Genomic DNA, 112,432 nt, shown 5'->3' with positions numbered 1-112,432 from the left:
AACGAGACGTACGTGCCGCGGCCACCCTCCGTCGGCCGGCCGTAGGCCTTCGCGGCGAGTGTGCCGTCCGGGAGGAGGCGGATGTTCAGCGTGGACAGGGTGAACTCCTGGCCGCGCCGGGTGTCCGTCCAGCGCAGCTCCTCGGGGACGGTCACGTTGATCGCCAGGGCGCTGACGTCGAGGGCGTCGATGCGTGCGCGGTACCGGTCGTCGCTCATGCGGTCACCCTTCCCCGCCCGGTGAGGCCTTGGAGGACTTCCTCGAAGGCGGTGCGGGTGGCGGCGTCCCGGGTGCGGTCGAGCACTCCGAACACGACGTGGGCGAACCGCCCCTCGAACCGTGCGCCGGGTGCGAGCAGGACGCGGAAGGCGTCGGCGACCTGGGCCGGGTCGTTCATGAAGACGCCGCAGCCCCAGGCCCCGAGCACCAGCCGCCGGTAGCCGTGGGCGGCCGCCGTCTCCAGCACCCGCTCGGCCCGCGAGGCGAGCGCCCCGGGGATCTCACCGACCCGGTCGGGGGCGGTGCGGGCGATCACTCCGGCATTGGGCGCGGCGGCCGTGAGGAACCCGGCCCGGTACGGCTCGTCGAGCAGCCGGCCGCGGTCGTCGCGGAAGACGGGGACGGCCGGGGAGTGGATCACCCGGTCCGAGTAGAACGGACTGCGGTCGGCACGGTGGTGCCGGTAGTACTCGGGAGCCCGCAGCAGGCACGTGTAGAGGGCCGAGCCGCGGCACAGCGCCTCCTCCTGGGCCTGCGCCCCGTTGAGGTAACCGCCCCCGGGGTTGCGGGCCGAGGCGAAGTTCAGCACGGCGACCGGGTCGTCCCCGCTCCGGGCGAGGCGGTGCGCGGCCTCCAGACTGCTCTCGGCGGTGACCTCGACCTGGGTCCTGACCGCCGCCGCGGCCGGTACGGGCACCGGCCCGGGACCGGCGGTCCGGGTCCCCTCACGGGCGGCACGCACGGCTTCCGCGATGTCGACCGTGCGGCCGTCTCCGGCACGGTACGACCCCGCCGCCACGATCTCCTCGTTCGCGCGGGCGATCCCCCGCAACCGGGCACTCATCGGATGTGCCGTCCCTCCTTCCGGGCGGAACGGTTTCCGCCCCCGAGAACCGCACAGTAGCCGCGGCCGGCCCCGGCCTCCCACCGCTTTTCCCGGTGGTCCGCCGGTCACGGGCCGCCGTCCGCCGCAGCGGGCCGGGGCGGACGTCCAGCCGGAACGCGGTCACCGGCCCGCACGCCGGAAGGCCCGGCGTCCGCGCTCCCCGTGCGGGGATGCGGGCGCCGGGCCTTCCGGCGGTCCCGGCCGGGCGGCCGGTGGGTCAGATGAGACCCTGCGCGAGCATCGCGTCGGCGACCAGCTCGAAGCCGGCGATGTTGGCGCCGACCACGTAGTTGCCGGGGCTGCCGTAGCGCTCGGCGGTGGTGTAGCAGGAGTCGTGGATGTGGCGCATGATCTCCGCCAGCCGCTCCTCGGTGTGGGCGAAGGTCCAGGAGTCGCGCGAGGCGTTCTGCTGCATCTCCAGCGCGCTGGTGGCCACGCCGCCGGCGTTGGCCGCCTTGCCGGGGCCGAAGGCGACGCCGGCCTCCTGGAAGACGCGGACCGCCTCGGGCGTGGTGGGCATGTTGGCGCCCTCGGCGACCGCCTTCACACCGTTGCGGACCAGGGCGACGGCGTCGGCCTCGTGCAGCTCGTTCTGGGTGGCGCAGGGCAGGGCGACGTCCACCGGGACGCTCCACAGGCCGGCGCCCGGGACGTAGGTGGCGCTGTCGCCACGGGCCTCGGCGTACTCGGAGACGCGGCCGCGGCGGACCTCCTTGATCTCCTTGAGGAGGTCGAGGTCGATGCCCTTCTCGTCGACGACGTAGCCGCCGGAGTCGGAACAGGTGACCACGGTCGCGCCGAGCTGGTGCGCCTTCTCGATCGCGTAGATCGCGACGTTGCCGGAACCGGAGACGGCGACGCGCTGCCCGGCGAGGGAACCACCTCGGCTGCGGAGCATCTCCTGGGTGAACAGCACGCAGCCGTAGCCGGTCGCCTCGGTCCGCGCCTGGGCGCCGCCCCAGCCCAGGCCCTTGCCGGTGAGGACACCGGACTCGTAGCGGTTGGTGATGCGCTTGTACTGGCCGAACAGGTAGCCGATCTCGCGGCCGCCGACACCGATGTCACCGGCGGGTACGTCGGTGTACTCACCGAGGTGGCGGTGGAGCTCGGTCATGAAGGACTGGCAGAACCGCATGATCTCGGCGTCGGAGCGGCCCTTCGGGTCGAAGTCCGAGCCGCCCTTGCCGCCGCCGATGGGCATGCCGGTGAGGGCGTTCTTGAAGATCTGCTCGAAGCCGAGGAACTTCACGATGCCGAGGTTCACCGACGGGTGGAAGCGCAGGCCGCCCTTGTACGGGCCGAGCACGCTGCTGAACTCGACGCGGAAACCGCGGTTCACATGGATGTCGCCGGCGTCGTCGGACCACGGCACGCGGAAGATGAGCTGCCGCTCGGGCTCGGCCATCCGCTCGATGATGCGGGCCTCGACCAGCTCGGGCCGCCGCTCGAGCACCGGGCCGAGAGTGTCCAGAACCTCGCGCACAGCCTGGTGGAACTCGTTCTCGCCCTGATTGCGACGGAGAATTTCCGCGTACAGCGACTCGATGACGCGCATGTGCAGCCCGTGACCTTCCGTGGTCGGAATGATGTCGTGCGCCCCGTCCCGGGGGCGCCAGAGGTTCCCCTCGCCCTTGAGGACGCCGCCGGGACACCTCCCGAGAGCCGGGGATGCCGCACTCACGCGACGCGCAGAACCGTTATTGCAACTCCATTCTCCCAGTCCTCACCCATGACCCGTTGGCCGTATCCACATGGCGGACATCACCCACCGCTCAGCGGTCACTGTGGGTGACGTGAGTCACGCTCACCGTCGTTTTCGGCTCCACTCCAGGTCACCACGGGTGGTTTCGCTCCGCCATCGGGCGCTCACCCCGCTACGCCGTGTGCCACCAGGGCGCAGCAGTGCGCGGCCAGGGCCGCCGCGCACAGGAGCGTGCGCGCGTGGTTGGCGCGTACCCAGGGGCGCTCGAACGCCTCCCGCGCGAGGGCGGGTTCGGTGGACTCCTGCGCCTGTCCCGCTGCCTCCAGGGCGTTGTTGAGCGGGATGTTGACACGGGCGGTGAGGATTACCGCGGCCAGGTAGAGCGCGGTCGACACGGCGATCGCGGCGAGGGCGGCTCGGGACGCGGGCTGCACGGCGAAGAGGACCAGCGCCAGCGCGTCGAGCACGATCGTTCCGACGTATCCGAGCAGGAACCACCCGTTGAGGATGGCGGCGTTGATCCGGCGCATCACCGTCACCAGTGTCCGGTCGTCGGCGCGCGCCAGCCCCGGCATCACGGCGATGGAGAAGCCGTAGAACAGGCCGGCGACCAGGCCGGTGGTGACGGTCGCGGCGATCAGTACGAGCGTGCTGACGGTTTCCATGCTTCGTTCCCCCTGGTCCTGCGGATCGTTTCCCCGGGATGTCTGCCCGGTGCCCACCTCGGCGGCGGGCGGCGGGCGACGGGCGACCCGGGCCTACGGCCGCAGCCGTGCCAGCGCCCCGGTCTCCAATGCCGCCCAGACCACGCCGTCCGGCCCCACGCTGATGCCGTGCGGCTCGGCGGAGGGCGTGGGCAGGTCGTACTCGCGGATCTCGCCGTCCGCGGTGACGCGGCCGATGCGGTTGCCCGCCCACTCGGTGAACCAGCACTCCCCCGCCGGGGTGGCGGCCACCGCGTGCGGGCGGCAGGCGGGGTCGGGCAGCGTGAACTCCTCGATCTCCCCGTCGGGGGTGATGCGGCCGATGCGCCCCGCCCCGATCTCGGCGAACCACAGTGCCGTCCCGTCACCCGTGATCCCCACCGGTGCCGCACCGGGCGTGGGCAGCGGGTGGAGGGCGACGGTTCCGTCGACGGTGATCCGGCCGATGGCGTCGGCCTGGTTGAGGGTGAACCACAGGGCCCCGTCGGGACCGGCCGCGATGGCGCCGGGGAATCCGCCCCGGACGGGGATCGGGAACTCGGTGATCACGCCGTCGGTGGTGATCCGGCCGATGCGGTCCGAGTTCATCAAGGTGCACCACAGCGCGCCGTCGGGACCGGCCGCGATGCCGTAGGGCGCGCCGGCCGGGGTGGGCACGGGGAAGGAACTCGTCGTGCCGTCGACCGTGACGCGCCCGATCCGGTGGTCCCGGTTGCGGGTGAACCACAGGGCGCCGTCCGGTCCCGGAGTGATGGCCATGGGCGCGCACTGGGCGTCCAGCGGGTACTCCGTGACCTCGCCGTCGGGGCCGAGGCGGCCGACGCGGCTGCTGTGCACCAATGTGAACCACAGGGCGCCGTCGGGGCCGTGGGTGACGCCGTAGGGACCCGCGTCCCGGGCCGCGACGACGAACTCCCGGACATCCGGGGCGCCCGGCCCGGCCGCGGTGGAGGGATCGGACGGATGCACGGCGGCTCCCGGCTCAGGAGGGATCGGACGGGACGGTACGGGCGCACCTTGCCTTCCGCCCCGGCCCGCCCGCAACCGTTTTCCCCTCCGGGCGGCCACCTCGAGCGTCCGGCGCCCCGGTGTCACCCCTCGGCGAGGGTGTGCGCCACCAGGGCGTTGGCGTGGCCGTGTCCGAGGCCGTGCTCGTCCTTCAGCCAGGCGACCAGCTCCATGTGCCGGGTCAGCGGCGACGCGCGGATCAGGTCCTTCCACTCCGTTATCGGGCGGCCGTACTTCTTCTCGATGGAGGGGAAGTAGCTGGCGGGGCCCTTCACGGGTGCGGTCATCGGGTGCCTCCTGTCGTCGGGTGCCTGCTTCCTCAGGCGTTCACCGGTCAAGACCGCGGGCGCCGGGAAAACTCATCGGTCGTCAGCTGACGGATGTACAGGGGGGCGAACCCGTCGCCCCGGTGCGGGGTGAGCCTGGTCACAGCCGGGCCGCCCGGCCCGGGCGGTCGCATCGGCTCGATCCCGCCCCCATAAGATCGGCTACGGCCTAGGCTGGTCCCACCCCCCAGGACGGCGCCCTGCGTGAGGTGCGCGGGACGTCAGGCCGAGCCGGTGAACCGACTCGGCCACCACCACATGCCCGGCTCCCGGCCCCAGGCCGTCCACGAAAGCAGACCCGTGTTCCAGGAAACGCCCATCTACAACCGCCTGGTCGCCGAGCGCGGCGACATCCCCGTCCAGGTACGGGGTGAGGCCGAACGCATACATCGCAGTCTGACGCCCCTGCTCGGACCGCCGCCGCCGCCGAGCGTGCCCGCCCCCGCGTGGCAGCCTCATGGCGGCATCCCGGCACAGGGCGGGATCCCCACGCAGGGCGGCATCCCCGCGCAGGGCGGCGGGCGGCCCCACGGCGCGCCGTCCTTCCCCGAGCTGCCCTGACTTCCCCGAGCTGCCCTGACCGCTCGCACCGCGCACCGGCGGCCGCCGGGGAATGAGCGGGGCGCTCCCACCGCCCCGCTCGCGGCGTCGGCCCCGCGGCGACGACGGCCCGACGCAGGAGCGGGCCGTCGCCCGGAGCATGATCGGCGAAGTGCGGGCGGCGCCGTCGGCACCGTTCTACGGTGACGGCATGGACCTCACGATCAACACCACATCCCTCCCCCACGACGACCCGGAGGCCTCCCTGGCCTTCTACCGCGACCTGCTCGGCTTCGAGGTCCGCGGGGACGTCGGGGAGGGAAGGATGCGCTGGATCACCGTCGGCCCGGCCGGCGGGCCGGGCCCGTCCATCCTGCTCGCCCCGCCCGGCGCCGACCCGGGGGTCACCGACTCCGAACGCCGCACCATCGCCGAGATGATGGCGAAAGGCACCTTCGGCTGGATCCTGCTGGCCACGCACCAGCTGGACGCGACGTTCGACAAGCTGCGCGCCGGCGGCGCCGAGGTGGTGCAGGAGCCGACGGAGCAGCCCTACGGCATCCGGGACTGCGCCTTCCGCGACCCCGCGGGCAACCTGATCCGCATTCAGCAGATCCGCTGAAACCGCGGCCTGCGGGACCGGTCAGTTTTCGAGAAGCGGCGCCCGCTCCCGCGGAACTAGCGTGTGGGGCACAGGCAGGACGCCGGCCCGGTTCGCCGGACGGCTCCGGTGAGGCAGTGCGAGAGGGGAAGTCCGCGATGGGCAGCAAGCAGACGGCAGGCACGCTCGACGAGGCGCAGGAGGGGTTCACCGCGCAGGAGCGCGCCGCGATGAAGGACCGCGCCAAGGAGGTGCGCAAGAGCTCGCGCCGCGGACCCAAGGCCGACCCGGAGGCCGAGGTCCTGGAGAAGATCGCGGAGATGGCCGAGGGCGACCGCCTCCTCGCCGCACGGGTCCACGAGATCGTCAGGACCGCGGCGCCGCAGCTCACGCCCCGCCTCTGGTACGGGATGCCGGCGTACTCCAAGGACGGCAAGGTCCTCTGTTTCTTCAAGTGCGCGGGGAAGTTCAACACGCGGTACTCCGAGTTCGGCTTCAGCGACGTGGCCTCGCTCGACGAGGGTTCCTTCTGGCCGAGCGCCTACGCCCTGACCGAGATCACCGACGACGTCGCCGAGCGGCTGGCCGAGCTGGTGCGCAAGGCCGCGGGCTGACACCGTCCGCCGCGGAGGGCCGGGCCGCACCGGGGACGCCCCGGGGCCCGGCCCTCCGGCCTTCTCCCTGCCGTCCGTCGCCCTCCTCTCGGCCCCCACTCCGCCCGCCTCTGTGTCCGCCTCCCTGCCCGCCTCCGTGAGCCTCTGTGTCCGCCTCCCTGCCCGCCTCCGTGAGCCTCCGTGTCCGCCTCCCTGCCCGCCTCCGTGAGCCTCCGTGCCGCGCTTCTTGCTGTTACGGGTGTGTGGGCCGCAAACGCCCGGTCTCGCCCCCCTGGCTCCCGAGGTGCGCCCTTGTGTCCTCCCGTGTCAGGGTCTTGGGTGGGACCCAGCGGCGTCCGCTCTCGCAGGAGGGAGAACCCCGGTTATGCCCGAGGCGACAGGCACGGCGGCGGCGCGGTCCGGAGAGGTGCTGTCGGAGGCCGGCGCGGAGACGCTGGTCCACGGCTCCTGTTTCAGGACCGGTCCGCCCCGTCTGCTCGGTGTGGAGCTGGAGTGGCTGGTCCACGACCTGGACGATCCCCGCGCCACCGTCACCCCCGACCGGCTGGAGGCGGCGCACGCCTCGCTGCCCGGGCTGCCGGTGGACGCGCTGCTCACCGCGGAACCGGGCGGCCAGATCGAGCTGAGCTCCCGGCCCGCCTCCTCGCTGACCGCGTGCGTGGAGACGATGCGCGCCGACCTGGCGGTGGTCCGCTCGGCGCTGCGCCCGCACGGCCTGACCCTGGCGGGCATCGGCCTGGACCCCTGGCAGTCGCCCCGGCGGTTCCTGCGCGAGGCCCGGTACGACGCCATGGAACGCAGCCTGGACCGGGCGGGACCGGCGGGGCGGATCATGATGTGCACCTCGTCCTCCGTCCAGGTCAACCTGGACGCCGGGTACGAGGAGCCGGGCCCCCTGGGGCATGTGCGGCGCTGGCAGCTCTCCCACCTGCTGGGCGCGGTGCTGCTGGCCGCCTTCGCCCACTCCCCCGCCGCGGAGGGGCGCCCCACCGGCTGGCGTTCCACCCGGCAGTTGCGCTGGGCGGAGATCGGCGCGGAGCGGGCGGGCGCTCCCCCGCTGGAGGCGGAGCCCCGGGCGGCCTGGACGCGGCGGGCGCTGGACGCTCCGCTGATGTGCCGTCGGCGCACCGTCGGCCCGTGGGAGGTACCCGAGGGGACGACCTTCCGGGACTGGCTGCGCCGGGGCGCGGCGGGCGGGTCGGGGCCGCGGCGGGAGGATCTGGAGTACCACCTGACCACCTTGTTCCCGCCGGTGCGCCCCCGGGGGTTCCTCGAACTGCGGATGCTCGACTCCCAGCCCGGCGAGGACGGCTGGATCGTGCCGCTGGCGGTCACGGCGGCGCTCTTCGACGACCTGGCGGCGACGGAGACCGCCTACCGTGCGGTCAAGCCGCTCGCCGAGCGGTGCCGTCCGCTGCCCGCACCCCACAATCCGCTGTGGACGGGCGCCGCCCGGCACGCTCTGGCCGACCCTGAACTGCGGGAGGCCGCCGCCGTCTGTTTCGCGGCCGCGCTGGAGGCCCTGCCCCGGCTGGGCGCCGGCACCGCGGTGGTGGACGCGGTCGGGGAGTTCACGGACCGGTACGTGTCCCGGGGCCGGTGCCCCGCCGACGACCTCCTCGACCGTCTGCGGCAGGGAGAGGAGCACGCGTCATGACGGACCGGAACGGCCGGGGGCCCGCGGACTCCCCCGAGACGCTCAGGGAGCGCGCCCTGGCCTCGCTGTCCACGGCCCGGGAGCGCACCGCGCTGCTGACCTCCTGCCTGGACGACCACGAACTCACCGCCCAGCACTCGCCGTTGATGTCGCCGCTGGTGTGGGACCTGGCGCACGTCGGCAACCAGGAGGAGCTGTGGCTGCTGCGCGAGGTGGGCGGCCACGAGGCGCTGAGACCGGAGATCGACGGCCTGTACGACGCCTTCGAGCACCCCCGCGCGGAGCGGCCCTCGCTGCCGCTGCTGCCGCCCGGCGAGGCCCGTCGCTACGCGGCCGAGGTCCGGGGCCGTGTCCTGGACCTGCTGGAAGGGGCCGCCTTCGCGGACTCCCCGTTCACCGCGGACGGTTTCGTCTTCGGCATGGTCGCGCAGCACGAGCAGCAGCACGACGAGACGATGCTGATCACCCACCAGCTCCGCCGCGGCCCGGCCGTGCTGACCGCTCCCGACCCGGAGCCCGCCCCCGCCCACGGAGGGCCGGCCGAGGTGCTGGTGCCCGGTGGGCCGTTCGTGATGGGCACCTCCGACGAGCCGTGGGCACTGGACAACGAGCGTCCGGCGCACCCGGTGGACGTGGCGCCGTTCTTCCTGGACACCGCCCCGGTCACCAATGCCGCGTTCCTGGCCTTCATGGAGGACGGCGGCTATCACGAGCCCCGCTGGTGGCGTCCGGAGGGCTTCGCCCATCTGCGGGCCCGGGGGGTGAAGGCCCCGTCGTACTGGCGGCGTGAGGGCGGGCAGTGGCTGCGGCGGCGCTTCGGGGCCGTCGAGCCCGTCCCGCCCGACGAACCGGTGCTGCACGTGAGCTGGTACGAGGCGGACGCGTACGCCCGGTGGGCGGGGCGGCGGCTGCCGACCGAGGCGGAATGGGAGAAGGCGGCCCGCCACGACCCGGCGACCGGCCGCTCCCGGCGTTACCCGTGGGGAGACGAGGAGCCCGCGCGGGAGCACGCCAACCTGGGACAGCGGCACCTGCGGCCGGCGCCGGCGGGCAGCTTCCCCGCGGGGCGTTCGCCGCTGGGCGTGGGCCAGCTGATCGGTGACGTGTGGGAGTGGACGTCGAGCGACTTCCTGCCCTACCCGGGTTTCGCCGCCTTCCCCTACCGGGAGTACTCCGAGGTGTTCTTCGGCACGGAGTACAAGGTGCTGCGCGGCGGCTCGTTCGCCGTGGACCCGGTGGCCTGCCGGGGGACCTTCCGCAACTGGGACCTTCCGGTGCGCCGGCAGATCTTCTCCGGCTTCCGCACGGCGCGGTCGGCGCTGCCGGAGCGGGTGGGGCCGGCGGACGGCGTGCCGGACGGAGGCGCGGCCTGATGTGCCGCCACCTGGCGTTCCTGGGCCCCGACTCGCCCCTGCGTGACCTGCTGGTGGCGCCCCCGCACAGCCTGTTCCGGCAGTCCTGGGCGCCCCGGCGGCAGCGGTACGGGACGGTGAACGCCGACGGTTTCGGGGTGGGCTGGTACGCGCCCGGCGACCCGGTGCCGGCCCGCTACCGCAGGGCCGGGCCGGTGTGGGCCGATCCGTCCTTCGCCGACCTGGCGCGGGTGGTGCGCTCGGACGCCGTGCTGGCGGCCGTGCGTGACGCCACCGAGGCGGGAGCCGACGGGGAGGCCGCCGCCGCGCCCTTCGCCGCCGGGCGGTGGCTGTTCAGCCACAACGGCGCGGTCACCGGATGGCCCGCCTCGATGGCCCCGTCTGCCGCCGCTCTGCCGTCCGCGCGGCTGCTGGAACTGGAGGCGCGCACCGACTCCGCGCTGCTGTGGGCGCTGGTGCTGCACCGCCTGCGGGCCGGCCAGGAGGCCGGGCAGGCGCTGGCCGGGGCGGTGCGGGAGGCGGCGGAGGCCGCGCCCGGCTCGCGGCTCAACCTGCTGCTCACCGACGGCGAGGTGGTCACCGCGACGGCGTGGGGGGACACGCTGTGGTACCTGGCCGAGCCGGGCCGGCGCACGGTGGTGGCGTCGGAGCCGTACGACGACGATCCCTTCTGGCGGGAGGTCCCGGACCGGACGCTGCTCGCGGCGACCCGCACCGATGTGCTGCTGACCCCGCTGGACGGCCCGCCGGACGGCCGGGACGACGGCCGCGGGCCGCCCGCGGCCGTGGCCCGGGGGGACGTCCGGAGCCCGCACCGCTGAAGGAGCAACGCCCGTGAGCCCGTTCCGCATCACCCGCACCCTGCCCGAGGACGCCGCCCGGGCGGCGCTGAGCGCCGACGTCCTGGCCGGACTGGGGAGCCGGCCGCGCTCGCTGCCGCCGAGGTGGTTCTACGACGCGCGGGGCAGTGAGCTGTTCGACCGGATCACCAGGCTGCCCGAGTACTACCCCACGCGCGCGGAGCGGGAGATCCTCACCGACCGCTCCGGCGAGATCGCCCGGGTGAGCGGCGCGCGGACGCTGGTCGAGCTCGGCTCGGGGTCCTCGGAGAAGACCCGGCACCTGCTGGAGGCCATGCCGGAGCTCGGTCTGTACGTGCCGGTGGACGTGAGCGAGAGCGCGCTCACCGGGGCGGGCCGGGAGCTGTCCGAGCGGCGGCCGGAGCTGGAGGTGCACGCCGTGGTGGCGGACTTCACCGGCCGGCTGGAGCTGCCCGAGGGGCCGGGGCCCCGGCTGGTGGCCTTCCTGGGCGGGACGATCGGCAACCTGGAACCCGTGGAGCGGGCGCGGTTCCTGTCGTCGGTGCGGGAGCTGATGTCGCCGGGGGACTCGCTGCTCCTGGGCACCGACCTGGTGAAGGACGAACGGGTGCTGATCCGGGCGTACGACGACGCGCAGGGTGTGACGGCGGAGTTCAACCGGAACGTGCTGCGGGTGGTGAACCGGGAACTGTCGGCCGACTTCCGGCCGGAGCTCTTCGACCATGTCGCGGTCTGGAACCCCGGGCCGGAGTGGGTGGAGATGCGGCTGCGGGCGCGCGGGGCGCAGACGGTGAAGGTTCCCGGCGTGGACCTGGTCGTCGACTTCGCCGACGGGGAGGAGCTGCGGACGGAGATCTCGGCGAAGTTCCGCCCCGAGGGCGTCCGCTCGGAGCTGGCCGCGGTGGGGATGGAGGTCGTGCACCGGTGGACGGACCGTGCCGGGCTCTTCGCCCTCTCGCTGGGCGTGGTGCGCTGACGGATCCGTGCCGGGGCCCCTTCTCCGGGGCCCGGCACGGCCCCCGGCGCACAGGTGCCGCGCGGACCTCAGCCGTAGACCGGGTCCAGCGCCTCGGTGATGGCGAGCGACGCCTTCTCCGCCTCGCGGCGCGGGTCACCGCCGTTCAGAACGGCCGTCATGTAGCGCTTGATGGGGTTGTCCGCCTCCACCTCGGCCCACTCGGGCGTGGAAGGGGTGGCACGGCCGTGCGCCGCGCCCTTGGCCATGGCGGCGACGCCCTCGTTGCCGGCGACGGCCCCGGCCAGCTTCTCCTTGTTGGGCACGTAGTTCATCGTGCGGGCCAGGTCGGTGGCCCACTTCTCGCTCACCAGGGCGCCGATCACGTCGATGGCCCCGTCCGGCTGGTCGGTGTTGCGGGGGACGATCAGGTCGGAGCCTCCGGTGAAGACCGAGCCAGGCTTCTCGGCGGTCTTGCCCGGGACGGGGAAGTAGCCGATGTCGCCCTCGAGTTCGGGGTTCTCGGCGAGGATCGACCGCACCACGCCCGGCACGGCGATGATCTGGGCGGCCTTGCCCTCGGCGAACACCCCGGCCTGCGGGGGGTGTTCCTCGTCGGCGTCCACCGGGCCGTCGCCCAGGGCCTGGAGCTGCCGGTAGAACTCCATTCCGCGCAGGGCGTCCTCCGAGTCCAGGGCGCCCTTCCATCCCTCGGAGCGCCGGACCGCCAGGTCGCCGCCCTCGTCCCAGACGAACCCGGCGAGCGTGTACCAGTCCTGGCCGGCCAGGTAGATGCCCTGGGATCCCGCGCCGTCGAGCCGCCGGGTGGCGTCCAGCCACTCCTCACGGGTCCTGGGCGGTTCGGTGATCCCGGCGCGGGCGAACAGGTCCTTGCGGTAGACCACCACCCGGTTGGCGGCGTACCAGGGGATGCCGTACTGGTGGTTGCGGTCCCGGCCGGGGTCGGTGAGGCCGGGCAGGCAGTCGTCGATGCCCCAGTCGCGCACCGCCTCCAGGGTGAGGTCGAGAAGCCGTCCCTCCACGTACTGCGGCACCTGGGTGTTGCCGACCTCGATCACGTCCGGGCCGTCCGGGGCGTCCTCGGGCTTCATGGCCTCCTGCACCTTGGGGCCGATGCCGGTCCACTCCTGGATCTGGATGTCCAGCCGGATGTCCGGGTGGCTCGCCTCGAAGTCGGTGGTGAAGCGCTTCAGGAAGTCGTCGGAGGCGGTGCCCTTCATCAGCCACACGGTGACCGTGCTCCGGTCCGATCCGCCCGGGAGCAGCCCGCAGGCAGCGGTGGTCATCAGGGCGGCCGAGGCGCCCATGAGTGCGAGAAGACGACGTCTCACGGTGGTCCTGTTCTGTGTAGTGCAGAAAGACCCGTGGGGGGACGAGCGCAGGCGGCTCGGGTGGGTGCCTGGATTTTGGTATGGACCAATAGCGCCGTCAAGGCCCGGCCACCACCCGGACGCGGCCACGGGCAGCGGCGACGCCTCGCGAACCGTCCCGGCATGGGGCACGGTGGAGGGGTGTCGGGCGTCCTCGTCCCCGCGACGCCCCGGAGAGGAGACGTCTTCATGTCGGACAACGTCTACCGGGTCACCGAGATCGTCGGCAGCTCCCACGAGGGGGTCGACCAGGCGATCCGCAACGCCGTGTCCCGCGCCTCGAAGACGGTGCGCAACCTCGACTGGTTCGAGGTCACCCAGGTGCGCGGGCACATCGAGGACGGGGAGATCGCGCACTACCAGGTGGGGCTGAAGGTGGGCTTCCGCATCGAGGAGCCGGAGTAGTCGGAGCAGCCGCAGTGGTTGATCAGCCGCAGTGGCTGGATCAGCCGGAGCGCCGGCGGCGGGCCGGGCGGGCGGCGCCGCTCACCGCGCCGCCCCGTCGCCCCTTCGGCTCAGGTCCGGCCCTCGCGCTCCTGGGCCTCGCGCAGGCCCTCGGAGGCCTCGGCGGCCCAGCGGGCCCGCACGACGGGGAAACCCGCGCGCCGCGCGTCGTCGCAGACCAGTTCGTCGTCGTCGACCAGCATGCGGATCTCCCGGGTGGCGGCGAGCCGGCGGAGGATCTCCAGCTTGGTGCGGCGGGCCGGGCGGCGGTCGTGGTTCCGCCGCATCCACACCCGGCCTTCGGGCAGGCCCTGGGCGGCGAGCCAGTCGAGGGTGTCCTGCCGGCACCGCTCGGGGCGTCCGGTCAGGTAGACGACCTCGCACTCCCGCGCGGCCTCCAGGACCAGGGCGATGCCCTTCTCCAGCGGCGGGTCCTGCGGGGCGGCGTCGAAGAAGGCGTCCCAGTCCCTGGGCCGGTTCTCCAGGAAGCGCTGGCGGTGCGCGGTGTCCGCGAGCGTGTTGTCCAGGTCGAACACGGCGAGCGGGCGTCGGGTCTCCGTCACGCCCACCAGCCTAGGGGACGCCCGGGAAGCCGGCTGGGGGTCGGGTCGTGTGCGGCGGGAGCCGTCCCGTGGCTTGGCGGGACCGGAATGAGCACCACGCCGGTCCCGCCCGTCCGCACCTCGTCGGCGAACGTCTCGGGCGGCTACCGCCGCGCCCCCTTGGCCGTGGCGCGGAGCCACTCGCGGTTCATGTCGGTGATGGAGGACAACGGGATGCCCTTCGGGCAGGCCGTGGCGCACTCCCCCGCCAGGGTGCAGCCGCCGAACCCCTCGGCGTCCATCTGCCCGACCATGTCGAGCACCCGGGTCTCCCGCTCCGGGGCCCCCTGCGGGAGGACGTTGAGGTGGTTGACCTTCGCGGAGGTGAACAGCATCGCGGCGCCGTTGGGGCAGGCAGCCACGCACGCGCCGCAGCCGATGCACTCGGCGTGCTCGAAGGCGTGGTCGGCGTCCGGCTTCGGCACGGGCGTGGCGTGCGCCTCGGGGGCGGCTCCGGTCGGCGCGGTGATGTAGCCGCCCGCCTGGATGATCCGGTCGAAGGCGGACCGGTCGACCACCAGGTCCTTGATCACCGGGAAGGCGGCGGCCCGCCACGGCTCGACGTCGATGACGTCGCCGTCGCGGAAGGACCGCATGTGGAGCTGGCAGGTGGTGGTCCGCTCCGGTCCGTGGGCGTCGCCGTCGATGACCAGGGAGCAGGCGCCGCAGATGCCCTCACGGCAGTCGTGGTCGAAGGCGACGGGTTCCTCGCCCTCCAGGATGAGCTTCTCGTTGAGGGTGTCGAGCATCTCCAGGAAGGACATGTCGGGGGAGATGCCGTCCACCTGGTACGTGGACATGGCGCCTTCGTCGGCGGCGTCGCGCTGCCGCCAGACGCGCAGGGTGAGCCTCATGCGTAGCTCCGCTGGGTGGGGTGGACGTACTCGAAGACCAGGTCTTCCTTGTGCAGAGTGGGCGCGGTGCCGGTGCCGGTGAACTCCCAGGCGGCGGCGTAGGAGAACTCGTCGTCCTTGCGCGCGGCCTCGCCCTCGGGGGTCCGGGACTCCTCGCGGAAGTGACCGCCGCAGGACTCGGTGCGGTGCAGCGCGTCCAGGCACATCAGCTCGGCGAGTTCCAGGTAGTCGACGATCCGGTTCGCCTTCTCCAGGGACTGGTTGAACTGCTCGCCGGTGCCGGGCACCTTGATCCGCCGCCAGAACTCCTCGCGGATCTGCGGGATCCGCTCGAGCGCCTTGAGCAGGCCGCCCTCGTCGCGTGCCATGCCGCAGAACTCCCACATCAGTTCACCGAGTTCGCGGTGGAAGGAGTCCGGGGTGCGGTCGCCGTCGACGGCCAGCAGCCGCTCCAGCCGTTCCCGGGTGGCGGCCACCGCCTCGCGGGCGGCGGGGTGTTCGGCGGTGACGTCGTCCTTGTGGGGGTTGCGGGCGAGGTAGTCGTTGATGGTGGCCGGCAGCACGAAGTAGCCGTCGGCCAGGCCCTGCATCAGGGCGGAGGCGCCGAGCCGGTTGGCGCCGTGGTCGGAGAAGTTGGCCTCGCCGACGGCGAACAGGCCGGGGACGGTGGTCTGCAGGTCGTAGTCGACCCACAGCCCGCCCATCGTGTAGTGCACGGCGGGGTAGATCCGCATCGGGACCTCGTACGGGTTCTCCGCGGTGATCCGCTCGTACATCTCGAAGAGGTTGCCGTACTTCTCCTCGACCTTCTCGCGTCCCATCCGCCGGATGGCGTCGGCGAAGTCGAGGTAGACGCCCTGGCCGCCGGGACCCACTCCCCTGCCCTCGTCGCACACGTTCTTGGCGGCGCGGGAGGCGATGTCGCGGGGGACCAGGTTGCCGAAGGAGGGGTAGATCCGCTCCAGGTAGTAGTCGCGCTCCTCCTCGGGGATCTCGTTCGGGGGCCGTTCGTCGCCCCGGGCCCTGGGCACCCAGATGCGGCCGTCGTTGCGCAGCGACTCGCTCATCAGGGTGAGCTTGGACTGGTGGTCGCCGGTGCGCGGGATGCAGGTGGGGTGGATCTGGGTGAAACAGGGGTTGGCGAAGTACGCGCCGCGCCGGTGCGCCCGCCAGACGGCGGTGGCGTTGGAGTTCATGGCGTTGGTCGACAGGTAGAAGACGTTGCCGTAGCCGCCGGTGGCCAGCACGACCGCGTCGGCGAAGTAGGTGTCGATCCGGCCGGTGACCAGGTCGCGGGCGACGATGCCCCGGGCGCGGCCGCCGGCCACGATCAGGTCGAGCATCTCGGTGCGCGGGTGCAGCTCGATGTTGCCGGCCGCGACCTGCCGGGAGAGCGCCTGGTAGGCGCCGAGCAGGAGCTGCTGGCCGGTCTGACCGCGGGCGTAGAAGGTGCGGGAGACCTGGACGCCGCCGAAGGAGCGGTTGTCGAGCAGGCCGCCGTACTCGCGGGCGAACGGCACGCCCTGCGCGACGCACTGGTCGATGATCTCGACGGAGATCTGGGCGAGGCGGTGGACGTTGGACTCGCGGGCGCGGAAGTCCCCGCCCTTGACCGTGTCGTAGAAGAGCCGGTGGACCGAGTCGCCGTCGTTGCGGTAGTTCTTCGCCGCGTTGATGCCGCCCTGGGCGGCCACCGAGTGGGCCCGGCGCGGGGAGTCCTGGAAGCAGAACTGGACGACCCGGTACCCCTGTTCGGCGAGGGTGGCGCCGGCCGAGCCGCCTGCCAGGCCGGTGCCGACGACGATCACGGTGTGCTTGCGCCGGTTGGCCGGGTTGACCAGCTTGGCCTCGAAGCGGCGCCGGTCCCAGCGCTCGTGGACGGGGCCGGAGGGCGCCTTGGTGTCGGCGACGGGCTCGCCCGTCGTGTAGCGGGTGTAGGACATGTCAGCTCACCACTCCGGTCATGACGCCCACGGGGACGGCGACGAAGCCGGCCGTGAGCAGCAGTGCGAGAAGGTTGGCGGCGGTCTTCAGGACCCGGTCGCGGGTGCGGCCGCCGGCGCCCAGGGTCTGGGCGGCGCTCCAGAAGCCGTGCCGGATGTGCAGGCCGAGCGCCAGCATGGCGACGATGTAGATCACGTTGCCGTACCAGGTGGAGAAGGAGTCCACCACGTTCTGGTAGGGGCGCCCCTCCTGGAAGCCGCCGGCGTGGACGTGGCCGGTGGTGAGGTCCAGGATGTGCCAGACGATGAACAGGCCGAGGATCACGCCGCCCCAGCGCATGGTCCGGGTGGCGTAGTCGCTGCCCCGCTTCTTGCGGACGTACCTGGCGGGACGCGCCCTGCCGCCGCGCCGGCTGAGCTGGTAGGCGGCCGTGGCGTGGGCGAGGACCGCGGCCACCAGCACGACCCGGATGACCCAGAGGGTCCACGAGTAGTGCATGAACGGCTCGCCGACGGTGCGGATCCAGTGGCCGTAGGCGTTGAACTCTCCCGGGCCGAAGAAGACCTTGAGGTTGCCGATCATGTGGGCGACCAGGTACAGCAGCATGATCAGACCGCTGACGGCCATCACGGCCTTCTTGCCGACGGTCGAGTCCCATACCGCGCGTGTCCTGGACGGCCGTCGGTCCGTCCCCGTTGCCAGAGCCATGCAGTGAAGGTACGACCGCCTGGGCCGATCGGTCCAAGACATGATGCGCCTCGATCCGATAGGCACCGCCTATGCATGTCTATCATCGTGGGATGCACCCGCAGCAACTGCGTTATTTCGTGGCGGTCGCCGAGACCCGCCACTTCACCCGCGCGGCGGAGCTCGTCCATGTCGCACAGCCCTCGCTCTCCCAGCAGATCAAGGCGCTGGAGCGGGAGTTGGGGGCGGACCTGTTCCTCCGGGCGCGCGGGAACATCACCCTGACGGACGCCGGCGAGACACTGCTGCCGCTGGCGCGGCGGATCCTGGCGGACACCGAGACGGCCCGCCAGGAGGTCCAGGAGGTGGCCCAGCTGCGGCGCGGGCGGGTGCGGCTGGGGGCGACGCCGAGCCTGTGCACCGGTCTGCTGCCGGACGTGCTCCGGTCCTTCCACGACCGCTATCCGGGGATCCAGCTGCTGGTGGAGGAGGGCGGCTCGCACGATCTGGTACGGGAGCTGGCGCGCGGCGCGCTGGACCTCGCGCTGGTGGTGCTGCCGCTGCGGACGCCGTCGCCCGCGCTGACCACGGTAGAGCTGCTGCGGGAGGAGCTGGTGGTGGTCTCCTCGCCGGAGTCGCCGCCGCCGGGGCACGGCCGGGGCAGGGCGCGGCGGGTGCGGATCGCCGATCTCGAGGGGGAACGGCTGGTGATGTTCCGCCACGGGTACGACCTGCGCGAGCTGACCGTGGAGGCGTGCCGGGCGGAGGGGTTCGATCCGGACTTCGCCGTCGAGGGCGGCGAGATGGACGCCGTGCTGGGGTTCGTCCGCGCGGGTCTGGGGGTGGCGGTGGTACCGCGGATGGTGGCCGGGCGTACGGGGCTGCGGGTGACGCCGCTGGCGGCGCCGGTGCTGTCGCGGACCGTCGCGCTGGCGCACCGCAGTGACGTCGCTCCGCCGCGGGCGGCGCGGGAGCTGCAGCGGCTGCTGCTGGAGGAACGCGGACGGTGACCGGCGCGGGTGCGGGGCGGCCGGGTGGCCGCCCCGCGGGGCCGGACCTCCGTGACCGCGTGGCGCGGTCAGACGGAGATCGGGTGGGACGGGCGGCCCGCCGCCGCGTCGATCTCCCCGTGGGCCTTGTCCAGCAACTGCAGGGCGATGTCGTTCAGCGCCCTCGCCCCGGCGACCTCCTCGCCGACCCTCGGCTGGTTGGCGTCGGAGTCGTGACGGCTGGCGTGCCCGTGGCCGCGGACCTCACTGCCGTCGGGTAGCCGCACCATGGCGGCGGCCCGGGTGCGGGTGTCGTCCTCCTTGAATTCCAGTTCGACGTGCCATCCCACTGCGGTGTGCAGCATGGTGTCTCACCTCCTGGATGTCCTCCTTCCAGGGTGCGCCCGATACGCGCGTCACGCAGCGGGCGCCGTCCTCACCCCGGTCAGCAGGCGTCGGCAAGGACGAGGTCGTGGAGGCTCTCGGGCGGGCCCGGACGCGCGTAGTACCAGCCCTGCGCGGTGTCGCAGCCGAGCTGGCGCAGCCGTTCGGCCTGGGCGGCCGTCTCCACGCCTTCGACGGTGACCGAGAGCCCGAGCGTCCTCGCCAGCCGCACGACCCCCTCGACGATCTTGACGTCCACCGGGTCGGCCGGCGACGTGCGGATGCCGCGGGTGAAGGAACGGTCCAGCTTGAGCACGCTCACCGGCAGTCTCCGCAGGCCGGCCAGGTTGGAGTAGCCGGTGCCGAAGTCGTCCAGGGCTATGTCCACGCCCATGTCGCACAGGGTCCGCAGCGGACGCAGGACCTCGTCCTCCGCGCCGACCAGAGCCGACTCGGTGATCTCCAGGCAGAGCGCCTCGGGCGGCAGTCCGGCGTCCTGGAGGATCCGCTCGGTGTCCCGGACCAGCCCGGGGTCGGCCAGCTGGCACGGCGAGAGGTTGACATTGACGCGCAGGGCGCCGTTCCACTCGCGGGCCTGCCGGACGGCCTGCTCCAGCACCCACCGGCCCAGCGGCACGATCAGCCCGGTCCGCTCGGCGAGCGGGATGAACCGGTCCGGGCCGACCACGCCCTGCTGCGGGTGCAGCCACCGCACCAGGGCCTCCGCGCCGCCGACGCTGCCGTCCTGGAGACGTACCAGGGGCTGGTACTCGATGAAGAACTCGCCGTTTTCCAGGGCGGCCGGCAGCGCGGTGGTGAGGCGGTGCCGGTGGATGGCGCGGGCGTCGGCCTCGGGGTCGGCGAACTCGAACCGGTTGCCGCCCGCCGACTTGGCCCGGTACATGGTGATGTCGGCGCTGCGCAGCACCTCGGCCGCGCCCCGCTCACCGGCCGGGCCCTCGACGATGCCGATGGAGCCGCGCACGGTCAGCTCCCGGCCGTCGATGCACACCGGCGTGGACAGCGCGTTCATGATCCGCTCGGCGAGGTCGTCCACGCCCCTGCGGGTGTCGGTCCCGGTGGTCAGGGCGACGAACTCGTCACCGCCGAGCCGGGCCACCATCTCGCCCGGTGCGGTGGCGCACGCCTGGAGGCGGTCGGCGACCTCGACCAGCAGCCGGTCGCCGGCCTGGTGGCCGAGGCTGTCGTTGACCGTCTTGAAGCCGTCGAGGTCGAGGTAGCACAGGCCGAAACGCTGCCCCTCCCCCGCGGCCACGGCCTTCTCCAGCCGCTCGAAGAACAGGACCCGGTTGGGCAGCCCGGTGAGGGCGTCGTGGGTGGCCTCGTAGCGCAGCCGGAGGTTGAGCAGCCGCCGCTCGGTGGTGTCCTCCATCAGCGCGAGCTGGTACTGGGGCCGGCCGTCGGCGTCGCGGAGCAGGGAGACGGTGAGGTTGGTCCACAGCACGGTGCCGTCGGGGCGGGTGAAGGCCTTCTCGACGCGGTAGTGCTCGCGGACGCCACCGACCAGTTCGTCGTGCAGCCGCCAGGTCTGGGCGCCGTCCTCCGGGTGCGTCAGTTCGGTGAAGCGGCGTCCCAGCAGGGCCTTGTCGCTGCCCCCGAACATCCGGGTCATGGCCCCGTTGACCTGGAGGATCGTCGAGTCGGGTCCGGCGATCCAGATGCCGGTGGCGGCGCCCTCGAAGACCGCGCGGAACCGGGCCTCGCTCTCGTGCAGCGCCTGGGTGGCCAGGTTCTGCGCGCCCAGCGCCGCGCGGGCCACCGCCCGCTGCTCGGTGGTGGTGCGGTCGCGCAGGGCCTCGGCGAAGCCGGTCGCCAGCGCGGCGCCCACCCGCACGGCGCGGGCCCGCAGCACGGCGGGGTCGGCGCCCTCGTGGCCCAGGCAGCACGCCGCGTGGGAGTCCAGGCACTCCAGGGTCCGGCCCACCGTCTCCGGGTCGGCGCTGTCGGCGGCGACCAGTGCCGCTCCGGCCGCCCGCCCGGCGACCGCGTCGGGGATGCGGGCGCGCAGCGCCTCCCGCAGTCCCCGGGCGGCCGGCAGAAGCCGGGGCCGCAGCTCACGCACGGCCTCGGGCGGGGCCCCCGGCAGCAGGGCCCGGCTCCAGGCGGTGGTGAACCGGTCGAGTCCGTCCTTCGGCGTGTCCGGGCTCCCCGTCATGCCGGCCGGCCTCCGCCGATGCTCCGCGACGCACGGGCGGGACAGTTCATCTGGGACTCCGGGGAGTAGACGGCCGTTGGGTCGAGGTGAGGCTACTGATCAATCGGCCAACGATGCGAGCAGAAACGGAAATTGACCATCCGTTAGCGGTCACTTACCGATGGTGGCGAGGTGAATTCGCCGGACATGTCGGCAACTTCGCGTGTGCATTTCCACCCGTTCGAAGCAATGAGTGACACATCCGGCGTAATCCCGGAGTGGCGTGACGATGATCACTCCCGTGGAGAGACCTACACGCAATCGCCTCCTCCAGGCCTCCCGGGCGCTGGCGGTGACCTCGATCGTCTGGATCACCGGCCCCGGCTGGTCCGGGACGGCCGCCGCGGACGCCTGCGCCTACGCCTCGACCGGCCCCGGCGGAAGCGCGGCGGGCATCGTCACCGACGCCGGAACGGTCGCCGTCGGTCCGGTGCCCCCGCCGGAGGCGTTCGCCGCGCCCACCGGCGGCCCGGTCGCCGTGGTCGGACCCGGGGGCGTGACGGCCGCCGCCGGGGAGGCGGTGGCCCGGATCGACGGTGCCGGTGCGTACGCGCAGGCCGGGCGGTGCCCGACGCCCACTCCCACGCCGCCCCCGCCATCTCCGGATCCGGTGCCCGAGCCACCGCCACCGCCCCCGCCGCCGTCCCCGCCGCCGTCCCCGACTCCCCCGCCGAAGGCCGCGCCGCCGGTGGCCGCCCCGCCGCCACGGGCGGCTCCCCCCCGTACGCCCGCCCCCGCGCCCCCACCGCCCCGGCCGGCGCCCCCCGCTCCCCGGGCGGAGCCGCCGCTCCCGCCCACACCCAGCACGACTCCCGCCCCGTCGGCCGAGCCCGTCTCCTACCCCGTCCGCCAGGCGGCCGCGCCCTCGCTGCCGCCCCGCCCCCGGCGTTCGCTCGTCTCGCTCGCCCTGCTGATCACGGCGCCCGCGGTGATCGCCGTGGCCGCGCTGCGCCCTCGGTGAGGCCGCCCGGACCCGCCGTCCGTCCCGTCTCGCCGATCTCTTCCACCTCCAGGAGGTTTTCTTGCCGGAATGGCTCGTACTCGCCCTCGCGATGGCCGCGGCGTGCGCCGTGGTCCTCGTCGTCGCCGTCATCCGGGAGCGCACCGCCCGGGAGGACGACGACCCGGACGACACGCCCGACGTGATCGAGTACATGACGATGATGATCGGCGTGGTCTACGCGATCGTCCTCGGCCTCGCGATCGCCGGTGTCTGGGAGGCCCGCAGCGCCGCACAGGACCACGTGCGGACGGAGGCGATGGCCCTGCACGAGATCTCCGAGCGGGTGCGGCCCTACCCCGCGGAGGTCCGGGAGCGGATCCGCGACGACGTGCACGCCTACGTCGGCCAGGTGGTGAACACGGAGTGGGAGGTGATGGCCGAACAGGGCAGGCTCACCGAGCGGGGAACCCGGCTGCTGGAGCGGCTCCGGCACGATCTGACCGACTACGAACCGGCCTCCGACTTCGAGGCGCAGGCGTACCAGCCGCTGCTGGACCAGGTGACCGTCGTGGACCAGGCCCGCGGCGCCCGGGCGGACGCCACCGAGGCGACGATGCCGGGGGTGGTGTGGTTCGGGCTGATCATCGGCGCGATGGTGACCATCGGCATGGTCTTCGCCCTGCAGATCCGGCGCACGGCGCGGGAACTGGTGCTGGCCGGGCTCTTCTCGGCGCTGATCGCGTTCCTGCTGTTCCTGGTCTGGGACTTCGACGCGCCCTTCAGCCGGGGCATGGACGTGGAGGCCACGCCGTTCACGGCGCTGTTCCCCGGTGTGACGACGTAGGGCGGTCCCGCGCCAGTCCGGTCCGGGTGCGTGAGCACCCGTCCGGCGTAGCGCCGTCACCCGTTCGCCCGAGCGGGATCGCGGCCGGGGCGCGCCGTTCCTACGGTGCCGGTCAGGCGGAGGGCCGTGGAGCGGGTCCGCGGCCCGCACGGGCGGAACCGGAGGGGAACCGCGGGCACGGGAACGGCGTCCCGCCCCGCGCCCCCGAGGGGGCGCGGGGCGGGACGCCGTTGCGTGCGACGTTCCCCGGAGCGCGGGACAGGAATCAGATACGGCTCTCCGCGCGACGGCGCATCCAGAAGAAGCCGCCGCCGAGACCCGCGGCGGCGACCAGCCCGCCGCCGATGGCGATGTCGGTGGGCGTCGCCCCGGTGAGGGAGCTGCCGCCCAGACCACCGCGGACACCGCCGAGGACGGTGAACGCGTTGGACCGGGTGAGGGTCTTGCCCTCACCGCAGTGCGCGGTGATGCTGTGCGATCCGGCGGTGGCGTTGGAGTTGACCCGCACCGTGGCCGTGGACCTGCTGCTGCTGCCGCTGGCCGGGGTGAGCGGCGTCGACGGGAAGACCGGCGACGACACGGTGGAGCCCGGCATCCGGCAGGCGCTGCCTTCCACCGTGACGGTCAGCTGCCCGCCGGGAGCGATGGTGCTCGGGCTGACCGAGATGCTGGTCGGGTCCGACCAGGCGCCGGCCGTCGGGGCGGCGAGCCCGATGGCGGCGAACGCGGCGGCCGAGACCGCCAGGGCACGTGTACGCATGTGTTCCTCCGCGGAAGGCGCCCCGGGACCCGTCCCCGGTCGATCGGCGAGAAAGCGCCTCCCACTCAGACCCTGGGACCGCCCTTGTCCGGCCGCATTTCGGCTGTCCGCCGTCCTGGTGAGCCGACACGCCGACAGGAAACCCGGAAAACACCATCACCGCAGGTCACGGAGTGTCAGGAAATTTATTTCGGCACCGACTCGGATGGCGCACCGCCGCATTTCCGGCCACCCGTTCGCCCTTGCCCCGATGCCGGTTGCGCGCACGCCGCTTAGCGTTCTGATATCGCGACAGACACGGCGACGGCCGCGTCGAGAGGGGAATGGCGAAAATGTCTGCGTCCGAACTGGCGGAAGAGGAGGAGCGGCCCAGACGGCGTGTGCCCTGGGGCGTGATGGCGCTGGTGCTCCTCACCGGGCTCGCGCTCATCAGGAACGGCTCGGGGGAGTTCGACACCGGTCCCCCGCAGCCCGCCTCGGTGGCGGCCGCGGACACCCAGGTCCGCCCCCAGGCCTTCCCCGGGGCGCCCGCGCCGCTGCCGTACTCCGAGGTGGACCGGGTGCGGATCCAGTCGATCCAGGTCGACGCCCCGATCGTCCCGGTGGGTCTGGACCCGGACGGCTGGGTGGCCGCACCGCCGCCCGAGGACCCCAACCTGGCCGGCTGGTTCACCGGCGCGGTGACCCCCGGCGAGAAGGGCACGTCCGTGCTGGTGGGTCACGTCGACAACGCGCAGGGGCCGGCGGTCTTCTACGGCCTGGGCGCCACGAAGCCGGGGAACCGCATCGAGGTGCTGCGCAAGGACGGAAAGCTCGCCGTCTTCGAGATCTACGGCATCGAGGTCTACGACAAGAACAATTTCCCCGGAGAGCGTGTCTACGGTTCCATCGGCACGCCCGAACTGCGGGTCATCACCTGTGGCGGCGGCTATTCCCCGCAGGAGGGCTACGCGGGGAACGTGGTGGTCTTCGCCCGGATGGTCGAGGTCCACTGAATTCCGGGTCACCGGGACAGCGGGACAACAGGACAGCGGGACAACGGAAAGGGCCGGAACGACGAAAGGCCGTCCGGTCCGTACGAGCCGAGGCTCGTGCGGACCGGACGGCCTTTTCCGCGTCCGCGTCCCGCGTCTCAGAACGGGCGGCGGCGGGGCACGGCGACGTGGTAGCCCTCGTCCAGCAGCCTCGGCAGGTAGCGCCGCAGCGCCTGGACGCTCTGTGAGCGGTTCCCGCCGGCGTCGTGGGAGAGCACCACGGCGCCGGGCGACGCCTGCTTCTCGACCGTGGCGGCGATGGCTCCGGCGCCCGGGGTGCGCCAGTCAAGGGTGTCGACGGTCCAGGCCATGGGTTCCATGCCCAGTTCCGCTCCGAAGCGGTAGGCGTCCCGGTTCCAGGCGCCGTAGGGGGCGCGGAACCAGGCGGGGCGCGCCCCGCAGGACTTCTCGACGATCTCGCTGGTGCGTTCCATCTCGGCGCGCACCGCGGACCGTGAGAGCTGGGTGAGCAGCGGGTGCGACCAGGTGTGGTTGCCGACCACATGGCCCTCGTCGGTCATCTGCCTGATGAGGTCGGGGTTGGCCTTGGCCATGTTCCCGCAGACGAAGAACATGGCGTGGATCCGGTGCTGGCGGAGGGTGCGCAGGACCTGCGGCGTGTAGCGGGGGTCCGGGCCGTCGTCGAAGGTGAGGACGACGGTGCGGCCGAGGCCGCCGACCCGGAGGAACGGCTCGTCACGGACCGGGGTGCGGGCCGGCCTCGAGGCGGGCGGGGCGAACCCGGCCACCGGGCTCAGGCGGTAGGAGGACGACACGGGCGAACGGGCGGCGCCGCGGGCGCCCGCGGCCCGGCCGGAGGCCCCCGACGCGGCCTCGGCGGACGCGGACGCGGCGGCCGGGGCTCCGGCGGACGGGGACTCGGTGGGGGCGAGGAGGGAGCTGAGGCCCGAGGCGCCGGCGGCCGCGAAGGCCGAGGCCCCGGCGATCAACGCGCCCCTGCGGGAGAGCAATCGGTCCATTTTCATGATTAATCAGTCGCCCGGCCCAACGGCCGTCGCATCCCGGGTGGGCGTCGCGTGGCGGGATTGCACCCTTGCGGAGCACGGGACCGGCGTGTCGTCGGGGAGGCCGCCGGACGACCGTTCGTCGCACCGCTCGGCGACGCGTTCGACCGTCCGCCGCAGATCCGCGCACGGCCACTGTTTCGCCGCCACGGCGTGGGGTGGCATACGGCCATGACGGCCGGAACCATCATGACCCGAGGAACGACCGCCGAGCACGAGCTGGCCCGGCTCCAGCGCGAGCACGGGCGGCCCCTGTTCGCCCTGCTGCTCAGGCTGTGCGACGGCGACCGGCAGCGTGCCGAGGACCTGGTCCAGGAGACGCTGGTCCGGGCCTGGCAGAACCCCGACGCGCTGCACGACGACACCTTCGACTCCGTGCGCCCGTGGCTGCTGACGGTGGCCCGCAGGCTGGCCATCGACGCGCGCCGGGCCCGGCAGGCGCGTCCCGCCGAGGTGGGCGACGCGGTGCTGGACAACGCGCGGGTCTGCGCGGACCACGCGGACCGGTCGGCGGCGATGCTGGACGTCCGGGAGGCCGTACGGCGGCTCTCGCCCGAGCACCGTGACGTGCTGGTGCTGGTGTACTTCCAGGGTGCCAGTGTGGCGGAGGCGGCGGCCGCCCTGGGGATACCGGCCGGAACGGTCAAGTCCCGCGCCTACTATGGGTTGCGGGCCCTGCGCGGAGTGCTGCCGGGTTACGCGCCGGACCTGCGTTGAAACCGGCGGCCGGGTCAAGCCTTCTTAAAGCGCCTTGCCGATGACCATGGTTGAGTAATCGGCTGTTCCCATCGGTCCGTTCAGGACGGAAGGGGCCGTCCGGCGGTGCGTCCACCGGAGGAAGGCAGGCAGACATGGTGACCAGAGGACACGACCGCTCGGAGCCGGACCGGCTGACGGTTCCGATGGCGTGGCTGTACGCCGAGTACATCGCCGACGAGCTGCTGCGGTCGGGGGACCTGATGCCGCCGACCTCGTTCGAGTACCGGGCGGGGCGTGACGCGCTGGCCCTGACGGTGTTCCTCTCCGACCTGGAGGGCGAGCTGAGCGGGGTCCAGGTGGTGACGCGGCTGGAGACCTGGCGTTCCCTGACCGCCTACGACCAGCCCTGGCAGGACTGGGTCCGCGACCGGCTGGCCGCGCTCACCGCCGAGGCGGACGCGGGCGGCGGCCGGCCGGGACCGGATCTGCGGCTGGCCCTGGCCGCCTGGCGCTGGCTGGAGGAGACCGAGCTGCTCGCTCCCGACCTGGACGCGGTGCCCGGAGGCGGTCCGGTGCCCGGGGAGGACGGCCCGCAGCGGTGGACCCCGGCCTGGCAGCTCGGCCTGCCACTGGGCCACCTGGCCATCCACCTGTTCTGAGCGGTCCTGGAGCCCCCGGAGAGCCGGCGGACCCGGCTCCGCGGTCCCCGGTCTCGTGCCCCGGTCCCCGGGCACGCCACCCAGGCACGCGACCACCGGGCGCCCACGGCGGCGGACCCCGGTCCTCCCGCGCCCTGTTCCGCGGCCGCGACACGTGGTGCACGGCGTGCGATCATGCCCTTCACCGACGTGGGGAGGCGGGGCGGATGGCCGGCTTGTGGGTGACGGTATGTCTGCCGGGGGAGGCCGCGGGCGATGTGGAAGAGGCGCTCTCGAAGGCTCTCGCGCCCTTCTTCATGGACACGGACGACAACCCCGTGGACCGCGGCATGTGGGACGCGCGACGTGTCGCCGGAGGCAGCTCCGGCAGGGGTTTCGCGGTCGCCCCTGGATACTGGGACGATCCCCGGCTGGTCCATGACGACCCTGGATCCGACGGGTCACCCCTCCCCAGTGTCCCGGGCGTCTGCGCCGGAGGACCGCGTGCCCTGCTCGACTTCTCCCGGCCGGCTCTCGCCTCCGAGCGCGCGGTCGCCGCGTCCTGGGACCTGTGGCACAGCCTGTCGGCGCTCCATCCTCCGGCGATTCCCCTCGCGGTGTTCGTCGACCGCTGGTGGAACGATCCTGACGCGTTCCCCGGTGACCGGTGGGGGGACGAGATGCTCGCCGCCTACCGGAACCAGCCGTTGATCAAGGCATACCTCGACCATCCCTTCAGTCTGGGCCTGGGGCATCTGCAGTTCGTCGGACCCAGCGGTCCCCTGGAGCACCCGGTGATGGGGTTCGAGGGGACACGTGCCGAGTACATCGGCAAGCTCACCGCGTCGGGACCGCCGTGCACGGACGTGCTCACCGAGGACGGTTGGTGGCTGGAGCGCGGCGCCGATGCCGTCCACGCCTTCTGCGAGCCGGACACGTGCCCCCACGACCCGCCGGAGCCTCCCGCGTGGCACGGCGGCGAGGCCGCGTACCTCGCGGACCTTCCCGGCGACACGATCCTCGTCCGGCTCCGCTGTCACGCCTGACGTCGTCTCCGCGGAAGGCCGTCGACCGGACCATGCGAAGATCCGCGCGCCGGATCGCCGGGCCGCCGGGCCGCCACCGCGGTCGCACCGGCCCGGGGCACGGGCCGGGCTACTTGAGCAGTCGGGACAGGCGGCGGTCGGCGAGTGGGCGGCCGCCGGTCTGGCAGGTGGGGCAGTACTGCAGCGAGGAGTCGGCGAACGACACCTCGCGGACGGTGTCCCCGCACACCGGGCAGGGCTGCCCGGTGCGGCCGTGCACCCGCAGCCCGCTCCGCTTCTCGGCCTTCAGCCGCCCCGCGGCCACCCCGCGGGAGCGTTCCACCGCCTCGGTGAGCGTGGAGCGCAGCGCCTCGTAGAGCCGGTGGGTCTCCTCGGGCGTGAGCGAGCCGGTGAGCTTGAACGGGGACATCCGGGCCGCGTGCAGGATCTCGTCGCTGTAGGCGTTGCCGACGCCCGCGATCAGGCTCTGGTCGCGCAGGGCGCCCTTGAGCTGCCGCCGCTCCCCCGCGAGCAGCGCGGTGAACCGCGCCTCGTCGAAGTCCACGGCCAGCGGGTCGGGGCCGAGCCGGGCGATGCCGGGTACCTCGGCGGGGTCCTGGACGACGTACACGGCGAGCCGCTTCTGGGTGCCGGCCTCGGTGAGGTCGAAGCCCTGCCCGTGGTCCAGGACCGCCCGCAGGGCGAGCGGGCCCTTGCCGGGGCGGGGCGGGGCGGCGGGGACGCTGTCGCGCCACTGGAGCCAGCCGGCCCGGGCCAGGTGGGTCACCAGCCGCGGTCCCTCGTCGGCCGTGGCGACGTCCAGGAACTTGCCGTGCCGTCGTACGGCCGCCACCCGCCGCCCCTCCAGGGCGGAGGGCGGGGGGTCGTAGGTCTTCAGGACGCTGACGGCGAGCGGGAGCACGCGGACGAACTCCCGCCCGACCAGGTGGTCCTGGAGGAAGTCCCTGAGGGCCTCCACCTCCGGCAGCTCGGGCATACCCCCAGCCTGCCACGGGACGCTCCGGCCCGCCCCCGGCGGCGCCGCCCACCGGCACCGGCCCGCCCCACGGCGCCGCTCACCCGGCGCCCGGGCCGTCCCCGGCGGCGGGCGACGTCATGACGAACTCGCACCACACGCACTTGCCGCCGCCGCGCGCCTCGACGCCCCAGCTGTCGGCCAGCAGGTCGACCAGCATGAGGCCGCGGCCGCTCATCCCCACCGGGCCGGGGTCCCGCCGGTGCGGCAGGGCGCTGGAGCTGTCCTCCACCTCGATGCGCAGCAGCCGCTGCGGCCCCAGGATCACCCGCAGGGTGACGGTGGCGCAGCCCTCGGTGTGCATCAGGGCGTTGGTGATCAGCTCGTCCGCGGCCAGCTCGATCTCGTCGGCCCGCTCCACGGTGCCCCACGCCCGTACCGCGGCCCGGATCATGTGGCGGGTCTCGGCCAGCGCGTCCGGGTCGCCTGGGACGACCTGCTGCCTGAGCTGCCCGCCGGTCCGCTGCCGTCCGGGGCCACGGCGGCGCAGCAGCAGGAGGGCGACGTCGTCGTCCCCGCCCCTGCGGTCGGCCCGTTCGATCAGGGCGTCGGCGAGGCCGCGGACGTCGTCGGGGCCCCGGGAGATGTCGTCCATCAGGTCCTGCACGCCGACGGAGAGGTCGTCACCGGGAAGCTCGACCAGTCCGTCCGTGCAGAGCACCAGGGTCTGGTACGTGGACAGCTCGAAGGTGGTGACCGGATAGGTGAGGGTGCCGAACTCGGCGGACAGGCCGAGCGGCAGGCCGCCCTCGACGGGGACGCGGCGGCAGGCACCGTCGCCGCCGCGCAGGATCGGGTCGAGGTGCCCGGCGCGCACCAACTTGACCACGCCGGTGGTGGGGTCCACCTCGGCGTACAGGCAGGTGGCGAACCGGTCGGTGTCCAGCTCGTGGAGGAAGACGGAGGCCCGGGCCATGACGGTGCCCGGCGTGTGCCCCTCGGCGGCGTAGGCGCGCAGCACGATCCGCAGCTGGCCCATGACGGCTGCGGCGTGGGTGTCGTGCCCCTGCACGTCGCCGATCACGGCGCCGACCCGGCCGCCGGGGAGCGGGATCAGGTCGTACCAGTCGCCGCCGATGTCACGTCCGGCGGCGGCCGAGCGGTAGCGGACGGCGATGTCGGCGCCGGGGACGCTGGGGATGGTGCGGGGCAGCATGGCCTGCTGGAGGCCCTGCGCGAGGTCCATCTGCTGCTCGTAGAGCATGGCGCGCTGGAGGCTCTGGGCGAGGCTTCCGGCGAGCGCGCCGAGCAGTGCGCGGTCCTGCGGGGTGAAGCCGCGGCGCCCGCTGTAGAGCAGCCCGGCGGCGCCGACCGCCTTGCCCTCGGCGATCAGCGGGAGGTAGGCGGCCGAGGTGATCTGGAGGGGGACCAGCTGCTCCCAGAGCAGGGGGTAGTTGACCGCGAACTCCCTGGGCGACTCGATGTAGCGCGGACTGAGCGTGCGGACCACCTCGCTCATGGGGTAGGGCTCGTCCAGCCGGGTGATGCGGGTGCCGGGGACGGCCTCCTGGGGCTCCTCGGTGACGAGGACGACGCGGTCGCCCTGCACCATGCCCAGCACCACCAGGGAGACGCCCAGCGGGGTCCGCTGGTGGGCCTCGCCGAGCACCCGGAAGACGTCGCGGACGGTGCGGGCGGCGGAGAGGGCGGCGGTCAGGGTCTGGACGACGTCGGTCTGGCGGCGGCGCGCCTCGTCCTCGACGGCCTGTTCCAGCCGTGCCTCGCTCTCCCTCAGCTCCTGGGTGGCGTCCCGGACGATGCCGAAGACCCGGCGGGCGTGGCCGTCGTCGTCGCGCCGGATGTAGCCCTGGGTGTGGGTCCAGTGCAGGGTTCCGTCGCGGCGGCGGACGCGGAAGTAGGCGCCGTAGTTCTCGTCGCCCTCCTTGATCGCGCGGGTGACCGCCTCGTCGAGGCGGGTGCCCTCCTCGGTCGGGACCCGGGGGCTCAGCGCCTCGGGGGTGCCGTCGAACTCCTCGGGACGGAGGTCGAAGATCTCGTGCGCCCGGGCGTCCATGTGGAAGCGGCCGGCGGCCAGGTCCCACTCGAAGCTGCCCATCCGGTTGAGCGCCAGGATCGGGAACGGGCTGTCGGGCCACTCCTCCGGGAGTGCGGTCTCCACGGTGTCCCCATCAGCCATGGAGCCCACTTTGCCAGGATTTGTCCGTTTCTTCGACCCGTCTTCCGCGCCCCGCCTTCCCCGGGGCCCGGCGGGACGCGCGCTCAGTCACCGAAGACGTCGGTGGGGCTGCCGAAGACGCTGTCCGCGTCCACCACGGCCACCCGCCCGGAGGTCACCCCGGAGACCGCGCCGCCCTCGACGACGCCGCCGTCCGGCCGCGCCCCCTTCTCCGCGCCCGCCCCGCCGGGGCGCTCCCCCGCCGGCGAGGCGCCGAGCAGGGCGAGCGGTACGGCGCAGGCCACGACGGCGGCTCTGATCGGTGCGCGCACGGTGTCCTCCCACGCGGTTCGGGGCACTTCGTCACCCATGTCTGCCCGGACCATTGTCTGCCCGGCGGGGTACGGTCACGCAAACGGAGGGCGGGCGTCACGGACGGCGACCGGCGCGCGAGGGCGCGGCGGCCGCCGGGAAGGAGTGCCGGGGTCGTGGAGTGGTTCACCGCACCGGAGTACTGGACGGGCCGCCTGGTCTTCCAGCGGGGTCTGGCCGCCGTCTACCTGGTGGCCTTCCTCTGCGCGGCGCTGCAGTTCCGACCGCTGATCGGCGAGCGGGGGCTGACGCCGGCCCCGCGGTTCCTGGAGCGGACGCACTGGCGGCAGGCGCCGAGCCTGTTCCGGCTGCGCTTCTCCGACCGCCTCTTCGCGGCCTGCGCCTGGACGGGGTGCGCGGTGTCGGCGGCCCTGCTGGCGGGGGTGGGCGATCTGGTGCCGCTGTGGGCCTCGATGCTGCTGTGGCTCGCGCCGTGGGCGCTGTACCTGTCGGTCGTCAACATCGGGCAGACCTGGTACGCGTTCGGCTGGGAGTCGCTGCTGCTGGAGACCGGCTTCCTCGCGGTGCTGCTGGGCAACGACGAGGTGGGTCCCCCGGTGGTGGTGCTGTTCCTCCTGCGGTGGCTGCTGTTCCGGCTGGAGTTCGGCGCCGGCATGATCAAGATGCGCGGCGACGCCTGCTGGCGCGAGCTCACCTGTCTGTACCACCACCACGAGACCCAGCCGATGCCCGGGCCGCTCAGCCGGCTCTTCCACCTGCTGCCGAAGCCGCTGCACCGGGTGGAGGCGGCCGCCAACCACGTCACCCAGCTGGCCGTGCCGTTCCTGCTCTTCACCCCGCAGCCGGTGGCCTCCTGGGCGGCCGCGCTGATGATCGTCACACAGCTGTGGCTGATCGTCTCGGGGAACTTCTCCTGGCTGAACTGGCTGACCGTGGTGATCGCCCTGCCGGCCGTCAGGTGGCCGGGGGACCCCGCGCCCCGGCCCGCGCCCGGAGCACCGCTCTGGTACGAGATCACCGTTCTCGCCGTGGCCGCGGTGCTGCTGTGGCTGAGCCGCAACCCGGCGCGCAACCTGCTCTCCCGCCGGCAGGCGATGAACCGGTCCTTCGACCCGCTCCACCTGGTCAACACCTACGGGGCCTTCGGGAGCGTCACGCGGGTGCGGCACGAGGTGGTGGTGGAGGGCACCGACGACGACCGGCCGCGGCGGGAATCCGTCTGGCGGGCCTATGAGTTCAAGGGGAAGCCGGGCGACGTCCGCCGCCGGCCGCGGCAGTTCGCCCCGTACCACCTGCGGCTGGACTGGCTGATGTGGTTCCTCGCGCTGTCGCCGGTGCCGGCCAGGTGGTTCACGGCCTTCGTGGAGAAGCTGCTGGAGGGCGACCGGGAGACGCTGCGGCTGCTGCGGAGCTCGCCGTTCCCGCCCGGGGCGCCGCCGCGCTGGGTGCGCGCCCGGCTCTTCCGCTACCGCTTCGCGACGCGTGAGGAGCGGCGGCGCACCGGTGCGCACTGGGTCCGCGAGTACGTCCGGGACTTCCTGCCGCCCACCCGGCTTTCCTGAGCGCCCGCCGAGGGCGCGCCGGGCTCCCACCGAGGGCGCACCGGGTGCCCGCCGAGCACGCTCACCGCTCCGACGGCGGCGTACGACGGACGGCGGCCGGTCGTGGACCTGCCGCCGTCGGTGGCGCCGTGCCTCGCCCGCCCGCGTCCGTCAGTCGACGCTGGGCAGGATGTGCGGTTCCGCGAGGTCGTCCTCGTAGCCGGCCAGCCTGATGGGCGCGGAGCGCGCCCACACCTCCAGGCTGCCCAGGGGCCCGTCGCCGTCGGTCCCGCTCCGGCCGACGGGGGTTTCGCTCGCGATCGCCGTGGTGGACGTCGTCTTCTCCGGTGTCACCGCGCACTCCTCATGTCTGGGTCACCCTCGAGGCTCGGCGTCGTCGTTGTGCTCGACGCCCGGGCGCCTCCCGGGTGCGGGTCGGTAGGGAGGGCGTTCGAGCGCGGTGGCGCCGGCACCTCGTCGCGGGCAGGCCGGCGAGTCCGGTCTGTCCGGTGACGGACGGGGACGCGGCCGGTAGGACCTCGTCGCACTGTCCGTCCGTCCCAGGTTAACCAAATGAGCGGCCTCCCGCTCGATAGCGCCGAAAACTTTGCGTAACCGTCTGATGTCACGCGGTCCCCGGCTCCTGGGTCTCCCGCTCCCCCGCCCGGCCCGTCCGGCCCGTCCGGTCGGGCCTACCCGTTCCGGGTCACCACTTGCCGGGCGCGTAGTCCTTCATGAAGACCCCGTACAGATCCTCGCCCGCCTCACCGCGCACGATCGGGTCGTAGACCCTGGCCGCGCCATCGATCAGGTCCAGCGGCGCGTGGAATCCGGCCTCGGCGAGGCGCACCTTGTCCGGGTGCGGACGCTCGTCGGTGATCCAGCCGGTGTCCACGGCGGTCATCAGGATGCGGTCCGCCTCGAACATCTCCTGCGCGCTGGTGCGCGTCAGCATGTTCAGGGCCGCCTTGGCCATGTTGGTGTGCGGGTGTCCGGCGCCCTTGTAGCCACGTTCGAAGACGCCTTCCATGGCGGAGACGTTGACGATGTAGGTGCGGCGGTTCGGCGAGGCGGCCATCGCCTGGCGGAGCCGGCTGATGAGGATGAACGGCGCGGTGGAGTTGCAGAGCTGGACCTCCAGCAGTTCCACCGGGGTGACCTGCTCGACGGACTGCACCCAGCTGTTGGTGTCGTGCAGGTCGGGGACGAGGCCGCCCGCGTCGATGGCGGTTCCCGCCGCGATCCGCTCCAGGGACGCCGAGCCGGAGACCAGGGCGAGGTCGGTGACCTCCTGGGCGGTGATCGCCCCGCCGCCGGACACCGGCAGGGCGGCGACCGCGCCGGAGCCGAACGCGCCGATGACGCGGGCGGCCGGCAGCTCGCCCGCGGGCAGCGGAGCCGACTCGGCGGCGAGCAGCTCGCCGTATGCCTGCGGGGAACGGCGCACGGTCTGGGCGGCGTTGTTGATCAGGATGTCCAGGTGCCCCTGGGCGGCGACGGAGTCGGCCAGCGCGACCACCTGGGCGGGGTCGCGCAGGTCGATGCCGACGATGTCGAGCCGGTGGATCCACTCGTCGCTGTCCGGCATCGCCTTGAAGCGGCGGATGGCGTCGTTGGGGAAGCGGGTGGTGACGGTGGTGTGCGCGCCGTCCCGCAGCAGACGGAGCGCGATGTACATGCCGATCTTGGCCCGGCCGCCGGTGAGCAGCGCGCGCCGGCCGGTCAGGTCGGTGCGGGCGTCGCGCCGGGCCCGGTTCTCGTCGGCGCACCTGGGGCACAGCTGGTGGTAGAAGTAGTCGACCTCGAGATACCGGTCCTTGCAGGTGTAGCAGGAGCGGGGGCGCCGGAGCACGCCCGCGATCCGGCGGCCCTCCTCGACGGAGGAGGACGGCAGGATGCCGGCCGTCTCGTCGTCGATGCGCTGCGCGGAGCCGGTGGCGGTCGCCTCGGTGACGGCGCGGTCGTGCGCGGTCTTGGCGGCGCGGCGCTCCTGGCGGCGGCGCTGCTTGACCGTCCGGTAGATGTGCGAGGTGGCGCGTCGCACCTGGATGGCGTCGGGGTGGTCGACCTCGATCCGGTCGAGCTCCTCCAGGACGCTCAGGCAGACCGCCAGACGCTCGGGGTCGATCCCCGGCCCCCACTCCTGCTGGGCGGGGATCTCCGCCCCGCCCGTCTCCGCCGCCGGCTCGCGCGTGGCAGTGCCCTGGCTGTCGTCCGTCACCGTCATCGCCGCTGTGTTCCTCGCGTCACTCATTCAGCCGCGTAGCTCGATCGAGTGACCGCGCGGCTCCCACAGGAAAGAGGTGGGAGCCGTTCAGCGGACCTTCGTCCGATTCCGTCCCACCAGGTGGGGAGGATACTGACGGCTGGGAGGGTCCGCCAAACGGGCGACGGTCAGGGCGTCGTGTCTCACATCGGCGCCGGTACGTGCTGCCCCTTCTCCAGCACCACCACGCCGTTGTCGGAGACGGTGTAGAGCTCGGCGTCGCGCTCGGGGTTGACGCCGATGGTCGCACCCGGCGGGACGTCGATGTTCTTGTCGAGGATGGCGTTGCGCACCACGGCGCCCCGGCCGATGCGGACCTTGTCGTGCAGCACCGAGTTCTGCACGACGGCGTCCTGTTCGACGACCACGCCCGGGGAGAGCACGGAGCGGGTGACCTGGCCGCGGATCAGGCAGCCGGCGCTCACGATCGACTCGGTGGCGTTGCCCCCGCCGTTGAAGCGGGCCGGGGAGAGCATCGGGTGGTGGGTGTAGACCGGCCAGTCGCGGTTGTAGAGGTTGAACACCGGCCGGTCGGCGAGCAGGTCCATGTGGGCGTCGTAGTAGGCGTCGATGGTGCCGACGTCCCGCCAGTAGCCCTGGTCGCGCTTGGTCTCGCCGGGCACGTGGTTGGTGCTGAAGTCGTAGACGGCGGCCTGGCCGCTCTCGGTGAGCATGGGCAGGATGTCGCCGCCCATGTCGTGGTCGGAGTCCTCGTTCTCGGCGTCCTTGTGCAGGGCCTCCACCAGCACGTCGGTGGTGAAGATGTAGTTGCCCATGGAGGCGAGGATGGAGTCCGGGTCGTCGGCCAGTCCCGGCGGGTCGGCCGGCTTCTCCAGGAAGCGCTCCACGGTCCGGCCGTCGGCGGACGGGGTGATGACGCCGAACTGGGAGGACTCCGAGCGCGGCACCCGGATGCCGGCCACCGTGGCGCCGGCGCCGCTGTCGATGTGCTGGCGCAGCATCTCGCGGGGGTCCATCCGGTAGACGTGGTCGGCTCCGAAGACGGCCACGTAGTCGGGCTGCTCGTCGCGGATGAGGTTCAGCGACTGGTGGATGGCGTCGGCGCTGCCGAGGTACCACTGCTTGCCGAGCCGCTGCTGGGCGGGGACCGGGGTGACGTAGTTGCCGAGCAGGCTGGACATGCGCCAGGTGGTGGTGATGTGGCGGTCCAGCGAGTGCGACTTGTACTGGGTCAGCACGGCGATGTGCCGGATGTCCCCGTTGACCAGGTTGGACAGCACGAAGTCGACCAGGCGGTAGGTCCCGCCGAAGGTGACGGCCGGCTTGGCACGGTCCGCCGTCAACGGCATCAGGCGCTTTCCCTCGCCGCCTGCCAGCACAATGCCGAGTACGGATGGCCCACCACGACGCATCGCCGCTCCTCTCAACGGTTCACCCGCCCCCTTGGTCATGATCCGAGTGCCCCCGGCCGCGACCTGCTAAGCCTGCCGGTTCCCTGTGCGCCGTGTCACCCGTCCGGGGGAGGATCGGATCTCTCCGGGTACTCCGTCGTCAGGAGGATCCGTGAAGGACGGAAGGACGCCTCCGGGACGACGACGGGAAGAGGCGTGACCGGCATCGTGGAGTCCGTGCAACTGGAGCGAATGCCGGAGGGCGGCCGATGAGCGCCCTGATGTGGTCCGTCCTCCTTTCGCTCGTCTCCGCGGTGGCGTACGCCGGCGGGGCGATCGTGCAGGAGCGCGTCGCCGTGGTCAAGGGGGCCACCGCTCCCCTGGGGGACCCGGTGTGGTGGTCTGCGGTGGCCCTGAACGGGCTGGGCGCCGCGCTGCACGTGGCCGCCCTCGCGCTGGGTCCGCTCAGTGTGGTGCAGCCGCTGGGCGCGCTGACCATCGTGTTCGCCCTGCCCATGGCGGCGTTGTTCGTGGGCCGGGCGGCGGGCGACCGGACCGCCTGGCGGGGGGCGCTGCTGGCCACCGGCGGGCTGGCGGGTCTGCTGACGCTGGTCTCCGGTTCGGGCACCCGGACGCCGACGGGCGGTGAGCGGATCGCGCTGCTGGCGGTGACCGCGGGCGTCCTGGCGCTGCTGCTGGCGGCGGCGCGGGGCTCGCGCACCCGCCCGGCGCTCCGGGCGGCGGCGCTGGCCACCGGGTCGGGTGTCGCCTTCGGGCTGGGGTCGGTCTTCACCAAGGCGGTGGCCGCCGACCAGTCCGACGGGTTCGTCCCGTCGGGTCTGCCCTCGGTCGCGGCGGTGGCGGTGCTGTCGGCCGCGGGACTGCTGCTGTCCCAGTCGGCCTACCACGCCGGCGGCCTGCACGCGCCGCTGGCCACGCTGACCGTGGTCAACCCGGTGGCCGCCACGGTGGTGGGACTGGCCCTGTTCGGCGAGTCGTTCCGGATGGGCGGCCTCGGGGCGGCCCTGGCGACGGGCTGTGGTCTGGTCGCGGCGGCGGGGCTGGCGCTGCTGTCGGCCGGCCGGGCCCGCGCCGGGGTGCCGGCGCAGGGAGGACCTGAGGAGGACGACGGCACCGCGGCGGCCGGGCTGCGCGCCCGCCGCCGCGACGGGGACCGCGGTCACATGGCGACCCCGCCCGCCCGCAGGTAGGCGACCGGGTCGATGTCGCTGCCGAAGCCGGGGCCGGTGCGGATCTCGAAGTGCAGGTGCGGGCCGGAGCTGTTGCCGGTGGAGCCGGAGCGGCCGATCCGCTGTCCGGCGGTGACCGTCTGACCGGACTTCACGGAGATCGCCGACAGGTGGGCGTACTGGGAGTAGCGCCCGTCGGGGTGCCGGACCACCACCTGGTAGCCGAACGATCCGCCCCACCCCGCCGTGACGACCTGGCCCGCGCCGACCGACTTCACGGCGGTGCCCGTCGGCACCGGGAAGTCGACGCCGGTGTGGTAGCCCTTCGACCAGGAGGAACCGCTCGCCCGGTAGGCGGTGCCGAGAGCGGCGCTCACCGGGGCGACCCTGCTGCGCGCGCCGGCGGGCCGGGCCTCGGTCTCCTTCTGCCGGTCGGCCTTCCGCGCCTCCTCCCGCTTCTCGGGCTGGGGCTTCTTCGGCTCGGTCCGCGGCTTCTGCGGCTCGGCCTTCTGCTGCCGGCCCGCCTTCTCCCCGCCGCCCGGCTTCTTCCCGGCGGGCGCCTCGGAGCGCGGGGCGGCGGCTCCGTCCGGCATCCGCAGGCGCTGGCCCGGCATGATCAGATCGGGGTCCGACCCCACGGTGGAGCGGTTGGCGGAGTACAGGGACTGCCAGCCGCCGTCGACGTCGCGGGTGTCGGCGATGGCGGAGAGCGTGTCACCGCGGACGACGGTGTACATGCCGGTCCGCCCGGCCCGCGACTGCGGCGTGGTCTGCGGGCCGACGTCCTTCTGGCCTGCCTTCTTGTCCGCCTTCGCGCCGGTCTTCTTGTCGGTGCTCCGGGTTCCCGCCTGGGCGGCGGTGCCCGGCTCGGCGCCGGCCTTGGTGCCGGAGGCCTTGCCGGAGGCCGTTCCCGACGTGCCGCCCGATCCCTCGCCGGGGGCGGGCGCGGGACCGCCGCGGGTCAGGCCGGCACGCTGCGAGCAGACCGGCCAGGCGCCCGGGCCCTGCGTCTTCAGCACCTTCTCGGCGACCGCGATCTGTTCCGCGCGGGTGGCCTGGTCGGCGCGCGGCGCGTAGGCGCGCCCGCCGAAGGCCTCCCAGGTGGACTGGCTGAACTGCAGACCGCCGTAGTAGCCGTTGCCGGTGTTGATGTCCCAGTCGCCGCTCGCCTCGCAGGCGGCCACCCGGTCCCAGGTGGAGGCGTCGGCCGCCTCGGCGGTGCCGGCTCCCATCAGGGGGAGCGCGATGCCCGCGCCACCGGCGGTGACGGTGAGCGAGGCGCGGTTGAGTCTGGTGGGCTGGTACCGGCGGTGCCGACCGCGTGCGGCCATGTGGTGCCTCCTCGACACGTGTCAGGAGACACAGAACGTAAGCGCAGTGACAGAGGGTCACAAGAAGGAATTCGGCCGCCTGCCGAGGACGGCATACCGGTAAACCACCAGTTGACGGATTTCACCGGACGAATATGCCCGGGTGGACGCGGGGTGGGGCGTCTGGCGCGAAAGCACCGGACGCCCCTGAGGTTCACGTCACAGCCGCGGACCCGCGGACCGCGGAGGGCCGGGTTCGGGGTCGGGCACCGGCTCCGGCCCCGGCGGCTGCGGGATCGGGGACGGCGAGGGCCCCGGCGGGACGGGCCCCGGACCCGGCGGCGTGGGCCCCGGCTCCGGCGGTGTCGGCCCCGGGGGCTTCGGCCCCGGAGGCTTCGGCCCCGGAGGAGCCGGTCGGGGCGGCGTCGGTCCGGGTGGTCCGGGCGGTTCGGGGGTCGGCACCGGGTTGGGTCCCGGCTCGGGCACGGGGTCGGGGAACGGCTCCGGTCCGGGCCCCGGCTCCGGGGCGGGACCGGGCGCGGGGAACGGCTCGGTCATGGCTTGTCTCCCATCCAGTCGGCTCCGGCGGCGCCGCGCCGGCTTCTGGACTCCTTCCACACCTGCCCGCCCTGGGCAGAACCACTCACCCCGACGACGTATCGGCTCCCCGCAGCACGTGGCCCGCCGCCCGCGCGGCGGCCGCGAGGCCGGTCCGCGGTCCGTCGAGCACCGGGACGGAAGTAGTGACCAGCGCGCGTGCCGATGCCATGGAGACCTGGGCCAGCATCACCACGTCGGCGTCGCGGACCCCGTCGACGAACCGGGCGACCGCCCGCAGGTATCCCTCGGCGTCCCCCGCCTCGAAACGCGCCCAGGCGCCCTCCACCAGCAGCGCGCGGATCTCGGCGGGCCGGCCGGCCCGCTCCGCCTCGTCCCGGACGAGATCCACGCTCGGTGCGAGGGTGCTCTCGACGGCGGCGACCACGGCGATCCGGCGCCCGGCGGCCACCGCGGCGGCGGCCATGGGCCGGTCGACCCGGATCACGGGCACACCCGCCCGCCCGGCGGCCCGCTCGGCCACGCCGCCGAGAGTGGAACAGGTGCACAGCACGGCTCGCGCGCCGTCGGCGACCGCCCCGGCCAGCGTCCCCGCCACCGCGTCGGCGACCGCGGCCGGTCCGTGCGCGCGGGCGCGCGCCAGCAGGCCCTCGTCGACGAGGTGGCGCATCCCCAGGCCCGGGTGGTCCGCGTCGCGCAGGGCGTCGAAGACCGGGACGTGGACGGGCGAGGTGTGCAGAAGGACGAGGTCGGCCGTGCTCATGGGGCCACCCTTCCAGACAGCGGTGTTGTTGCGCCATCCGCCTGTCAACTCCTCCCAGGTAAAGGATAGTTGTGGAAGAATTCAGGATTTGTCATACAGGGTCCGTCGCCGAACCGCACCGGGAGCCGCCGTGGAGTACCCCGCCCGTCTCGTCACCACCGTCGCGCTGCCGCTGGGTCCCTGCCGGGAGAGGGACGTGTGGACGCAGCCGGGGCCGGGCGGCCCGCTGCTGGTCCAGCGGGGCGACGAGGAGCTGGTGGCGGCGCGGCTGGACGGGTCCGGCGCCACGGTCCGCTTCCCCGCGCCGTGGCCGCGCGACTTCGGCGGCGCCGCCGTCTCCCCCGACGGTTCACTGGCGCTCTTCGCCGGGGTGCACGCGCTGCGGGCGGTGGAGCCGGACGGGACCACCCGGTGGGAGGCCGGGTACGACTGCTGGGCCGACGTGGTGTGCACGGTGCGGCACTCCTCGTTCGCCGAGTACGCCGGGGACCGGGGCCACCGGGGCGCGGACGGCGGCTCCGCGGCGTTCTCCGCGGACGGGAAGCTGGTCTGGGCGCACGTACGGGTCCACGCGGGCTCCCGTGCGCCGGAGACGGCGGGCGGCCAGGACGCGGCGGACGGGGAGACCCGGGAGCGGTGGGCCGTCCTCGACGCGGCGGACGGCACCGTGCTGGGGTCGGTGGACACCGGCACCTTCGGGGCCGGCCACCACTGCCGTCATCCGGACCCCGCGCGCATGGGCCTGAGCGTCGGGCAGGGGGACGAGGACTCTCCCGCGCTGTGGGGGCGTTGGGACGGCCGGGCACTCACCGTGGACCGGTTCGACGAGGAGGTCCTGCTGGCCTCCAGCCCGTCCGGGCGGCGGCTCCTCACCGTGGACACCCTTCAGGCGGTCCTGTGCCTGCGCGACGCGGCGGGCGGCGCCGAGCCCGTGTGGTCCCCCGTCGATCCCTGGGTGACGGCCGAGGAGCGGATCCTGTGGGCCCTGGAGGCGGCGTTCCCCGCCGAGGACGCGGTCGTGGCGGCCACGGAGACGGCCGGCGAGCCCCGTCACTGGCTGGTGGACGGCCGCACGCTGGCCGTACGGGGGCCGATCGGCTATCCGGTCCGGGTGTCGGGCTGTCCCCGTCCCGCGGCACCGGGCACCTGGGCCACCGGTTCCGCCGACCTGTCGGCCGTCCACCTCTGGGCGCTCGGCTCCTGACGGGGTCGGGCGGACGGGGCCCGCGCCCCGGGGTCCGTCCGCCGTGACCGTGCCGGCCCCCGTCCCGTGGGCTCCCGTTCCGGTGCCGGAGCGGTCACACGGCCGCCTCCGCCACCGGTTCCGCGTCCCCGCGCGCCCGGTGGAGTTCGGCGTAGCGGCCGCCGCGGGCGAGCAGTTCCTCGTGGGTGCCGCGTTCGACGACCCGGCCGGCCTCCACCACCAGGATCAGGTCGGCGGTGCGGACGGTGGAGAGCCGGTGGGCGATCACCAGGGCCGTCCGTCCTTCCAGGGCCTCGGCGAGGGCTTCCTGGACGGCCGCCTCGGAGGTGTTGTCGAGGTGCGCGGTGGCCTCGTCCAGCAGGACCACGCGCTGGCGGGCGAGCAGCAGCCGGGCGATGGTCATCCGCTGGCGCTCGCCGCCGGAGAGCCGGTAGCCGCGCTCCCCCACGACGGTGTCCAGCCCGTCCGGCAGGGACCGGACGAGGTTTTCCAGCCGGGCCCGTCGCAGCACGTCCCACAGCTCGTCCTCGCCCGCCCCGGGCCGGGCGAGCAGCAGGTTGGCACGGACCGTGTCGTGGAAGAGGTGACCGTCCTGGGTGACCATGCCGACCGCTCCGCGCAGCGAGGCCGCGGTCAGGTCGCGGACGTCGACGCCGCCGACGCGGACCGCTCCGGAGTCGGCGTCGTACAGGCGCGGCAGCAGCTGGGCGACGGTGGACTTGCCGGCGCCGGAGGAGCCGACCAGGGCGACGGTCTGCCCGGGCTCGGCGCGGAAGGAGACGCCGTGCAGGACCTCCTCGCCGCCGCGTGTGTCGAGGGCGGCGACCTCCTCGAGGGAGGCGAGCGAGACCTTGTCGGCGGCGGGGTAGGCGAACCGGACGTCGTCGAACTCCACGGTGAGCGGGCCGTCGGGCACCGCGCGGGCGTCGGGCCGCTCGCGGACCAGCGGTTCGAGGTCGAGGACCTCGAAGACCCGCTCGAAGCTGACCAGCGCGGTCATCACCTCGACCCGGGCCCCGGCCAGTGAGGTGAGCGGGGCGTAGAGACGGGTCAGCAGCAGGGCGAGGGCGACGACGGAGCCCGCCTCCAGGCTGCCGCGCAGGGCGAACCAGCCGCCGAGCCCGTACACGAGGGCGAGGGCCAGCGCGGAGACCAGGGTCAGGGCGGTCATGAAGACGGACTGGGCGGTGGCGGTGCGGATGCCGATGTCACGGACCCGGCGGGCCCGCTCGGCGAACTCGGCGGACTCCTCGCCGGGGCGGCCGAACAGCTTCACCAGGGTGGCGCCGGGGGCGGAGAACCGTTCGGTCATCCGGGTGCCCATGGCGGCGTTGTGGGCGGCGGCCTCACGCTGGAGACGGGCCATCATCCCGCCCATGCGGCGCGCGGGGACGACGAAGACCGGCAGCAGCACCAGGGCGAGCAGGGTGATCTGCCAGGACAGGGTCAGCATCACGACGAGGGTGAGGACCAGGGTGACCAGGTTGCTGACGACACCGGAGAGGGTGTTGGCGAACGCCCGCTGGGCGCCGATGACGTCGTTGTTGAGGCGGCTGACCAGGGCTCCGGTGCGGGTGCGGGTGAAGAACGCGACGGGCATCCGCTGGACGTGGTCGAAGACGGCGGTCCTCAGGTCGAGGATCAGGCCCTCGCCGAGGGTGGCGGAGAGGCGGCGGGCGAGGATGCCGAGTCCGGCCTCGACCACCGCGATCAGCGCGATCAGCAGGGCGAGCCGCACCACCCTGCCCTCGTCGCCGCCGGAGACGATCGCGTCGACGACGCGTCCGGCGAGGACGGGCGCGGCGACCGCGAGCAGGGCGGTGGCGACGCCGAGCACCAGGAACAGCGCGATCCGGCGGCGGTGCGGTCGGGCGAAGGCGGCGATGCGGCGCACGGTGGCGCGGGCCAGGGGTCGGCGGCGTGCCTGCTCGTCGGCGTTCAGCACGCTGTGGAGCTGCATCCAGGCGGTGGTCTCCATACTCATGTCCGGAACGGTAGGACCTCGACCGTGGTCGAGGTCAACGCCGCCGGGCGGCCGACCCTCCGCTCCGGCGCGGCGGCGCTCAACCACCCGCCTGACCAGGGCGGATGACGGGCAGTCGGCCGGGTGCGGCAGGATGGGTCCGCCCGCCCGGGCCACGCAGGCGTCCGGGCGGAGGTCCCCCTGCCGGCGTCGGCCGGGAACCCGGGGGACGGCGGAACACATCCCCGGCGAACCGAACAGGTGACAAGGTGACGAGACTCCCCCTCCGTCGGACGGAAAGCCCTGGAGGCGCCCGGTGAACCGAGCGCTGGAGCTGCAGGACCTGATCCGGGCGGGCATAGCGGTGGGCGCCGGTCTGCTGCTGGCCTTCCTGGCGCGGATACTGATGCGCTGGCTGGGCCGGCACGCGGAGCGCACCCGCTGGCAGGGCGACGACGTCCTCGTGGGCGCGCTGCGCACGGTGGTGCCGTGGGCGGCCGTCCTCGGCGGCGTGGCGACGGGCGCGGCGCTGCTGCCGCTGACGTCCGCTGTGGGCCGGACCGTCAACCAGGCCCTGACCGTGGTGATGATCACGGTGGTGACGCTGACCCTGGCCCGCGGGGTGGGCGGCATGGTCGGTGTCATCACCCAGTCGCGTTCCGGGGTGGCGTCCTCGGCGTCGATCTTCGTGAACATCACCCGGGTGTCGGTGGTGGCGCTGGGCTTCCTGGTGATCCTCCAGTCGCTCGGCATCTCCATAGCGCCGCTGCTGACCGCCCTGGGGGTCGGCGGTCTGGCGGTGGCGCTGGCGCTGCAGGACACGCTGGCCAATCTGTTCGCCGGCATCCACATCCTCGCCTCGCGAACGGTGCGGACCGGCGACTACATCCGGCTGGCCGGCGGCGAGGAGGGGTACGTCGTCGACATCAACTGGCGGCAGACCACCATCCGCAACCTGTCGCAGAACCTGGTGATCATCCCGAACGGGAAGCTCGCCGGGACCAACATGACCAACTTCAGCCGCCCCGGCGAGGACCTGACGATCATGGTGCAGGCCGGTGTCGGCTACGACAGCGACCTGGAGCACGTGGAGCGGGTCACCGCCGAGGTCGTCGCCGAGGTGATGAAGAACGTGGAGGGCGCGGTGCCGGAGCACGAGCCCGCGATCCGCTTCCACACCTTCGCGGAGTCCCGGATCAACTTCACCGTGATCCTGGGCGTCGGCGAGTTCAGCGACCAGTACCGGATCAAGCACGAGTTCATCAAGCGCCTGCACCGCCGCTTCCGGGCGGAGGGCATCTGCGTGCCGCCACCGCTCCACGACGTCACCGTACGGCGGGACGAGCCGGTCATGCCCCGCCAGCGCTCCTGACGACGGGCGGCACCGCGCGGGAGGACGACCCGCGGGCCCCGGCCGCCCGGCCGGGGCCCGCGGCCGTCCGGGGGGCCGGTGCGGTGGAAGAGGCGGGGCGGTGCGGTGGAAGAGGCGGGCCGGGGGTCACGCCACCACGATCACGAGATATCTTGATGTCGAGCAATGTTGCAGACGTGGAGCGGAGCACCCGGTGACTGACTCGACCATCATCTATACGCACACCGACGAGGCGCCGGCCCTGGCGACGTACTCGTTCCTGCCGGTCGTGCGGGCGTACGCCGCGCAGGCGGGTGTCCCCGTGGAGACGCGTGACATCTCGCTGGCCGGCCGCATCCTCGCGGTCTTCCCGGAGTACCTCCGTGAGGACCAGCGGATCCCGGACGCCCTGGCGGAGCTCGGCGAGCTGGCCAAGAAGCCCGAGGCCAACATCATCAAGCTGCCGAACATCTCGGCGTCCATCCCGCAGCTGAAGGCCGCCGTGGCCGAGCTGCAGGCGCAGGGCTACGAGCTGCCGAACTACCCGGACGACCCGAAGACCGACGAGGAGCGCGACATCCGCGCCCGCTACGACAAGGTCAAGGGCTCCGCGGTCAACCCGGTCCTGCGTGAGGGCAACTCCGACCGCCGCGCCCCCGCGTCGGTGAAGAACTACGCCAAGAACCACCCGCACCGCATGGGCGCCTGGTCCTCGGACTCGAAGACCAATGTCGCGACCATGGGCGAGAACGACTTCCGCTCCACCGAGAAGTCCGCCGTGATCTCCGAGGCGGGTTCGCTGCGCATCGAGCTGGTCACCGCCGCCGGCGGGACCACGGTGCTGCGCGAGTCGGTGCCGGTCCTCGAGAACGAGGTCGTCGACGCCTCCGTGATGCGCGCCGCCGCGCTGCGCGAGTTCCTCTCGGCGCAGGTCGCCCGCGCCAAGGAGGAGGGCGTCCTGTTCTCCGTGCACCTGAAGGCCACGATGATGAAGGTCTCCGACCCGATCATCTTCGGTCACGTGGTGCGCGCCTTCTTCCCCAAGACCTTCGCGCAGTACGGCGAGCAGCTGGCCGCCGCCGGCCTCTCCCCCAACGACGGTCTGGGCGGCATCTACAAGGGCCTGGAGTCCCTCCCCGAGGGTGACGCGATCAAGGCGTCCTTCGACGCCGAGCTCGCCGAGGGCCCGGCCCTGGCGATGGTCGACTCCGACAAGGGCATCAGCAACCTGCACGTCCCCTCGGACGTCATCGTCGACGCCTCCATGCCGGCCATGATCCGCACCTCCGGCCACATGTGGGGCCCGGACGGCCAGGAGGCCGACACGCTGGCCGTCCTGCCGGACTCCAGCTACTCCGGCGTCTACCAGGCCGTCGTCGACGACTGCCGCGCCAACGGCGCCCTCGACCCGTCGACCATGGGTTCGGTCCCCAACGTCGGCCTGATGGCGCAGAAGGCCGAGGAGTACGGCTCCCACGACAAGACCTTCGAGATCGCCGAGGCCGGCACCGTCCGCCTGGTCGACGCCAAGGGCGACGTGGTGCTGGAGCAGCCGGTCGAGGCCGGCGACATCTTCCGCGCCTGCCAGACCAAGGACGACCCGATCCGCGACTGGGTGAAGCTGGCCGTCACCCGTGCCCGCGCCACCGGCGCCCCGGCCGTCTTCTGGCTGGACGCCGAGCGCGCCCACGACGCCAAGCTGATCGAGAAGGTCCAGGCGTACCTGCCGGAGCACGACACCGAGGGCCTGCAGATCGAGATCATGGCGCCGGTCGAGGCGACCAAGTTCTCCCTGGAGCGCATCCGCCAGGGCCTGGACACCATCTCGGTGACCGGCAACGTGCTGCGCGACTACCTGACCGACCTCTTCCCGATCCTGGAGCTGGGCACCAGCGCCAAGATGCTGTCGGTCGTCCCGCTGATGGCGGGCGGCGGCCTCTTCGAGACGGGCGCCGGCGGCTCCGCCCCGAAGCACGTCCAGCAGCTGGTCAAGGAGAACTACCTGCGCTGGGACTCCCTGGGCGAGTTCTTCGCCCTGGTGCCGTCCCTCGAGCAGTTCGCCAAGGTCACCGGCAACGCCAAGGCCCAGGTCCTGGCCGACACGCTGGACCGCGCCACGGCGACCTTCCTCAACGAGGACAAGTCCCCGACCCGCCGGGTCGGCGGCATCGACAACCGCGGCTCGCACTTCTACCTGTCCCTGTACTGGGCGCAGGAGCTGGCCGCGCAGAAGGACGACGCCGAGCTGGCCGCCGCGTTCGCGCCGCTGGCCGAGAAGCTCTCCGCCGACGAGGCGAAGGTCGTCGAGGAGCTGAACGCGGTGCAGGGCGAGCCGGCCGAGATCGGCGGCTACTACCAGCCCGACCCGGAGAAGGCCGCCGCCGTCATGCGTCCTTCCGCCACCTGGAACGAGGCCCTGGCGTCCCTGGGCGCCTGACCTCGCCGGATCACCCGGTCCCACCGCACCGCCCCGCCCGGAACACCGGGCGGGGCGGTGCCGTCCCGGGCGGCCGCCGTGGTCCGGCCGGGCCCTTCGGTGAGGCCGCACGGAGCAGCCGGACGCGACAGGCGCCCCGGTCCCGCCCAGGGTGGTTCCATGACCCAGGAGATCACCGCCCCGACCCCGCCTCCGCCCGTCCGGGAATGGGTGCCGCCCGAGATCGACGGCCCCGATTTCGATCCGGTGCTGGCCGATCTGATGCGCGAGGCCCCGCTGACCAGGATCCGTCTGCCGCACGGCGAGGGCTGGGCCTGGCTGGCCACCCGGTACGAGGACGTCCGCGCCGTCACCAACGACCCCCGGTTCGGCCGGGCGGAGGTGACCCGACGGCAGATCACCCGGCTGGCCCCGCACTTCAAGCCCCGCCCCGGTTCCCTTGCCTTCGCCGACCAGCCCGACCACAACCGGCTGCGCCGCGCCTTCGCGGGCGCCTTCACGGTCGGCGCGATGAAGCGGCTGCGGCCCCGCGCGCAGGAACTGCTCGACCCGCTGGTCGGTGACCTGCTGGCCCAGGGGCCGCCCGCGGACCTGATCGCCACGGTGCTGGAGCCGTTCCCGCTGGCCGTGGTCAGCGAGGTGATGGGCGTCCCGGAGCCGGACCGGGAGCGGGTGCACGCCTGGACCCGGCAGATCATCTCCACCTCCGGCGGCGCCGAGGCCGCCGAGCGCGCCAAGGCCGGGCTCTACGGGTGGATCACGGAGACGATCCGCGCCCGGCGCGAGGACGCGTCCGCGGAGGGCGGCGTGCTGGCGATGCTGGGCGCCGCCGTCGGCCGCGGCGAGCTCTCCGAGGAGGAGGCGATCGGGGTGGCCGGGCCGCTGCAGATCGGCGGCGAGGCGGTCACCCACAACTGCGGGCAGATGCTGTTCCTGCTGCTCACTCGGCCGGAGCTGATGGACCGGATGCGCGGGGTGCTGGACCGCCCCGCCCGGCGGGACGCGGCCCTGGAGGAGCTGCTGCGCTGGATCCCGCACCGCAGCACCGTGGGACTGGCCAGGATCGCGCTGGAGGACGTCGAGCTGGCGGGCAGGACGATCGCCGCCGGGGAACCGGTGTACGTGTCGTACCTGGCCGCCAACCGCGATCCGGAGGTCTTCCCCGATCCGGACGGGATCGACCTGGCCCGTGACCCCAATCCGCACCTGGCGTTCGGCAACGGCCCGCACTTCTGCACCGGGGCGGTGCTGGCCCGGCTCCAGACGGAGCTGCTGGTGACGACGCTGCTGGAGCGGCTGCCCGGACTGCGGCTCGCGGTGCCCGCGGACCAGGTGCCCTGGCGCAGGCGGACCATGATCCGCGGGCCGCAGGCGCTGCCGGTCGCCTGGTGACGCTTGCCGGCCCGCGTCCACCGGCCGGCGCCCGCCGGTGGACGTCCACCGGCTGAACCTCCGCCGGCCGGCGCCCGCCCGGAGAGCCGCCCGGTGGGAGCCGCCCGGCGGGCCTCACTGGCGGGGGCGCCTCCCCGGGCCGCCGTCAGACCCGCAGCCACTCCGTGACGACCACCTCGTCGCCGGTCCGGACCCGCAGGGCGAACGGACCGGTGACGTCGACGGCGCAGGAGAACCCGCCCGTCGCGTCGGCGGCGCAGGACGCGGTCGCCTCCGGGGCGGGGCGGGTCAGCACCTCCACGCCCGCCTTCTGGGGCGGCAGCAGCTGGCCCAGGAGCCCGTCCTCGCCGACCTCGACGTCCACGGTGAGGTCGCCGGCCGCGAAGGTGAGCATCCGCGGCGCCTCCACGGCGCTGCGCACCGGTGCCGCGTCGACCAGGGAGTCGAAGGTGAGCTCGGCGAGCCGGGCGTCGAGGTCGTGGAGGGCGAAGGCGGCCAGCGCGGCGTCGCGCAGCGCGGACGGCACCGGGTCGCAGACCAGCGCCGCCTCCCGCAGCAGCCCCTCCACCTCGGCCAGCTGGGCCTCGTCGAAGGGCTCGCCCGCCTCGTCCGCCCCGTCGAAAGTCGTCCGGCCGTTCACAGAACCCCCCGGTCGGTCAGGCGCTTGCGCAGCCTGCGCAGGCACCTCTGTCGAATCGGTCCGATGGAACCCACCGCGATCCCCAGCGCGACGGACACCTCGCGGTAGCTGGGCGGCGGCTGGGCGATGATCAGGCGCAGCAGCTGGCGGCAGCGGTCGCCGAGCGCGTCGAACTCCTCCCAGACCGTGCGGTGCCGGTCGGCCCGCTCGGCCTCCGCCTCGTTCTCCAGAACGGTCTGCTCGGGCGAGCAGCCGTCGCACGGCCGGTCCAGCACCTGGGGGTCGTCGGTGGGCGTCCAACGGCGCTGGGCCCTCAGTACTTTGAGGCACTCGTGGCGCGCGGTCGCCGCGAGCCAGGCGCCGGCCTTCTCGGGCTCCCGGATGCGGCCCAGGTTCTGGGCGAACCGGAACCAGGCGATCTGGTAGACCTCGTGGGCGTCGGCCTCGGAAAGCCGGTGGCCGCGGACCACGGACCACACCAGCGGGCTGAGCCCGTCCACCAGTGCTCGCCAGGCGTCCTGGTCGCCCTCCACCGCGGACTTCAGCAGCTCCGCGACTGTCGCTCGTTCCACTCCCCCACCCCTCGTGTACGGCACGTCATCGTACGCCGTACGGGGGTCGGCCAGGCACGCGGCCGTCATGCCTCCTCCGCGGGGGAGCCGACGGGACGCCAGGTGGGCGGGCGCAGCGCGGGCGCCCTGCGGCCGCGGACCTCCGCGGTCTCCTTCTTGTGGGCGGCCAGCAGGTCGCGGCGGGCCCGGCGGGGGTCGGTCTCCTTGTGGGCGGCCATGTGCGCGGCGACCATGGCGGCGACGAGCGGGGTGGCGAAGGAGGTGCCGCTCCAGCGCGCGTATCCGGTGAACTCGACGCGCTCCGGCTCCGTCGGGGATGTCTCGCCGTCGGCGCTGAGCAGCCCGGAGTGGGCGGGGAAGCGGCAGGTGCAGGAGTAGTCGCCGCCGTGCCGGCACTCGTCGTAGCTGGAGTGCTGGTAGACGTACGGCACCGGCGCGTCGAAACCGGTGAGCGGTCCGGTGAGGCGCTCGCCGGGGGCGTAGACGTCCACCCAGCGGCCGTGGTTGGAGAAGCAGGCGTGGCCCTCTCCGTCGCCGCGCAGCGCGCCCACGGAGAGGACCGCCTTGGCGTAGCGGGGCTTGGCGGCGTAGGCGGCGGGGAAGAACGGGATGTCGTTACCGTTGTTGCCGGCCGCCGCGACCAGCAGGGTGCCCGGGTGGTCGAGCAGTTCGGCCATGAAGCGCTCCAGGCCCAGCAGACCCTCGTCGCCGCCGGTGGAGGTGCCCGCGGAGAGGCTGATCAGGGCGGGCCAGCCGGCCTGTTCGGCGGCGTCGAGGAGGAGGCCGCCGAACTCGGACTCCAGGATGGCGCCGGCGTCGTTGAGGGCGTTGCTGACGGTGATGTCGGTGTGCGGGGCGACGGCGGCCAGGACGCCGGCGATGAAGGTGCCGTGTCCCGCGTACTGCCGCAGCAGGCCGTCGGCGTCCCGCTCGGCGGTCTCCAGGTCGCCGTGGACCCGGACGAGCTGCGGGCAGCGGGCGTGGTCGCCGGTGAGTCCGGTGTCCACGACCAGGACGCCGACGGCGGCCTCCGGCTGGTGCCCGGGGTCGGCGGGGGCGGGGTTGGGGCCGTCGCCCGGCGGGGCGGGGACCGGCTCGTCGCCCGGGCAGGCGTTGGGGGTGAGCGAGATGACGTGGTTGCGGGAGGCCATGCGGCGGCCGGCGCGGTCCTCGACGGCGCGCACCGCGCGCAGCGCCCCGGCCACGGCGTGGTCGGCGTCCTCCGCCGCTCCGGCGGGTTCGGCGACCCGGATCCGCACCACGCCGGAGCGGTTGCCCGGCCCGGCGGGGCCGACCCGCTCACGGCGGGCGGCGCCTGGTATCTCCCCCAGCCGGCCGCGCACCGTGTCGGCGACCAGGTGGGCGTCCTCCCCGTCGCGCACCAGCAGGTGGCCGCGCTCGTACAGGAACCCCCCGCTCTCGTCGACGGCCAGCGGTACACCGGGCATGGAACGTCGGACCTGCTCGCACTGTTCTTGGAAGCGCCGGGCCGGCATGGGTGTCCTCCCCCTGTGAGGCGGTCTTCGGCGACTGCGGCGTCGTCGGGACTGCCGCGTCGTCAGGATGAGTCCGCCGAACGAGTTTTGATACAACGTAAGGGTTTCGATACGACGCCTTCACACGTCTCCCCTGGTGAAACCCCTGGCCAGGACTACTACCATGCGGGGGATGACAGCGGGAAGCGGTACCGTCCTCGAACTGCTGCCGATGGTCTTCGCCACGCCTTCCGTGGCCCTTCGCAGGGCGGAGCGGCTCCTCGAGTCCGGTCCGCCGCCGGAGCACGCGTCGGTGGCTCATCAGGTGATCGGCATCTGGCAGCGGGACTTCGGCGATCTGGACCTGGCGCTGCGCCATCTGCGGCGCGCCCGGGACCTGGCGGCGCGGGCCGGATCGCCGGACCGGGAGGCCGACGTGCTGGCCACGCTCGGGGTGGCCCTGGTGCACGCGGGGCGGACCCGCCAGGGGCTGGCTGCCTTCGAGCGGGGCGTGGGCCGGGGGTCGGCGCACACCCGGGCGCGGGTGCTGTACCGCAGGGCGTACTCGTTCTGGGTGCTGGGCCGTCACCGCGAGGCGCTGGACGACGTCCGGCGGGCGGTCCCGGTGCTGCGGCAGGCGCGGGACGTGATCTGGGTGGCGCGCTCGCTCACCCTGCGGGCGGCCGTGCACCTGGCGGTGGGCGCGGTGGACCGCGCGGAGGCGGACTTCGCGGCGGCGGAGGAGCTGTGGGGTACGACCGGCCAGGACCACGACAAGGCGGACGTGGTCGAGTGGCGTGCCCTGACCGCGTTCCGTGCCGGTGACATCCCGGCGGCGCTGCGGCTGTTCGACGAGGCCGCCGAGCGGTACACCGCGCTGGGCACCCCGACGTTCATGCTGAGCATCCGCCGCTGCGAGGTGCTGCGGGCGGCCGGGCTGGCCGTGGAGGCGCTGACCGAGGCGGACGCGGCGATCGCGGCGCTGGACCGGGTGGGCGGGCAGCGGACCCGCAAGGCGGAGCTGTTGCTGACGGCGGCGCAGGCGGCCGGTCCGGCGGGCGTCCCGGACGGGGCGGTGGACCGGGCGGCCGCGGCGGTGCGGCTGTTCGCCCGGCAGCGGCGGCCGTGGTGGGAGGCGCACGCCCGGCTGGTGCTGGCCGAGGCCCGGTTCGCCGCGGGCCGACGCACCGGCCGGATGGTGGCCGACGCGGCGGCGCTGGCCGAGCGGCTGGCCTCCTTCGGTTCGCCGTCGGCGCCGCAGGCGGCGCTGCTGGCGGGGCGGATCGCGCTGGCGCTGGACCGTCCCGCCGAGGCCGAGCTGCATCTGGCGCGGGCCGCCCGGGCCCGGCGGAGCGGGGCGCCGCAGGCCCGGGTGACGGGCTGGGTGGCGCAGGCGCTGCGGGCGCGTGCCGCCGGCTCGCGCCGGGGCGTGCTCCAGTCCTGCCGGCGCGGGCTGGACGTGCTCGACGAGCACCGGACGACGCTGGGCGCCCCGGAGCTGCGGGCCCGGGTGACCGAGCAGGGCGCCGAGCTGGCGGCGCTGGCCCAGGAGGCCGCGCTGGCCTCCGGAGGGGCGCGGCGGCTGCTGGAGTGGAGCGAGCGGTGGCGTGCCGTCGCGCTGGCGGCGCCGGCCGCCCGGCCTCCCGAGGACCCGGGGCTGCTGGCGGACCTGACGTCGTTCCGGGAGATCGCCTCGCGGGCCGAGGAGGCGCGCCGTGACGGGCGTCCGGTCCCGGCGCTGGAGCGCGAGCAGCGGCGTCTGGAGCGGGAGATCCGGGCGCGGACCCTGCGGGCGCGGGGCGGCGGCGCGGGGGACGGCAGGCGCCTGGACCCCGGGGCGCTGCTGGAGCGGCTGGAGCGCGACGGCGGGCAGCTGGTCGAGCTGGTGGTGCTGGACGACCGGGTACGGGTGCTGCTGTGCGGCGGCGGCCGGGTGCGCAGGTTCACGGGCGGGCGGCTGTCCCGCGCGGTCGCGGAGGCGGAGCTGGTGCAGGCGGGTCTGCGGCGGCTGGCCCACCCGGGGGGTGCGGCGCGGCTGCCGCTGCTGGAGGCGGCCGGGCGGCGGCTGGAGGAGTTGCTGCTCGGCGCCGCGGCCGGGGAGCTCGGGCCGGGGCCGGTGGTCGTGGTGCCGCCGGGGCGGCTGCACCGGGTGCCGTGGGCGCTGCTGCCGTCCCTGCGGGACCGGGTGGTGAGCGTGTCCCCGTCTGCGGGGGCCTGGCTGAGCGCCCGGGAGACCGCGTCGCCGCCGGCGGGCCGCCAGGTCCTGGTGCGCGGGCCGGGACTGGCCACGGGCGGTGCCGAGGTCCCCGAACTGGCCGACGTCTACGGGCGGCTGACCCTGCTGGAGGGGGACGGGGCGCGGGCCGCGTCGGTGCTGCGGGCGCTGGACGGGGCGTCGTTGTCGCACATCGCCGCGCACGGCGTCTTCCGCGCGGACAACCCGCTGTTCTCCTCGCTGCGGATGGCCGACGGGCCGTTGACCGTGCACGACTTCGAGCGGCTGGAACGCAGCCCGTACCGGCTCATCCTCTCCAGCTGCGACACGGCGCGGCTGGCGCCGGTCGGCGCGGACGAACTGCTGGGCCTGGTGACGGCGTTGCTGCCGCTGGGCACGGCCGGGGTGGTGGCGAGCAGCACGCCGGTGAACGACGCGGCGGTGGTTCCGCTGATGCTGGCGTTGCACAAGGGGCTGGCGTGCGGGCTGTCGCTGGCGGAGGCGTTGCGCGACGCCCGCGCGGCCCTTCCGGGCGACGCGGTGCACCTGGCCACCGGGTGGGCGTTCACCGCCTTCGGGGCCGCTTGAGGCCGCGCGCCGTCAGGGCGCGCGATCGGGCCGCGCGGGCAGGCTGCGACCGGGCCGCACGGTCAGCCCACGCGGTCGGGCGGCGCTGCCGGCCGTGCGCGTCAGCCTCGTCCGTCCTCGCCGCACGTGACGGCCGCGCGGGACCCGTGCCTCATCGGTTACCGGAGCTGCCGGTCCGGTCGTCCGTGGAGCGTTCGGCCCGGGCCCTGGCCGCAGACTCGCGGCGGCGGGTCTCGCGGAGGCGGCGGGCGGCGTCCTTGGCCCGGTCGCGGGCGGCGCGGGCCGCGGACTCCGCCTCGCGGGTTCCGGCGCGGGCCGCGCGGAGCTCGCCCTCCAGGCCGGCGACGCGCTGCTTCGCGGCCGTGACGCGGTCGGCGGCCTCCCGCGCCTCCCGGTCGGCGCCGGCGGCCGCCTCCTCCTCCTCGGCCGAGGCGCGGGCCGCCTCGTCGGCCTCCTGGCGGGCGGCCTCACGCTCGCGACGGCGGCGTTCGTTCTCGGCGGCCTCGCGCTCCCGGGCGCGGCCTTCCTGCTCGGCCGCCTCGCGTTCCCGGGCGCGGCGTTCGTTCTCGGCCGCCTCGCGGTCCTCGGCCCCGCGGTTCCTGTCAACGGCCTTGTTCTCCCGGGCACGCCCCTTCGTGCGGGCGGTGGGGTCCTCGTCGCGCCGGGAGGCGCGGCCGGCGCGCGCCCGGGGTTCCTCCGCAGCCGCCTCCTCGACGTCGCCGTCCCCGGCCCCGCCCTGTTCCGGCGGGGGCACCAGCCGCAGGTCGGGCGGTGCCGCACCGGCCATCGCCGCCGCGAACCCCGTGGCCGCGGTGAGCGGCTTGGCCAGTCGCCCCTCGGCCCAGACGCGCGCCGCGTCCGGGTCGGCCAGCACGGCACGAAGCGTCGCCTCGACCTCCTCCCGTGCTCCCTCCCCCACCCGGTGTCCGGCCCGCTCGGTGAGCTCGACGGCCTGCCGGGCCAGGGCGGCCACGAGCAGGTGCTGCTGGCGGGACAGTTCGCGCAGGGCTGCCCCGTCGAGGTCGAGGTGGGCCTGCCGCAGGGCCTCGCCCAGTCGCAGCAGCGGCCGGGTCTCCTCCCGGCGCTCGCGGACCAGCAGGTTGCAGGCCCAGGCCGAGAGGCTCGGCCTGCGCAGGGCCTTGATCCGGGCCGCCAGCTCGCGGTCCCCCTCCTTGCGCGCCCGGGCGGCCCGCTCGTCGCGCACCGCGGTGAACTCTTCGGGGCGCGCCCCGTACAGCTCGTCGGCCACAGCGTCGTAGTCCACCCGCACCTCCACCGTCCGGAAGCTCCGAGTTTGTCACCTTGCGAACGGTTGCCGCCCCTCCCGTTTCCCCCGTCCGGCCGGAGCGGCCCGGGAGCGGCCGCTCTCCCTCCAAGGTGAAGCTGAGGAGTAGGGAGGAAATCTCAGGATTGACTGGGGTCCGGGTGCCGGAAGAGGATCTGCGGGTCCGCGTCACCGGGAACGAAAGGACGCGATCCCCGTGCCCGACTCCCCCGCCGCCCGCGCCGTGGAACTGCTGCTCCGTTCCGGCGCGGCGGACATCCCCCACCCCGGTGGCACCCTCCACGCCCACCTGACGCGGGTGCATACGCGGTTGTCGGACTGGGGAGCCCGCCCGGCCCTCCGGCTCGCGGGCCTGTGCCATGCCTTCTACGGCACGGACGGATTCGCCACCGCGCTCCTGCCCCTGGAACACCGGGCCGAGCTGGCCGGGGTGATCGGCCCGGAGGCCGAGGCCCTGGTCCACCTGTACGCGTCCTGCGACCGCGCCGCCACCTACCCAGGTCTCGGCGGTCCCTCCCCCGTCTTCCACGACCGGTTCACCGGGCGGGGTTTCGTACCGACGCCCCGGCGGCTGCGTGACTTCGCGGAGCTGTCGGCGGTCAACGAGCTGGACATCGCCCGGGTGGACCCGGAGTTCCGGCAGCGGTGGGGTCCGGACCTGCTGGTCCTCTTCACCCGTCTCCGGCACCTGCTGAGCGACCGGGCGTGGACCGACTGCCGCGAGGTCCTGGGCACGGCCGGGTAGGGGGGCGGTCACGGGCCCCGCATCCGGATGCCCGCCGTCAGGCGTCGGCCCGGCTGCGCGCCATGGCCAGCAGAGCGGCGTGGGTCTCGTGGTCCGCCGCGGCGATCAGGCCGTTGGCGCCGGTGTACGGGGGCTCGCCGTCGAGTCCGGTGACCACGCATCCGGCGGCTTCGCACAGGGCGATTCCGGCCGGGAAGTGCACGCTGTCGCGCAGGTCTCCGTCGGTGACGTACGCGGCCCGGCGGCCCGCGGCGACCCACGCGACGGCCAGGGTGGTGGAGACGACCCGGGGCCGGAAGCGGGCGGTGAAGGCGGGGTCGGCGAGCAGGCGGGCGGCCAGGAAGCCGGGGGCGTTGGGGAAGGGCGGGTCGAGGTTGAGGTCGACGAGGTGGGAGCCGGGTGAGGGCGTCAGCCGGGTCTCCGCGCCGTCCCGGGCGAGGAGCCGCGCGCGGTCGGTGTCGGTCCAGTACACCTCGTCGGCGAAGGGGTCCGCCGTGGCGGCGGCGACCACCCGGCCGCCTCCGCGCAGCGCGACGTTCACGCCGACGAGCATGTTGTGCACCGCGTAGTTCAGGGTGCCGCAGAGGGGGTCGACGAGCCACCTGCGGCCGGCCTCCGCCGCCCCGGTGGCGCCGCTCTCCTCCCCCGTCACCGCGTCGTCGGGGCGCAGGGTCCGCAGGACGTCCAGGATGGCCTGCTCGGCGGCCAGGTCGGCCGCGGTGGCGAAGTCCCCGGCGCCCTTGTCGAACCGTTCCGGAGAGCCGCCGTACATCTCGCGCACCACCGAGGCCCCCGCACGCGCGGCGGCGACGGCCACCTGGGCGTCGGTCCGCCCGCTCGTCGTCAGCATCCGGCGAGCATAGGCGGCACGTCGCGTCACATGCTCGCGAAGGCGGAGATCAACGTGTCCGCGCGCAGCCGCAGTTCGGCGTCGGCGAGCCCGGTGACGGTGACCATCAGCACGTCGGTCCCCGCGGCGCGGGCGAGCGCGACCTCCGGTGCGGCACGGGTTCCGACGAGCGGGTAGGAGTACCAGCCGTCCGCGCGTTCGTCGTCGGTGCCGTCGACGCCCGCCTCGACGGTCAGCCAGTCCGTGCCGTCGAAGGCGTAGCCGGCGTAATGGGAGAGCAACTGGAGGAAAGGCAGCAGGTTGTGGCTCCATATCCAGCCCCTGACCGGCTCGGCCATGCGCCCTCCCGCCCGGGGGCGGGCCCGGCGCACCCACCGGAACTTCCGCCCCGGATGTTCACCTTGCCCGAAACGGGGGCCGACTGCGACCCTCCTCGCGCGACGGACCGTCCCGGGCCGGACCTCCGGCGCCGCGAGGCGGCCCGGCCCGGGAGCCGCTCGGCGGCCGGCACGCGAGCCGGTTGCGGAACCGCCGAGGCGGTGCGGCAGGATGAGGGCATGAGCGTCGTGAAGATCAACGTACTCAATGTGCCGAGCGAGCAGCGGGAGGTGCTGGAGAAGCGCTTCGCCTCTCGGGCGCACGCCGTGGAGAACTCCGACGGGTTCGAGTGGTTCGAGCTGCTCCGCCCCGTGGAGGGCACCGACAACTACCTCGTCTACACCCGCTGGCGTGACGACGAGTCGTTCCAGGCCTGGATGGAGGGCCCGATGAAGGCCGCCCACCAGGGCGGCGGCCAGGCCGAGGGCGGCGAGCGGCCGAAGCCGGCCGCGAGCGGGTCCACGCTGTGGTCGTTCGAGGTCGTGCAGCAGGCGGGACGGGCCGGCGGGCAGGACGCCTGAGGTACCGGCGGCCGGACCCCGGGGCCGCCTCCGCGACGCCTGACGCGTCGCGGAGGCGGCCCTTCGCCGTTCGCCCGCGCCACCGCGTCGCCGCGGTCCGTGCCGGCTCCTCGCCACGAGGACGCGGTGACCGCCGGGCCAATTCCTTGTATCCACCATGTTCACAGCGGCACCACGGGCTCCTATGGTGATCACGCACCACACCTGGGAAGTTGTCCGCAACACCTGAGGAGTAGGTATGTCCGTGCGCCGTTGGATCGCGGGGCTGGCCGGCATGGCGTTGACCGCCGGGCTCGGTACCGCGGCCGTCACCGCGACCGCCACCACCGCGGCGGCGATCCCGCCCACCTCCCACTGCGGTACCGAGGCCGGCGGCTCCGGAAGCAACGGTTTCGTCGACCACGCGCAGCTGACCCGCGCCCTCGAGCAGTTGGAGGCGAGCACCGGCGGCGTCGTCGACGTCGAGGTGGCCGGTCACTCCCAGCAGGGCAGGGCGATCCACACCGCCCGCGTCGGCGAGGGCGACAAGGTGGTGTTCGTGCAGACCCAGATCCACGGCAACGAGATGCACGGCACCGAGGCCGCCCTGGAGCTGCTCAAGCGGTGGGGCGCGAACACCCCGGCGGCCCGCGAGCTGCGGGAGCAGGTCACCGTCGTGGTCGTCCCGCGCCTGAACGTGGACGGCGGCGAGCTCGACCGGCGGCAGAACGCGATGACCTGGGACGATGCCGTCGCGGACTTCCCGCAGCTCGCCGGGGTCGCGCCGGCCTGGAACTACAACGCCCGCGTCGGCGGCTTCGACGTCAACCGCGACTTCAACCCCGACCTGGACTACGTCCCCGCCGCGCAGGACTTCCCGGGCGACAGCGCGGACACGGGCTGGTACATCACCCCCGAGGCGCGGACCTCCCGCGACGTCTACAGGGCGCTGGAGGCGGAGTTCGGAACCGTCGACTACTTCGTCGACCTGCACAACCAGTGGCCCTGCTACGCGACCGACGACCTGGAGAACATGTCGCCGCTGTCGATATCGGCCAAGTTCATCGACGACCCGTCGGAGTTCGGCGACTGGCCCAAGTTCGACCTGGACGCCTCGAAGCGGGCGAACGTGGCGGTCCACCAGGCGCTGCAGTCGCGTGGCGACTCCGGCTTCGGTCACCTCACCCTCTACCCGCAGGACACCAACCTCCCCGGCACCGCGCTGGGCTCGTACCAGCTGCGGGGCTCCGCGGTGGTGCTGTTCGAGACGTCGTCGCAGACCCAGTACGACGGGATGAAGCGCAACGGCATGCTCGCCAAGCAGATCGAGACCGGCCTGGGCGGGCTGGTCGACGCCGTCGCGGACGGCTCGGTGGACCGCCTCGACGAGAGCGCCTACGACGCCATTCCGGAGCGCGTCACCCTGCCCGCCGACTGACCTCACGCGAGGGCGGCCACCGGGGTCGGGCCGGCGGCGGGAACCCGGTGGCCGGGCCCGCCGCCGGACCCCGGTTGCCGGGCCCGCGGCCGGACCCCGGTTGCCGGGACGGCGGCCCGGCCCCGGCGTCCGGGCCGCCGTCCCGGCGAGGGGCGGCGGCCGAACGGGCGAATCGGGCGCGCGGGGCGGGGCGGGCCGCCGGTCCGCACGGTAGAGAGGGGCCATGCCGGAGAAGAAGCTCAGCGTCAACCGTGCCTCCCTCGGCCACCGCATCGGCTACGCGCTGCGGCACCCCGACCGGGTGCCGCGCCACCTCTCCCGGGCCGCCCGTGACCTGTGGCTGCGCCGCACGTCACCGGACCACGTCTCGTACTACCGGGCCGTCATGCGGTCCGACACCCGGGCCGGCCCCGACGCGGCGGTGGGCAGCGGCAGCCGGGAGCGCTGGATGGCGCTGGGAGCCCTGCAGTTCGACTACCTCGTCGGTCACGGGCTGCGGCCGGAGCACCGGATGCTCGACATCGGCTGCGGCAATCTGCGGGGCGGCTGGCGCTTCGTCCGGCACCTGGATCCCGGGCACTACTACGGCATCGACATCTCCCCCGACATCCTGTTCGCCGCCCAGGAGACGATCGTCCGCATGGACCTGCGGGACCGGCTCCCGGTCCTGACCCCGGTGCGGGACCTGACGCTCCGCTTCCTGCCCGACAGTCACTTCGACGTGGTGCACGCGCACAGCGTCTTCTCGCACTCGCCGCTGCCGGTCGTCGAGGAGTGCCTGGCCAACGTCGGCCGGGTGCTCGCCCCCGGCGGCTGGTTCGACTTCACCTTCGACCGCACCGAGGGGAAGGAGCACCAGGTGCTGCGGGAGGACTTCTACTACCGCACGGAGACGCTGCTCGCCCTCGCCGGGAGGCACGGGCTGAGGGCCGGATTCATGGACGACTGGGAACGCCTCCCGCACGGCCAGTCGAAGATCCGTGTCTTCCGGCAGCCGTGACGGAGAGCGACCGGACGACTCCGGCGCAAAACGGGCCGTCCAGGGCCGGCACGGACACCGGGACCGACCGGCCGGCCGACGGCGCGAACGGGTCAGGGCCGGTTTCGGATCTCTCCGAAACCGGCCCTGACCTGCGACTTCTCAGTCGGGACGACAGGATTTGAACCTGCGACCCCTTGACCCCCAGTCAAGTGCGCTACCAAGCTGCGCCACGTCCCGATGCGCTGTCCGTGGCCCCCCGTGGAGGTACCGCGTGATCGCGCGAACAGCACTTTACCGCACACCCGCGGGGTCCTCGAAGGGACCCCGGCCCGGCCCCGGGGCCGCCCGGCGGACCCTTGCCCGGCCGGGCTGCCGGCACCGCCCGCACCGCCCGGGTTCGTCCCGCGGGCTCAGCGGCGGCGCCACTCCTCGGCGAGCAGCTCGTAGGAACGGACCCGGTCGGCGTGGTCATGGGTGATGGTGGTGATCAGCAGCTCGTCGGCGCCGGTGGCCTCCTGGAGCTGCTCCAGCTGGTCGGCGACCCGCCGCGGGGAGCCGACGAACCGGGTGTCCACGCGGTCCGCGACCAGGGCCCGGTCCTCGTCGCTCCAGTCGTGCGCGCGGGCCTCCTGCGGTGTGGGGAACTCGATGGCACCCTCCGCCCTGCGGATGCCGCGCACCCACAGGCCGTAGCCGGTGGCGAGCTCTCGTGCGGTGCCGTCGTCCCCGGCGACGACGACGTCGGCCGAGACGCTGACATAGGGCCGCTCGAGTACGCCGGACGCTTTGAACGCGGCCCGGTAACCGGCCACCGCCTCGAGGACGGTGCCGGGGCTGACGTGGTAATTGGCCGCGAAACGCAGTCCGTTGCCGCCCGCCACCTGCGCGCTCTCGCCTCCGCTGCTGCCGAGGATCCACACCTCGACGTCGGCTCCCTCGCCCGGGACGGCGTGTGCCTCGATGCCCTCGGGCGAACGGTAGGTGCCCGCGAGCAGGGCGAGGATGTCGCCGATCTGTTCGGCGTAGTCCTGCGATCGCGCGCCCGGCTGCTGAAGCAGTGCGCGCTGCAGGGCGAACCTCGGCGAGCCGGCGAGGTTCCGGGAGGAGAACCGCGGTGGGATCAGCAGCCCGCCCGGGGCACGGCCGTCGACGACCGGGGCGGTGCCGGGCGGCGGGTCCGCCGGCGGACCGGGCGGGCGGCCTCCGGAGCGCCCCAGGCCGAGGTCGAGCCGGCCGGGGTGGAGCGCGTCGATGAGCCCGAACTCCTCGACCGTGGACAGCGCGGTGCGGTGACCCAGCTGGACGGCACCGGAGCCGAGGCGGATCCGCGAGGTGGCGGAGGCGGTCAGGGCCAGGACCACGGCGGGCGAGGTGCCGGCGACACCGGGGTTGAGGTGGTGCTCGGCGAACCAGTAACGGGCGTAGCCGAACTGCTCGGTGCGCCGGGCCAGGTCGATGGAGTCGCGCAGCGCCTGCGGCGCCGTGGCCCCGGAGGGGATCGGGACGAGGTCCAGGACGCCGAGCGGGATGCGGGACATGGCAGGTCTCCTCGGTGGTCGGCGGACGAGGGCGGGCGCTCAGGCGAGCACCGGCCCCCAGAAGGGCGGGTCGGGAATCTCGTGCCGCAGCACGGGAGCCACCTCGGACTGGAAGCGCTCCAGCGAGGACCGGTGCGTCTTCCCGTCGAGCCCGCCGGCGTCCGCGTGCAGGTGCAGCACCGTGTGCCCGAGGCGCTCGTGGTAGCGGTGCACCTTCTCGATGACCTGCTGGGGGCTGCCGACCAGTGCCGAACTGCGCTCCACGAAGTCCTCGAGGGTGGGGAACACCGGTTCCACGCCGAGGCGTCGTTGCAGGGCGAGATGGCCTTCGAACACCGGGCGGTACGCGCCGAGGGCCTCCTGCGAGGTCCGGGCGACCAGGAAGCCCGCCGAGCCGGCGCCGACCGCGATGCGCGCCGGGTCGTGGCCGTGGTGCTGCCAGCGCTCCCGGTAGTAGCTGATCAATTCGGCGTACGGCTCGATGGGGTTGGTGACGTTGGCCGAGAGCAGCGGGTCGCCGTGTCGGGCGGCGAGGTCGACCGACTCACGGCTGGTGGCGCTTCCGTGCCAGACGCGGATCGGCTGCTGGAGGGGCCGGGGCCACACTTCGGCGTCCCTGAGTTCCGGGCGGAAGTGCGTCCCGGCGGTCACCTTGTCCTGCCGCCAGATCCGCCGGAAGACCTCGTAGCTCTCCGCGTTGCGCTCCCACTGGTCCTCGGGAGTGACGTGGAACAGCTCCCGCTGGGCGGTGCCGTTGCCCTTGCCGATGATCAACTCGAGCCGTCCGCCGGACAGGTGGTCCAAGGTGGCGTAGTCCTCGTAGGCACGCACCGGGTCGAGCAGGCTGAGCGTGGTGACGGCTGTGAACAGCCGGATGCGCGAGGTGAGCGCCGCGATGTGGCTCAGGACGACCGGGGGCGAGGAGGAGATGAACGGCCGCTCGTGGCGTTCGCCCACGCCGAAGCCGTCGAAGCCCAGCTCCTCGGCGAGCCGCGCGTTGTCGATCACCTCCCGGAAGCGCTCGGTGGTCGGCTTCTTGACGCCGGTCACCGGGCCCGGGGCGTGCACGATCAAGGTGATGGCGAGGAACTTCACGGCACTTGTGGTCCTTCCTGTCCGGGGGACGGCCCGATCGGTGGATCGGAGTCCGGCATCCGCACGACGGTCCGGCGGCCGGACCCGGCGGCCGTGCGGCGGAGGTCACGCATCACGCACCGCCGCGAGGATCGGGTCGAGGTTCTCCGGGCCACGAGGCCGCCGCTCGGCGTCGCGCTCGGCGACCTCCTCATGGCGAGTGAGCCTTTCTCATGTCTCGAAGGAGAAGGTCGTCCGCGGGCATGACACGGAGGCCCTCCGTGAGCGGGGCGGCGATCACCCGGGGAGAGTGAGGTGTGCTGGGTGATGCGGCCGGGGCATGGCCCGGCCGGAAGCTGCGGCGGCCTGTCCGGCGTCGCCCGGTGACGCGGACGCCGTCCGGCCCGTGGGCGGTGTCGCCGCAGGAGGAGAACGGCCGGTCGAACGGCTCGTTACCGGATCAGGCGCGACACGCTGCCGACCACACCCGGCAGAGGTCGATGTGGCCGCGCGTAACGAGGCGCTTCCCGGCTGGCATGGGACCCATTGAGCAGTACGGCCGGCGATCCGTCAACCGCGCCGCGTCGAGCCGGCGGTCGAGCATCACGAGGGCGCGTTTCCGGACGGGTCGCGGTCGGCTCAGTCGTCCGCCAGCTCCCCGAGCAGTTTCCAGGTGCGGCGCCGGTCGGCCTCGTCGCCCAGGTCGGTCGCGGTGACGACGACCTCCGTGGCACCCGCCTCCCGGTACCGTCGCACCTCCGCGGCGAGGGTCTCCTCGTCCCCGACGGCCGCCAGGTCGGCGGCCCTGGTGGCGCCGGAGAGCCCGATGACCCGCTGGTAGGAGGGGATCGACTCGTAGAAGGCGAGGGTACGGACCGCGTTCTCCCGCACGGCCTCGACGTCGGCGGTCACCACGCCGGGCAGGCAGGCCACGATCCGGGGTGCCGGCCTTCCGGCGGCCTCGGCCGCCGCGGTGACGGCCGGCACGATGTGCTCGGCGAGCGCGCGCGGTCCGGCCAGCAACGGGATGATCCCGTCGGCGAGTTCGCCACTGGCGCGCAGCGACTGCGGAGCCATGGCGGCGACCAGGAGCGGCACGGGCGGCTCGGCCCCCGGCACCGCCGCCGGGCGCGGCGTGGTGGCGGTCAGCAGTTCGCCGTGGAAGTCGGCACTGCCGTCCTGGGTCAACTGGCGCAAGGCGGTGAGGAATTCACGCAGGAGCGCGATGGGGCGCTCGTAGCGGATGCCGAAACCGGCCTCGATCAACTTCGGTGCGCCGAGGGCGAGCCCCAGGTGGTACCGGCCCCCGGTGGCTGCCTGCGCCGTTCGGGCCTGGCCGGCGACCAGCAGGGGATGGCGTCCGAAGATGGGGATCGCGGCGGTCCCGACGTGCAGTCCGGGCACCTCGCGGCCGACGATCGCGGCGAGCGAGGGCGAGTCATGGCCGGCTGCCTGCCCGAACCACACCGAACGCAGGCCCACTTCGTGGGCCTCCCGGGCGAGCCGCACCGTGTCGTCGATCGTGGTCGCGGCGGGATCGAGTGTCACTCCAACGGTCATGCCATGGCCAACTCGCCGCGCGCACAGGGGAATTCCTCGTCACGTGTGACGAACTCGTGTCAGTCGTACGACAGACGCCGTGGGACGGGGTGGCCGGTTCACGCCGGGGGCCGCCCGGTACCGCCCGGCGGATCCGGGTGCGAGGGCATCGGCCCCGGTCGGCCACGGCGGGCGGACACGCACCGGCTCGGCCGGCCGGCATCCTGCGGACGGCCGGGCGCGGCGCGGCGGCCTTCTCGCCGAGCGCCGTGCCGGGGGACGGACCCGCGCGGCCCGGCGGGCGCGGGGCCGGGGCCGGGGGCCACTGGGCACGGGGCCGGGGGGCCACTGGCGCCGGTCGCCCGCGGTGTGCTTTGCTGCGCGCATGAGCATGCTCGTGTGTCGCCGCCACGTGGACTTCGTGCGCGTGACCACCATGTCCTGTTCCGCCGGACGCTGACCGACGGCGCTCACCGCGCCCGCGCGTCCCGCCGCCCTTCGCGGCCTTCTTGCTGTCACGCTCGTGATCCCACCTCCGGCCCGACCCGTTCAGGCCGCACCCAGTCGTACACCCTTGCGGTCGGCGGCTGTGCCGCGGTCGCCGCGCCGGCCGGGCGACGAAAGGCAAGGCATCAGACGTATGTCCCTTCCCCTGACGGAACAGGCCGTCTCCGTGCACCCGTTGCTGGCCGGGCGCTGGAGCCCGCGCTCCTTCGACGCCACGCACACCATCGGCGACGAGGAACTGCTCACGCTCCTCGAAGCGGCCCGCTGGGCCCCGTCCGCCGGCAACTCTCAGCCCTGGCGCTTCCTGGTCGGCCGGCGCGGCGACAGCACGTACCAGCGGATTCTCGGAGCCCTGAGGCCCGGCAACCAGTCCTGGGCGGACCGGAGTTCGCTGCTGTTGGCCGCCGTGGCGGCGGAACTGCGCGAGGACGGCACTCCGCACCACGACCCGTCGTACGACACCGCACTGGCCGTGGCGCAACTCGCCGTGCAGAGCACGGCGTTGGGGCTGCACGCCCACCAGATGGGCGGCTTCGACCCGGCGGCGCTGAGCACGGCGCTGAACATCCCCGACGACTACCGGCCGTTGTCCGTCACGGCGGTCGGCGCCCTGGCTCCGGCGGATCTGCTCCCGGAGGAGCTGCGGGTCCGAGAGACCGCCACCCGCGAGCGGCGTCCCCTCGCGGAGACGTTCTTCGCGGGGAGCTGGGGCGATCCGCTACGCACCGGGCAGGACGGATGACCGCCGGAAGGGACCTCCGGCGCACAGCCGCGCCGTCGCCCACGGACCGCGGGGGCCGAGAGGAACGCGAGGACCGAGAAGACCGCAGGTACCGCCAGGAGGAGCACACATGACCGTCCAGGATTCCGCCGCCGGCCCGGCAGACGTGGCGGCCCTCGCCGCGTTCACCGCGGAGTGGGAGGCGTGGCACCGCCGGCAGGAGGCCACCCTCGCCGACGCCCACGGATTTCTCGCCATCACCGGGCAGCACTGGCTGACCGTCGACCCGCAGCGTTTCCCGGACGCTCCCGGCACCTGGTCGACGGGCGAGGACGGCGTCACCGTCGTGCTCGACGACGGTGAGGAACTCGTCGTCGACGGCACGGCGGTGCGTGGCCGGCATTCCTTCGGGGTGCTTCCGGAACGCGGCGGCGTGAACGCCGTCTGGAAGGACGCGGTGATCGAGGTCGCCAGGCGCGGTGGCCAGGACCTGGTCCGGCCGCGCCACCCCGGACATCCGCTGCGCACCTCGTTCTCGGGGACGCCCGCGTACGCGCCGGACCCGCGCTGGGTGCTCACCGGCCGCTACACGCCCTTCGCCGAGCCGCGGCCGACGACCGTGGGCGCGGCCGTCGAGGGGCTGCAGCACGTGTACGACGCGCCGGGACGCATCGAGTTCGCCCTCGACGGCCGAGAGTTGAGTGTGACGGCGTTCGACGGGGGCTCCCCCGGCAGCCTCCTGGTGCTGTTCGACGACGCGACTTCGGGCCTGACCACGTACGCGGCCGTCAGGTCGCTGCGCGTCGACGCGCCGGACCCGGACGGAAGGGTGGTGCTGGACTTCAACCGCGCGGCCAACCTGCCGTGCGCCTACACGGACTTCGCGACCTGCCCGTTGCCACCCGCCGGCAACCGGCTCCCGGTCGCGATCGAGGCCGGCGAGAAGATCCCTCACGAGCGAGCGGCGTGATCCCGCTCCGCGGGGCCGCCGTGCGCGGGTGACGCCGGGATCACCGGTGGCGGAGGTGCCGGGAGCCCCTCGCGGGGCTTCCCGGTGTCTCCGGCCCCGCTTCAGCAATGCGCCCCTGTTTCCGCAGTGCTGCGAGCGCGGGCGTTTCATGTCGTGTCTGTGACGTGTTGCCGACTTCCTTGCCCGGCTGACCGCCCCCGGCGCATCGTCGCTGCGTGGCATCTTCCAGGTGCCGTGTCCGGCCCGGTCCAGGCCCGCTCCGCAGTGTCGCCTGCCGGCACGTCCCGGCGGTGGGCGCCAAGCACCGGACACCGCCGCGGACCTCTCCTTCACCTCCGAAACCGTGTCGGCCGGCGTTCAGCTGACGGCCGGCGAGATGGGACGCCCTGTGAGTACGCAGCCCAGGACTCTGAAGACCGTGACCGGAGCCGGTGACACCTCGGCGATCTACGACCTGGCGGTCGATCCCACCCGGTCGACCCTGGACCAGGCCGTGGAGGTGGCGAGGCTCGCGGAGGCCGCGCGGATCGACGCGCTGTTCACCGCCGACCTGCTGAGCTTCGACGCGCAGGGCAGCATCGGGTCTCAGGAACCGCTGGTGTTCGTCTCCGCGCTCAGCCAGGTCACGTCGCGGATCGGTCTGGTCGCCACGGTCTCGACCACCTTCCACCACCCCTTCAACCTGGCCCGGCTGTTCGGGACGCTCGACCATGTCAGCAACGGGCGGGCCGCCTGGAACCTGGTGACCTCGGCGGTCGGCGAGGAGAACTTCGGCGGCGTGCTGCCGAGCCCCGAGGAGCGTTACGCGCGTGCCGCGGAGACGCTGGAGGTGGTCAACGCGCTGTGGGACAGCTGGGAGCCCGGTGCCCTGAGCGTCGGCGCGGACGGCAGGGCGGTGCTGGACCGTGACCGCGTGCACCGGATCGGCCATTGCGGCCGGTTCTTCGAGGTGGCCGGACCGCTCAACATCCCGCCGTTGCCGCAGGGGCGGCCGGTGCAGATCCAGGCCGGGCAGTCCGAGGCGGGCCGGGCACTCGGCGCCCGGTACGCCGAGATCGTCTTCACCTCGCTGCCCACCTTGGACATCGCGGCGGACTTCACGGCGAGGATACGTGCCGAGGCACGGCGGTTCGGACGGGGCGACGGGCTGCCGCTCATCCTGTCCTCCCTGCACGCCACCTACGGCGCCAGTGAGGAGGAGGCCCGCCGGCTGGTGCGCGAGAGGCGCGAGTCGATCGACTTCGAACGCGGTCGTGCCCAGGTCGCGGACATGCTCGGCGGCGGTGTCGACCTGACGGAACTCCCTCTCGACCGGCCGCTGCCGGAGAGCCTGCTGCCCGACATCACCTCGGTCAACCGTCGCCGGGGCCGGGTCGGCATCTTCAGCGGTTACGCGCGCTCCGGCCACACCCTGCGGGAACTCGTCATAGCCGCCCAGGACACCGGGCACTGGGCTGTGGCCGGGACGCCCGAGCAGATCGCCGACACCGTGCAGGAGCGCTTCCGGGCGGGTGTCCTGGACGCGATCCTGGTCAACGGCCTCGCGGACCCGCGTCAGCACGACTTCGTCGTCAACGGCCTGCTGCACGAGCTGCGCAGGCGCAAGATCGTCGGAACCGACTACCGCGGGGCCACGTTGCGGGAGAACCTCGGGCTCACGCTGCCCGGCCGTGCCGCCGTGCCGGCCCGGGCCTGACGCATCGATCACCGTCGGTCGGCGGCGCGGACCCTCATGACGACGAACACGGTCGCCGGCGCCTTCGTCCGGGCGGAGGCCGGCGCAGCGCCGCGACCCGTCGCACCCCGCTCCCCCTTCGAGCAGAGGACGCTCCCATGACTGATCACCGGACCCGCACCACCCCGCCCTCCCGCCTGCGGCTGGCCCTGGAGGCCGACGGCGCGGGCGCGCACCCCGCCGCATGGCGCCGCTCGGGCCGCCCGCCCGCCGCCCTCACGGCGCCGGGAACGCTGCGGGAGGTGGTCGCCGCGGCCCAGGACGCCGGCTTCGACCTCGTCACCCTCGCGGACGCGCCCCGGCCGCCGGCATCCGGGCCCGAGACGGTCGGCAGGCTGGAGGCCGGGACCCGGGCCGCGTACGTCTCGCGGCTGACCGACCGGATCGGTCTCGCGCCCACCCTCCAGGTGACGACCACGGAACCGTTCCATCTCGCCACCCAGCTGGCATCCCTGGACCACGCCTCGCACGGCCGGGCCGGCTGGGTGGTCGGGGCGACCGCCGACGAGGGCGATCTCGCCACCGTCGGCCGGAACCCGCTCCCCTCCCCCGCGCTGCTGCGCGAGGCCGCCGACGTCATCGACGCCGCCCGCGCCCTGTGGGACACGTGGGAGGACGACGCCGTCATCCGGGACGCGGCGACCGGCCGCTTCCTGGACCGGCGCAAGGTGCATCACATCGACTTCGAGGGTCCCTCCTTCACGGTCAAGGGCCCGCTGATCACGCCGCGTCCGCCTCAGGGCCAGCTCGTCGTCCTGGCTCCTCAGGAGCTGGATGTCGCGGCGCGCGCCGACGTGGTCCTGGTCGGCGGGCACGACGTCGACGCGGTCGCGGCACGTGCGGGCGCCGTCAGGGCCGCCGCCGTCGAGGCCGCCGCCACCGCCGCCGCGTCCGGCGGCGGATCCAGTCCCACGGACGGCCCGCCCTTGGTGTTCGCGGAGCTCGAGGTGGTCCTGGACGCGGAGGCCGGGGCGTCGAGGTTCCCGCTGCCGCCCGGCTCGCCGAGCTGGACGGGTGGGCCCCCTGGCCGGACTCCGGCAGGCTGCGGCACGTCGGCTCCCCGCGCTCCCTGGTGTCGCTGCTGACCCGGCTGGCCGACGCGGTGGACGGGGTCAGGCTGCACCCCGCCGTCCTCGCCGTCGACCTGCCGGTCCTGGCCGGGCGGGTCCTGCCCGAGCTGACGGCCGCGGGTCTGCGGCGCGCGCCACGGCCTGCCGCCACCCTGCGCGCGACCCTCGGCCTTCCCCGCCCCGTCAACCGGTTCGCCGCCGCGGCGGCCGTGAACGTCTGAGAGGGACAGCCATGACCGCACACGATCCCCGGCCGCAGCTGCACCTGGGCCTGTTCTTCGCCGGTGTCGGCCAGCAGCTGATCTGGAGCGACCCGGACGCGCCGTCGCACACGGCGATCGAGACCTTCGTCGAGATCGCCCAGGTCCTCGAGCGCGGCCTGTTCGACGCGTTCTTCCTCGGCGAGGGGCTGCGCGTCAGGGAGAACCGGGGCCAGGTCTTCGACCTCGACGTGGCCGGACGCCCCGACGCCATCACGCAGCTGTCCGCGCTCGCCGCCGTGACCGGGCGCATCGGCCTGGTGGCCACCCAGAACACGACGTACAACTACCCCGCCGATCTGGCCCGTCGGCTGGCGAGCCTGGACCTGCTGTCCGAGGGGCGGGCCGGCTGGAACATCGTCACCACCGACAACGCCTGGACGGGAGCCAACTTCCGGCACGGTGGCTGGCTCGCGCACGAGCGCCGCTACGAACGCGCGGGCCAGTTCGTCGAGGCGGCGAAGGAGTTGTGGGCGTCCTGGCCGCCCGACGGCGCCCGGCAGGGCAGCGATGCGGCGGGGCCCCTCTCCGGTCCCGCCGGCGCGGTGGAGCGGGACACCGGCCTGGTACGGCTGCGGGCCACCGCCACCGTGCCGGGCAGCCGGCAGGGCCGTCCGGTGCTGTTCCAGGCCGGGGACTCCGACGGCGGGCGTGAACTCGCCGCCCGCCACGCCGACGTCGTGTTCTCGGCCAACACCGAGTACGCGAAGGCCGTGGCGTACGCGGCCGACCTGCGCGACCGGCTCGCCCGGCACGGCCGGAGCCCCGACTCGCTGCGGATCCTGCCCGGGGCGGAGGTCGTCCTCGCGGACACCGCGGCCGAGGCCGAGGAGAAGGCGCGCTGGGTCCGCGGCGAACAGGTCAACGGCCCCCGCGCCATCGCGTTCCTCGAGCAGTACTGGGGCACGGATCTGTCCGCCTACGACCCGGACGGCCCGCTGCCGGACATCGATCCCGGCGAGGAGGAACTCGACCCGTCCCGGGGGACGATCCCGGTCGAACGGCGGTCCGGGAAGCTCGCCCTGATCCGGAAGTGGCGCGACCAGGCAGCCGAACGCGGCTGGTCCGTACGGGACCTGGTACTGGAGGTGGCGCCCGGTCATCCGTCCTTCGTCGGGACGCCCGGCGCGATCGCCGACGGACGCACTACGTCCGCAGCCGGGCCGTGGACGGCTTCAACATCGTCCCGCACCTGCTGCCCGGCTCCGTCACGGACATCGTCGACAAGCTGGTGCCCGAACTCCAGGAGCGGGGCGTCTACCGGACCGAGTACCAGGGCACCACGCTCCGCGAGCACCTGGACCTGCCGCCGCTGCCGGACATCCGGGAAGCCTGACCTCGCAGGCCCGACGGTCCCTGGCCTTCATGCCGCGCCAGGAACCGTCGGTCTTCCGCGGGCCTCCCTCTCCTTCCGGACGTCCCCGGTGGAACGCGTCAGCGGCGCGAGGCGGCCGCTCCGGTCAGACGCCCCCCGGGGATCGCCGCGAGCAGCTCGCGGGTGTACGCGTGGCGGGGCGTGGCGAACAGGTCCTCGGGCGGCCCCGTCTCCACGACCCGGCCGGCCCGCATGACGGCGACCTGGTGCGCGATCCGGCGCACGACGGCCAGGTCGTGCGAGATGAACAGGTACGCCACCCCGGTGTCCCGCTGCAACTCCTCCAGCAGCTCGAGCACTTGGGCCTGCACCGACACGTCGAGCGCGGAGACGGGTTCGTCGCACACCACCAGGTCGGGTGAGAGCGCGAGGGCACGGGCGATGGCCACGCGCTGCCGCTGTCCGCCCGACAACTCGGCCGGGCGGCGCTCCAGCGTGGCCGCGGACAGGGCGACCCGGTCCAGGAGGTCACGGACACGGGCGAGCCGGGAGGCGCGGTCGCCGACCTTGAAGGCCCGCAGGGGCTCGCTGATCACGTCGCCGATGGAGAAGCGCGGGTCGAGCGAGGCGTACGGGTTCTGGTAGACGATCTGGGCGCGTCGGCGCAGCCGTCTGAGCTGCGCGCCCTTGGCGGTGGTGACGTCCGTGCCGTCGAACAGGACCTGCCCGGAGGTCGGACGGGCGAGGCCGAGCACCAGTCGGGCGGTGGTGGACTTGCCCGAACCCGACTCCCCGACCAGGGCGAGGGTCCGCCCGCGCCGCAGGACGAGGCCGACGTCGTCGACCGCGCGCAGGGTGCGGGTCTCGCCCCCGGAACGCGGAAGCCTGAACTCCTTGACCAGGTGGCGCGCTTCGACCAAGGGGACATCCTCCGCAAAGGCCGCGGAGGCGGCCGAGGAGGACGGGGTCGCGGAGACCGGGGCCGCGGAGACCGGGGCCGCCGCGGCGACCGGGGTGCGGTGGCGGACCGAGGTCAGGCTGGGGGCTGCGGCCAGCAGTCGCCGGGTGTAGGCGTGCTGCGGGTCGGTCAGGACCGCCCGGGTCCCGCCCGCCTCCACGACCTCGCCCCCCGACATGACCACCAGCCGCTGGGCCCTGTCGGCGGCGACCCCGAGGTCGTGGGTCACCAGCAGGATCGCGGTGCCCAACTCCTCGGTGAGGCTCTGGAGATGGTCCAGGATCACCCGCTGCACGGTGACGTCGAGCGCACTGGTCGGCTCGTCGGCGATGATCAGCTGAGGCTTCGCGGCGATGGCGACGGCGATCAGTGCCCGTTGCCGCATGCCGCCGGACAGTTCGTGCGGATACTGCCGCGCCGTGAGGGCCGCGTCGGGCAGTCCGGCCCGGTCCAGCACGGCGACCGCCTCGACGGCGGCCGATCGGCGGGTGGCCAGGCCATGGATCCGCAGGACCTCCGCGACCTGCTCACCGATCCGCTTGACCGGATTGAGCGAGACCGTCGGATCCTGCGGGACGAGTCCGATCCGCGCGCCGCGCACGGTGCGCAGTTCCGCCTCCGACAGCGTGGCGAGGTCGTGCCGGCCGAAGCGGATCGTGCCCGCGTCGATCCTGCCGTTCGCCGCCAGCAGCCGGGTGACGGCGTGCGCGGTGGTGCTCTTGCCGGAGCCCGACTCGCCCACCACGGCGGTCACCTGCCCGGGCCATACGTCGAGGTCCACGCCCCGCACGGCCTGAAGGGTCTCGCCCCGGACGCGGTACGACACGGACAGTCGGCGTATCTCCAGCAGTGGTGCGGTCATGTCGTCACCGTTCTCCCCGCGCTCGCGGCCATGGCGGCCCTCACCGTCCTCACGCTTGTCCGTCATCGCTGCCGGGACCATTCGCCGTCGAGTGCCCGCGCGATGCGGTTGGCGGCCAGCACGGTCGCGGCGATCACCAGTCCGGGCAGGGCGGTCAGCCACCAGGCGTTGGCCAGGTAGTTGCGGCCGTCGGAGATCAACGTGCCCCATTCCGGGGCCGGGGGCGGCGCGCCGTAGCCGAGGAAGCTCAGCGCCGACACGGCCAGGACCGAGGCGCCGAAGTCCAGGGTGGCCAGGACGATCACCGGGCCGGCCGCGTTGGGCAGCACGTGCCGGCGCAGCACCGAGTACCAGCGGACCCCGCAGGAACGGGACGCCTCGACGTAGAGCGCCTGCCGTACCCGTAGGACCTCCGCCCGCGCCACCCGGGCGAAGGACGCGACGCTGGCGATGCCCACCGCGACCGCCACCTTCACCGTCCCGTACCCGAGGGCGGTGACGAGGGCGAGCGACAGGAACAGTGCGGGGATGGCGAGGAGGACGTCGACGAAGCGCATCAGCACGTCGTCGACCCAGCGGCCCACGAACCCGGCGAGCAGCCCGAGCAGACCGCCCACCACGAACGCGACCAGGACCGCGATCAGCGTGGCCTTGAGCGACAGCTGGGCGCCGTGGACCACTCGGGAGAAGAGATCGCGTCCCAGCTCGTCCGTGCCGAACCAGTGGCTGCCGCTCGGGGGTCGGAAGTTCTGGGACGGCACTCCCTTCAGGGGATCCTGCGAGGCGAACAGGCCCGGCCGGAAGGACGCCAGCACCACCAGTACGACGACCGCGACGGACAGCAGCAGACCGGGGCGGCGCAGCAGGAACCGCAGCGTGCGGCGGGTTCTGTCGCGGCGTTCTTGGCCCGCGGCCGGCTCCGGTGCGGCCGTCCGTGCCGGTGCGGCCTCGGTCTGGTCGTCGAGAAGACTCTGGCTCATACGGTGCTCGCCCTCCGGCCCGAAGCCACCACGATCCGCGGGTCCAGCAGCGGATAGACGAGGTCGACGAGGAGGTTGGCCGCCACGAAGATCAGCGCGCCGAACACCACCACCCCCTGGACGACCGGAATGTCCTGGGAGGTGACCGCGGCCGCGGTCACCCGGCCGAGGCCGTCCCGGGAGAAGACGGTCTCGACGACCACCGACCCGGCGACCAGTTGTCCGACCAGCAGGCCGACGACGGTCAGCGCGGGCAGCGACGCGTTGCGCAGCGCGTGCCGCAGATGGATCCGCCAGCGGCCGGCGCCCTTGGCCCGGGCGGTCTCCACATAGGCCTGGTCCAGCGCCGTGAGCAGGCTCTTGGCCAGGACCTGGGCGACCAGCGCGCCGGTGGGGACCGCCAGCGTCAGCGCCGGCAGGACCAGGCCACGCGGCCCGTCGTTGCCGAACGCCGGGAACCAGTGCAGCCGGAAGGAGAAAGCGTCGACCAGGAGCAGCCCCACCCAGAACGTCGGGACCGACACCCCGAGCGGTGGCAGCGACAGCAGTAGCTGCCGCAGCCATCGCCGGGCGGTGTACGTCGCCACCACCGCGAGGCCACCGCCGAGCACCACGGCGAGCAGCAGCGCGGTGACCGTCAGCTGCAGTGTCTGCGGCAACGCGTCGCCCAGGGTGGCGGTCACCGGGCGGCCCGTGGAGACCGCGTCACCGAAGTCGCCCCGCACCGCCCGGCCGAGGTAGTCGGCGTACTGCGCCAGCACCGGCTTGTCGAAGCCGTACTCGTGCCGCAGCGCCTCGACCTGGGCGGGGTCGACCTGTCCCGAGTCCATGCCGGCACCGGCCATCGCGGTGACCGGGTCACCCGGCAGGAAGTCCAGCACCAGGAAGGACACGGTGTACGCGGCCCACAGCACCCCGACCGCCTGCGCCAGCCGTTTGAGCACGTAGCGGCCCACGCGTCAGCCGATCCAGGTGTCGTGCAGGTGGATGCGGCTGCCCGAGTCGAAGTCGAGGTCGTGCACCTTCGTCGACACGCCCAGCTGGGTCTGGAGCTCGACCACCGGCACGTAGTACGCGTTGCGCACGAGCAACTTCTGCGCCTCGCCGACCAGTTGCCGACGCTCGGCGACGTCCGTGGCCGCCGCCTGCCGGGCCAGCACGTCGTCCAGGGGACTGGGCGGCAGCTGGTAGACGTTGGCCAGCTCGGTCGAGAAGGAGTTGCGCAGGATGTCCGGATCGGCCCGGGTCACGTTCCCCCAGATCAGGTCGAACTGACCCTCCTGGAGCGTCGCGGTGAACTGGCTGACCTGGAGCTGCTTGAGCACCACGTCGATCCCGACGGCCTTGAGCTGCTGCTGGACCAGTTCCAACGTGGGCTGGTTGGTGGCCGCGTTGGGGAACCAGCTGATGGCCAGCCTCAGCTTCTTGCCGTCCTTGGCGCGGATGCCGTCGCCGCCCGCCTTCCAGCCGGCGGCGTCCAGCAGGGACTTCGCCTTGGCCGCGTCGTGGGCGAGGTCCGGGGAGAGGTCCGTGTGGACGGGCGTGGTGTGGGACAGGACGCTGGTCGCTGGCCGGGTCCCGCTCGGGTACACGGTGTCGGCGATCTGCTGCCGGTCGAGGGCGGACACGAGCGCCTGTCGCACCTTCGTGTCCTTCAGGACGGGCAGCGCGTTGTTGATTCCCAGCCCGAACACCACGCCGGGGTTGGCCCGGCTCTGCAGGGTGGCCTGCCCGCCCTTGAGCGCGGCCTCGTCGGCCTTGGCGACGCTGCTGATCGCGTCCACCTGTCCGGACTGGAGGCTGCCGGTGCGGACACCCGCCTCGGGCACGACCTTGAACACCAGCTTGTCGAGGTACGCCTCGCCCTGCTTCGACCACAGCGAGGAGCCCCAGTCGTACCCGGTGCGCTTGGCCAGCGTGATCGACTGGTTCTGCACGTACTGCTTCAGTACGAACGGGCCGGACCCGATCACGCCTTCGCTGCACTTCTGCTGCGGCGTCCTCCTGACGCTCGCCGACGACTCGATGCCCAGCGAGTGCGTCGACGTGGCCTGGATGAACTGGGCGTTGGGCTTCTCGAACGTCACCTTGACGGTGAGGGGGTCGACCACGCGGGTGCTCTTCACACCGCTCAGATAGCCCTGGGCGAGGGTGCCCAGCGCGCCGAGTTCCGGCACCGCGTCGAAGTTGTCCTTGACCACCTGCGCGGTCAGCTCGGACCCGTCGCTGAAGGTGACACCCGGACGCAGATGGAAGGTGAACTCCGTCGCGTCGGCGTTGATGTCCCAGCTCTTGGCCAGCCAGGGGACGATCTTGCCCGTCTTCGGGTCCTGGTCGGTCAGGGAGTCCACGACCTGGCGGAGCGAGTAGATGGTGTCGTTGCTGCCGACCTGGTGAGGGTCCACGCAACCCGCGTCCGAGCCGACCGCGAAGGTCAAGGTGCCTCCGGACTTCGCCCGGCCGCCTCCCCCGCCAGGACCGTCGCCGCCCGAGCCGCAGGCGGTCAGCAGAACACCGCCGGCCAGCAGGGCCGCCATGGGCGCCCATCGAGAAGCTCTGACATTCGCACGTGCTGTCACTGCTGTTACTCCTACTCGTTTCAGCGCGCACGACCGCGCACGGGCGTGCGGCCCCGGCCGGAGGTCGGCACCGGCAGCGGGGAGCGCTCTGCAGACAGGGGCTGGGAAGGGAACGACACCGCGGACGGTGGCGGAGAGGAAACGCGCGGGACGGCGCCGGTGACGGGACGACGACCGGCGAGCCGGCCGGGATCGCCGGACGTCACCTACGCGGGTGGGCCGGGCGTGACGTACGGTCAGGCCTTACGCGCGACAGGCGTGACGGGCTGTCAGGCGTGACAGAGACAGCTCGTCGAGCGCTTCAGATCGATGTGACGTCGCCGTGCGAGGCGGGAGAACGCCGTGGCGTCCGCACCGGAACCGGTGCAGGAGGCAGTGCACGAAAGAGTGCGGGAGGCAGCCAGGTCACCACCGTGGCACATGCTGGTCCTCCCGTCTCCGGCCCCTCGTACCGGGGCCACGCGCTTGCGGGAACCGTCGTCGGTCCCGCCGGGCTTTCACCTGGAGCACCCCGTCGCGTGGAAGGGTTGCCGGTCAGCGAGCCAGGGCTTGACGCTGACGCTCAATGCCGTGCGCCATGCTACGGAGCGGTCGCGCGCCGGGTCAATGGCCTTAAGACAGAGCCTGGTTGGCCGATTGCGGCCGCACCGCCGGTTCGAGCGAACGGCTGGGCAGTTCGCGGCGGAGCACCGGGGCGATCTCGGAGAAGAACAGTTCCAGGGTGGCCGTGTGGTCGGCTGCGGCGAGGATCTCGCCGTCGACGTGGATGTGCAGCAACTCGTGCCCGAGACGCTGGTGCTGGGCGAGCACCTTCTCGATGATCTGCTGTGGGCTGCCCACGAGGACGGAGCTGCCCGCGATCCAGTCCTCCACCGTGTCGTACCGGATGGAGCCGCCGTCGAAGGTCCGGTTGACGGCGAGTCGCGCCTCGAAGACTGGCCGGTACTTGGCCACGGCCTCCTGCGAGGTGCGCGCGCCGAAGTAGCCGGCGGTGCCGGAGCCGACCAGGGCCTGCGCGGGGTCGTGGCCGTACGCCGCGAACCGGGACCGGTAGTGGTCCATGAGGTTTGCGTACCGGTCGACGGGACCGCTGCCGTTCGAGGAGAAGATCGGATCACCGTGGCGGGCGGCGAAGTCCGCCGAGGAAGGGCTGCTGCCGCTTCCGTGCCAGATCCGCAGCCTGCTCTGCAGCGGTCGGGGCAGTGCCTCGACCGCGTCGAGCGAGCGGCCCCGGGACCCCTTCCAGGTGACGTTGTCCTCCTCCCACAGGCGGCGGAACACCTCGTAGTTCTCCTGGAGAAGGCCCCACTGGTTGTCGGGGGTGACACCGAACAGCTTGGCCGAGCGGGGATAGGCGCCCTTGCCGATGATGAGCTCGAGGCGGCCGCCGGACAGGTTGTCGAGGGTGGAGTAGTCCTCGAAGGCCCGCAGCGGGTCGAGCATGCCGAGCGTGGTGACCGCGGTGAAGAGGCGGATCCTGGAGGTCAGCGCGGCGATGTGGGCCAGCAGGACGGGCGGCGCGGACGAGACGGCGGGGCGGTCGTGGCGCTCACCGATGCCGTAGGCGTCGAATCCCCATTCCTCCGCGAGTACGGCGCCGTCGACGAGTTCCTTGATCTGGAGCTCGTCGGGCTTGTCCTGGCGGGGCAGATGCGGGAGAAGGAGGAATTTCACGGTTGCCCTCCGGGGGGGGGGTGGCGGCCTCGAGCAGGGTCGCCGCGGCACCTCCGCCCAGGCCGCCGGGTCGAGGCCGCGTGCTCCTCCCGAGCATGGGAAGAGGGAGGGCGACGCGTCAACGCGCTTCCGCCGGTTTCACAGGGCTGCAATGTCCGGGTGCCACCGCGGACGCTCCCCCGAGGCAGTCGCACGGGCGGCGCGGCCTCGGCGAGATGACACGAAACGATCAGCAGCGGCGACTTCGAGCTGCCCGATCCATCGGGGCCCTCTCGGCCCGGCCCATGGGCCGGTACCCGCCCCCACTATGTTCACCGCATGAGACCCGAGATGCTCGACAGGATGAACCGGTTCCGTGAGGAGGCGCTCGCGGGCGGCGTCCCGTCGGCGGAGGTGGAGAGGTGGCTCGAGGCCGCCCGCCCCTGCGCCACCCTGGCGTCCACCGTCGACGGGCCGGTCGTGGGCCACTTCGGCGGGCCCGACCTGCTCCCCGCCGACGCTCCCCAGCTCCCGGCAGGACTGCGCCTGATCGCGATGCTGGACCTCGCCGCGCTGCCCGACGACGCGACGACTCTGGCACTGCCCCCCGACGGCCGGCTCCTCTTCTTCGCCCGACTCCATCCCGACGACCTTGGCGCTTCCGGCCGGGTGATGTACGTCCCCGCCGGCACGCCCCTCGATGAACGCCCCGGGGGCGACGGCCATGACCGGGCAGAGCTACGACTGAAGTACGACCTCTCCCTGCCGGACAACGAGGTGCTTGTCGACCCCGTCGAGCACCCGCACGCCAAGGAACTGCGCCAGGCCTGGTCGGACGTGCTGCACGAGGACGGGCACGATCGCGACGAGACGCACCTGCAGATCGACGGATACTCCAGGGACGCCTACGGCGAGGACGACCCCATCACCGCGTCCGCCGCCATGGCGGCACGGAGGGCAGGGAAGCCGGAGGGCAGGCGGGCGAGCCCGTGGGCGCGGCCTCGTCCCGACGACTGGGCGCTTCTCGCTCAATGGTATGGCGGTGCCCTGGACTTCGGTAACCTCCGCATCGGCGGTGACGTCTTCTGGACGATCGCGAGGAAGGACGTGAAGGTGCGGCGCTTCGACCAGGCGACCGTCTTGGGGTGCTTCGCAGGCCCGTGAGCCGATGTCCGATTCCGGCTGTTGCTTGTGGCGGGGATCACCGAACAGCTATGGGGCCATTTCGGATCTCCTCCGAAATGGCCCCTGCATCTGCGACTTCGTAAAGTCGGGACGACAGGATTTGAACCTGCGACCCCTTGACCCCCAGTCAAGTGCGCTACCAAGCTGCGCCACGTCCCGATGCGCAGGGGCCCCACCGCGTGGTTGCCCTGCGTGATCGTGCGGATCAAGCTTACCGTATGTGCGGGTGTGGTGGTGACCAGGCGCTCACCCGGGTACGGGCACCTCGGACTCCCGCAGGGAGACCGTGCGGGTCTCGCCGGGGGCGAGCGACTCGGTCCACTCCCCCAGGTGCACGGTGACCGGTTCCTCCGCGGCCGCGGCGACGGAGATCTCCAGCTGGTCCTGGCGCAGCCGGATCCTGACCCCCCAGTGCCCCCGGTACCGCAGGCAGAACCGGTACCGCGACATCTGCGGCAGCGGCACGGGGTCGAACCGCAGGGCCCCCGACCGGGTCTCCAGGCCCGGCAGGCACCGCTGGACCATGTCGAGGGTGCCGGCCATGGCGCCCAGGTGGATGCCCTCCCCCGTGGTGCCGCCCTGGACGTCGGCGATGTCGCCGGCCAGCGCCTCCTGGACGAACTCCCACGCCTGGGCGCGCCGGGCGCGGGCGAGCACCCAGCCGTGGACCAGGCTGCTGAGCGTCGAGCCGTGGCTGGTGCGGGCCAGGTAGTGGTCGACGGTGCGCAGCCAGGTCTCGTCGTCGAGGTCGTGGCCGAGCCGCTGGAACTGGGCGCGCAGCTCGCCCGGCGTGAAGAGGTAGCCGAGCATCAGGACGTCGGCCTGCTTGGAGGCCTGGTAACGGTTGACGGTGTCGCCCTCCGCCTCGAGGATCCGGTCGAGCCGCCGGATGTCGCCGTACTGGGCGCGGTAGCCGCGCCAGTCGAGTTCCTCGAGTTCCCCGTAGCCGGAGAACTGGCTGATGACCCCGGAGTGGAAGGGCACGTGCAGCCGGCGGGAGACGTCGTCCCAGTGCTCCAGTTCGGCGTCGTCGACGCCGGTGCGTTCGGTGATGTCGCGGCGCAGCGGTTCGGGGAGTTCGCCGAGGACGTCGAGGGCGCGGGCGATGACCCAGGAGGCGGCGACGTTGGTGTAGGCGTTGTCGTCGAGCCCGGGGCGGGTGGCGCCGGGGTAGGCCTCGTGGTACTCGTCCGGGCCGACCACTCCGCGGATGCGGTAGCGCTCCAGTTCCTTGTCGTAGGTGGCGTAGTCGGCCCAGAACCGCGCGATCTGGAGCAGCATGTCGGCGCCCTTGCCGTGCAGGAAGCCGGTGTCGCCGGTGGCCTCGGCGTAGCGCCAGACGTTGTAGGCGATGGCGGAGCCGACGTGGTACTGGAGGTGGCTGTGGTCGGGCAGCCAGCGGCCGGAGCGCGGGTTGAGGTGGAGCCGCTGGGTCTCCTCCCGGCCGTCGCTGCCGCTCTGCCACGGGTACAGGGCGCCGCGGTACCCGGCGTCGGTGGCGTTGAAGCGGGCGCGTTCCAGGCGGCGGTGGCGGTAGGTGAGCAGGGCCCGGGAGACCTCGGGGAAGTGCAGGTTGAGGAAGGGCAGCACGAACAGCTCGTCCCAGAAGACGTGGCCGCGGTACGCCTCGCCGTGCAGACCGCGCGCGGGCACGCCGACGTCGAGTTCGGCGGTGTGCGGGGACAGGACCTGGAGAAGGTGGAAGAGGTGGACCCGCAGGACCGGTCCGGCCTCGCCGGCGACGTCGAGCTCCGCGCCGCGCCACAGCTGTTCCCAGGCGGCGAAGTGGGACTCCAGCAGCGTCTCGAAGCCGCCGGCCCGTCCGACGCGGTCGAGGGCGGCGTGCACCGGGTCGCTGATGGCGGGGTCGCGCGAGGTGTGGAGGGCGACGGTCTTGTCGACGGTGACGGTGTGGCCGTCGGCGACGGAGACGCGCAGCAGCCGGGCCACGGAGGTGTCCCCCAGCTCGGTGACGATCTCCGCCGGGGCGTCGGCCTCGGTGCGGGCGGCCAGCGCGATGCGGATGTCCGAGGTGGTGGTGCGGCACCGCACCCAGGCCACGCCCTCCTCGGTGACGCCGGGCTGGACGTGGGTGAGGTGCTGGGAGGCGAGGTCCTTGTAGCGGTCGACGTTGCCGTTGGTGACGCCGGCGTCGAGCGCGGACTCGATCTCCAGCGCCCCCGACCAGCCCTCGGGGGTGAGCTCGGTGCGCAGCAGGGCCAGGTGCGGGTCGGCCATGTGCACGACGCGGAGCTGGCGGACCCGGACGGCCCGGCCGTCGGCGTCCAGGTAGCGCAGGGTGCGCTCCAGGATGCCGCGGCGCAGGTCGAGGCTCTGCCGGTACTCCTCGACGGTGTGGGTGTCGGGGGTGAACCAGTGGCCGGTGCCGGTGCGGAAGCGCAGCGGCAGCCAGTTGGGCAGGTTGACGACGTCCTCGTTGTCGACGTGCCGTCCCGCCACGTCGGAGACGAGGCGGTTGTAGCAGCCGGCCGCGTAGGTTCCGGGGTAGTGGACCCGGTCCCGGGCGCACTCGGGGACGGCGCCCCGGGTGGCGAGGTATCCGTTGCCGAGGGTGCACAGGGACTCGCGCAGCTTCTCCTGTGCCGGGTCGTAGCCCTCGTACTCCCAGGTCCACTCGCCCATGGCGCCTCCTCGGTACGTGTGGTGCGGTGGGCGGGCGGCCGGTCAGTCGTTCCAGGCCCAGTCCGCGACCTCCGGCATGTCCATGCCGGTGGCACGGATGTGCTCGTGGTGACGTGCCCTGACGTCCTCCATGCCCTGGCGCACGGCGGCGGCCCGCACGGCGAGGCCGGGTACCCGGTCGATGACGTCCATCACCAGGCGGTACCGGTCGAGGTCGTTCTGCACGACCATGTCGAACGGCGTGGTGGTGGTTCCGGCCTCCTTGTAGCCGCGGACGTGCATGTTGACGTGTCCGGCACGGCGGTAGGCCAGCCGGTGGATCAGCCACGGGTAGCCGTGGTAGGCGAAGATCACCGGCTTGTCCGAGGTGAACAGGCCGTGGAACTCGGCCTCGGAGAGCCCGTGCGGGTGCTCCTCCTTGGGCAGCAGCCGCGTCATGTCGACGACGTTGACGACCCGGACGGCGAGGTCCGGCAGGTGCCTCCGCAGCAGCTTGGCGGCGGCCAGCACCTCCTGGGTGGGCACGTCGCCGGCGCAGGCGAGGACCACGTCGGGTTCGCGGCCCTGTTCGGTGCCGGCCCATTCCCAGATGCCGGCTCCGCGGGCGCAGTGCACCTTGGCCTCGTCCATGGTGAGCCAGTCGAAGCAGGGCTGCTTGCCGGCCACGATGACGTTGACGTAGTCCTTGCTGCGGAGCGCGTGGTCGGCCACCGACAGCAGGGTGTTGGCGTCCGGGGGCAGGTAGACGCGGACCACTTCGGGGCTCTTGTTGAGGACGTGGTCGACGAACCCGGGGTCCTGGTGGGAGAAGCCGTTGTGGTCCTGTCGCCAGACGTGCGAGGTCAGCAGGTAGTTGAGGGAGGGGACGGGCGCCCGCCAGGGAAGGGAGCGGGCGGTCTTCAGCCACTTGATGTGCTGGTTGACCATCGAGTCGACGATGTGGACGAACGCCTCGTAGCAGGAGAACAGGCCGTGCCGCCCGGTGAGGTTGTAGCCCTCCAGCCATCCCTGGCACAGGTGCTCGGAGAGGATCTCCAGGACGCGGCCGTGCCGGTCGAGGTTGACGTCGACGGGGAGGGTGTCGCCCTGCCACGCCTTGCCGGTGGCGCCGAAGACGGCGGAGAGGCGGTTGGAGTCGGTCTCGTCGGGGCCGACGAGGCGGAAGTCGCGCCGGGAGGCGGTGTTCAGCATGATCTGTTCGAGCATGGCGCCGAGCACCCGGGTGGGTTCGTGGGGGCCCGAGCCGGGGCTCTCGACGGGGACGGCGAAGTCCTCGAGTGGCGGCACGGGCAGTTGGCGGGTGAGCAGCCCGCCGTTGGCGTGCGGGCCGGCGCCGAGCCGCCTGGCGCCCTCGGGCACGCAGGCCAGGACGTCGGCGACGGGGGCGCCGGTGTCGTCGAAGAGTTCCTCGGGCCGGTAGGAGCGCAGCCACTGTTCGAGGAGCACCAGGTGGTCGGGGTTGTCGCGTACGCCGGACAGCGGGACCTGGTGGGCGCGCCAGGTCCCTTCGACGGGGACGCCGTCGACCTCGGACGGGCCGGTCCACCCCTTGGGGGTGCGCAGCACGATCATGGGCCAGCGGGGGCGGTCGGTGACGCCCTCCTGGCGGGCGGTGCGCTGGATCAGCGCGATGCGGTCGAGGACCTGGTCGAGGGCGGCCGCCATGTCGCGGTGGACCTGTTCGGGGTCGGATCCGGTGACGTGGACGGGGTCGTGGCCGTAGCCGCGCAGCAGCTCGTCGAGTTCGTGCTCGGGGAGGCGGGAGAGGACGGTGGGGTTGGCGATCTTGTAGCCGTTGAGGTGCAGGATCGGGAGCACGGCGCCGTCGTGGACGGGGTCGAGGAACTTGTTGGAGTGCCAGGAGGCGGCGAGCGGGCCGGTCTCCGCCTCGCCGTCGCCGATGACGCAGGCGACGAGCAGTCCGGGGTTGTCGAAGGCGGCGCCGTAGGCGTGGGCGAGCGAGTAGCCGAGTTCACCGCCCTCGTGGATGGATCCGGGCGTCTCCGGGGCGACGTGGCTGGGCACGCCGCCGGGGAAGGAGAACTGCCGGAACAGCCTCTCCATGCCGTCGGTGTCCAGGGAGATGTCGGGGTAGGTCTCGCTGTAGCTGCCCTCCAGCCAGGAGTTGGCGACCACCGAGGGTCCGCCGTGTCCGGGCCCCCAGATCACCAGCGCGTCCAGGTCCCGCTTGCGGATCACCCGGTTCATGTGGGTGTAGACCAGGTTGAGGCCCGGGGAGGTGCCCCAGTGGCCCAGCAGCCGGGGCTTGATGTGCTCGGGGCGCAGCGGCTCGGTCAGCAGGGGGTTGGCCAGCAGGTAGATCTGCCCCGCCGAGAGGTAGTTGGCCGCCCGCCAGTGCGCGAGCAGGGTGCGCAGTTCGTCCTCGGGCAGGACGTCCTTGTACGGGGCCGTGGTCATCGGGCGACTCCATCGGTCGTCGGTCGGATCCGGTGTGCGGGGACGGCGGGCGCGTCGTCAAGGATGGGGGACCACGGCCACCGGTGCGACGGCGTGGTGCAGGACGGCGTGGGCGACCGCACCGATGCGCAGCCCGAGCGTGTGTCTGCGCAGGCGGTGGCCGACGACGACCAGGGAGGCGTTGCGGGACGCGTCGGCGAGCAGCACGGAGCCCTTGCCGGGCTCGGACTCCTGGATCACCTCCACCCGCGGGTGGGCGGCCCGCCAGGGGGCGAGCTTGCGTTCCAGCAGTTCGCTCTGCTGCCGTCGCATCCGTCCGAACGCCTCGCCCTCGACGGATCCGGCCCATTCGTAGAAGGCGGGCAGGCTGTAGCCCTGTACGGCCCGCAGGGGGGCGGAGCGGCGGGCCGCCGACTCGAAGGCGAACTCGAGGACCGCGTCGGAGGTGTCCTCGGGGTCGACGCCGACCACGACGGGCCGGTAGGGCGTGGTGTCGCTGCGTCCGCCGGACGGGTCGTCGAGGTGTTCCTCGACGGCGGACTCGCCCGCGCGGACCAGTACCACCGGGTGCTCGGCGTGGGCGATGACGCCGAGGCCGACGGAGCCCGCGATGAAGCCGCTGATCCCGCCGAGTCCGCGGGAGCCGAGGACGAGCAGGCCGTCCTGGCCGGCCTGCTCGGTGAGCACGACGGGGGCGCGGCCCTCGACTCCCTCGATGGTGACCTCCAGGCCGGGCTGCTCGCGGCGCACCGCGTCGGCGACCTGCGGTGGAACCTCGCGCCCCCAGTCCTGCCGGGTCTCCTCGGCGAGGAACGGGGCCTGTGCCAGCCGTGGCGGGGTGGGCTCGTGGACGTGCACGATCTTCAGCGGCACCGACCGCATCCGTGCCTCGCGGGCGGCCCAGTCGACGGCGGCGCGGCTCTCGGGCGATCCGTCGAGTCCGGCGACGACGGTGCGGACCATGGTGCGACCTCCGGGACGGGCGGCGGGCAGTCTCCTCCCCGAGTCTCCCGCCCGGCCCCGTCCATGACTCCCCGGACTGATCCGAACGGCTGGCGGCGCGGGCCCTCACGGCCCGGCCGGGGCCGCGGCGGGGTGGGGGGCCGCGGCGGGGCCGGGGCCGGGGATCCGGCGGGCCGGGGATCCGGCGGGCCCCGGGCCGCGGCAGGGCCGCGGGCCGCGCCGTGCGGCCTGCGCCTCCCGCCGCCCGGTCGACGCGACCGGAAATCCCGGAAGAATGTCGCCGGGACGATGTCGAGAACCCGTGACCGGCTCCGTCCCCGGGGTGAAGTGCCCGTGAGGGCCACATCGGAACCTGGGAGAACACCATGGCGAAGTACCTGCTTCTCAAGCACTACCGGGGCGCTCCGGCGGCGGTGAACGACGTGCCCATGGACCGGTGGACGCCCAAGGAGATCTCGGCGCACATCGCGTACATGAACGACTTCGCGGCCCGGCTGGAGGAGACCGGCGAGTTCGTCGACGGTCAGGCCCTCGCTCCCGAGGGGACGTTCGTGCGGTACGACGGCGAGGGGCGCCCGCCGGTCACCGACGGCCCGTTCGCGGAGACGAAGGACCTCATCGCCGGCTGGATGGTGATCGACGTCGACAGCTACGACCGCGCCCTGGAGCTGGCCGGTGAGCTGTCGGCCGCGCCCGGGGCGGGCGGGCGGCCGATCCACGAGTGGCTGGAGCTGCGCCCCTTCCTCAGCGCCCCGCCCACCGTCACCGAATGACCGCGCCGGTGGACGAGGCGCTGGTCCGCAGCCTCACACCGGGTGTGCTGGCCGTCCTCGTCCGCCGCGGAGCCGACTTCGCGGCGGCCGAGGACGCGGTCCAGGAGGCGCTGCTGGAGGCGGTCCGTACGTGGCCGGCCGGCCCTCCGCGGGATCCGAAGGGCTGGCTGGTCACCGTGGCGTGGCACCGGTACCTCGACGCCTGGCGCGCCGACGCCTCCCGCCGCCGGCGGGAGGGCCTGGCCGAGGAGGAGCCGCTGCCCGGGCCCGTGCCGGACGTGGACGACACGCTGTGGCTCTACTTCCTGTGCGCCCATCCCTCGCTGACGCCGTCGTCGGCCGTCGCGCTCACGCTGCGCGCGGTCGGCGGGCTCACCACCCGCCAGATCGCCCGGGCGTACCTGGTGCCCGAGGCGACGATGGCGCAGCGCATCAGCCGGGCCAAGCGCACGGTCTCCGGGGTGCGCCTCGACCGGCCCGGTGACGTCGCCACCGTGCTGCGCGTCCTCTACCTGGTCTTCAACGAGGGCTACTCCGGCGACGTGGACCTGGCCGCCGAGGCGATCCGGCTCACCCGGCGGCTCGCGGCCGTCGTCGACCACCCGGAGGTGTCGGGACTGCTGGCCCTGATGCTGCTCCATCACGCCCGGCGAGCCTCCCGGACGGCGCCGGACGGCAGTCTGGTGCCGCTCGCCGAGCAGGACAGGAGCCGGTGGGACACCGCGGCGATCGCCGAGGGCATCGGGATCCTGCGGGCGGCGCTCGCCCGCGACCGGCTGGGCGAGTTCCAGGCCCAGGCCGCCGTCGCGGCGCTGCACGCCGACGCGCCCACCGCGCGGGAGACCGACTGGGTTCAGATCGTCGAGTGGTACGACGAACTGGCGCGGCTGACCGACAACCCGGTGGTGCGGCTCAACCGCGCGGTGGCCGTCGGGGAGGCCGACGGACCGCGGGCCGGTCTGGCGGCCCTCGCCGCCGTCGACCCCGCGCTCCCCCGCCACACCGCGGTGGCCGCCCACCTCCACGAGCGCGACGGCGACCTGTCCACGGCGGCCCGGCTGTACGCCGAGGCGGCCCGCAAGGCGCCCTCGGCCGCCGAACGCGACCACCTGACGCGCCAGGCCGCCCGGCTCAACACCGGCCGCGGCCGCTGACGCGCCCCTCGTGGGGAAGGGGCGCCCCGGCGGTCAGGCGATGCGCGCGCAGAGGTCGTCCACCGTGGCGTGGGCCCCGGTCACGGTCTTGTGGCCGGTGGAGGCGATGTCCATCGTGTACGCCCCGTCGACGATGTAGAGCCCTCGCCCCAGTGTTCCGCCGTTCTCCGCGAAGCCGACCAGGACCGGCCCGAGCACGGCCCACAGCTGCGACCCGTCTGCCCGGTACTCGACCAGGGCGCTGCCGCCGGCGTCCGCGTCGTAGGACTTCCCGGTCTCCTCGTGGGTGACCCGCACCACCAGGTCGCCCGTGTAGGCGGCGCGCTTCACCGAACCGTCGGGGCGGGTCTCCAGGACCCGCCGGACGACCTCGTCGACCACGGGTTCGCCCCGCACCGCGAAGTCGCAACGGGCGCCGGCGGGGCTGGTCCACGGGGCGGAGGGGGCGGGCTCCCATCCTCCGGCCCGGTCCGCGGCGGAGGCCGGCACCACCGCCGCGGACAGCGTGACGGTGAGGGCGCCGAGCATGACGAGCATGCGTCGCATGGTTGCTCCTGGGATGTCGAAGGGCGGTCCTGGACGTGCGCGGCCAGCCTCACCCCGCCCGCTGACCATTCCCTCACCACGGCCCTCCCCCCTCTGCGGGGGACGGTTGTAGGGTGCGCGGTCATGGAGTTCCAGCTGCTCGGTCCGTTCGAGGCCCGCCACGACGGCCGGCCGGTGGCGGTGAGCAGCCGCCGCCAGGAGCGGTGCCTGCTGGCGCTCCTCCTGCTGCACGTGGACCGGGCCGTTCCGGCGGACCGCCTCGTCGGCCTGCTGTGGAGCGATGCGCTCCCGCGCTCACCGCGTGCCACCCTGCACACCTACGTCGGCCGGCTGCGTGCCCGTCTCGCGCCGTGGGGGCTGCGGATCCTGACGCGTCACTCCGGCTATCTGCTCGAGGGGGACGGACACACCGTCGACGCCCGGGACTTCGCCGGCCTGGTCGGCCGTGCGGCCACCGCCGGTGATCCGTCCGAACGGGTGCGCCTCCACGACCGTGCGCTGGACCTGTGGAAGGGTCCGCTCCTCGCCGACGTGGCCGACGACGTGCTCCGCGACCGGATCGACACGGCGCTCGGGCTCGGTGAGCTGCGGCTGACGGCTCTGGAACAGCGCGCCGAGGCACAGCTCACCATGGGCCTGCACGAGCGGGTGGTCGCCGACCTCGCCCCCGTGGTCGGTGAGGTGCCGGGCCGGGAGCGGCTCGTCGTCGCGCAGATGACCGCGCTGTACCGCTGCGGCCGCCGCGCCGAGGCCCTCCGGCTCTTCGACGGGACGCGTGCGGAACTGGCCGACGGCCCGGGCGTCGGCCCCGGGCCCGCCCTGTCCACGCTGCACCGGCGGATCCTGGACGACGACCCCCGCCTCGACCGGCCGCCCGCGCCGCTGTACGCGGTGCGGGTCGGGCAGGAGTGGCTGCCGTGGAGCACCGGCGGTCACCCCGCGCTGGAGTTCTGCAACACCTTCGCCGGCTGGGGCCGGTCCGCACCGCTGCCCGGCTCGGACTGGCTGCGCGGCTATTCCACCCTGGCGGTGTGGGTCGGCCATCTCGGTCTGGCCGACGACCACGACGTCGCCCGGCTGCTCGGCCGCGCCGCCCGTGAGCCCGCGGAGGCTGCCGCCGTCCTCGACGAGGCCCGGGCGTACCGGGAGCGGCTGTACACCTGCCTGACCGATCCCGAGGACGCCGCCGCCTTCCGGGCGGTGGCGAACGCCGCGCGGGAGGCGGCCGGCCTGGCCGTCCTGACGCGGGGTGAGGGGGGTCTCGCCGACTGGCGCCTGCCTCCGTCCGCCGGTCTGCGGCTTCCGCTGCACGCCGTGGCCCGCAGCGCCGGGGATCTGCTCACCGAGCCGCGGCGGCTGACGGTCCGCCGCTGCCCCGGACCGGACTGCGGATGGCTCTTCCTGGACGGGACGGGCCGCCGCCGCTGGTGCAGCCTCGCCACCTGCGGCCACACGTGAGGCGGCCGGTGCCCGGACCACCCGGGCGTGAGGCGGCGCGAGGCCGCCCGCACAGGGGGCTGCCCCGGGGCGGACGGTCGCCCCGGGGCAGCCCTTCACCGGCTACGGCGTGTCACTCGAGCAGTTCGCCGTAGGCGCCGAGCGCGGTGGCGATGTCCGCCTGCGCCCAGAACCGGTGGTAGGTGAAGACCGGCGCGGAGCCGCCCTTCAGGTAGGCCTCGATCTTGGACCAGGCCGGGTCGTTCTTGTAGAAGCTGCGCATGGAGATGAAGGTCGACGAGGAGTCGACGGTGTCCCCGTTGGGCATCTTGCCGGTCCAGCCGGAGGGCACGTAGACCGGGTCGTCGAACCGGTTGTAGTCGGCGCGGGTCTCCGGGACGGAGACGCCCAGGCCGTCCTGGTGGTGGTCCCACATGCCGTCGAGCAGCGCCTTGGCGGTCGTCTTGGCCTTGGCGTCACCGGACTTCGCGGCGTAGTAGGTGAGGACCTTGGCGTACGAGCCGGCCACGCCCACGTCGTTGGTGTAGTCGGCCACCGTGACGTGGAGGTTGTTGTTGGCGCCGGGCGACGTGGCGTTCCAGGTGTCCGGGGCGCCCGTCCACTGGAGGGTGGAGGGGAACTGGAAGGTGCCGTCCGGGTTGATCGTGGTCTTGCCGACCGCCCAGTCGACCCACTTCTTCACCACGGCACCGGCCTTGGCGTCACCGGTCTGGTAGTAGTACTCCGCGACGCGCTCCATGGACCACGCCTGGAAACCGAACCACTGGTTGGACGGCGGGTCGTGGTAGACCGGCTTCTCGTCGTAGTACATGCCGTAGAAGGTCGGCGTACCGGACGGCGGCTGGGCGTAGCGGCCCTGCCAGCTGTTGGTCGCGCCGCCCGCGATGGCTCCCTCGCTGGACTGCAGCCAGGTGTAGAACTCGATCTGGCGCTTCAGGCTGGTGGACCAGTCGGACTTGCCGGTCGAGGACTTCGGGGCGAGCGGGGCGTAGTTGCTGAGCGCCCAGGCCGCCATCGGGTTCTGGTAGCCGCCGTGCGCGTGGCTGGAGCCGATGCGCCAGGCCCAGCCCGCCGAGGTGTCGGTGGCGCCGCCCCAGGCGAAGTACCAGCTGAGCAGGTAGTGGGCGCTGTTCTTGCCGCTGCCCGCGGGGCAGGTGGTCGGCCCGACGCAGTCGCCGACCTTCTTGAAGTACTTGTCGAAGAGGGCGTAGCGCAGGTAGTCACCCATCTTGGCGGCCTTGCCGACGGTCGAGGAGACCTCGGAGCCCTTGCCCTGCTCCTTGGCCCAGACGTCGGCCCAGTAGGCCGCCTGCACGGCGCGGGCGTCCGCGTCGGGGGCGTTGGTGAACTTCCACTGCTTGGCGTACGAGGAGTCGCCGGTGAACAGGTCGAGGTAGCCGTTCTTGCCACCGTAGGCGAAGTTGTCGCAGGTCGGGTGGGTGACGGTCTCCCAGACCGACTCCTGCGGACCGCGCTGGAAGGTGTTGATGTAGGACGGACCGGTGGCGGTGGGTCCGGCGTTGCACTTGCCGGGCTCGTTGCCGTAGCCGTAGGTGTTGTCGACGTCCTGGATCCAGTGCATCGCGTAGACGTCGTCCGTGCCGTACGCGCTCTTCAGCTCGGCCGCGATGGGGTCGGCGCCGGACTTGGCGGCCGAGTCCAGCTTCGCCGGGTACTGCGAGGGCAGGTCGTGCTCGGGCGCGTAGGTGGCCGGCTCACCGGGCTTGTAGTACGAGTTGGTGGGCTGGTCCGCCTTGGTGGGGATCATGAATTTCTCCATGGTCTCCCACGCCTTGTTGAAGCGGGTCCAGTCGCCGGTGACCCTGCCGTACTGGGCCTGGAGCCAGATCAGGTAGCTGTAGGCCTCCGACGTGGTCTCGTGACCGTGGTCCGGCGCCTCGACGATGAGCGTCTCCACCGAGTGGTAGGGGATGCCCTCGGGCGAGAAGTAGCCGTTGGCCGGGTCGGTGATCTTGCCGTACAGCTCGAGGAACTTGGCGTCGTAGGTGCCGCCGGCCGAGAGCTGGGTGGCCGTCACCTTCGCCGCGGTGTGTCCGTTGGCGGACGACGCGAAGACGGCGGAGCCGGTGCCGGAGGCGGCCGCGGCGATGGTCACCTTCTGGGCGACGTTCCAGTTCTGCGGGGTGAAGGTGAGGCTGGCCCCGCCGCTGACCGTGAGGCCCGTGTTGCCGGACTCCCGGGCGGTGGTGACCGTGACGTTCGCCGAGGGCTGCTTGGAGAGGCTGACCTCGTAGGTGGCGCTCGTACCCTGGCGGACGCCCAGCTGGGTCGGGCTGGCGGTGACGGAGGGGCCCGAGACGATCTTGATGCCGACCGGCGAGGACTCACCGGTGGCGCCCAGCGAGTCGTAGGCGCGGGCGTAGAGCGAGTGGTCGCCGGCCGCGAGGGTGGAGGTCTTCAGCTCGAACGGCGAGGTGGTGTCGGTGCCGAGCAGAGCGGTGTCGCTGTAGAACTCGACCTTGCTGATGGTCGCACTGTCGGCGGCGGCCGCGGTGGCGGCCAGCGGGACCTCGGTGCCCACCGAGTACGTCGCGCCGGGCGCCGGGCTGGTCAGGACGGCGACCGGGGGCTGGTGGGCGCCCGTGCAGGCGGTGCCGTTGACGGCGAACGAGGTGGGGGCCGCGTTCGTCCCGCTGTAGCTGAACTGGGCGCCGGCCGAGGTGGCCGCGCCGGCCGCCAGCGTCTTGTTCCAGCTGGTGTTGGTGACGGTGACGGTCTTGCCGGACTGCGACCAGACGCCGTTCCAGCCGTTGCTCAGCTTCTGGTTGCCGGCGTAGTCGTAGGTCAGCTTCCAGCCGTCGAGGGCTTCGGTGCCCCGGTTGGTCAGGGTGAGCTCGGCGGTGAAGCCGGAGCCCCAGTCGTTGGTCTTGTAGTCGACGCTGCACTGCACCGCGGCCGCGTGGGCGGGCTCGGACAGGTTGGTCATGGTCAGGGGTAACGCCAATAAGGCGGCCAGCGCGACGGCTGGGCCGCGCAGGCGGGGTCGGGGTCTCCTGGCGAGGAGCATGGGGCGGAATCCTTTCCGGTCGGCCTCTCGGCTCGCGGGGGAACGGGAAGGTGAAGAGGTGGATCCGATACCTGTGGGAGCGCTCCCATAGTTCGCACGGTGTATGGACACTGTCAACCCCTCGTGTTCGCCTTTCGAAAGCACGGGTGCGCTCGCGGCAGGCCGGCGATCAGAACGTGAAACCGCCCGCCGGCCACACGGCCGGTGGGCGCCCCGGGGCCCGGGACGGGGGACGCCGGACACGACGGAAGGCCGCCCCGGATCTCTCCGGAGCGGCCTTCCGCTGCGACTTCCTCAGTCGGGACGACAGGATTTGAACCTGCGACCCCTTGACCCCCAGTCAAGTGCGCTACCAAGCTGCGCCACGTCCCGATACGCTCCCCCGCGGCCGGGCCGCGTGATCACGTGAGGAGTACTTTACCGCACGTCGGAGGCCTGATCGGAAGGGTCCCCGGCTACGGCGGGACAATGGTCCGATGAGCGCATCCGAGGACAGTGCGGCCGGCGACGGCGTGGCCGGGGCGGGACCGAGCGGCGGGCGGGACCGGGACGGCGAGGGGCGGGCGCGCAACGCCCGGCCGCGGGACGGCCTGGGGCGGCCGCTGCCGTACGGGGCGCCAGGGGTGGAGCGCCAGCCCGAGGGTGTGGTGCGCTCGCCCGTGGAGACGGTGGCGCAGGCGCAGGCGTTGCTGGACGCGGGGCGCCCGTTCCACGCGCACGAGGTGTTCGAGGACGCCTGGAAGTCGGGCCCCGAGGACGAGCGCGACCTGTGGAGGGGCCTGGCCCAGACGGCCGTGGGCCTCACCCACGCGGCCCGCGGCAACCTCACCGGCGGGGCCCGGCTGCTGCGGCGCGGTGCCGGGCACGTCGAGGCCTGGTGCGGCGCGGCGGGGCGGCACGGGGCCCACGGCATGGACCTGGCGTCGGTGGTGGCCTGGGCACGGGCGCTGGCGGCCGAGGTCGACGGGGCCGGGGAACCGCTGGACCCCCGGGCCTCGGCCCCACGGCTGCGCGGCGCCTGAGGGGCGGCCCGGTCGGCCCGGCCGCCGCACCTCGCCGGGCGGCCCGGGCCCGCCGGGCCGCCCCGGCCGTCAGACGCCGGTGGTGCCGTCGAGCAGTTCCCGCACCACGTCCAGGTGGCCGTTGTGCCGCGAGGTCTCCTCGATCAGGTGGAGCAGGATCCACCGCAGGTCGGCGTGGTCGCCGTTCCCCAGCGGCCGGGCCGCCCGGGTGTCCAGGCCGTGCGCGGCGACCAGTTCGCGGTGCCGCACGTTCTGCTCCTCGTACTCCGCGAGCAGCCGCGCCAGCGGGATGTCCACCGCGAGCCGCATCTCCGGGTCCGGGTCCTCGTCGGTGGCGTCGGCCAGCGGCCCTTCCAGCTCATGGTCGAGGAACACCACGTCGAGCCACCAGTGCTCGACCCACCGGAGGTGGGAGATCAGTCCCTTCACCGTCATCAGCGGCGATCCGGGCAGGGGGGCCTTGCCCGCGTCGTCCTCGGTCAGTCCCTCGCACTTGGCGCGGGCGGTGGCCCGGGCGTAGTCGAGGAAGGTGGTCAGCTGGGTGCGCTCGTCCCAGGCCGTGGGGGTGTCGGTTCGTGTCGTCATCGCCCGGCAGCCTCCCGCGTGGAGCGCGCGGCGTCCACCGAATATGCGGGGCGGTCCAGGAGCGTCACCGCAGCAGCAGTTGCAGCGCTCCCAGCACCGTCGCCGCGATCACCAGCCGGTCGAAGAGCCGCTGGTTGATCCGGTCGATCGCCCACCTGCCCAGCAGGGCGCCGGGGACGACGAACAGCACCAGGGCGGCGTCCAGGAGCAGCGCACGGGCGTCGATCAGGCCCAGCCCCACGCTGAACGGCACCTTGGCGACGTTGACGATGAGGAAGAAGAACGCCGAGGTGCCCAGGAAACCGAACTTCCGGAAGCCCGCGGAGAGGAGATACATCGCCATCACCGGTCCGCCCGCGTTGGCGACCATGGTGGTGAAGCCGCCCAGCACCCCGTAGGAGCGGGCCTTGACCCGTCCGGCGCGGGTGGCGACCGCGTCCGGCTCCTCGGGGCGGTTCGCGGCGCGGGTCCTGTGGAGGGTGATGCCGGTCATCAGCAGCAGGGTGACGCCGATGGAGATCCGCACCGCCCCGTCGTCGGCCCACATCAGGAAGAAGGTGCCGAGGACGACTCCCACCCCGACCGCGGGGAAGAGCCTCCAGAGGGTGGGCCAGTGGGCGTGCCGCCGGTAGGTGAGCACCGCGAGCACGTCTCCCGCGATCAGCACCGGCAGCAGGACGCCGACCGATTCCCGGGCCGGGAGCACCGCCGCGAAGATGGCGAGGCTGACCGTGTTGGCGCCGCTGACCGCGGTCTTGGAGAAGCCGACGAGCAGGGTCGCGGCGGCCAGCGCGGCGAAGCCCCAGGGGGTGATGTTCCAGAGAGTCATCGTGTCCATGCGGGGACCGATGGTACGTGTGGGGGAACTTCGCCGCTCCGCTCCCCCTCGGAGCCGTGCGGCGGGGCGGCCGTCGGGGCGCCCCGTCTCGAAACGGACGCCCGGCTCCCGGTAGCGTTCCGGTCACATCCCTCGCGAGGAGCACCTGCATGCCGATGCCGTCCATCCGTCACCGGTCGGTCCCTGGGGCCGCCGTGCGCCGGGCCGTTCTCCTGTCCGTGGCCGTCTCGGTCTCGGGAGCGTTGCTGCTCACGGGCTGTACGGGTGAGGACCTCGGACCCGCGGACGGCGCGGAGGACAGCGAGGTGACGGGGCCGGTGGGCACGCGCCGGATCGTGGACGCGCGCGGGCGGTCGGTGGAGGTGCCGCTCAGCCCGCGGCGCGTGGTGACGCTCAGCCGCTCGACCCTGGACGCCGCGCTCGCCCTCGGTGTGGAGCCGTACGGGACGGCGGTCTTCTCCGCGGACGGCGACCGGACGCCGCCGTACCTGGCCGACCGGGCGGTGCCGGCCCGTGTGGTGGCCGAGGAGGGGCGGGTGCGGATCGAGCGGCTCGCGGCGCTGGAGCCGGACCTGATCCTGGTGGACGAGTCGACGCGCGCGGTCGACGACCTGGCCGCGCTGCACGCCGTGGCGCCCACGGTGGTGACCTCGACCAGCGGGTACGGCTGGAAGAACGCCTTCACGGCGACGGCGGAGGCCCTGAACATGGCGTCGGCGGCCCAGCAGGTGCTGAGCCGCTACGGCACGGAACTGGCCGAGACCGCGCGGGTGGTGGAGCCGGAACTCGCCGGGACCGGGCGGTCGGTGGGCGTGGTCCGCTGGGCGGACGGCCGGCTCGCGCGGACGGCCGACGGGGACCACGTCCGCACCACGCTGGAGTCGTTGGGCCTGCACCGGGCGCCGGGCAGCGGGGCGGCCGGCGACTGGGTGTTCTTCGGGGTGCGCGGCGCCGGCCGGGGGGAGGCGGTGAAGACCTACGCAGCGGCTCGGACGCGGCCGGGGCTCGCTCCGCTGTCGGAGGCGGACGAGGAGCACCGGGTGGCGGTGGTCGACGGCTCGGCCTGGGAGGGCCCGGCCGGCCCCATCGCGGCGTGGACGGTGCTCGGCGACGTGCGGGCGGCCGTGGCCCCGTCCGCCTGACGGGGGGCCACCCGCCCGCCCCGCCGGACCGGCCACGCGGCCGCGCTACTCGGCCGGCCGGGGCACGTGCCCGCCCCGGCCGGGCGGGGCGGGCGCCCTCCCTCATGCGGACGGGCTGCGCTCCAGGACGGCCCCGGCGATGTGCTCGGCGATGGCCATGGACGACGTCGCGGCGGGCGAGGGGGCGTTGCGCACGGCGGTGACGGGTCCGAGGTGGTGGACGACGAAGTCGTCGACCAGGGAGCCGTCGCGGCCCAGCGCCTGGGCGCGCACGCCCGCTCCGGCCCGCACCACGTCACGCGCCCCGACGGCGGGGACGTACGCCTCGGCGGCCTTCATGTAGGCGGCGACGGACAGCGATCCGCGCATCTCCCTGGCGCCGGTGCGCCAGTGCCGCCGGGCCAGGCGCCAGATGCCGGGGAAGGCGGCGACACGGGCGAGTTCGCGCGGGTCGACGTCGGTGAGCCGGTAGCCCTCGCGGGCGAAGGCGAGGACGGCGTTGGGGCCGACCTCCACGCTGCCGTCGACCCGGCGGGTGAAGTGCACGCCGAGGAACGGGTATCGGGGGTCGGGCACCGGGTACACCAGCCCGCGCACCAGGCCGGCCTTCTCCGGCCGGATCGTCATGTACTCGCCCCGGAAGGGCACGATCCGCGGGTCGGCCCCGTCTCCGGCGAGCCGTGCCACCCGGTCGCTCTGGAGCCCGGCGCACAGGACCAGCCGGTCGGCGTGGACCAGCGACTTCCCGTCGCCGGAGATCACCTCCACGCTTCCGTCGGCCGCCTTGCGGATCCGTCCGACGGGGAAGCCGAGGCGGATCTCGCCACCGGCCGCCTCGACGTCCCGTGCGAAGGACCGGGCGATCGCGGTGTAGTCGGTGATGGCGGTGTGCGGGGAGTGGACGGCGGCGAGTCCGGCCGCGTGCGGCTCGATCTCGCGGATCTCCTCCCGGGCGATCCGCCGTACCCCGGGCACCCGGTTCTCCAGGGCGTTGGCGTGCAGCGCCTCCAGGCGCGGGATCTCGTCGGGGGTGACGGCGACGACCAGCTTGCCGCACTCCTCGTACGGCAGGCCGCGGTCGCGGCAGTACTCGCGGAGCAGGGCCACGCCGCGGGTGCAGAGGGTGGCCTTGAGGCTGCCGGGGCGGTAGTAGATCCCGGCGTGCACCACTCCGGAGTTGTGGCCGGTCTGGTGGACGGCGACCTCGCGCTCCTTCTCCAGCACCACGACACGGGTCCCGGGGCGGCGCACGGCGATCTCACGGGCGGTGGCGAGGCCGACGATGCCGGCGCCGACGACGCCGATCGTTTCCTCGGGCATCGGCTCTCCTTTCTGCGGGGCCCGGTGGGGGACGACCCGGTGGGGGCGTCATCGGGGGCCGAGGAAGATCCTGCCCGGTGACGGGGCGGGCGGGAAGGATCATCCGAAAACCGTGGCGGCCACAGCGAGGGCGGGCGGGCACGGCGGAAGGAGAGGGTCGCGCCGGCACGAGGCACCGTGCCGGCGGCGACAGGCACAGACTCTCCCAGGGAAGCCGGGCGGACAACCGGTTTTTTCCGGCCAGTCGCGGCCGGCGCCGTTGGCGGTGCGGCGGCAAGGCCCGTGCCCGGTCCCCTCGCTGACGGGGGATCCGGGCGCGGGTGGGGTGGACGCGGGCCGCCGGACCGTGCCGGTCAGGCGGAGACCGGCTCCTGGGCCGCCTCCTCGCCCGCCGCGGTCCTGCGCGGGGCACGCAGGCCGGGGGCCTGGCTGAGCAGCATGAAGACCATGGAGGCGAAGCCGGCCGCGGCGAAGACCGTGAAGCCCAGGGTCTCGTTGTGGGCCGCGGCGAGCTGGCCGCCGATCCAGGGGCCGAGCACCGCGCCGAAGCGGCCCATGCCCGTGGTCCAGCCCATGGCGGTGGCCCGGTTGCGGTCGTCGGACCCGGCCGCGACCGCGGCGTACAGCATCGACTGGGCGCTGAAGAGGAACGCGCCGGCCAGGAAGACGACCAGGTAGGTCAGCGGCAGCGGCATGTGGACGCCGAGCAGGAAGACGGTGACCGCGGTGATCAGGAACCAGAGGGTGACGATGCGGGGGGCGCTGAACCGGTCGGCCAGCTTGCCGGCCGCCAGGTGGCCGACGATGCCGCCGACGTTGATGACGACCATGAAGGCGAGCGCGGGACCGAGGTCGTACCCGGCGCTGCGCATCATGCTGGGCAGCCAGTTGCTGACGCCGTAGAGCAGGACCAGGCCGCCGAAGGACGCCAGCCAGTACAGCAGGGTGGCGGCGCTGGCCAGCCTCTTCAAGGGCGGTCTGTGGACCAGCGGCGCACCCCCTGCCGTTCTCCGATGCGGCGATTCTTATAGACACCGACCGGTCGGTCTGTAACGTGGGTCACTCCACCGGCGGAGTGCCGTGGGTGTGGAAGGACGCGATGGTCTTCAGGCCCCACGCCTGCCCCTTGGCGCGCTCCGCCTCGGTCCAGGTGACGAGCGGCCAGTCGGGCGCGAGGACCAGCCGGGTGAGCGGGTTGCACAGTTCGATCCGGTTGCCGCCGGGCTCGTAGACGTAGAGGAAGAACGTCTGCTGGATGGCGTGCTTGTGCGGGCCGGTCTCGATGAACACGTCGTTGTCGAGGCAGAGGTCGGCCGCCCGGAGGATGTCCTCGCGGGTGTCGGTCGCGAAGGCGATGTGGTGCAGCCGCCCGTTGGAGCCCGTCCAGTCCGAGGTGTAGACGAGGTCGTAGGACTTGTTGTTGAAGGTCAGCCACTTGGCGCCGACGCTGCCGTCGTTCAGCTGGATCTGCTCGGTCGGCCGGGCGCCGAGCACGTGCTGGACGTAATCGGCGTTGGCGGCGACGTCCTCGGCGAGGAAGTTGACGTGGTCCAGCCGCCGCACGCCGACGCCCTGCCGGGGCTTGGCCTGCGGCTGGTTCTTGAGGCCCGGCCTCAGCTCCGGGGGCGCCTGGTACCACTCGGTCTCGTAGTAGAGGGCCAGTTCGTGGCCGTCCCTGTCGGTGGTGAGGTACATCGGGCCGATGCCGGGCTCGTCCTCGGCCCACCGGCCGTCGAGGCCGGCCTCCTGGGTCGCGGCGACGCGGCGAAGGAGCGCCTCCTGGCTGGAGGCGCGCAGCGAGGTACGCCTGACGCCGGGCTTCTCGGAGGCGGTCAGCACCAGGCTGTGGTGTTCGTAGTCGTCGAAGGTGCGCAGGTAGACGGAGTCACCGGAGCGGCCGTTCTCGGTGAGGCCGAGGATCTCGGTGAAGAACCGGACGCTGTTGTCGACGTCGGGGGTGAGCAGTTCGACGTGCCCGATGTGGGCGATGTCTCCCAGCGGCGGAGTCATGGGCGTCTCCTTACGCGTGACGTGCGGATGTCGGGGCGGTTCCGGCGGGACGGGGGAAGACCGTGCCGTCGAAGATCTTGCGGGCGGTGCGGACCACCGCGGTGCGGCGGGCGGCCGGCGGGGAGCCGTCGGCGCCCGGGTCGACGGCGGCCTCGAGGTCGAAGAAGCCGGTGGGGTGCTCGATACGGATCCGGTCCCCCTCGGCGGGAAGTCGGGCGATGCCCTCGCCCACCGAACCGGCCAGCCGGATGCCGGCGGCGACGCCGGCCGCGCCGAGGACGCCGATGGAGGTGTGGCAGCGGACCGGTATGAAGGTGCGGGTGGTCACCGCGCCGTCGTCCGAGCGGGGCGGTGCCAGCAGGGTCAGCTTGGGCACCGTGGTGTGCGCGACGTCGCCCAGCCCCATCAGGTGTCCGGCGGCCTGCCGGATCTCCCGCAGGCGGGCGGCGAGTTCCGCGTCGGCCTCCAGTTCGGCGGGGCTCTCGTCGCCGGTGACCCCGAGGTCCGCGGCGGCCATCAGCACCGTCGGCATGCCGTTGTCCACGCAGGTGACCGCGATGCCGGCGACGACGTCCCGGACGTTGCCGGTGGGCAGCAGGGGGCCGGCCCCGGGCGGGAAGTCGATGACGACGGGTGCGGCGGAGCCCGGCACGCCCGATATCTCGGCGCTCCCTGCGTACTCGACCTGGCCGCCGGGGGTCGGCACCACGGCGACGGCGCGGTCGCCGCTGTTGACCATGCGGATCCGCACGGCGGTCTCCCGCTCCCCCGCCGGGACCAGGCCGCGCTCGACGGCGAAGGGGCCGACGCCGGCCAGCAGGTTGCCGCAGTTCTGGCGGTCGGAGACCTCCGCGGCGTCCACCGCCACCTGGAGGAACAGGTAGTCGACGTCCGCCGCCGGGTCATCGGACCGGGAGACCACGGCGACCTTGCTGGTCAGCGGGTGGGCGCCGCCGAGCCCGTCGATCTGCCGGGCGTCGGGGCTGCCCATGACGCGCAGCAGCAGTCCGTCCCGTTCGACGGGGTCGGCGGGAAGGTCCTCCGCGAGGAAATAGGCGCCCTTGGAGGTGCCGCCGCGCATCAGCATGCAGCGGACCTCGTCGTACCGGCGGGTCATCGTCCAGCCTCCTTGGACAGGTTCCAGGAGCCCCTCCCGCCGGGTGCGGATCACTCCCGCAGCGCGGTGATCACACTCGTGAGATGGGCACGGACGGCCTGGTCGGCCGCGTTCGGGTCCCTGGCCGTCACCGCGTCGATGATGGCCAGGTGCTCGGGCAGGGACTTCTGCGGCCTTCCCGGCCGCAGCGCCAACTGGAAGCGGTGTCGCACCAGTTGGGCGTTGAGACGCTCCAGCAGCTCGTCCGCGACGCTCTGGCCGGAGTACTCCCTGAGCAGGGAGTGCAGTTCGCGGTTGAGCTGCGAGTAGGTCATCGACTCGCCCTCGGCGACCGCCTTGGACATCTCCCCGCCCAGCCGGCGGAGCCGGTCGAGCTGCTCGTCGGTCGCCTCGACGGCGGCCTTGGCCGCGCACAGCCCTTCCAGGACCATGCGGCACTCGGTGATGGCGACCGCCTCGTCGACGCTCACCACCCGCACCCGCGAGCCACGGTTGCGGATCCGTTCGACCAGCCCTTCGGCCGCCAGATCGATGAGGGCCGCCCGGATGCTGGCCCGGGTGACACCGAACTGCTCGGCGAGCTCGTTCTCCACCAGCCGCTGGGCCGGCGCCATGTCACCCCGCAGGATCGCGTCCCTCAGCAGCTTCAGCGCATGCTGCTTGGCCTGCTCCCCGGTGCCCGGCCGAGCGCTCGGATCCATTCGCCCTCCCTGAGTGCCTGTCGAACGTAAGCCTCGCCCGACAGTATTGTCAACAATTTTGTTCCCACATCGCCCTCCGGTGGGGCCGGCCGGAGGAGACCCGCGCGGAACTTCCGTCCCTCGTGCGGGGGTCCTCGGCAGAGCCATGCCCCAGGGCGGACCAAGGAAAGTATGATCGCCAGCGTGTCTGACATGACCGAAACCACGCCCGGTTGGCTGACCACCGACGAACTCGAACTCGCCCGCGCCCGGATGCCCATCCTGTACGTCGAGGCGGTGCCGGTACGCGTCGACGACAGCGGTGAGGTCATCAGCGTCGGCCTGCTGCTACGGATCGGCCCCGACGGTGCGGTGACCCGCTCCCTCGTATCCGGCCGCGTCCTTCATCACGAGAGGGTCCGGGACGCGCTGCTGCGCCACCTGGAGAAGGACCTCGGCCCGGTGGCGCTGCCCCGGGTGCCCGCCTCGCTGCAGCCGTTCACCGTCGCCGAGTACTTCCCCACCCAGGGCGTCACGCCGTTCCACGATCCCCGGCAGCACGCGGTCTCGCTCGCGTACATCGTCCCCGTGGCCGGTGACTGCAGACCCCGGCAGGACGCGCTGGACCTGGTCTGGTTCAGTCCGCACGAGGCCGCCTCGCCGCTGGTGCAGAACGAGATGCCGGGAGGCCACGGCGTCCTGCTGAAGCAGGCGCTGGCCCACGTCGGCTGCGTGAGCTGACCTCGCCCCAGGAGGGAGGCCGAAGGAGGCGGCCCTCCGCCGTCGCGCCCGCCCGTTTTCCGGCGGACCGTCGGGTACCCGCGTGCTGCGCCGGGCCCGCCCGGTCCGCGCACCGGGCGGGCGGGACGAGGATGGGAGCGGACATGGCCGGATCCGAAGGACACGAGGAAGAGCGCAACGACGACGAGGCGGCGGAGCAGGCCGGGAAACCCGAGGACTCCTGACCCTCACGGCCTTCCGGCACGCTGCCGGACGGCGCGCGCACGGACAGACGGACGGACGTCGAAACGTTCAGGGCCGGTGGCGGAAACCTCCGCCACCGGCCCTGAACCACGACTCTCGCGAGTCGGGACGACAGGATTTGAACCTGCGACCCCTTGACCCCCAGTCAAGTGCGCTACCAAGCTGCGCCACGTCCCGTTTGCCGTCTGACCTGGGGTTTCCCCCGGCCGAACGTGCATGGCAACCATACCGTACTCCGGACGGTGGTCGCGCGCGGGTTTGCGTCGCGTCCGCCGCGGGGCGGGGGTGCTGCCGCTCCCGCCGGACGGGGGGCTACCGCTCCGGGCCTTTCCGGTGGGCCCGGCCGTCCGGAGCCTGCAGGGCCGTGCCGCCGCGCAGGGCGGGGCCGTCGGCGCGGGGCAGATTGCGGATGGCGGGCACCGAGAGCAGGGCGGCGGAGACGGCCAGGGTGGCCGCGCCCGCCGCCAGCAGCACGTGGTCCGCGCCGAAGGCGTCCGCCGCGGGTCCGGCCAGGCTCTGGCCCACCGGGACCATGGCCAGCGATCCGGCGACCTCGTACGCGTGGATGCGGTTGAGCACGCCGACGGGGACCTGGGTCTGCACGCTGGTCGCCCACATCACCGCCCAGAAGGCCCGCCCCGCTCCCCCGATCACGGCCCCCGCCGCCATGCCGGGCACGTCCAGCCCGGCCCCCACGGCGGCGGGGAAGCAGGCGAAGGCGGCTATGGCGACGCCTCCGGCGCGCAGCATCCGCCGCGGGCGGAGCCGGAAGGCCACCAGGCCGCCGATCACGGTGCCGGCGCCGAAGGCGGAGTTCACCAGGCCGTAGGTGCCGGCGCCGTGCTCGCCGATCACCTCGGCGGCGACCAGCGGAACGGTGGGGCCCCAGGCGGCGACCATCATCAGGCACCAGATGACGATGACGCCCCACATCCAGGCGCGGGAGCGGAACTCGCGCCAGCCCTCCGCCAGGTCGGCGAGGAAGGCGGCCACCGCGCGCCCTGCCGGGCCACCGCGGCGCGGCAGCGGCGGCAGCCGCAAGGACAGCAGGCAGAGCGCGCCGAGGCCGTAGGTGGCGGCGTGTGCCGCGAAGACGCCGCCCGGCGAGGTGAAGGCGACCAGGAGTCCCGCGAGGGCGGGTCCCAGCAGCTGGGCGCCCGCCTCGGCGGTGCCGATCGCGCCGTTGGCGCCCTGCACGTCGGCCGCCAGCCGGGGCACCGTGCCGGCGACGCCGGGCTGGAAGACCGCCCCGGCCACACCGTTCACGGCGCCGATCACGCAGATCTGCCAGAGGACCACCTGCCCGGTGAAGAACAGCGCCGCGGCCAGCGCCTGCGTGGCCAGCCGCACCAGGTCGGCGCCGATCATCAGCCGCCGGGTGTCGAACCGGTCCGCGAGCACCCCGCCGAAGATCACCAGCGTGGCGAAGGAGCCCACGGTCGAGGCCATCGCCAGGCCCACCGCGCCCGCGCCGTACCCGTGCTGGAGCAGGCCCGCGGCGAGGGCCACCGGAAGCATGGCGTCGCCCAGGGCCGCGACCGCCCGGGCGACGAAGAACAGCGCGAAGTCCCGCGACCACAGACCCTGCGCCGCCACGGCGCCCTCCCCCGCTCCCGCCCGACCGTGCGTCACACGTGGCGGGGTTCCAGGCCCCCCTCCTGCCCGGAACCCCGCCACGACGGCAGGAGCATGCCATCTCCCACCGACAGCCCGGCCGCCGTGTGCTCCAGGGCAACGGCGGCCCTGCCGCGTTCATTCCCCGCCGGCGACTCCCAGCCGCGGGTGGCTCTCGCGCAGTTGGGCGGGGGCCGCCTGGCGCCAGGAGTCGGCGAGGATGTCGCGCAGTTCGTCCTCGTCGTCCAGGGCGTCGAGCCTGACCCGGATCCAGGCGAACGTGGCCTCGTGGCCCGCGATCCAGAACTTCTCCGGCTCGGCGAGCACCAGTTCGTCCCGGTCCTCCTTGGGGCAGCGCACCGCGCAGGAGGTCTCGTCCTCGGGCAGGGTGGCGAACATCTTCCCCGCCACCCGGAAGGTGGGCATGCTCCAGGCCGTCTTCTCGGCGGTGTCCGGCAGGGACAGGGCGATTCGGCGTACGTCGTGGGCGTCCGGCATGCCCGCAAAGTAACGGCGGCCACCGACAGCGGCGGCCGCTCGGCGCGTCAGTCCCGCTGGGCCTGGGCGGCCTCGCCCAGCGCGCCCAGCAGGGGGCTGATCAGGGGGTGCCGCTCGGAGCCTCGGCGCACCGCGGCGAACACCCGGCGGGTGGGCGCCACGCCGTCCACGGGCCGTACCGTCACGCCGCGCAGGTCCATGCCGCGCAGCGCCGAGCGGGGCACCAGAGCGACTCCGGCGCCGGCGGAGGCGAGGGCGACGACGGCCCGGAAGTCGTCGGAGGAGTGATCGAAGTCCGGCTGGAAGCCGGCACTCTCGCAGGCGAGGACCACCACGTCGTGGCAGGGGTTGCCGGGGTAGGGGCCGATCCACGGGTCCTTGGCCAGTTCGGCCAGCGCGACCCGGCCGGCCTCGGCCAGCCGGTGGCCGGTGGGCACCACCGCGTCGAACGGCTCGGCGTAGAGCGGCACATGGGTGAGCCGCTGGTCGTCGGCGGCGGGGGCGCCGCGGTACTCGACGGCGACCGCGACGTCGACCTGGCGGTCGAGCACCATCGGCAGACTGGCGTCGCCCTCGGCGTCGCGCACCCGCACCCGTATCCCGGGGCGGGTGCGGGTCAGTGCTGCGAGCGCGGGCGCCACGACCAGTCCGATGCCGGTGGCGAACGCGGCCACGGTGACCGTGCCGGCCTCCCCGGAGCCGTAGGCGGCCAGTTCGGCCTCGGCGCGCTCCAGCTGCTCCAGCACGGCGTTGGTGTGGGTGAGCAGGATCTCCCCGGCCGGGGTGAGCCGCACGCCCCGCGCGCCGCGGTCCACGAGGCGGTGCCCGGTCTCCTGCTCCAGCGCGGTGAGCTGCTGGGACACGGCCGAGGGGGTGAGGTACAGCGCGGCCGCCGCGGCGGTCACCGTCCGGTGGTCCGCCACCGCCCGCAGGATGTGCAGCCGCCGCGCCTCGATCACCGGACCATTGTCTCAGCTCGCCGCGGGTGCCCGGTCACCGTGCCGCGGGTGCCCGGGCGCCCCGCCCGCGCCCGCGGTGGCCGCGCCGCGCGGGCGCGACGGCCACCGTGCCCCGGACCGCCGCCGGCCGGGGCTGCTCCTGGGGCCCGGCGGTGGCCCGGGGCCCGGCGGTGGGGCGTCAGTCCCGCAGTTCGGCGCGGGCCGAGACGAAGGCGGCCACGGCGGTCTCCACGTCCTCGGTGGAGTGCGCCGCGGAGAGCTGCACCCGGATCCTGGCCTGCCCCTGCGGGACCACCGGGTAGGAGAAGCCGATCACGTAGACGCCGCGCTCCAGCAGCAGCTCCGCCATCCGTCCCGCCACCGTGGCGTCGCCGAACATCACCGGGGCGATGGCGTGCTCGCCGGGCAGGACGTCGAACCCCTCCTCGGTCATCCGGGTGCGGAACAGCGCGGTGTTCTCGGCGAGCCGGGCGCGCAGTTCGCCGGCGGACTCCAGCAGGTCGAGGACCTTGAGCGAGGCCGCCGCGATCACCGGGGCGAGGGAGTTGGAGAACAGGTAGGGCCGCGACCGCTGGCGCAGCAGGGCCACGATCTCCGCGCGCGCGGCGACGTAGCCGCCGGAGGCGCCGCCCAGCGCCTTGCCCAGGGTGCCGGTGACGATGTCGACCTTGTCCATCACGCCGAAGAGCTCCGGCGTGCCCCGCCCGTTCGGGCCGACGAAGCCCACGGCGTGCGAGTCGTCGACCATCACCATGGCGTCGTACCGCTCGGCCAGCTCGCAGATCTCGTCGAGCGGCGCCAGGTAGCCGTCCATGGAGAAGACGCCGTCCGTGACGATCAGCTTGCGGCGCGCGTCGGAGGCGGCCTTGAGCTGGGTCTCCAGGTCGGCCATGTCGCGGTTGGCGTAGCGGAAGCGCTGCGCCTTGGACAGGCGGATGCCGTCGATGATCGACGCGTGGTTGAGGGCGTCGGAGATCACCGCGTCCTCGGCGCCGAGCAGCGTCTCGAAGACGCCGCCGTTGGCGTCGAAGCAGGAGGAGTAGAGGATGGTGTCCTCCTGGCCGAGGAACGCGGAGAGGCGGCCCTCGAGCTCCTTGTGCACCTCCTGGGTGCCGCAGATGAAGCGGACCGAGGCCATGCCGTAGCCCCAGCGGTCCAGCGCGGCGTGACCGGCGGCGACGATCGCGGGGTGGTCGGCCAGGCCCAGGTAGTTGTTGGCGCAGAAGTTGAGCACCTCGCCCGGGCGGCCGCCGGCGGTGACGCCGACCTTGGCGGACTGCGGGGTGCCGATGACGCGCTCGGGCTTGTGCAGGCCGGCGGCGCGGATCTCGTCGAGGGTGGCGCGGATGTCGTCGCGCACGGAGTCGAACATCAGGGGCTCCAGAAGTGGTTACGGACGGCGAGCAGCGGTCGGCGGACGGGCCGGCGGCGGGTCAGGAGGTCCAGTCGAGGATGACCTTGCCGCCCTTGCCGCCGGCGGCGTCGGCGAAGGCCGCCTCGAAGTCGCGGTGGTCGTAGCGGCCGGTGATCACCGGGGCGAGGTCGAGGCCGTTCTCCAGGAGCACGGACATCGCGTACCAGGTCTCGAACATCTCGCGGCCGTAGATGCCCTTGACGGTGAGCATCGAGGTGACGATGCGGGACCAGTCGACCGGGAACTCCTCGGAGGGCAGGCCGAGCATGGCGATCCGGCCGCCGTGCGTCATGTTGGCGATCATCTCGCGCATCGCGGCGGCCTGGCCGGACATCTCCAGACCGATGTCGAAGCCCTCGCGCAGACCGAGTTCGCGCTGTCCGTCGGCGATGGTCGTGCGCGCCACGTTGAGGGCGAGGTCCGCGCCGATCTTGCGGGCGAGCTCCAGGCGTTCGTCGCTGACGTCGGTGACGACGACGTTGCGCGCGCCGGCGTGCTTGGCGACGGCGGCGGCCATCAGGCCGATCGGGCCCGCGCCGGTGATCAGCACGTCCTCGTTGACCAGCGGGAACGACAGCGCGGTGTGCACGGCGTTGCCGAACGGGTCGAAGATCGCGGCGACGTCGAGGTCGACGGGGACCCGGTGCACCCAGACGTTGCCTACGGGCAGGGCGACGTACTCGGCGAACGCGCCGTCGCGGCCGACGCCGAGGCCGACGGTGGAGCGGCACAGGTGACGGCGGCCGGCCAGGCAGTTGCGGCACTTGCCGCAGACCAGGTGGCCCTCGCCGCTGACCCGGTCGCCCGGCTTGATCTCGGCGACGTCGCGGCCGGTCTCGACGACCTCGCCGACGAACTCGTGGCCGACCACCAGCGGGGTGCTGATCGCCTGCTGGGCCCAGCCGTCCCAGGCACTGATGTGCAGGTCGGTGCCGCAGATGCCGGTGCGCAGCACCTTGATCAGTACGTCACCGGGGCCGATCGCGGGCTCCGGGACGTCCATGAGCCGGAGGCCCGGCTCCGCCTTCTCCTTGACCAGCGCCTTCACCGATGCGGCTCCTGTGCGTGCGTTCCCGTCCCCGGGCAGGGCGAAGCGGCCCGGGGACGGGAGAAGAGGATGGTTACCTCTAGAAAATGCCGCACGGGAGGCGTCCGGGTCCATCAAGGTTTTCTTAAGCGCCACCTCAGGATTGCTTCAGACGCGGATCATGGGCCGCCGCTCACGTGTCCCTCACAGGCGCCGCCGCAGTTCGTCGCGGACCTGCCGCAGCACGGCCGGGTCGGTGGGGGCGTGCTGGTAGGACGGGGCCTCGGCACGGATCAGCCCGCCCTCGACGAGGTCGGAGACCACCACCTTGGCGACGGCCACCGGCAGCCGGAGGCGGGCGGCGAGCTCGGCGATGGTCACGGGTGTCCGGGCGAGGCCGAGCGCCCGGGCGTGCTCGGGGCCGGGGTGGCCGCTCGCCGGGTGGCCGCTCGCCGTGACGTGGGTCAGCAGGTCGAGGTCGGCGGTGGGCCGGGTGCGGCCGTTGCTGACCGTGTAGGGCCGCACCAGCCGGCCGGCCTGCTCGTCCAGCCAGGGGCCGTCGTCGGCCGCAGCGGTGATCAACGCCGGGTCGCCGCCGGCTCGGGCGCCACGGCCCGCGGCGCGGGCGGACGGGCGGCGGCGCGCCGCGGAGCCGTGGTCAGGTACGGGCGCACGCTCTTGACCAGCATCGCCATCTCGTAGCCGAGCACCGCCGCGTCGGCGGTCCGGGCGGCCAGGACGGCGAGGCAGGTGCCGGAGCCCGCGGTGGTGACGAACAGCAGGGCGGAGGAGAGTTCCACGACCACCTGGCGGACGTCGCCGCCGCCGTCGAAGGTGACGCCCGCGCTGCGGCCCAGGGAGTACAGGCCGGAGGCGAGCGCCGCCATGTGGTCGGCGCCCTCCGCGTCCAGGCCGTGCGCGGACCGGACCAGGCCGTCGCAGGACAGGAGCACCGCGCTGCGGGTGTGCGGCACGCGCCGGACGAGGCCGTCCAGCAGCCAGTCGAGGCCGGCCGCGTCGGCTGCCGCGGCCGTGGTGGCCGCCCGGTCGGTCTGCGTGTCGATCGCCATGGTGGCTCTGCTCCAAGGGGTGTGAGGGCTGGGGTGGTCGGGTGCGGGGAACGGCGGCGCCGGGGCGCGGCTCATCCTCGGTCGGCGGGGTCCTCGCGGCCCCGGTCCGGGGCGGGACCGCTCCGGGAGTGGCGGTCCCCGGGGTGGCCGCCGCCGTGGCGGTCGTCGCGGTGGCGGTCGTCGACGGGACGGTCACCGGAGAAGGGGTCCGTAGGGAGGCGGTCGTCGGAGAGGCGGTCACCGAAGGGACGGTCACCGGAGAAGGGGTCCGTAGGGAGGCGGTCGTCGGAGACGCGGTCACCGAAGGGACGGTCACCGGAGAGGGGGTCCTCAGGGAGGCGGTCGTCGGAGACGCGGTCACCGAAGGGACGGTCACCGAAGGGGCGGTCACCGTCGTCGCAGGCCTCGGCCAGCCCGAAGCCGCGGCGGAAGGCCGCCATCAGGTCGGGGTCGTGCCCGGCCTCCTCGTGGGCCGGCTCGGGGCGTGGGGCGGGCCCGGACCTCAGCTGTGGCGCCAGGTGCGACTGGGCACGGCGGCGGGGCAGCCGGGGCAGGGGCGCGGTCACCCCGGCGGCGGGCCCGTCGGCCGGCGCGGCAGGCAACGGTGCGCTGTCAGCGGGCTGGGAGCCGGGCAGGGCTCCGGCGGGCGTGGCGCGCCCGGTGCGTTCGCGCACCGGCAGCGGCGACCGGTGCGGGGCGCACGGGGCGGGCCCGGCCGCACGGGGCGACGGCAGGAGCGGGACGGTCTCTCCCGGCCCCGGGGCGGCGTGCCGCCAGGCCTCGGGCAGGGATCCGGTCACCGGCGGGTGCGGATACGGGGCCGGGTGGCCGCCGGGCGTGTCCGCCACCGGGCCGGGAGGCCCCTGTCCTGCGGCCGCCTGACGGGGCTCGGCGCCGCACGCCTCGTGCGGCGCCCCCGGGACGGAGTCCCGGGGCGACGGCCCGGCGGCCGGGGCGCCGTGCGGGACCGCCCGAGGCGCCTCCCGGCGCGGGGTGTCCCCGTCGGGCCCGCGCCGGAGGTCGTCCGCCCGGTGGGACGGTCCGAGGGAACCGCCCCCGGCCTCCCCCACCGCCCGCGGCGCGTACGGCTCGCCGTCGGGTGCGTCGTGCGGCGGCCCCGGAACGGCGGGCCAGGTCCGGGCGCCGTCACGCCCCGCGGGACCCGCGGCCCCGTCGCCGGACCACGGTGCGGACGCCGTCGCCCCACCCGGTCCGCCGACGGCCTCGGCCTCGCCGTGCGCGTCGTCCGCACCGTGCGGCGGCTCCGCCGCGACGGGCCCGGCGCCCCACCCGGTGCGTGCCGCGGAGGGTTCCGGCCCGGCCGCGGACGGCTGCCCGGCGCCCGGGGTGCCGGTGGCGTCCGGGCGGACCCGGGGCTCGCCCCGCTCAGGGGCGCCGCCGGCCGGACCCCACGGCGTCTCCCGACCCCCGGTCGCGGTGCCGTCCCCGCCCGGCTCCGTACCGGCGGCCGGCGGACCGGCGCTCCCGCGCTCGGCGGCGGACGCCGCAACGGGCCCGGTGCGAGGTGCGCCCAGGTGCCGGGTCCGCTCGGCGGGCACGTCGTGTGCCGGGTGCCGAACGGCGGGTCCGGCGAAGGTCTCACCGGCCGGGGGACCGGCGGGCGAAGCAGCCGCCGGGCCGGCGGGCGGGGCGAGGAGCGGCGTGGGGTCGGCCGCCACCGCGCCGAACCCTCCGGCACCGCTCCCGGCTCGTGCGGACGGTGCCGGCGCCCAGGCGGCCCGGACCGCGTCCGGCGAGGACCCGGCCTCCGCGGGCCCCGCCGCGCCGGTTCCGGTGCCGGCCCCGCCGCCCTCGCGCTCCTGCCGCGGCGGCTCGGAGGCGGACGCGGCGGCACCGTGCTCCGTGCCCAGGCGGCTGCCGGACGTCTCGCCGCCGGGCTCGTCGTCCACCGGCGCGTCCGAAGCCGCCGCCGGCAGTTCCGCCTGCCGGGGGCCCAGCAGGGACCGCGGCAGGACCAGCACCGCCTGCACGCCGCCGTAGATGTTGCCGCCCAGCCGCACCCGGACACCGTGCCTGCGGGCCAGCTGGGAGACGACGTACAGGCCGATCCGCCCGTCCGCCAACAGCTCCGCGACGTCGACCGAGGCGGGGTCGGCCAGCAGCGCGTTCATCCGTTCCTGTTCCTCGGACGGCATCCCGAGCCCGCGGTCCTCGACCTCCACCGCCAGCCCCGCCGCGACCGCGTCGGCACGGATCGCCACCTGGGTGTGCGGTGGCGAGAACACCGTGGCGTTCTCGACGAGTTCGGCCAGCAGGTGGATCACGTCCGCGACGGCGTGCCCCCGCAGGGTGCCCTCGACGGGCGGGACGACCCTGACCCGCGCGTACTGCTCGACCTCGGCGACGGCGGACCGCAGGACCTCTTCGAGAGGGATCGGCTCGCTCCACTGCCGCCGGGAGGCCGCGCCGCCCAGGACGGCCAGGTTCTCCGCGTGCCGGCGGACGCGGGTGGCCAGGTGGTCGACGTGGAAGAGGCCCTTGAGCAGGTCGGGGTCCTCGATCTCCCGTTCCAGCTCGTCCAGGACGGCGATCTCCCGGTGCGCCAGCGACTGGAGCCGGCGCGCCACGTTGACGAACACCTCGATCCGCTGCTCCAGGCCCGCGCCGGACGGGGCCTCGGCCACCGGCCGCTCGGGAGGAGCGTCGGACACGACCCGGCTCAGGGCGGCCATCACCAGGTGGTGCGCGCGTCCCAGCTCCTCGGCCAGCCTGCCGAGGCCGTCGGCGTCCGCGCTGCCGTCCGCCGCGCCGTCGTCCTCGTCGAGGAGGTCGGGCACGCCGCGTTCCCGGGCCGCGGCGCGCAGTTCGGCTTCCTGCTCACCGGCCCGGCGGAGCAGCCCCTCGACCCGGGAGGAGACGGAGTGCGCGGCCCGTCGCGCGGCGACCGCGGCGACCGCGACGGCCATCACCGCCAGTGCCACCGCACCGGCGAGGACGGCCCACAGAACGGGCCCGGCCGGGGCGCCGGCGGTCAGCACGACGTAGAGCACGGCCGCGCCGCCGCCGAGCGCCACCGCTACGGGTGGCAGCACCGCGATGCGCGACAACTGCGGCCCGAGCGGGGGCAGTTGTCCTTGCTGCGGCGATCTGCGGTCGGCCGGTGCGCGGAGGTGAGACATCGACGTCCTCGTGCTGGGCGGTGCGTCAGGGACCGTGGGTGCTCGCGCGGGCGGCAGGAGACGCGCCCCCGCACGGCGGACACTCACAGTAGTCACGTAATCGCGCATTCTGCCGGGCGGTTGGGCAACTATGCGCCTCGACAACCCTCTACCGCAGGACAGTTCGCACACCTGACCTACAAAGCGTCGCTTCCCGCCCATGAGCCGCACCGGCCCCGGCCGTCACGGAGCGTGTCCGGTATGCGGCGTCCGACGCACCGGCGAGACGTCCGCTCCGGTGCCGGACCGCGGTAGGGAGGCGGACGCCGTCGGCGTCCGCCTCCCCGCCCTGCGTGACGTGCGGGCTCCGGGTCGCTCAGCCCGCCGCGGGACCCGCGTCCACGGTCCCCGACAGCTGCTTGAGGAACTCGTGGCACTGGGCCGCTCGTTCGGAGTCCTGCGCCATCACCGTGCGGAAGAAGTCGGCGATCTCCGTCCTGCCGGCGTTCTCCGCGTCGCGTACGTACTGGCCGTAGTCGTGCCCGGCCTTGAGGGAGTGGTACTGGACGGAGATCAGGTCGAACACGACGTCGCTGAAGCCCGTCTCACCCGTGGCCATGATCTTCCTCCCGGGGGTGGTACGAAGTGCGGACGCGTCGCGGGTTTCACGCGGCGCCGCGGTCGAAACGGCCGGCCCGTCCCGCCCGGCCTCAGCCCACCACCGGGGCGGATCCGTCCGC

97 protein-coding genes, 4 tRNA genes, 2 pseudogenes and 1 riboswitch (2 of these 104 running past the window's edge) are annotated in these 112,432 nt (G+C 73.6%); of the genes and pseudogenes, 39 read left to right on the top strand and 64 right to left on the bottom strand.

What is annotated here, in order from left to right:
- The 6 genes from GBN72_RS06595 to GBN72_RS06570 all read right to left on the bottom strand — a co-directional run.
- Positions 1 to 218, bottom strand: the 5' portion of a protein-coding gene (locus GBN72_RS06595) for a hypothetical protein (RefSeq protein WP_151770624.1). It extends 97 nt beyond the left edge of the window; only the first 218 of its 315 coding nucleotides appear in the window; its start codon is at positions 216 to 218; its stop codon lies beyond the left edge, outside the window.
- A complete protein-coding gene (locus GBN72_RS06590; protein ID WP_151770623.1) occupies positions 215 to 1,063 on the bottom strand; it encodes a TIGR02452 family protein in 849 nt (282 codons plus the stop codon). Before GBN72_RS06590 ends, GBN72_RS06595 begins: the two co-directional genes overlap by 4 nt.
- Before the next feature lie 259 nt (positions 1,064 to 1,322).
- Entirely contained in the window at positions 1,323 to 2,660 is a 1,338-nt protein-coding gene (gene gdhA, locus GBN72_RS06585; protein WP_151770622.1) for an NADP-specific glutamate dehydrogenase, read from the bottom strand.
- A 311-nt stretch (positions 2,661 to 2,971) separates the two neighbouring features.
- Positions 2,972 to 3,472 carry an anthrone oxygenase family protein gene (locus GBN72_RS06580; protein WP_151770621.1) on the bottom strand — a complete coding sequence of 167 codons (501 nt, stop codon included), beginning with the start codon at positions 3,470 to 3,472 and terminating at the stop codon, positions 2,972 to 2,974.
- A 93-nt stretch (positions 3,473 to 3,565) separates the two neighbouring features.
- The gene (locus GBN72_RS06575) at positions 3,566 to 4,480 is read right to left on the bottom strand and encodes a Vgb family protein (RefSeq protein ID WP_151770620.1); all 915 of its coding nucleotides are present in this window, start codon (positions 4,478 to 4,480) and stop codon (positions 3,566 to 3,568) included.
- Positions 4,481 to 4,602: 122 nt separating this feature from the next.
- Positions 4,603 to 4,806, bottom strand: coding sequence for a DUF4287 domain-containing protein (locus GBN72_RS06570; protein ID WP_151770619.1), 204 nt, complete (start codon positions 4,804 to 4,806; stop codon positions 4,603 to 4,605).
- Positions 4,807 to 5,145: 339 nt separating this feature from the next.
- Between GBN72_RS06570 and GBN72_RS06565 the strand changes: the two genes are divergently transcribed.
- The 7 genes from GBN72_RS06565 (at position 5,146) to egtD (ending at position 11,427) form a co-directional block, all read left to right on the top strand.
- Positions 5,146 to 5,406, top strand: a complete 261-nt coding sequence (locus GBN72_RS06565; protein ID WP_151770618.1) for a hypothetical protein — start codon at positions 5,146 to 5,148, stop codon at positions 5,404 to 5,406.
- A 190-nt stretch (positions 5,407 to 5,596) separates the two neighbouring features.
- Positions 5,597 to 6,007: a VOC family protein gene (locus GBN72_RS06560; protein WP_151770617.1), complete on the top strand. Its 411-nt coding sequence runs from the start codon at positions 5,597 to 5,599 to the stop codon at positions 6,005 to 6,007.
- Positions 6,008 to 6,144: 137 nt separating this feature from the next.
- Positions 6,145 to 6,600, top strand: a complete 456-nt coding sequence (locus tag GBN72_RS06555; protein WP_151770616.1) for an iron chaperone — start codon at positions 6,145 to 6,147, stop codon at positions 6,598 to 6,600.
- Positions 6,601 to 6,964: 364 nt separating this feature from the next.
- The gene (egtA, locus tag GBN72_RS06550; protein ID WP_151770615.1) at positions 6,965 to 8,257 is read left to right on the top strand and encodes an ergothioneine biosynthesis glutamate--cysteine ligase EgtA; all 1,293 of its coding nucleotides are present in this window, start codon (positions 6,965 to 6,967) and stop codon (positions 8,255 to 8,257) included.
- Positions 8,254 to 9,630, top strand: coding sequence for an ergothioneine biosynthesis protein EgtB (gene egtB, locus GBN72_RS06545; protein WP_151770614.1), 1,377 nt, complete (start codon positions 8,254 to 8,256; stop codon positions 9,628 to 9,630). The genes egtA and egtB overlap by 4 nt, the downstream gene beginning before the upstream one ends.
- On the top strand, positions 9,630 to 10,451 hold the full coding sequence (gene egtC, locus GBN72_RS06540) for an ergothioneine biosynthesis protein EgtC (protein ID WP_151770613.1): 822 nt from the start codon (positions 9,630 to 9,632) through the stop codon (positions 10,449 to 10,451). The genes egtB and egtC overlap by 1 nt, the downstream gene beginning before the upstream one ends.
- Before the next feature lie 13 nt (positions 10,452 to 10,464).
- Entirely contained in the window at positions 10,465 to 11,427 is a 963-nt protein-coding gene (gene egtD / locus GBN72_RS06535; RefSeq protein WP_151770612.1) for an L-histidine N(alpha)-methyltransferase, read from the top strand.
- A gap of 68 nt (positions 11,428 to 11,495) precedes the next feature.
- Here the strand turns inward: egtD and GBN72_RS06530 are convergent, their stop codons facing one another.
- Entirely contained in the window at positions 11,496 to 12,758 is a 1,263-nt protein-coding gene (locus GBN72_RS06530) for an extracellular solute-binding protein (RefSeq protein WP_151770611.1), read from the bottom strand.
- A 228-nt stretch (positions 12,759 to 12,986) separates the two neighbouring features.
- On the opposite strand from GBN72_RS06530, the gene GBN72_RS06525 reads away from it, so the two are divergent.
- Positions 12,987 to 13,202 carry a dodecin gene (locus GBN72_RS06525; RefSeq protein ID WP_151770610.1) on the top strand — a complete coding sequence of 72 codons (216 nt, stop codon included), beginning with the start codon at positions 12,987 to 12,989 and terminating at the stop codon, positions 13,200 to 13,202.
- A 110-nt stretch (positions 13,203 to 13,312) separates the two neighbouring features.
- On the opposite strand, the gene GBN72_RS06520 is transcribed toward GBN72_RS06525, so the two are convergent.
- The 4 genes from GBN72_RS06520 to GBN72_RS06505 all read right to left on the bottom strand — a co-directional run bounded on the left by GBN72_RS06520 (position 13,313) and on the right by GBN72_RS06505 (position 17,349).
- Entirely contained in the window at positions 13,313 to 13,804 is a 492-nt protein-coding gene (locus GBN72_RS06520; RefSeq protein WP_151770609.1) for a phosphatase domain-containing protein, read from the bottom strand.
- A 143-nt stretch (positions 13,805 to 13,947) separates the two neighbouring features.
- Positions 13,948 to 14,697: a succinate dehydrogenase/fumarate reductase iron-sulfur subunit gene (locus GBN72_RS06515; RefSeq protein WP_151770608.1), complete on the bottom strand. Its 750-nt coding sequence runs from the start codon at positions 14,695 to 14,697 to the stop codon at positions 13,948 to 13,950.
- Positions 14,694 to 16,640 (bottom strand): fumarate reductase/succinate dehydrogenase flavoprotein subunit, encoded by a 1,947-nt coding sequence (locus GBN72_RS06510; RefSeq protein WP_151770607.1) that lies wholly within the window; start codon positions 16,638 to 16,640, stop codon positions 14,694 to 14,696. Before GBN72_RS06510 ends, GBN72_RS06515 begins: the two co-directional genes overlap by 4 nt.
- 1 nt (position 16,641) lies before the next feature.
- The gene (locus GBN72_RS06505; RefSeq protein WP_151770606.1) at positions 16,642 to 17,349 is read right to left on the bottom strand and encodes a succinate dehydrogenase; all 708 of its coding nucleotides are present in this window, start codon (positions 17,347 to 17,349) and stop codon (positions 16,642 to 16,644) included.
- A gap of 92 nt (positions 17,350 to 17,441) precedes the next feature.
- Here GBN72_RS06505 and GBN72_RS06500 point away from each other — a divergent pair, with 92 nt between their 5' ends.
- Positions 17,442 to 18,338, top strand: coding sequence for a LysR family transcriptional regulator (locus GBN72_RS06500; protein ID WP_151770605.1), 897 nt, complete (start codon positions 17,442 to 17,444; stop codon positions 18,336 to 18,338).
- A gap of 68 nt (positions 18,339 to 18,406) precedes the next feature.
- On the opposite strand, the gene GBN72_RS06495 is transcribed toward GBN72_RS06500, so the two are convergent.
- Complete coding sequence (locus GBN72_RS06495) at positions 18,407 to 18,682, bottom strand: DUF1876 domain-containing protein (protein WP_151770604.1); 276 nt, start codon at positions 18,680 to 18,682, stop codon at positions 18,407 to 18,409.
- An 80-nt stretch (positions 18,683 to 18,762) separates the two neighbouring features.
- The gene (locus tag GBN72_RS06490) at positions 18,763 to 20,877 is read right to left on the bottom strand and encodes a putative bifunctional diguanylate cyclase/phosphodiesterase (RefSeq protein ID WP_151770603.1); all 2,115 of its coding nucleotides are present in this window, start codon (positions 20,875 to 20,877) and stop codon (positions 18,763 to 18,765) included.
- A 280-nt stretch (positions 20,878 to 21,157) separates the two neighbouring features.
- On the opposite strand from GBN72_RS06490, the gene GBN72_RS06485 reads away from it, so the two are divergent.
- Positions 21,158 to 21,877: a hypothetical protein gene (locus tag GBN72_RS06485; RefSeq protein WP_246212285.1), complete on the top strand. Its 720-nt coding sequence runs from the start codon at positions 21,158 to 21,160 to the stop codon at positions 21,875 to 21,877.
- Between the two features lie 61 nt (positions 21,878 to 21,938).
- Complete coding sequence (locus GBN72_RS06480; protein WP_151770602.1) at positions 21,939 to 22,703, top strand: bestrophin-like domain; 765 nt, start codon at positions 21,939 to 21,941, stop codon at positions 22,701 to 22,703.
- 265 nt (positions 22,704 to 22,968) lie between these two features.
- On the opposite strand, the gene GBN72_RS06475 is transcribed toward GBN72_RS06480, so the two are convergent.
- The gene (locus tag GBN72_RS06475) at positions 22,969 to 23,463 is read right to left on the bottom strand and encodes a hypothetical protein (RefSeq protein WP_151770601.1); all 495 of its coding nucleotides are present in this window, start codon (positions 23,461 to 23,463) and stop codon (positions 22,969 to 22,971) included.
- 332 nt (positions 23,464 to 23,795) lie between these two features.
- Between GBN72_RS06475 and GBN72_RS06470 the strand changes: the two genes are divergently transcribed.
- Complete coding sequence (locus GBN72_RS06470) at positions 23,796 to 24,458, top strand: class F sortase (RefSeq protein WP_151770600.1); 663 nt, start codon at positions 23,796 to 23,798, stop codon at positions 24,456 to 24,458.
- Between the two features lie 137 nt (positions 24,459 to 24,595).
- Here GBN72_RS06470 and GBN72_RS06465 read toward each other — a convergent pair whose 3' ends face one another.
- Entirely contained in the window at positions 24,596 to 25,483 is an 888-nt protein-coding gene (locus GBN72_RS06465) for a polysaccharide deacetylase family protein (protein ID WP_151770599.1), read from the bottom strand.
- Between the two features lie 210 nt (positions 25,484 to 25,693).
- On the opposite strand from GBN72_RS06465, the gene GBN72_RS06460 reads away from it, so the two are divergent.
- From GBN72_RS06460 to GBN72_RS06450, 3 genes are all read left to right on the top strand, one after another.
- Complete coding sequence (locus GBN72_RS06460) at positions 25,694 to 26,239, top strand: sigma-70 family RNA polymerase sigma factor (protein ID WP_151770598.1); 546 nt, start codon at positions 25,694 to 25,696, stop codon at positions 26,237 to 26,239.
- 134 nt (positions 26,240 to 26,373) lie between these two features.
- Positions 26,374 to 26,880, top strand: a complete 507-nt coding sequence (locus GBN72_RS06455) for a hypothetical protein (protein ID WP_151770597.1) — start codon at positions 26,374 to 26,376, stop codon at positions 26,878 to 26,880.
- Positions 26,881 to 27,086: 206 nt separating this feature from the next.
- A complete protein-coding gene (locus GBN72_RS06450; protein WP_151770596.1) occupies positions 27,087 to 27,905 on the top strand; it encodes a hypothetical protein in 819 nt (272 codons plus the stop codon).
- Between the two features lie 109 nt (positions 27,906 to 28,014).
- On the opposite strand, the gene GBN72_RS06445 is transcribed toward GBN72_RS06450, so the two are convergent.
- From GBN72_RS06445 to GBN72_RS06435, 3 genes are all read right to left on the bottom strand, one after another.
- Positions 28,015 to 28,881 (bottom strand): Fpg/Nei family DNA glycosylase, encoded by an 867-nt coding sequence (locus tag GBN72_RS06445; protein ID WP_151770595.1) that lies wholly within the window; start codon positions 28,879 to 28,881, stop codon positions 28,015 to 28,017.
- 79 nt (positions 28,882 to 28,960) lie between these two features.
- Positions 28,961 to 31,057 carry a SpoIIE family protein phosphatase gene (locus GBN72_RS06440; RefSeq protein WP_151770594.1) on the bottom strand — a complete coding sequence of 699 codons (2,097 nt, stop codon included), beginning with the start codon at positions 31,055 to 31,057 and terminating at the stop codon, positions 28,961 to 28,963.
- A gap of 83 nt (positions 31,058 to 31,140) precedes the next feature.
- Entirely contained in the window at positions 31,141 to 31,368 is a 228-nt protein-coding gene (locus tag GBN72_RS06435; RefSeq protein ID WP_151770593.1) for a hypothetical protein, read from the bottom strand.
- 156 nt (positions 31,369 to 31,524) lie between these two features.
- Here GBN72_RS06435 and GBN72_RS06430 point away from each other — a divergent pair, with 156 nt between their 5' ends.
- On the top strand, positions 31,525 to 32,931 hold the full coding sequence (locus tag GBN72_RS06430; protein WP_151770592.1) for a lipase maturation factor family protein: 1,407 nt from the start codon (positions 31,525 to 31,527) through the stop codon (positions 32,929 to 32,931).
- Positions 32,932 to 33,081: 150 nt separating this feature from the next.
- Here the strand turns inward: GBN72_RS06430 and GBN72_RS06425 are convergent, their stop codons facing one another.
- From GBN72_RS06425 to glgC, 3 genes are all read right to left on the bottom strand, one after another.
- Positions 33,082 to 33,264, bottom strand: coding sequence for a hypothetical protein (locus tag GBN72_RS06425; RefSeq protein WP_151770591.1), 183 nt, complete (start codon positions 33,262 to 33,264; stop codon positions 33,082 to 33,084).
- A 352-nt stretch (positions 33,265 to 33,616) separates the two neighbouring features.
- Entirely contained in the window at positions 33,617 to 35,137 is a 1,521-nt protein-coding gene (locus GBN72_RS06420; RefSeq protein ID WP_246212284.1) for an SDR family NAD(P)-dependent oxidoreductase, read from the bottom strand.
- Between the two features lie 182 nt (positions 35,138 to 35,319).
- A complete protein-coding gene (gene glgC / locus GBN72_RS06415; RefSeq protein WP_151770590.1) occupies positions 35,320 to 36,549 on the bottom strand; it encodes a glucose-1-phosphate adenylyltransferase in 1,230 nt (409 codons plus the stop codon).
- Positions 36,550 to 36,797: 248 nt separating this feature from the next.
- Here glgC and GBN72_RS06410 point away from each other — a divergent pair, with 248 nt between their 5' ends.
- On the top strand, positions 36,798 to 37,739 hold the full coding sequence (locus GBN72_RS06410) for a DMT family transporter (protein WP_151770589.1): 942 nt from the start codon (positions 36,798 to 36,800) through the stop codon (positions 37,737 to 37,739).
- On the opposite strand, the gene GBN72_RS06405 is transcribed toward GBN72_RS06410, so the two are convergent.
- Together GBN72_RS06405 and GBN72_RS06395 are read right to left on the bottom strand one after the other, a co-directional pair.
- A complete protein-coding gene (locus GBN72_RS06405; protein ID WP_151770588.1) occupies positions 37,709 to 39,049 on the bottom strand; it encodes a transglycosylase family protein in 1,341 nt (446 codons plus the stop codon). The two genes, GBN72_RS06410 and GBN72_RS06405, sit on opposite strands and share 31 nt — an antisense overlap.
- A gap of 622 nt (positions 39,050 to 39,671) precedes the next feature.
- The gene (locus tag GBN72_RS06395; protein ID WP_151770587.1) at positions 39,672 to 40,349 is read right to left on the bottom strand and encodes an aspartate/glutamate racemase family protein; all 678 of its coding nucleotides are present in this window, start codon (positions 40,347 to 40,349) and stop codon (positions 39,672 to 39,674) included.
- Positions 40,350 to 40,479: 130 nt separating this feature from the next.
- Here GBN72_RS06395 and GBN72_RS06390 point away from each other — a divergent pair, with 130 nt between their 5' ends.
- The gene (locus GBN72_RS06390; RefSeq protein WP_246212283.1) at positions 40,480 to 41,553 is read left to right on the top strand and encodes a hypothetical protein; all 1,074 of its coding nucleotides are present in this window, start codon (positions 40,480 to 40,482) and stop codon (positions 41,551 to 41,553) included.
- 94 nt (positions 41,554 to 41,647) lie between these two features.
- On the opposite strand, the gene GBN72_RS06385 is transcribed toward GBN72_RS06390, so the two are convergent.
- On the bottom strand, positions 41,648 to 43,537 hold the full coding sequence (locus GBN72_RS06385; protein WP_151770586.1) for an ABC transporter ATP-binding protein: 1,890 nt from the start codon (positions 43,535 to 43,537) through the stop codon (positions 41,648 to 41,650).
- 295 nt (positions 43,538 to 43,832) lie between these two features.
- Here GBN72_RS06385 and GBN72_RS06380 point away from each other — a divergent pair, with 295 nt between their 5' ends.
- From GBN72_RS06380 to GBN72_RS06370, 3 genes are all read left to right on the top strand, one after another.
- Complete coding sequence (locus GBN72_RS06380) at positions 43,833 to 44,888, top strand: mechanosensitive ion channel family protein (protein ID WP_151770585.1); 1,056 nt, start codon at positions 43,833 to 43,835, stop codon at positions 44,886 to 44,888.
- A gap of 193 nt (positions 44,889 to 45,081) precedes the next feature.
- Positions 45,082 to 47,304 carry an NADP-dependent isocitrate dehydrogenase gene (locus GBN72_RS06375; protein ID WP_151770584.1) on the top strand — a complete coding sequence of 741 codons (2,223 nt, stop codon included), beginning with the start codon at positions 45,082 to 45,084 and terminating at the stop codon, positions 47,302 to 47,304.
- A gap of 159 nt (positions 47,305 to 47,463) precedes the next feature.
- Complete coding sequence (locus GBN72_RS06370; protein ID WP_151770583.1) at positions 47,464 to 48,696, top strand: cytochrome P450; 1,233 nt, start codon at positions 47,464 to 47,466, stop codon at positions 48,694 to 48,696.
- A gap of 145 nt (positions 48,697 to 48,841) precedes the next feature.
- Here the strand turns inward: GBN72_RS06370 and GBN72_RS06365 are convergent, their stop codons facing one another.
- The 3 genes from GBN72_RS06365 to GBN72_RS06355 form a co-directional block, all read right to left on the bottom strand.
- The gene (locus GBN72_RS06365; protein ID WP_151770582.1) at positions 48,842 to 49,336 is read right to left on the bottom strand and encodes a hypothetical protein; all 495 of its coding nucleotides are present in this window, start codon (positions 49,334 to 49,336) and stop codon (positions 48,842 to 48,844) included.
- On the bottom strand, positions 49,333 to 49,908 hold the full coding sequence (locus GBN72_RS06360) for an RNA polymerase sigma factor (protein WP_164540409.1): 576 nt from the start codon (positions 49,906 to 49,908) through the stop codon (positions 49,333 to 49,335). Before GBN72_RS06360 ends, GBN72_RS06365 begins: the two co-directional genes overlap by 4 nt.
- Positions 49,909 to 49,973: 65 nt before the next feature.
- Positions 49,974 to 51,404: a S8/S53 family peptidase gene (locus tag GBN72_RS06355; protein ID WP_151770580.1), complete on the bottom strand. Its 1,431-nt coding sequence runs from the start codon at positions 51,402 to 51,404 to the stop codon at positions 49,974 to 49,976.
- Positions 51,405 to 51,576: 172 nt separating this feature from the next.
- On the opposite strand from GBN72_RS06355, the gene GBN72_RS06350 reads away from it, so the two are divergent.
- A complete protein-coding gene (locus tag GBN72_RS06350) occupies positions 51,577 to 54,186 on the top strand; it encodes a CHAT domain-containing protein (protein WP_151770579.1) in 2,610 nt (869 codons plus the stop codon).
- 151 nt (positions 54,187 to 54,337) lie between these two features.
- Here the strand turns inward: GBN72_RS06350 and GBN72_RS06345 are convergent, their stop codons facing one another.
- On the bottom strand, positions 54,338 to 55,450 hold the full coding sequence (locus GBN72_RS06345) for a hypothetical protein (protein ID WP_151770578.1): 1,113 nt from the start codon (positions 55,448 to 55,450) through the stop codon (positions 54,338 to 54,340).
- A gap of 217 nt (positions 55,451 to 55,667) precedes the next feature.
- Between GBN72_RS06345 and GBN72_RS06340 the strand changes: the two genes are divergently transcribed.
- The gene (locus GBN72_RS06340; protein WP_246212282.1) at positions 55,668 to 56,216 is read left to right on the top strand and encodes a DUF6817 domain-containing protein; all 549 of its coding nucleotides are present in this window, start codon (positions 55,668 to 55,670) and stop codon (positions 56,214 to 56,216) included.
- A gap of 37 nt (positions 56,217 to 56,253) precedes the next feature.
- On the opposite strand, the gene GBN72_RS06335 is transcribed toward GBN72_RS06340, so the two are convergent.
- Both GBN72_RS06335 and GBN72_RS06330 read right to left on the bottom strand, forming a co-directional pair.
- Positions 56,254 to 57,066 carry an inositol monophosphatase family protein gene (locus tag GBN72_RS06335; RefSeq protein ID WP_151770577.1) on the bottom strand — a complete coding sequence of 271 codons (813 nt, stop codon included), beginning with the start codon at positions 57,064 to 57,066 and terminating at the stop codon, positions 56,254 to 56,256.
- Between the two features lie 26 nt (positions 57,067 to 57,092).
- Entirely contained in the window at positions 57,093 to 57,404 is a 312-nt protein-coding gene (locus GBN72_RS06330) for a hypothetical protein (protein ID WP_151770576.1), read from the bottom strand.
- Between the two features lie 219 nt (positions 57,405 to 57,623).
- Between GBN72_RS06330 and GBN72_RS06325 the strand changes: the two genes are divergently transcribed.
- The 3 genes from GBN72_RS06325 to GBN72_RS06315 all read left to right on the top strand — a co-directional run bounded on the left by GBN72_RS06325 (position 57,624) and on the right by GBN72_RS06315 (position 60,382).
- Entirely contained in the window at positions 57,624 to 57,965 is a 342-nt protein-coding gene (locus GBN72_RS06325; RefSeq protein ID WP_151770575.1) for an antibiotic biosynthesis monooxygenase family protein, read from the top strand.
- A gap of 238 nt (positions 57,966 to 58,203) precedes the next feature.
- Positions 58,204 to 59,382, top strand: coding sequence for a M14 family zinc carboxypeptidase (locus tag GBN72_RS06320; RefSeq protein WP_151770574.1), 1,179 nt, complete (start codon positions 58,204 to 58,206; stop codon positions 59,380 to 59,382).
- A gap of 223 nt (positions 59,383 to 59,605) precedes the next feature.
- Positions 59,606 to 60,382, top strand: a complete 777-nt coding sequence (locus GBN72_RS06315) for a class I SAM-dependent methyltransferase (RefSeq protein ID WP_151770573.1) — start codon at positions 59,606 to 59,608, stop codon at positions 60,380 to 60,382.
- 145 nt (positions 60,383 to 60,527) lie between these two features.
- Here GBN72_RS06315 and GBN72_RS06310 read toward each other — a convergent pair.
- From GBN72_RS06310 to GBN72_RS06295, 4 genes are all read right to left on the bottom strand, one after another.
- Positions 60,528 to 60,601: transfer RNA gene (locus tag GBN72_RS06310), tRNA-Pro, on the bottom strand.
- A gap of 173 nt (positions 60,602 to 60,774) precedes the next feature.
- Entirely contained in the window at positions 60,775 to 61,902 is a 1,128-nt protein-coding gene (locus GBN72_RS06305) for an LLM class flavin-dependent oxidoreductase (RefSeq protein ID WP_151770572.1), read from the bottom strand.
- A gap of 39 nt (positions 61,903 to 61,941) precedes the next feature.
- The gene (locus tag GBN72_RS06300; protein WP_151770571.1) at positions 61,942 to 62,997 is read right to left on the bottom strand and encodes an LLM class flavin-dependent oxidoreductase; all 1,056 of its coding nucleotides are present in this window, start codon (positions 62,995 to 62,997) and stop codon (positions 61,942 to 61,944) included.
- Positions 62,998 to 63,615: 618 nt separating this feature from the next.
- A complete protein-coding gene (locus tag GBN72_RS06295) occupies positions 63,616 to 64,536 on the bottom strand; it encodes a TIGR03564 family F420-dependent LLM class oxidoreductase (RefSeq protein ID WP_151770570.1) in 921 nt (306 codons plus the stop codon).
- 619 nt (positions 64,537 to 65,155) lie between these two features.
- Between GBN72_RS06295 and GBN72_RS06285 the strand changes: the two genes are divergently transcribed.
- The 6 genes and pseudogenes from GBN72_RS06285 (at position 65,156) to GBN72_RS06265 (ending at position 71,114) form a co-directional block, all read left to right on the top strand.
- The gene (locus tag GBN72_RS06285) at positions 65,156 to 65,764 is read left to right on the top strand and encodes a nitroreductase family protein (protein WP_151770568.1); all 609 of its coding nucleotides are present in this window, start codon (positions 65,156 to 65,158) and stop codon (positions 65,762 to 65,764) included.
- A 109-nt stretch (positions 65,765 to 65,873) separates the two neighbouring features.
- A complete protein-coding gene (locus tag GBN72_RS06280) occupies positions 65,874 to 66,713 on the top strand; it encodes a DUF1684 domain-containing protein (protein ID WP_151770567.1) in 840 nt (279 codons plus the stop codon).
- Between the two features lie 418 nt (positions 66,714 to 67,131).
- A complete protein-coding gene (locus GBN72_RS06275; protein ID WP_246212281.1) occupies positions 67,132 to 68,409 on the top strand; it encodes an NtaA/DmoA family FMN-dependent monooxygenase in 1,278 nt (425 codons plus the stop codon).
- A gap of 137 nt (positions 68,410 to 68,546) precedes the next feature.
- On the top strand, positions 68,547 to 69,533 hold the full coding sequence (locus tag GBN72_RS06270; protein ID WP_246212279.1) for an LLM class flavin-dependent oxidoreductase: 987 nt from the start codon (positions 68,547 to 68,549) through the stop codon (positions 69,531 to 69,533).
- The gene (locus GBN72_RS35080) at positions 69,521 to 69,739 is read left to right on the top strand and encodes a hypothetical protein (RefSeq protein WP_246212277.1); all 219 of its coding nucleotides are present in this window, start codon (positions 69,521 to 69,523) and stop codon (positions 69,737 to 69,739) included. The genes GBN72_RS06270 and GBN72_RS35080 overlap by 13 nt, the downstream gene beginning before the upstream one ends.
- Positions 69,740 to 69,750: 11 nt before the next feature.
- Positions 69,751 to 71,114: pseudogene (locus tag GBN72_RS06265) on the top strand (NtaA/DmoA family FMN-dependent monooxygenase).
- A 98-nt stretch (positions 71,115 to 71,212) separates the two neighbouring features.
- Here GBN72_RS06265 and GBN72_RS06260 read toward each other — a convergent pair.
- The 5 genes from GBN72_RS06260 to GBN72_RS06240 form a co-directional block, all read right to left on the bottom strand.
- The gene (locus GBN72_RS06260) at positions 71,213 to 72,913 is read right to left on the bottom strand and encodes a dipeptide ABC transporter ATP-binding protein (protein ID WP_246212359.1); all 1,701 of its coding nucleotides are present in this window, start codon (positions 72,911 to 72,913) and stop codon (positions 71,213 to 71,215) included.
- Between the two features lie 62 nt (positions 72,914 to 72,975).
- Entirely contained in the window at positions 72,976 to 73,893 is a 918-nt protein-coding gene (locus GBN72_RS06255) for an ABC transporter permease (protein WP_151770564.1), read from the bottom strand.
- Positions 73,890 to 74,849, bottom strand: coding sequence for an ABC transporter permease (locus tag GBN72_RS06250; RefSeq protein ID WP_151770563.1), 960 nt, complete (start codon positions 74,847 to 74,849; stop codon positions 73,890 to 73,892). The genes GBN72_RS06255 and GBN72_RS06250 overlap by 4 nt, the downstream gene beginning before the upstream one ends.
- A 3-nt stretch (positions 74,850 to 74,852) precedes the next feature.
- Complete coding sequence (locus GBN72_RS06245; RefSeq protein WP_439959740.1) at positions 74,853 to 76,430, bottom strand: ABC transporter substrate-binding protein; 1,578 nt, start codon at positions 76,428 to 76,430, stop codon at positions 74,853 to 74,855.
- A 498-nt stretch (positions 76,431 to 76,928) separates the two neighbouring features.
- Positions 76,929 to 77,042: riboswitch (SAM riboswitch) on the bottom strand.
- Between the two features lie 42 nt (positions 77,043 to 77,084).
- Complete coding sequence (locus GBN72_RS06240) at positions 77,085 to 78,146, bottom strand: LLM class flavin-dependent oxidoreductase (protein WP_151770561.1); 1,062 nt, start codon at positions 78,144 to 78,146, stop codon at positions 77,085 to 77,087.
- 318 nt (positions 78,147 to 78,464) lie between these two features.
- Here GBN72_RS06240 and GBN72_RS06235 point away from each other — a divergent pair, with 318 nt between their 5' ends.
- Positions 78,465 to 79,289 (top strand): DUF1963 domain-containing protein, encoded by an 825-nt coding sequence (locus tag GBN72_RS06235; protein WP_151770560.1) that lies wholly within the window; start codon positions 78,465 to 78,467, stop codon positions 79,287 to 79,289.
- A 106-nt stretch (positions 79,290 to 79,395) separates the two neighbouring features.
- On the opposite strand, the gene GBN72_RS06230 is transcribed toward GBN72_RS06235, so the two are convergent.
- From GBN72_RS06230 to GBN72_RS06215, 4 genes are all read right to left on the bottom strand, one after another.
- A tRNA-Pro gene (locus tag GBN72_RS06230) sits at positions 79,396 to 79,469 on the bottom strand.
- A gap of 87 nt (positions 79,470 to 79,556) precedes the next feature.
- Positions 79,557 to 81,953 carry a glycoside hydrolase family 65 protein gene (locus GBN72_RS06225; protein WP_151770559.1) on the bottom strand — a complete coding sequence of 799 codons (2,397 nt, stop codon included), beginning with the start codon at positions 81,951 to 81,953 and terminating at the stop codon, positions 79,557 to 79,559.
- Between the two features lie 42 nt (positions 81,954 to 81,995).
- A complete protein-coding gene (locus GBN72_RS06220; RefSeq protein WP_151770558.1) occupies positions 81,996 to 84,371 on the bottom strand; it encodes a phosphoketolase family protein in 2,376 nt (791 codons plus the stop codon).
- Between the two features lie 57 nt (positions 84,372 to 84,428).
- Positions 84,429 to 85,334, bottom strand: coding sequence for a universal stress protein (locus GBN72_RS06215; protein ID WP_151770557.1), 906 nt, complete (start codon positions 85,332 to 85,334; stop codon positions 84,429 to 84,431).
- Positions 85,335 to 85,699: 365 nt separating this feature from the next.
- Here GBN72_RS06215 and GBN72_RS06205 point away from each other — a divergent pair, with 365 nt between their 5' ends.
- Both GBN72_RS06205 and GBN72_RS06200 read left to right on the top strand, forming a co-directional pair.
- Positions 85,700 to 86,107 carry a YciI family protein gene (locus GBN72_RS06205; protein WP_151770556.1) on the top strand — a complete coding sequence of 136 codons (408 nt, stop codon included), beginning with the start codon at positions 85,700 to 85,702 and terminating at the stop codon, positions 86,105 to 86,107.
- A gap of 8 nt (positions 86,108 to 86,115) precedes the next feature.
- Entirely contained in the window at positions 86,116 to 87,261 is a 1,146-nt protein-coding gene (locus tag GBN72_RS06200; RefSeq protein WP_151770986.1) for an RNA polymerase sigma factor, read from the top strand.
- Between the two features lie 33 nt (positions 87,262 to 87,294).
- Here the strand turns inward: GBN72_RS06200 and GBN72_RS06195 are convergent, their stop codons facing one another.
- Positions 87,295 to 87,807, bottom strand: a complete 513-nt coding sequence (locus tag GBN72_RS06195) for a hypothetical protein (RefSeq protein ID WP_151770555.1) — start codon at positions 87,805 to 87,807, stop codon at positions 87,295 to 87,297.
- A gap of 123 nt (positions 87,808 to 87,930) precedes the next feature.
- On the opposite strand from GBN72_RS06195, the gene GBN72_RS06190 reads away from it, so the two are divergent.
- Positions 87,931 to 89,265, top strand: a complete 1,335-nt coding sequence (locus GBN72_RS06190; RefSeq protein ID WP_151770554.1) for an AfsR/SARP family transcriptional regulator — start codon at positions 87,931 to 87,933, stop codon at positions 89,263 to 89,265.
- Positions 89,266 to 89,377: 112 nt separating this feature from the next.
- Here GBN72_RS06190 and GBN72_RS06185 read toward each other — a convergent pair whose 3' ends face one another.
- Positions 89,378 to 92,293, bottom strand: a complete 2,916-nt coding sequence (locus GBN72_RS06185; protein ID WP_151770553.1) for a glycoside hydrolase family 48 protein — start codon at positions 92,291 to 92,293, stop codon at positions 89,378 to 89,380.
- 298 nt (positions 92,294 to 92,591) lie between these two features.
- Positions 92,592 to 92,665: transfer RNA gene (locus GBN72_RS06180), tRNA-Pro, on the bottom strand.
- Between the two features lie 104 nt (positions 92,666 to 92,769).
- On the opposite strand from GBN72_RS06180, the gene GBN72_RS06175 reads away from it, so the two are divergent.
- Positions 92,770 to 93,315, top strand: a complete 546-nt coding sequence (locus GBN72_RS06175) for a DUF309 domain-containing protein (RefSeq protein ID WP_151770552.1) — start codon at positions 92,770 to 92,772, stop codon at positions 93,313 to 93,315.
- Positions 93,316 to 93,384: 69 nt separating this feature from the next.
- Here the strand turns inward: GBN72_RS06175 and GBN72_RS06170 are convergent, their stop codons facing one another.
- Positions 93,385 to 93,900, bottom strand: a complete 516-nt coding sequence (locus GBN72_RS06170; RefSeq protein ID WP_151770551.1) for a DinB family protein — start codon at positions 93,898 to 93,900, stop codon at positions 93,385 to 93,387.
- Between the two features lie 64 nt (positions 93,901 to 93,964).
- Entirely contained in the window at positions 93,965 to 94,738 is a 774-nt protein-coding gene (locus tag GBN72_RS06165; protein ID WP_151770550.1) for a sulfite exporter TauE/SafE family protein, read from the bottom strand.
- Positions 94,739 to 94,887: 149 nt separating this feature from the next.
- Between GBN72_RS06165 and GBN72_RS06160 the strand changes: the two genes are divergently transcribed.
- The gene (locus tag GBN72_RS06160; protein ID WP_151770549.1) at positions 94,888 to 95,880 is read left to right on the top strand and encodes an ABC transporter substrate-binding protein; all 993 of its coding nucleotides are present in this window, start codon (positions 94,888 to 94,890) and stop codon (positions 95,878 to 95,880) included.
- A 102-nt stretch (positions 95,881 to 95,982) separates the two neighbouring features.
- Here the strand turns inward: GBN72_RS06160 and lhgD are convergent, their stop codons facing one another.
- The 5 genes from lhgD to GBN72_RS06135 all read right to left on the bottom strand — a co-directional run bounded on the left by lhgD (position 95,983) and on the right by GBN72_RS06135 (position 101,028).
- A complete protein-coding gene (gene lhgD / locus GBN72_RS06155) occupies positions 95,983 to 97,200 on the bottom strand; it encodes an L-2-hydroxyglutarate dehydrogenase (RefSeq protein WP_151770548.1) in 1,218 nt (405 codons plus the stop codon).
- 353 nt (positions 97,201 to 97,553) lie between these two features.
- Positions 97,554 to 98,171 carry an MFS transporter gene (locus GBN72_RS06150; RefSeq protein WP_369695875.1) on the bottom strand — a complete coding sequence of 206 codons (618 nt, stop codon included), beginning with the start codon at positions 98,169 to 98,171 and terminating at the stop codon, positions 97,554 to 97,556.
- Positions 98,172 to 98,259: 88 nt separating this feature from the next.
- Positions 98,260 to 99,210, bottom strand: a complete 951-nt coding sequence (locus GBN72_RS06145; protein ID WP_151770547.1) for a catechol 2,3-dioxygenase — start codon at positions 99,208 to 99,210, stop codon at positions 98,260 to 98,262.
- A 10-nt stretch (positions 99,211 to 99,220) separates the two neighbouring features.
- Complete coding sequence (locus GBN72_RS06140; RefSeq protein ID WP_151770546.1) at positions 99,221 to 100,327, bottom strand: 4-oxalomesaconate tautomerase; 1,107 nt, start codon at positions 100,325 to 100,327, stop codon at positions 99,221 to 99,223.
- Positions 100,328 to 100,377: 50 nt separating this feature from the next.
- A complete protein-coding gene (locus GBN72_RS06135) occupies positions 100,378 to 101,028 on the bottom strand; it encodes a GntR family transcriptional regulator (RefSeq protein ID WP_151770545.1) in 651 nt (216 codons plus the stop codon).
- Between the two features lie 192 nt (positions 101,029 to 101,220).
- On the opposite strand from GBN72_RS06135, the gene GBN72_RS06130 reads away from it, so the two are divergent.
- Positions 101,221 to 101,748, top strand: a complete 528-nt coding sequence (locus GBN72_RS06130; RefSeq protein WP_151770984.1) for an NUDIX hydrolase family protein — start codon at positions 101,221 to 101,223, stop codon at positions 101,746 to 101,748.
- Positions 101,749 to 102,094: 346 nt separating this feature from the next.
- Here the strand turns inward: GBN72_RS06130 and GBN72_RS06125 are convergent.
- The 11 genes and pseudogenes from GBN72_RS06125 to GBN72_RS06075 form a co-directional block, all read right to left on the bottom strand.
- A tRNA-Pro gene (locus tag GBN72_RS06125) sits at positions 102,095 to 102,168 on the bottom strand.
- A gap of 135 nt (positions 102,169 to 102,303) precedes the next feature.
- Positions 102,304 to 103,623, bottom strand: coding sequence for an MFS transporter (locus tag GBN72_RS06120; protein ID WP_151770544.1), 1,320 nt, complete (start codon positions 103,621 to 103,623; stop codon positions 102,304 to 102,306).
- Between the two features lie 120 nt (positions 103,624 to 103,743).
- Entirely contained in the window at positions 103,744 to 104,103 is a 360-nt protein-coding gene (locus GBN72_RS06115; protein ID WP_151770543.1) for an MmcQ/YjbR family DNA-binding protein, read from the bottom strand.
- Between the two features lie 47 nt (positions 104,104 to 104,150).
- Positions 104,151 to 105,062 (bottom strand): LysR family transcriptional regulator, encoded by a 912-nt coding sequence (locus GBN72_RS06110; RefSeq protein WP_151770542.1) that lies wholly within the window; start codon positions 105,060 to 105,062, stop codon positions 104,151 to 104,153.
- A 178-nt stretch (positions 105,063 to 105,240) separates the two neighbouring features.
- Entirely contained in the window at positions 105,241 to 106,434 is a 1,194-nt protein-coding gene (locus GBN72_RS06105; RefSeq protein WP_151770541.1) for a glycine C-acetyltransferase, read from the bottom strand.
- 61 nt (positions 106,435 to 106,495) lie between these two features.
- The gene (gene tdh, locus GBN72_RS06100; protein ID WP_151770540.1) at positions 106,496 to 107,524 is read right to left on the bottom strand and encodes an L-threonine 3-dehydrogenase; all 1,029 of its coding nucleotides are present in this window, start codon (positions 107,522 to 107,524) and stop codon (positions 106,496 to 106,498) included.
- Positions 107,525 to 107,707: 183 nt separating this feature from the next.
- A complete protein-coding gene (locus GBN72_RS06095) occupies positions 107,708 to 108,085 on the bottom strand; it encodes a DUF742 domain-containing protein (RefSeq protein WP_151770539.1) in 378 nt (125 codons plus the stop codon).
- Complete coding sequence (locus GBN72_RS06090) at positions 108,082 to 108,573, bottom strand: roadblock/LC7 domain-containing protein (protein ID WP_151770538.1); 492 nt, start codon at positions 108,571 to 108,573, stop codon at positions 108,082 to 108,084. The genes GBN72_RS06095 and GBN72_RS06090 overlap by 4 nt, the downstream gene beginning before the upstream one ends.
- 71 nt (positions 108,574 to 108,644) lie before the next feature.
- Positions 108,645 to 111,713, bottom strand: a complete 3,069-nt coding sequence (locus tag GBN72_RS35075; protein WP_246212273.1) for a sensor histidine kinase — start codon at positions 111,711 to 111,713, stop codon at positions 108,645 to 108,647.
- Between the two features lie 355 nt (positions 111,714 to 112,068).
- Positions 112,069 to 112,311, bottom strand: coding sequence for an acyl carrier protein (locus GBN72_RS06080; RefSeq protein ID WP_151770537.1), 243 nt, complete (start codon positions 112,309 to 112,311; stop codon positions 112,069 to 112,071).
- A 91-nt stretch (positions 112,312 to 112,402) separates the two neighbouring features.
- Positions 112,403 to 112,432: pseudogene (locus GBN72_RS06075) on the bottom strand (MBL fold metallo-hydrolase) (it continues 692 nt past the right edge of the window).

The organism is Streptomyces abyssomicinicus, from assembly GCF_008974245.1.
Classification (GTDB): Bacteria; Actinomycetota; Actinomycetes; order Streptomycetales; family Streptomycetaceae; genus Streptomyces; species Streptomyces abyssomicinicus.
The sequence above is the reverse complement of the archived record's forward strand: the minus strand, read 5'-3'. Positions and strand labels throughout refer to the sequence as shown.

What these genes read in the sequence shown, in the direction of transcription:
- GBN72_RS06350 (WP_151770579.1), top strand. Translation starts at nt 51,577, where the DNA reads ATGACAGCGGGAAGCGGTACCGTCCTCGAACTGCTGCCGATGGTCTTC.
- GBN72_RS06260 (WP_246212359.1), bottom strand. Translation starts at nt 72,913, where the DNA reads ATGACCGCACCACTGCTGGAGATACGCCGACTGTCCGTGTCGTACCGC.
- GBN72_RS06145 (WP_151770547.1), bottom strand. Translation starts at nt 99,210, where the DNA reads ATGACTCCGCCGCTGGGAGACATCGCCCACATCGGGCACGTCGAACTG.
- GBN72_RS06280 (WP_151770567.1), top strand. Translation starts at nt 65,874, where the DNA reads ATGACCGTCCAGGATTCCGCCGCCGGCCCGGCAGACGTGGCGGCCCTC.
- GBN72_RS06470 (WP_151770600.1), top strand. Translation starts at nt 23,796, where the DNA reads ATGTCTGCGTCCGAACTGGCGGAAGAGGAGGAGCGGCCCAGACGGCGT.
- GBN72_RS06185 (WP_151770553.1), bottom strand. Translation starts at nt 92,293, where the DNA reads ATGCTCCTCGCCAGGAGACCCCGACCCCGCCTGCGCGGCCCAGCCGTC.
- GBN72_RS06440 (WP_151770594.1), bottom strand. Translation starts at nt 31,057, where the DNA reads ATGGCTGATGGGGACACCGTGGAGACCGCACTCCCGGAGGAGTGGCCC.
- GBN72_RS06205 (WP_151770556.1), top strand. Translation starts at nt 85,700, where the DNA reads ATGGCGAAGTACCTGCTTCTCAAGCACTACCGGGGCGCTCCGGCGGCG.
- GBN72_RS06490 (WP_151770603.1), bottom strand. Translation starts at nt 20,877, where the DNA reads ATGACGGGGAGCCCGGACACGCCGAAGGACGGACTCGACCGGTTCACC.
- GBN72_RS06190 (WP_151770554.1), top strand. Translation starts at nt 87,931, where the DNA reads ATGGAGTTCCAGCTGCTCGGTCCGTTCGAGGCCCGCCACGACGGCCGG.
- GBN72_RS06160 (WP_151770549.1), top strand. Translation starts at nt 94,888, where the DNA reads ATGCCGATGCCGTCCATCCGTCACCGGTCGGTCCCTGGGGCCGCCGTG.
- GBN72_RS06215 (WP_151770557.1), bottom strand. Translation starts at nt 85,334, where the DNA reads ATGGTCCGCACCGTCGTCGCCGGACTCGACGGATCGCCCGAGAGCCGC.
- egtB (WP_151770614.1), top strand. Translation starts at nt 8,254, where the DNA reads ATGACGGACCGGAACGGCCGGGGGCCCGCGGACTCCCCCGAGACGCTC.
- GBN72_RS06395 (WP_151770587.1), bottom strand. Translation starts at nt 40,349, where the DNA reads ATGAGCACGGCCGACCTCGTCCTTCTGCACACCTCGCCCGTCCACGTC.
- GBN72_RS35075 (WP_246212273.1), bottom strand. Translation starts at nt 111,713, where the DNA reads ATGTCTCACCTCCGCGCACCGGCCGACCGCAGATCGCCGCAGCAAGGA.
- GBN72_RS06420 (WP_246212284.1), bottom strand. Translation starts at nt 35,137, where the DNA reads ATGACGGTGACGGACGACAGCCAGGGCACTGCCACGCGCGAGCCGGCG.
- GBN72_RS06560 (WP_151770617.1), top strand. Translation starts at nt 5,597, where the DNA reads ATGGACCTCACGATCAACACCACATCCCTCCCCCACGACGACCCGGAG.
- GBN72_RS06270 (WP_246212279.1), top strand. Translation starts at nt 68,547, where the DNA reads ATGACTGATCACCGGACCCGCACCACCCCGCCCTCCCGCCTGCGGCTG.
- glgC (WP_151770590.1), bottom strand. Translation starts at nt 36,549, where the DNA reads ATGCGTCGTGGTGGGCCATCCGTACTCGGCATTGTGCTGGCAGGCGGC.
- GBN72_RS06405 (WP_151770588.1), bottom strand. Translation starts at nt 39,049, where the DNA reads ATGGCCGCACGCGGTCGGCACCGCCGGTACCAGCCCACCAGACTCAAC.
- GBN72_RS06090 (WP_151770538.1), bottom strand. Translation starts at nt 108,573, where the DNA reads ATGGCGATCGACACGCAGACCGACCGGGCGGCCACCACGGCCGCGGCA.
- GBN72_RS06515 (WP_151770608.1), bottom strand. Translation starts at nt 14,697, where the DNA reads ATGAGGCTCACCCTGCGCGTCTGGCGGCAGCGCGACGCCGCCGACGAA.
- GBN72_RS06450 (WP_151770596.1), top strand. Translation starts at nt 27,087, where the DNA reads ATGGCCGGCTTGTGGGTGACGGTATGTCTGCCGGGGGAGGCCGCGGGC.
- GBN72_RS06510 (WP_151770607.1), bottom strand. Translation starts at nt 16,640, where the DNA reads ATGTCCTACACCCGCTACACGACGGGCGAGCCCGTCGCCGACACCAAG.
- GBN72_RS06130 (WP_151770984.1), top strand. Translation starts at nt 101,221, where the DNA reads ATGACCGAAACCACGCCCGGTTGGCTGACCACCGACGAACTCGAACTC.
- GBN72_RS06355 (WP_151770580.1), bottom strand. Translation starts at nt 51,404, where the DNA reads ATGCCGGCCCGGCGCTTCCAAGAACAGTGCGAGCAGGTCCGACGTTCC.
- GBN72_RS06295 (WP_151770570.1), bottom strand. Translation starts at nt 64,536, where the DNA reads ATGACCGTTGGAGTGACACTCGATCCCGCCGCGACCACGATCGACGAC.
- GBN72_RS06225 (WP_151770559.1), bottom strand. Translation starts at nt 81,953, where the DNA reads ATGGGCGAGTGGACCTGGGAGTACGAGGGCTACGACCCGGCACAGGAG.
- GBN72_RS06370 (WP_151770583.1), top strand. Translation starts at nt 47,464, where the DNA reads ATGACCCAGGAGATCACCGCCCCGACCCCGCCTCCGCCCGTCCGGGAA.
- GBN72_RS06330 (WP_151770576.1), bottom strand. Translation starts at nt 57,404, where the DNA reads ATGGCCGAGCCGGTCAGGGGCTGGATATGGAGCCACAACCTGCTGCCT.
- GBN72_RS06220 (WP_151770558.1), bottom strand. Translation starts at nt 84,371, where the DNA reads ATGACCACGGCCCCGTACAAGGACGTCCTGCCCGAGGACGAACTGCGC.
- GBN72_RS06135 (WP_151770545.1), bottom strand. Translation starts at nt 101,028, where the DNA reads ATGGATCCGAGCGCTCGGCCGGGCACCGGGGAGCAGGCCAAGCAGCAT.
- gdhA (WP_151770622.1), bottom strand. Translation starts at nt 2,660, where the DNA reads ATGCGCGTCATCGAGTCGCTGTACGCGGAAATTCTCCGTCGCAATCAG.
- GBN72_RS06170 (WP_151770551.1), bottom strand. Translation starts at nt 93,900, where the DNA reads ATGACGACACGAACCGACACCCCCACGGCCTGGGACGAGCGCACCCAG.
- GBN72_RS06080 (WP_151770537.1), bottom strand. Translation starts at nt 112,311, where the DNA reads ATGGCCACGGGTGAGACGGGCTTCAGCGACGTCGTGTTCGACCTGATC.
- GBN72_RS06115 (WP_151770543.1), bottom strand. Translation starts at nt 104,103, where the DNA reads ATGCCGGACGCCCACGACGTACGCCGAATCGCCCTGTCCCTGCCGGAC.
- GBN72_RS06505 (WP_151770606.1), bottom strand. Translation starts at nt 17,349, where the DNA reads ATGGCTCTGGCAACGGGGACGGACCGACGGCCGTCCAGGACACGCGCG.
- GBN72_RS06335 (WP_151770577.1), bottom strand. Translation starts at nt 57,066, where the DNA reads ATGCTGACGACGAGCGGGCGGACCGACGCCCAGGTGGCCGTCGCCGCC.
- GBN72_RS06285 (WP_151770568.1), top strand. Translation starts at nt 65,156, where the DNA reads ATGTCCCTTCCCCTGACGGAACAGGCCGTCTCCGTGCACCCGTTGCTG.
- GBN72_RS06245 (WP_439959740.1), bottom strand. Translation starts at nt 76,430, where the DNA reads ATGGCGGCCCTGCTGGCCGGCGGTGTTCTGCTGACCGCCTGCGGCTCG.
- GBN72_RS06445 (WP_151770595.1), bottom strand. Translation starts at nt 28,881, where the DNA reads ATGCCCGAGCTGCCGGAGGTGGAGGCCCTCAGGGACTTCCTCCAGGAC.
- GBN72_RS06105 (WP_151770541.1), bottom strand. Translation starts at nt 106,434, where the DNA reads ATGTTCGACTCCGTGCGCGACGACATCCGCGCCACCCTCGACGAGATC.
- GBN72_RS06495 (WP_151770604.1), bottom strand. Translation starts at nt 18,682, where the DNA reads ATGCTGCACACCGCAGTGGGATGGCACGTCGAACTGGAATTCAAGGAG.
- GBN72_RS06500 (WP_151770605.1), top strand. Translation starts at nt 17,442, where the DNA reads ATGCACCCGCAGCAACTGCGTTATTTCGTGGCGGTCGCCGAGACCCGC.
- GBN72_RS06235 (WP_151770560.1), top strand. Translation starts at nt 78,465, where the DNA reads ATGAGACCCGAGATGCTCGACAGGATGAACCGGTTCCGTGAGGAGGCG.
- GBN72_RS06385 (WP_151770586.1), bottom strand. Translation starts at nt 43,537, where the DNA reads ATGAGTATGGAGACCACCGCCTGGATGCAGCTCCACAGCGTGCTGAAC.
- GBN72_RS06305 (WP_151770572.1), bottom strand. Translation starts at nt 61,902, where the DNA reads ATGTCCCGCATCCCGCTCGGCGTCCTGGACCTCGTCCCGATCCCCTCC.
- GBN72_RS06590 (WP_151770623.1), bottom strand. Translation starts at nt 1,063, where the DNA reads ATGAGTGCCCGGTTGCGGGGGATCGCCCGCGCGAACGAGGAGATCGTG.
- GBN72_RS06525 (WP_151770610.1), top strand. Translation starts at nt 12,987, where the DNA reads ATGTCGGACAACGTCTACCGGGTCACCGAGATCGTCGGCAGCTCCCAC.
- egtC (WP_151770613.1), top strand. Translation starts at nt 9,630, where the DNA reads ATGTGCCGCCACCTGGCGTTCCTGGGCCCCGACTCGCCCCTGCGTGAC.
- GBN72_RS06255 (WP_151770564.1), bottom strand. Translation starts at nt 73,893, where the DNA reads ATGAGCCAGAGTCTTCTCGACGACCAGACCGAGGCCGCACCGGCACGG.
- GBN72_RS06175 (WP_151770552.1), top strand. Translation starts at nt 92,770, where the DNA reads ATGAGCGCATCCGAGGACAGTGCGGCCGGCGACGGCGTGGCCGGGGCG.
- GBN72_RS06315 (WP_151770573.1), top strand. Translation starts at nt 59,606, where the DNA reads ATGCCGGAGAAGAAGCTCAGCGTCAACCGTGCCTCCCTCGGCCACCGC.
- GBN72_RS06410 (WP_151770589.1), top strand. Translation starts at nt 36,798, where the DNA reads ATGAGCGCCCTGATGTGGTCCGTCCTCCTTTCGCTCGTCTCCGCGGTG.
- GBN72_RS06325 (WP_151770575.1), top strand. Translation starts at nt 57,624, where the DNA reads ATGAGCGTCGTGAAGATCAACGTACTCAATGTGCCGAGCGAGCAGCGG.
- GBN72_RS06320 (WP_151770574.1), top strand. Translation starts at nt 58,204, where the DNA reads ATGTCCGTGCGCCGTTGGATCGCGGGGCTGGCCGGCATGGCGTTGACC.
- egtA (WP_151770615.1), top strand. Translation starts at nt 6,965, where the DNA reads ATGCCCGAGGCGACAGGCACGGCGGCGGCGCGGTCCGGAGAGGTGCTG.
- lhgD (WP_151770548.1), bottom strand. Translation starts at nt 97,200, where the DNA reads ATGCCCGAGGAAACGATCGGCGTCGTCGGCGCCGGCATCGTCGGCCTC.
- GBN72_RS06165 (WP_151770550.1), bottom strand. Translation starts at nt 94,738, where the DNA reads ATGGACACGATGACTCTCTGGAACATCACCCCCTGGGGCTTCGCCGCG.
- GBN72_RS06465 (WP_151770599.1), bottom strand. Translation starts at nt 25,483, where the DNA reads ATGAAAATGGACCGATTGCTCTCCCGCAGGGGCGCGTTGATCGCCGGG.
- GBN72_RS06555 (WP_151770616.1), top strand. Translation starts at nt 6,145, where the DNA reads ATGGGCAGCAAGCAGACGGCAGGCACGCTCGACGAGGCGCAGGAGGGG.
- GBN72_RS06455 (WP_151770597.1), top strand. Translation starts at nt 26,374, where the DNA reads ATGGTGACCAGAGGACACGACCGCTCGGAGCCGGACCGGCTGACGGTT.
- GBN72_RS06460 (WP_151770598.1), top strand. Translation starts at nt 25,694, where the DNA reads ATGACGGCCGGAACCATCATGACCCGAGGAACGACCGCCGAGCACGAG.
- GBN72_RS06140 (WP_151770546.1), bottom strand. Translation starts at nt 100,327, where the DNA reads ATGACCCGCCGGTACGACGAGGTCCGCTGCATGCTGATGCGCGGCGGC.
- GBN72_RS06475 (WP_151770601.1), bottom strand. Translation starts at nt 23,463, where the DNA reads ATGCGTACACGTGCCCTGGCGGTCTCGGCCGCCGCGTTCGCCGCCATC.
- GBN72_RS06570 (WP_151770619.1), bottom strand. Translation starts at nt 4,806, where the DNA reads ATGACCGCACCCGTGAAGGGCCCCGCCAGCTACTTCCCCTCCATCGAG.
- GBN72_RS06195 (WP_151770555.1), bottom strand. Translation starts at nt 87,807, where the DNA reads ATGCGACGCATGCTCGTCATGCTCGGCGCCCTCACCGTCACGCTGTCC.
- GBN72_RS06580 (WP_151770621.1), bottom strand. Translation starts at nt 3,472, where the DNA reads ATGGAAACCGTCAGCACGCTCGTACTGATCGCCGCGACCGTCACCACC.